This window comes from Rhizobium herbae, assembly GCF_017873135.1.
Taxonomy (GTDB): Bacteria; Pseudomonadota; Alphaproteobacteria; order Rhizobiales; family Rhizobiaceae; genus Pararhizobium; species Pararhizobium herbae.
Window position 1 is genome coordinate 1 of record NZ_JAGGJV010000008.1, and the last position, 111,268, is coordinate 111,268.

Sequence of the window (111,268 nt, forward strand, 5' to 3'; positions counted from 1 at the left end):
AATAGCCACAGAAGCTGATTAGCTGTTGGCCTTCCCGAAACTGGTCGGGGTTGTGAAGGGGAGGCCAATAGCGCTTGGTGAGGTATTTCTGACTGGAGGTCAGAAATGAACATTAAGAGCCTTCTTCTCGGCTCCGCTGCAGCTCTCGCAGCAGTATCCGGCGCCCAGGCAGCTGACGCAATCGTAGCTGCTGAGCCGGAACCAATGGAATACGTTCGCGTTTGCGACGCTTTCGGCACTGGCTACTTCTACATCCCGGGCACGGAAACCTGCCTGAAGATCGGCGGCTACGTCCGTTTCCAGACCAACTTCGGTCGTGATGTTGGCGGCACGTCTGACTGGGATACCTTTACCCGCGGTCAGCTGCAGTTCGACGCCAAGAACGACACGGAACTCGGCACGCTCGAAAGCACGATCGTTCTGCAGACCAACGCTGACCTGGCTGGCGCAAGCGGCTCGACCTTCCTTGACACGGCTTCGTTCGCGATCGCCGGCTTCAAGTTCGGTTACTACTACAGCTGGTGGGACGATGGCATCGCTGGCGAAACCGACGCGCTTGCTACCAACACCCTGTTCAACTCGATCTCGTACACCTACGATGGCGGCGCGTTCAAGGCTGGTCTTTCGGTTGACGAAATCGAAGGTCTCACCACCAAGGACAACGGCGTTGGCGTAGCTGGCATGATCTCCGGCTCGGTCGGTGGCGTAACTGTCACCCTGCTCGGTGGTTATGACACAGAGCTCGAAGAAGGCGCGATCCGCGCGATCCTGTCTGCTGAACTCGGCGCCGGCACCTTCAACCTTGCTGGTGTTTATGCAACTGACCCGAACGTTTACTACAACGAATCCGAGTGGACCGTTGCAGCATCGTACGAGTTCAAGGCAACCGACAAGCTGACGATCACCCCGGCTGCTCAGTACTTCGGCGATTTCGCCTTCATCAACGGTGTTGATGCTTGGCGCGTTGGCCTGACGGCTGGCTACCAGATCACGGACGGCCTCAAGGCTCTTGCTACTGTTCAGTACCAGGACGTTGACAATGCTGACGACCAGACCACTGGTTTCCTCCGTCTGCAGCGCGACTTCTAATCTCTGGCTTCATGTCAGTGATGGAAAGCCCGGTCGAAAGACCGGGCTTTTTCTTTGGTTGGATGGTTGAGTGGTTTCTCCGCATGACGCCCGCCGTAGCGGCGAAGCGTTGTTATGAAATCCCGTCGATAAATGCCCTGATTTCGACCGCCAGTTCAGGGCGATGCAGCAATGGGGCGTGCCCCTGGCCTTGCGCCGTCACCGCTGACATGCCGGGATGTCGCTGCGCCATCTCGGCGAATGTCTTTTCTGAGAGGATGGTGGAGTTTTCTCCCCGGACCGCCATCAAAGGCACCGCTTTCAAGCCTTCATAAAGCGCCCAGAGATCCGGCACCGCTGTGTTCGGCTCGACGCTCCTGAGTGGTTCGATCAGGGCGGGATCGAAATCCGCGATGATCACGCCGTCTTTTTCCCGGAAGATCGCCTCCGCCATATCTCTCCAGTCGGCCTGATCGAGAGTAGGGAAGGCCGCGCCGTGCACCCTTTGCAGGTTTGCGATTGCTTCTTCCCAGGAATGCAGCACCTCCTGCGCCTCCAGATACTGGCGGATCAGCAGCAGGCCGGCGACTTCGATAACCGGCCCGATATCGTTGAGCACAACGCCGTGCAAGAGTGCCGGGCGCATGGCAGCCAGAAGATGCAGGATCAGGCCGCCGCGGGATGTGCCGATGAAAATTGCCTGCGAAATATCCAGAACGGCACATGCCGTCAGCACGTCTTCGGCTTCAACCGGCAGCTGATAGTGGCTTTTGTCGGGATCCCAAGCCGAAAAACCACGCCCTCGATAGTCGAGCGCGACGACGCGGCGCGGTTTTTCGCGGTGGGTGGACAGTTGCATTGCCAAAAGATGAAAGTCGCGGCTGTTGCGGCTGAGGCCCGGCAGGCAGACGACCGGCAGCGATTGCTGCGTTCGCGGGTCGTCATGACCATAGTCGCGGGCATAAAGCTGCAACCCGTCGCCGGCCGAGAAATAACGCTCCTCGAAGCTGGTCCCGATGGTGTTCGTCACGATGTCTCCCTTCGCTCAAAGCTGGAGAACCATAGCGAATCGCGACGATGCGGAAAGAGGGCGGCGGGATTTTGTGGCTAAAAGCAATCTCGTCCGCTGGTTTGCGGGCGTGACTTGGCGTCAGCGACCGATGCGCAGATCATGAACGATATCGGCCGTCTGTCCAAGCCGGGACTTGTAGACCTGATAGTTCTCCATCACCCGCTGCACGTAGTTGCGGGTCTCGGCGAAGGGAATGCGCTCGATCCAGTCGACCACATCGTCGATCGATTTGCCGCGCGGGTCGCCATATCGGTTGATCCAGTCCGGCACGCGGCGGGGGCCGGCATTGTAGGCGATGAAGGTCAGGATATAGGAACCGCCGAAATCGTCGATCTGTTCACCGAGATAATGCGCGCCGAGCGTTGCATTATAGGCGGTATCGGTCGTCAGCCGCTCCTTGGAATAGGCAAGGCCGTGGCGGTCCGCCACACCTTTCGCGGTTCCGGGAAGAATCTGCAGCAGCCCGCGCGCATTGGCAGGCGAGATGGCGGCGGGATTGAAAGCGCTTTCCTGGCGGGCGATCGCGTAGGCCAGCGCCTTTCCGGAGCCGCTGATATTGGCGCTTGCCGGAATGACGCCGATCGGGAAGGCGAGGGCCGCGACATCGATGCCACGGCCGAAGGCAAGCTTGCCGATCTGCAGCGACAGCTGGTGGCCGCCGGTTTTCTCGGCGCGCGCGGAAAGCATGGCAAGCTCTCCGGGGCTTGTCAGTTCCTCGGCGAGTGCGCGGTAGAGGCTGTCCGCCCGCCAGCCATGCCCGGCGTCTTCCAGACGCGCAATGGCGCGGACTGCTTCGCGGTTTTCGAACCGCGTGCGATCGTCGGCCGTCGGCGAGGGATAGGTGACATTCAGCCCGGTACGGCCAAGCCGGGCCGCCGCAAGCTGACCGTAGAACGTGCCGGGAAGGGTCGCCGCCTTGGCAAAATACTCGTTCGCATTGCCGGGAGCGCCGGCCTCGGCGGCGCGGCCCATCCAGTACCAGGCGCGCGAAACCGAGAGCGGCCTGTTGGATGTTTTCAGGATGCGCTGAAAGTGCTGCAATGCCGTCGGCGCATCCTTGAGCCCGCGCAAGGCATACCAGCCCGCATGAAATTCCGCATCGACTATGTCGGCCGGGTCGCTTGCTGCATGGTTCGCGGCAATCGCGTAGGCGGTCTTGAACTTGCCCTGATCCAGCAGGCCCCGGCTGATGATCCGTTGCTCGACCCACCATTCTCCGGGGTTGACGAGTCTGTCCTTGTCCTTCGACAGGTTGGCGAGCAGCGCGGCGGCCTCTTCGTATTTTTCCTGCTTGCGCAGATATTCGACGCGGATGAACAGGTAGGCCGGTTCGCTCTGCCAGGAGGGATCGACGGCGGCGATCAGCGCCGCTGCATTGTCTGCCTTCTTGGCGACCGCGACCCAGGCCCGATAGAGCGATTGTGCCTTGCCGAGATCGCTGAAGCGGGCAGCCTGGTCGAGGCGGCCGCGATAAAGCAGCATTTCCATGCGATGCTTGTGGTCGGCGGCAGTCAGAAGGCTCGGAAATTCTTCCAGGATCTTGGTCTCGGTCTCCTTGTCGAGCGCGTCTTTCGACCAGAGCGCGCGCAACAATTTTGCTGCGGAGGTCTTGTCGCCATTGGCCTGGAACGCGCGGGCAAGGACAATTGTGCCTTCGGGCGTTTCCGGTCGCGTGGTTCCGAAAGCCGACAGAACGTCGGAGGTCGCCGGATTTTCGCGATAGAGGGCGCGTTCGGAATTGGCGCGCAGCGCGCCAAGCCCCGGCCAGCCCTTCAACTCCTGCTGGGCGTTGGCGATCTCGTAGGAGGGCACGCCCTTCTGTCCGGAAACGGCAATGGCCCAGGTGAGAATATGGCGGTCGAGCGTCCCTTTGGCCATGGTGTCGCGCACCGCCATCGCCTTCCCGGCATCCCTGTTGGAAAGCGCATCCAGTCCGGTCTTGAGGTCCGAATTGATCGGCACGACCGCGGTCGCAGAAACGATAGAACCGGTGACTTCGGGGGAAGGCGATCTTCCGGCTTTTGCCAGAACCTGCGGCTTGAACCGCGGCAGCGGAACCTGGGCGTCTTGCGCGCAAGCGGCAAACGCCGAAAACAGGATTGCCGATGCACTGAGCATCGCAACCATCCGGCGAGACTGATATCCGCGCATCAAGAACCCCACGCTTCCCCGTGCCAGTCTCTCATTTGGCGATGCAATTGCTAACGAAAGGTTACCCGTTTCCATTCAATCCCATAAATATCGGCGCAACCCCGCTGGCGGTGGTTTCGCCCTGCAATGCATAAAAACGCCGCTGATGCCGGAGGAATAGACGGAAACCGGCGATGAATGGCGCGATAGAGTGCTTGCCGCAGGCACCTCACATGATTATGGTGCGCCAGTTTTCTAACCATGAAATGCGGCCAAAGCGTGGGTTGGTTTCTAGCTTCCCGGGCGCCGTCAGGAGTCGTGCATGTTCAAGGGATCCATTCCCGCTCTCGTCACCCCGTTCACCGCTTCCGGAGCGGTGGATACGGACAGTTTTGCCGCGCATGTCGAATGGCAGATCAGCGAAGGTAGCCACGGCCTGGTGCCGGTCGGCACCACCGGCGAATCGCCGACGCTGTCGCATGCCGAGCACAAACGCGTCGTTGAGCTGTGCATCGAGACGGCGGCAAAGCGGGTTCCCGTCATCGCAGGCGCCGGGTCCAACAACACGACAGAAGCGGTCGAGCTGGCGCAGCATGCCGAGAAGGCTGGCGCCGAAGCCGTTCTGGTCGTGACGCCCTATTACAACAAGCCCACCCAGAAGGGCCTTTTTGCGCACTACGCGGCGATTGCCGAGAGCGTGAAGCTGCCGATCGTCATCTACAACATCCCCGGCCGCTCGGTCGTGGATATGAGCGTCGAGACGATGGCCGCCCTGCACAAGGCCTATCCGTCGATCATGGGCGTCAAGGATGCGACCGGCAAGATCGAACGCGTCTCGGAACAGCGCATGGCCTGCGGTGCCGGCTTCGTCCAGCTTTCGGGCGAGGATGCGACGGCGCTCGGCTTCAACGCCCATGGCGGCGTCGGTTGCATTTCCGTGACTGCCAACGTGGCGCCGCGGCTTTGCGCCGAATTCCAGCAGGCGACGCTTGCCGGCGACTACGCCAAGGCGCTCGACTATCAGGACAAGCTGATGCCGCTGCACAAGGCGATCTTCATGGAGCCCGGCCTCTGCGGCGCCAAATATGCACTCAACCGCCTGCGCCAGATGAGCAGGACCGTGCGTTCGCCGTTGCTGTCCACACTCGAGCCGGCAACGGAGGCTGCCATTGACGCAGCCTTGCGCCATGCGGGGCTGATGAACTGATGGCACCCAAAGGCAGCCAGCGTGTGGTCAACAAGATTGTCGCGGAGAACCGGAAGGCCCGCTTCAATTACGAGATCATCGACACCTACGAGGCCGGTCTGGTTCTGACCGGCACCGAGGTCAAGTCGCTGCGCGAAGGCAAGGCCAATATCGCCGAATCCTACGCCACCGACGAGGGCGGCGAGATGTGGCTGATCAATTCCTATCTGCCGGAATATCTGCAGGCCAACCGCTTCAACCACGAGCCGCGCCGCCGCCGCAAGTTATTGCTGTCGAAGCGCGAGGCCGGTCGGTTGCAAAGCGCGATCAACCGTGACGGCATGACGCTTATTCCGCTGAAGATCTATTTCAACGATCAGGGCAGGGCGAAGCTTGAGCTGGCGCTTGGAAAGGGCAAGAAGCTGCACGACAAACGCGAGACCGAGAAGGAGCGCGACTGGAACAGGCAGAAGAGCAGGATTATGAAGGATCACCACTGACGCGGGTGACGCGGGGCAGTCGGAATGATGCCAAAAAGGACCAGCCGAAACCCGGCCGGTCCTTTTTCATGTTCAGTCGTGGAATTCGTCGTTGACCGGTTCTGTCACGCGCACGGGGCGTTCGGAAGGGTCGCGGCCGACTTCGGCCTTCAGGCTGACCAGTTCGATGAAGTGATCGGCCTGCCGGCGCAGGTCGTCGGCGATCATCGGCGGCTGGGTCGACATGGTGGAGACGACCGAGACCTTGCGGCCCTTGCGCTGCAGCGCTTCCACCAGCGTGGTGAAGTCTCCGTCGCCGGAAAAGATCACCAGATGATCGACCGTTTCGGACTGCTCCATCGCGTCGATGGCCAGTTCGATGTCCATATTGCCCTTGATCTTCCGCCGTCCCAGCGAATCGGTGAACTCTTTCGCAGGCTTTGTCACGACCTTGTAACCGTTATAGTCTAGCCAGTCGATCAGCGGCCGGATGGACGAATATTCCTGGTCCTCGATCAGCGCCGTATAATAGTAGGCGCGAAGAAGGTAGCCACGCTTCTGGAAAGCCTTGAGCAGCTTGCGATAGTCAATGTCGAAACCAAGGCTTTTCGACGCGGCATAGAGGTTGGCCCCGTCGATAAAGAGCGCGATTTTTTCGCGTGGGTCGAACATCGTATTTCCTTTTTTTTGTCTCAATGTTTTTGATTTTTTCAACCTGACCGAGCAATAACGTCGTCAGCGATAGAATAATTCGAATACACCAAGATTTCATCGTATTGAGGCTTTCTAAGCCAGCATTCGCTTTAATGTAAGGGAATTCCCGTTGAAATAGCTATTTCTCACATTATTTTGCCGAAAATAAGAAATATCTACCTTTATTTCTGGATTTTTTCCGACAGCTTTGGTGCATCCTCTCCGTGCCAGTGTTCTCTCTCCCCAGAGCGGCAACAGGGTTTGGCGGCATTCAATCATCATTTCCGCGGATGTCAAAGCCTATCGATTTCCAACGGTTGCGGTGGCTCTTTTTTTAATCGCCGCCATCACCCGGCTTAGGATTGACCGGATATCTTTTTTTGCAATGCAGGAAAAACTTGAATTTATGTGGTTTTGATTGTATCGGGCAGGTTAATTCCTGAAATCGGAGCCGCGCATACCGTCAAGCCGACGGCTGGACGGGTTCCGGTGTTGTTAATCAGCGCAGCGACCGCTCGTCTTATGGCATCCGCGATTGAAGCTGCGCTCTTGAGATCCAAAGGACAGGCAATGGCCCGCGTCACCGTTGAAGATTGCATCGACAAAGTCGATAACCGTTTCGAGCTTGTGCTTCTCGCAAGCCATCGTGCCCGCCTGATCTCGCAGGGCGCCGCCATCACCATCGATCGCGACAACGACAAGAACCCGGTCGTGGCTCTTCGCGAAATCGCCGACGAGACGCTGTCGCCGGGCGACCTCAAGGAAGACCTGATCCATTCGCTGCAGAAGCATGTCGAAGTCGACGAGCCCGAGCCCGATCCGGCGTCGATGATCAGCGGCGATGCCGCAACGGTTTTCGCCGACCAGTCGGGCGAAGACGACGATCAGCCGGAAGTCGTGACCTTCGACCGCATGTCGGAAGAAGAACTGCTGGCCGGCATCGAAGGCCTGGTTCCGCCGGAAAAAAGCGACGACTATTGAGCCAAGGCTGCGTCCGGCACACGGCTGGATGCGACGCTTCGATGCAATGCCGCGTTTTCGTTCAGAATTCGCGTGACATCGGTATTTGCAAAGCAGTGCGCCACTCCTATGATTGGCGCACTTTTTCTTTTCCGGATATCTCCTGGAGCCCTTAGCGGATGATGCGCCAATACGAGCTCGTTGAGCGCGTTCAGAAATACAAGCCCGATGTCAACGAAGCTCTTTTGAACAAGGCTTACGTTTACGCCATGCAGAAGCATGGCCAGCAGAAGCGGGCAAGCGGCGATCCCTATATCTCCCATCCCCTTGAGGTTGCTGCCATCCTCACTGAGATGCATCTCGATGAATCGACCATCGCCGTGGCGCTGCTGCACGACACGATCGAGGATACGACGGCGACGCGCGCCGAAATCGACGATCTTTTTGGCGAGGACATCGGCGCGCTGGTCGAAGGCCTGACCAAGATCAAGAAGCTCGATCTGGTCACCAAGAAGGCCAAGCAGGCCGAAAACCTCCGTAAGCTGTTGCTGGCCATTTCCGATGATGTGCGGGTGCTTCTCGTCAAGCTCGCCGACCGGCTGCACAACATGCGCACGCTCGACCATATGTCGGCGGAAAAGCGCGCCCGCATTTCCGAAGAAACGATGGATATCTATGCGCCGCTTGCCGGCCGCATGGGCATGCAGGACATGCGCGAGGAGCTTGAAAACCTCGCTTTCCGCCATATCAATTCAGAAGCTTTCGAGACCGTCACCAAACGCCTCGAAGAGCTTTCTACCCGCAACGAAGGGCTGATCAAGAAGATCGAGGACGAACTGGGTGAACTCCTCCAGGCCAGGGGCCTGACGGGCACTCTCGTCAAGGGGCGGCAGAAAAAGCCCTATTCGGTCTTCAAGAAGATGCAGTCGAAGTCGCTGTCCTTCGAACAGCTGTCCGATGTCTGGGGCTTTCGCATCGTCGTCGCCGATATTCCGGATTGCTACCGCGCGCTCGGGATTGTCCATACGCGCTGGCGCGTCGTTCCCGGTCGGTTCAAGGATTATATCTCGACGCCGAAGCAGAACGATTACCAGTCGATCCACACGACGATCGTCGGCCCGTCGCGCCAACGCATCGAATTGCAGATCCGCACGCGGCTGATGCACGAGATCGCCGAATACGGCATTGCCGCGCATACGCTCTACAAGGACAGCGCCGAGCCGGTGGGCGAGGTCAAGCTGTCGCCGAAGTCCAACGCTTATTCCTGGCTGCGCCGGACGATCGAGTCGCTGGCCGAAGGCGACAATCCGGAAGAATTCCTTGAGCACACCAAGCTCGAACTGTTCCAGGACCAGGTCTTCTGTTTCACACCGAAGGGGCAGCTCATCGCACTGCCGCGCGGTGCGACGCCGATCGACTTTGCCTATGCCGTGCACACCAATATCGGCGACACCTGCGTCGGCGCCAAGATCAACGGCCGTATCATGCCGCTGGTGACAAGGCTCAACAATGGCGATGAAGTCGAGATCGTCCGCTCCGGCATCCAGGTTCCGCCCCCCGCCTGGGAAGAGATCGTCGTCACCGGCAAGGCCCGCGCTGCCATCCGTCGTGCAACGCGCGCAGCCGTCAGAAAACAATATTCCGGCCTTGGCTACCGCATCCTCGAGCGCACGTTCGAGCGGGCGGGCAAGGCGTTTACCCGCGAGGCGATGAAGCCTGTCCTGCATCGTCTCGGACAAAAGGAAATCGAAGACGCCATCGCCGCCGTCGGCCGCGGCGAGCTTTCGTCGCTCGATGTGCTCAGGGCTGTCTTTCCCGATCATCAGGACGAGCGCGTTACGGTCAAGCCGCAGGACGAGGGCTGGTTCAACATGCGCAGCGCCGCCGGCATGGTGTTCAAGCTGCCGGGCCGTCCGAAGGACATGTTCGATGTTCTGGAAGGCGAGGGGCCGGAAGCGCTGCCGATCCGCGGGCTGTCTGGCAATGCCGAGGTGCATTTCAGCGCGTCCGGTGCCGTACCGGGTGATCGCATCGTCGGCATCATGGAGAAGGACAAGGGTATCACCATCTACCCGATCCAGTCTCCGAGCCTGCAGAAGTTCGACGAGGAATCGGAGCGCTGGATCGATATACGCTGGGATCTCGATGAGGCAAACAACACCCGCTTCATGGCGCGTATCCAGATCAACGCGCTCAATGAGCCCGGCACGCTGGCCGAGATCGCCCAGGCGATCGCCACCAGCGACATCAATATCCGCACCCTCTCGATGGGGCAGGTGGCCGCCGATTTCAGCGAATTCCAGCTTGATCTGGAGGTCTGGGATCTTCGCCAGCTCAATCACCTGATCACCCAGATCCGCGAGCTGCCGAGCGTGTCCACTGTGAAGCGCGTCTTCGAGTGATGCTGTGTTGGCGGCGTCACATTCTCGCCTGCGAATAAGCCAGGCTCCTTTCGCGTCCACTTAAAGACCGGTTGTTCCCCCTTGTGCTTCGTGGGACACTACAGCGCTTTCTGATGGAGGATGCGATGCATGCAATGCTGCGAGCACTGGCTTTCGGATGTATCATGGTCCTGCCTGTAGGCTTTGCCGCGGCGGCGGATGCCAATCTTCAGCTATTTGGACGGGATGTCGGCAAGGAAAAGGCCTATGCCTGCTATGCCCGCAAATACACCAAGGCACATCTGGCCAGCCATCCCGATCAGAACGTCCGCGATATGATGGTCTTCGTCGATAGCCATGAGGACGAGGAGGGGGCCGGCCGTCAGTATGTGCTGGGCATGTCGGTCAATTTCCGCCAGTTGAAACAACCCTACAGCACCTATGGCGGATGCTCGGCCGGCACGGACGGGAAACAGGCGTTGAATTGCGGCATCGATTGCGACGGCGGCACGATCGGCGTACGGATCAAGGACCGCAATTCCATTCTTCTGGATATTCCGAACGGCGCGCGGGTCAGCGACGACGATAACGAGGAAGAACTGAGCGAACTGCCCGATGGCGCCAAGTTCGGATCGGACGACAAGATCTTCCGTCTCGACCGGACCGACCTCTCGGCCTGCCTGCCGCTTGCGACCGATGAGGAAACCAGGGCGGCTCTGAGGGCTGCGCATTAGAATGCAAGGAAGGGTGTCATGACGATCAAACGACGTGCGATGTTCGCTCATGCGCTGACCGCATCGCTGGGCGCTCTTTTTGCCGCGCGGACGGCCACCGCGGCGACGTCTCCGGCCCTGGAAAAACAGAAGGTCGTCTACCATCTGGCGGACACCGAAAAAGTCATGTTTGTACTCGGCAACATCCGCAACCATATAGACGGCATGGGCGGGCCGCAGGCCGTGGACATCGTGCTGGTGGTGCATGGCCCGGCACTCACGCTGTTTCACAAGCGGAAAGCCGACCCCAGGATGAGCGCGCAGGTGTCGCACATCAGCGGCGAAGGAGTGCACATGGCCGCCTGCGGCAACACGATGGCCGCGCAGAAGGTCGAAATTGCCGATCTGCTTCCCGGTTTTGTCCGTGCAGACGAGGGCGGGGTCGTTCGCATCGCGCGGCTGCAGACCGAAGGCTATGTCTATATTCGGCCATGATTGGCTGCATTTCCGCATAGCCCGGCAGCAATTGCACTTCGATTGTGCATGTTCTGGGGCGAAAAAGTGCAGGCCATGCATCTCGCGCATGGCTGCCGCCTCTTTGTAGCTCTGGTGAATAAGCGCTGTGTCAACTATCTTCAGCGTCGGGAGGTAAACGAAAGAGGTTTACCATGTTTAAGCAACTGAAGAAAATCACCCGCGCCTTGCGCGTACCGTCCGCTGAAGAGCGCGAACTGAACTATCTCAATGGTTCGCTCGACCGCATTGACCTGGAATATCGTCAGCGTCAGATCGACCGCGGCCTGTTCCGGAATTCGTTCTAAGCCATGCCGTTGTCCGGCTGCCTGTCTCGACAGGCTGCCGGGACCTATGCAAATGGCGCATGACGGATTTGTTCTCTGCGCATGAGGCGCAGGGTCGATTGAGTGGCCGGGCATGATTGCCCGATATGCGGCATAATTGCGCTTCCTGTACCGGAAATGCCGATTTTCGCGCCTTCGCCATTGAACAGCCATATCCGCATCGTCTATCAGAGCATTATGTTGTTCAGACGCAAGAAGCCGGCGACCTGGTCGGGAAAGCTCCGTGAGTTCCTCTGGCCGCGAAAGGGCTTTTCGCGCGGGCTTCGTTATCTGTCGATGCGTGTGCTGAGGCTGTCGTCGTCGCCGCATTCGATAGCGATCGGCGTTGCTGCCGGTGCCGCCTCCTCGGCAACTCCGTTTGTCGGTTTTCATATCCTCATCGCGCTCGCTCTTGCCTATATGCTGTCGGGAAACCTGATCGCGGCCGGCATATCGACGGCGCTCGCCAATCCCCTGACGATACCCTTCATTCTGGCGGCGACGTACGAGGTCGGCCTCGTCATCCTTGGGACGGGAGGGAGCAGTGCATTGGCCGGCCAGGACATTCTCCACATGCTGGGGCATCTTGAGTTCTCCCATCTGTGGGAACCGGTGCTGAAGCCGATGCTGATCGGCTCGGTGCCGCTTGCCGGCACCAGCGCCGTTGTTTTCTATGTGGCGGCTTTCTATGCCGCCAGGCTGTTCCAGTCGCGCCGACATGTCCGCCGCCAGAGCAAGATGCGGACGCGCACGGTCGGATGGGCGGATGAGCTTTGATTTCTGTCGAATTTTTAACTTGGCAGGCGGCGGACTGTTTGCTCTTGTCGGCCGGCTAGAACTCTTCATTAAGGTTTTTTCGTTTCGATGATTATAGGCATCGGCAGTGATTTGATCGACATCAGGCGCATCGAAAGTTCGCTCGAACGTTTTGGCGAGCGCTTCAGCCAGCGCTGTTTCACCGACATCGAAATCCGCAAATCGGAAGGCCGCAAGAACCGCGCCGAATCCTATGCCAAGCGGTTTGCCGCCAAGGAAGCCTGTTCCAAGGCTCTCGGCACCGGATTGGCGCAGGGCGTCTTCTGGAAGGACATGGGCGTCGTCAACCTGCCGGGCGGCAAGCCGACGATGCAGTTGACCGGGGGCGCTGCGGAACGGCTCGCGGAAATGCTGCCGGCCGGCCATCGCGGCGTCATTCACCTGACCATCACCGACGATTTCCCCCTGGCGCAGGCCTTCGTCATAATTGAAGCGCTCCCCGTTGCCCCCGATTGAGGAAGCGTTTAGAGCATGTCCGGATGAAGCGGACCGCAAAAGCGGGCTCAAGTTCATTTGAAAAGACGGCGCCGCGTGGATATGCGTCAGGCAGCCTCCGATCGGATGCTCCGGCAGGATACGGAACCGCAAGCAATATATCCGTTCGATACTTTGACAGTACGCACGGTCACCAGATCAAGGAACAAGTGGCGTGGCAGAAAACATTGAAAAGAAGCAGAGCGGCGGCCTATGGGAAAACGTCAAGGTCATCATTCAGGCGCTTCTTCTGGCCGTGGTGATCCGCACCGTGTTCTTCCAGCCCTTCACCATCCCGTCCGGCTCGATGATGCCGACGCTTTTGGTCGGCGACTACATCTTCGTGAACAAGTTCGCCTACGGTTACTCGAAATACTCCCTGCCATTTTCGCCGGACCTGTTCAGCGGCCGAATTTTTGCCAGCGAACCCAAGCGGGGCGATGTCGTGGTGTTCCGCTTCCCGCCGAATCCGGACATCGACTACATCAAGCGGCTGATCGGTCTGCCCGGCGACAAGGTGCAGGTCCGCGACAGTATCCTCTACGTCAACGACAAGGCCGTCGAGCGCGTGCCGGATGGCGTCTTCCGGGCCGACGATCAATATGACACCGGCGCCGACGTGCCGGTCTACCGCGAGACGCTGGACAACGGCGTCAATTTCGACACGCTCGACCAGTTTCCGGATTCGCGCGGCGACAACACCCGGGAATTCATCGTTCCCGAAGGCCATTACTTCATGATGGGCGACAATCGCGACAATTCGGCCGACAGCCGCTTCGACGTCGGTTTTGTGCCCGCTCAGAACCTCGTCGGCCGCGCCTCGATGATCTTCTTCTCGCTCGGCAAAGACACGTCGTTCCGCGAAATCTGGAAATGGCCGACCAACCTGCGTTACGACCGCCTCTTCAAGAGCGTCGAATGAGCAAGGGCCGTTCGCTGAACACGGAGGACCGGCAGCGGTTCGAGACCGCGATCGGTTACAGCTTTGTCCAGAAGGAACGGCTCGACCGGGCGCTGACCCATGCCAGCGCCCGCAACGCCAAGGGCTCGAACTATGAGCGGCTGGAGTTCCTGGGCGACCGCGTACTCGGGCTCTGCGTCGCCGAACTGCTTTTCCAGACCTTCAAGGATGCCGACGAGGGCGAGCTTTCGGTTCGCCTGAACCAGCTGGTCAGCGCCGAGACCTGCGCGCTGGTGGCCGATGAACTGTCGCTGCATCTGTTCATCCGCACTGGCGCCGACGTCAAGAAACTCACCGGAAAATCCATGCTCAATGTGCGGGCCGATGTGGTAGAGTCGCTGATTGCCGCGATCTATCTCGACGGCGGGCTGGAAGCGGCGCGCGGTTTCATCCAGCGTCACTGGGCAGCGCGGGCGACGCGGGTGGATGGCGCGCGGCGCGACGCCAAGACTGAATTGCAGGAATGGGCGCACGCCAAGTTCGGCGTGACCCCGAACTACCGCATAGACGACCGCTCGGGTCCGGATCATGATCCACGCTTCACGGTGACGGTCGAAATCCCCGGCGTTGCCCCGGAAACGGGCATAGACCGGTCCAAGCGCGCCGCCGAGCAGGTGGCCGCCACGAAAATTCTGGAGCGCGAAGGCGTCTGGAAAAAAGCGACGACGGCCTGATCTGTCCGGAGGCGAAATCCCTCCTGAAAGATCAGGCAATCTTTTTGAAAAACAATGCGATCTCGCGCGCCTTGGTGGTGCCGGTCGCCCAATCGGATAGTACGGACATTATGAGCGAAACAGACGCAAACGCAGCAGCAATCGATGCCACAGTCGCCGACAAGGGGCCGACCCGGTCCGGTTTCGTCGCCCTGATCGGCGCCACCAATGCCGGCAAGTCGACGCTGGTCAACAAGCTGGTCGGCGCCAAGGTGTCGATCGTCAGCCACAAGGTGCAGACGACCCGCGCCATCGTGCGCGGCATCGCCATCCACAACAATGCGCAGATCGTGTTCATGGACACCCCCGGCATCTTCAAGCCGCGCCGGCGTCTCGATCGCGCCATGGTCACGACCGCGTGGGGCGGTGCCAAGGATGCAGACGCCATTATGATGCTGATCGACAGCGAACGTGGACTGAAGGGGGATGCGGAGACCATTCTCGAGGGTTTGAAGCATGTCGAACAGCCGAAGATGCTGGTTCTCAACAAGATCGACCAGGTCGAGCGCGAAGACCTGTTGAATCTTGCGACCGCCGCCAACGAATTCGTCGATTTCGAGCGCACCTTCATGATCTCGGCGCTTACAGGCTCCGGCTGCGACGACGTGCTTGACTATCTCGCCATGAAGCTGCCGGAAGGTCCGTGGTATTATCCGGAAGACCAGATTTCCGACCTCCCGATGCGCCAGCTCGCCGCCGAAATCACTCGTGAAAAGCTGTTCCTGCGCCTGCACCAGGAACTGCCTTATTCGTCGCATGTCGAGACGGAGAAGTGGGAAGAGCGCAAGGATGGTTCGGTCCGCATCGAGCAGGTCATCTATGTCGAGCGCGACAGCCAGAAGAAGATTGCGCTCGGCAAAAACGGCGATGCGATCAAGGCGATCTCGATGGCGTCCCGCAAGGAACTGTCGGAAATCCTCGAACAGCCGGTGCACCTGTTCCTATTCGTCAAGGTGCGCGAAAACTGGGGCGACGATCCCGAGCGCTTCCGTGAGATGGGGCTTGAATTCCCGAAGTGATTTTGACGATGACGGGGCCCGCCGGCGCTTGCGTCAGCGGGGGTCCGCATGCCGCGGCCAGCGGCCGATCGCCGTGAAGGCGACAATGGCACCGATCCCCAGAACGACGACCGCCGACAGCGCCACCCGGGCGCCGCCCTGTTCGATAAGCACGGCAAAGGCGAAGGGTGCCGCCGCCGAAACCGCCAGCCGCACGGCGGCCAGCTTTCCCAGCATCTCGCCGTAGCCCGAAGGGCCGAAGAGGAAAAGCGGCAGCGAACCCTGCACGATGCTGGCAAGGCCGGAGCCGAGGCCAACCAGCAAGGCAAACAGGATCGCCCCGGCGATCCAGTCGCCTGAAACGATCAGCACCGACGCACCGCAAACGATGAACGCCGCCGATAGGATCGCCAGGACCAGCGGCGAAATGTTCCGCCCCAGAAGCATGTTTGTAAACCGGCTGAGCACTTGTGCCGGACCGAAGAGTGTTCCCACGAGAACGGCGCTTGCGCCAAGCCCGACGGCCCCGAGCAGGGGCACCATATGGAACAGCAGCGCGGCGAGCGCGAAACCCTGCAGCGCAAAGCCGGTTGCCGTCAGCAGGAAGGCACGGCGGCGATGCTCCGCAAGCACGATGCCGCCCGTCGCCTCGATACCGGCAAGCTTGCTTGCCGGATTGGTGCTGGCTGTCAACCGAGACATCCGGGTGATCCAGAGGTGCACCGGCAGGCAGACGGCCAGGTTGAGAGCGGCGAAGATGAGGTAGACCTCGCGCCAGGAAAGATAGTGGTGCAGTTCGACCGTGACCGGCCAGAAGATGGTCGAGGCGAAGCCGGCGATCAGCGTCAGATGCGTAATGCTGCGCTGGGCGTTGCCGGGAATGATCTGCACCAGCGTTGCAAACGCGGCGTTATAAAGCACGAGCGCCGAGACGATTTCGATCGCCACGATACCGGCGACATAGGTTGCGGCATTGAAGGCGGAGGCGCAGATGATCAGGATGACGGCGGCAGCAGCCGAACCGATCGTCATGACCCGGCTCGCGCCATAGCGATCCATCCAGCGACCGACACGCGGCGCGACGAGCCCGCCGGCCAATAGAGAGGCGGAGAAGATGCCGAAGACGGCTTCCACGGGCCAGCCGAAATCCGCTGCCATGTCCGGCGCCAGAATGCTGAAGCTGTAGTAGAGCGTTCCATAGCCGATGATCTGCGTCAGCCCAAGGCCGAAAACCAGGAAGGCGCGGTTACGCGGTGTGGGCATGCCGATGCTCATATGCGCTTTAGGCCGACACGCTGCTCGAGTTTTTCAGCCTCTTCCTTGCGCTCGCTGTAGCGGTCGGTGAGGTAGCCCGAGATGTCGCGGGTCAGCAACGTGAACTTCACCAGTTCCTCCGTCACGTCGACCACGCGGTCGTAGTAGGAGGACGGTTTCATCCGGCCGTCCGTGTCGAATTCCTGATAGGCCTTGGCGACGGACGACTGGTTGGGGATGGTGATCATCCGCATCCAGCGGCCGAGAATGCGCATCTGGTTGACGGCGTTGAAGCTCTGCGAGCCGCCGGACACCTGCATGACCGCCAGCGTTCGGCCCTGCGTCGGGCGCACCGACCCGACCGACAGCGGTATCCAGTCGATCTGCGCCTTCATGATGCCGCTCATGGCGCCATGCCGTTCCGGGCTCACCCAGACCTGGCCTTCCGACCACAACGACAGTTCGCGCAGTTCCTGCACCTTCGGATGGCTCGCCGGCGTCGCGTCGGGCAAAGGCAGGCCCTCCGGATTGAAAAACCTCACCTCCGCCCCGAAATGCGTCAGCAGACGGCCTGCCTCCTCGGCAAGCAATCGGCTGTAGGATACGGTCCGGAGCGAGCCGTAGAGGACCAGAATGCGCGGCGGGTGGCTGGAGAAGGACACACGCAATGCATCCGGATCCGGCTGTCGCAGGTGTTCGAGACTGGCTGCGGGCAGGTCAGACAAGACGGTTGCCCTTTTCATCGAGTACCTGCTCGCCGTCTTCCTTGGCAAAGGCGCCCTTGTGCGTCTCCGGCAGGATGTCGAGTACCACCTCGGACGGACGGCACAGCCGCGTGCCGATCGGCGTGATGACGAAGGGCCGGTTGATGAGGATGGGATGCTCCAGCATGGCATCCAGAAGCTGGTCGTCGCTGAGCGCCGGGTCGCCAAGGCCGAGTTCGTCGAAGGGCGTACCCTTTTCGCGGATTGCCTCGCGGACGGTGAGCCCTGCATCCGCGATCATCGTCTTGAGCTTATCCCGGCTTGGCGGGTTGTTGAGATATTCGATTACGGTCGGTTCGATCCCGGCATTGCGGATCATCGCCAGCGTGTTGCGGGACGTGCCGCAGTCGGGGTTGTGGTAGATGGTGACGGTCATGATTGGCCTCGGTGCAGGGTCTAAGTGTTGGCAGGGGGTTGCCGCAGCAGCCAGCTCATCAGGGCAAGCGCACACAGCGCGCCCAGAACTTCGGCAATGACGAAACCCGGCAGATCGAGCGGCCGGATTCCGGAGAAGGTGTTTGTCAGCGACCTCGCCAGTGCCACGGCGGGGTTGGCAAAGGACGTCGACGCGGTAAACCAGTAGGCGGCGGTGATATAAAGCCCGACCAGCCATGCAATGGATTTCTGTTCGAAACGGATGCCGGCAAGGATCACGGCGACGAGGCCGAAGGTTGCCACCCACTCGGAAAACCATTGTGAACCGCCGGTTCGAACCTTCAGCGAAGCCTCGATCACCGGAAGATCGAACATCAGATGCGCCACCACCGTGCCTACGATACCGCCGGCAACCTGTGCCGCGACATAGAACCCGAGGTCACGGCGCGCAAGATCGCGCTTCAACGCGAAAACCAGCGATACGGCAGGATTGAAATGCGCGCCTGAAATCGGTCCGAAAATGGTGATCAGCACCACCAGAATGGCGCCGGTCGCGAGCGTGTTGCCAAGCAGCGCCAGCGCCGTGTCGTCTGTCAGCGTATCGGCCATGATGCCGGAGCCGATCACGGTCGCAACCAGCAGGCAGGTTCCAAGCGCCTCGGCAAAAACACGGCGTTTCAAATCGAAGGCCGGCATCATCCCGCCTTCGCCGGGTTGATCGATGCGCCTTCCATGGCGCCGATCTGGCGCAGATGCGTTTCCATCGCCAGCTTGTCGATCGAGCTGTGCGGCAGGGCAAGGAAGGCCATGATGCGGTTTTTCAGGAACCGGGCGGCCTGCGAGAAGGCGCGTTCCCGCTCGAACTCGCTGCCTTCGACCGCCGCCGGATCCTCGACACCCCAATGGGCGGTCATCGGGTGTCCGATCCAGACGGGGCAGGCCTCGCCGGCCGCATTGTCGCAAACCGTGAAGATGAAATCCATCTGCGGCGCGTCTTCACCGGCAAAGACGTCCCAGCTCTTGGAGCTGAAGCCGGTCGTCGGATAACCGAGCGCCTTCAATTCCTGTAGCGCGAGGGGATGAACGGTGCCTTTGGGATAGCTGCCCGCCGAATAGGCGACGAAGCGGCCTTTTCCTTCGGCGTTCAGAATGGATTCGGCGAGAATGGAGCGGGCTGAATTTCCGGTGCACAGAAACAGCACATTGTAGATGCGGTCAGGCATGGGCTTTCTCCTTTGGCGTACAGCAGGGGACGAGGTCTGCGATCAGCGGCGCGCAAAGATCGGGATGGCCGGCGCAGCAATCTTTCAGAAGGAACGTCACGACGTCGCGCAGGCTGTCGAGGCTGACGCGGTAGACGATCGACCGGCTTTGCCGCTCGGCGGTGATCAGGCCGGCCCGCTGCAGCGTCGCCAGATGCGTCGACATGGTGTTGTGCGGGACACCGAGAAGCCGGGCGATTTCACCGGCCGGCAATCCATCGGGTTCGTGGGTGACAAGCAGCCGGAAGGCATCCAGGCGGGTACCCTGGGCGAGCGCGGCGAAGGCGTTGACGGCATTATTATTGTCCATGTGTCGAGACTTATCGACGTAATAATGGTCAGTCAAGATGGATTTGCGCCGACGACATCAATCATCGAACAGTCTGTCGAAGAAGCGCCGGCTTGCCGTATCCGCGCGCCCGTGAGATTCCAGAGAGAAATAAAGCGCCCGGCCGTTCCGGGCTTAGGTGAGGACAATCACGATGCCGCAGCTGGTCGATGGAAAATGGGAAAAGGGCGATGTCGCCGCCAGCGAGATGAAGAACGGCGCCTTTCATCGCGAACCGACCAGCTTCCGCAACTGGATCACGGCCGACGGCGCGCCGGGGCCGGACGGCCAGGCGGCGCTTCCCGCCGAAGCGGGACGGTACCAGCTTTTTGTCGCCTTTATCTGCCCATGGGCCTCGCGCACGCTGATGATGCGCAACCTGAAAGGTCTGCAGAATATCGTCTCAGTATCCATAGCTGAACCGGAGCTGGGCGAAAACGGCTGGACCTATGCCGAGCCGCAGGACGCCGGCCCGCGCGTCGGCAAGATCCGCTACCAGCATGAACTCTACACGGCGTCCGACCCCCACTATACCGGCAAGGTCTCCGTCCCGGTGCTCTGGGACCGGAAGGAAGGCCGTATCGTCAACAACGAATCCGCCGACATCATCCGCATCCTCAATACGGCCTTCAATCATCTGACGGGCGATAGGCAGGACTTCTATCCGGAAAACCTGCGTCCGATCATCGACCGCTGGAACACGCCGATCTACGAAACGGTCAACAACGGGGTCTATCGCGCCGGCTTTGCCAAGACGCAGGGCGCCTACGAGGAAGCCGTGACCAGCCTTTTCGAAACGTTGGATACGCTCGAAACGCACCTGTCGCAGAACCGCTATGTCGCTGGCGTCCATTTCACCGAGGCCGATATCCGTCTGTTCGTCACGCTGATCCGCTTCGACGCGGCCTATCACGGCGCCTTCAAGTGCAATCTGCGGCGGCTGGAGGACTATCCGAACCTGTCGAACTATCTGCGCGAGATCTACCAATGGCCCGGCATCCGCGAGACGGCGCGGATCGACCAGATCAAGCGCGGCTACTATTCGATCGTTCATATCAACCCGACGCAGATCGTGCCGCTCGGCCCTGTGTTGGACCTTGACCGGCCGCATGGCCGAATGCTGCTTGCGGGAGAGGGCGTGTTTACCCTTTGATATCCGGGATTTGCTAAGTAAATAAATCTTTGAGGGACCAGCCAGGCCATTGCGAAATGGCGAAACGGCGCTAGTTTAACGGGTGTTCTGATGGATAGAGTTCCCGGATAGGGGCGCCCAGACGATCTGTCCGGCAGCCGAGCGACACGCGGTCCGATGATGTTGCCGCAGTCCCGGTTTGCCTTGGACAACGCCGACGGCGTTCCAGTTCCGGTTCTTCTCGTTTCCGAACGCCCGGCAACATCCTCCAGGCCTGCGGCAACGTCACCTCCTTCGGAATGTTTGCATATGCGATGCATGACAGGCTGTGGTCGAGGTCCGGAATGAACATGACATTTCTGAAAATGCTCCGCCGACTGGTTCAACAAGGCAATTTTAAAGTGATCCTCTCCTCCGGAGAGCAGGCGGTTCTTGGTGACGGATCCGGCCCCCCCGTTACGGTACGCACCCTCGATGAAGACGCCGAAAAAGCGATCCTGCGCGATCCGGGTCTCAGATTCGGGGAAATGTACGTCGAGGGGCGCCTCGTCATCGACCAGGGCAATATCTTCGACGTGATCTCGATGATGAAGGCCAATGGTCTCGAAAAGGCGGCGACGATCAGCAACACGGTCATCGCCCTTTTGCATGTCGCCGAACAGCAGATCAAAAGCCGCCTGCCGGTCAACCGCAACAAGCACAATGTCGCCCATCACTACGATCTCGACGGCAAGCTGTTCGATCTGTTTCTTGACCGCGACTGGCAATATTCCTGCGCCTATTTCGATCCGCCCGGTATCAGCCTCGATGAGGCGCAGACGGCAAAGAAACGCCACATCGCCGCCAAGTTGCTGCTGGAACCGGGCCAGAAGGTGCTGGACGTGGGATCCGGCTGGGGCGGCATGGCAATGTATCTGGCCGAATCCTCCGGCGTCGACGTCACCGGCATTACGCTGAGTGAGGAGCAATTGAAGGTTTCCCGCGGGCGGGCTCAAAAGCGGGGTCTTGCCGACCGCGTCCGCTTCGAGCTGCAGGATTATCGTACGATGACGAACCGCCAGTTCGACCGCATCGTCTCCGTCGGCATGTTCGAGCATGTGGGGATGGCCAACTACGGCAATTTCTTCGGCAAGATGGCGAACCTGCTCGCCCCGAAGGGCGTGATGCTGCTGCATTCGATCGGCCAGGCGGAAAAACCCTGGGCGACCAATCCCTGGATCGAGAAATACATCTTTCCAGGCGGCTACATGCCGGCATTGTCGGAAGTCGTGCCGGCGATCGAGAAGTCGCGGCTGATGATCAGGGATATCGAGATCCTGCCGATGCACTATGCTCACACCCTGCGGGCCTGGCGCGAGCGCTTCACCGCGCGCAAGGACGAGGCGATCCGGCTCTATGATGAGCGTTTCTTCCGCATGTGGGAGTTCTATCTGGCCGCTTCCGAGACCGCCTTCATCTACGACAAACTGATGATCTTCCAGATCCAGCTGTCGCACGAGCAGGATGCGGTGCCCTATACCCGCAACTATATCGGTGAGCGCGAGGTTGAATTGCGCGAGTTCGAAAAAACCCGCCCGCCGCTGGAGCCGGTCGAATTCTGAGCCGTTTATAATTGCGGCAGCGGCATCCATCTGTGGACGTAAGACGGCTGGCAAGCGCCTTCACTTGGCCTTGATGGCATGTGCATCTATGGTCCCGCCAGATCACCACAAATCACGGAATGCCATGTCCCTGCCATCAAAGTCCATCGCCGTCCTCATCGCCCAGGAAATCAAGGCAACGCCCGCCCAGGCGATATCAGCCATCGAGCTTCTCGACGAAGGCGCGACCGTTCCCTTCATCGCCCGTTACCGCAAGGAAGTGACGGGTGGACTGGACGACACGCAGCTGCGCAATCTGGCCGAACGGCTGGTCTATCTGCGTGAACTCGAGGCACGCAGGATCTCCATCCTCGATTCGATCCGCGGCCAGGACAAGCTGACGGCCGAACTGGAAGCCAAGATCGCCGCTGTCACCACCAAGGCGGAACTGGAAGACATCTATCTGCCCTTCAAGCCGAAGCGCCGGACCAAGGCCGAAATCGCCCGCGAGCGCGGGCTGGGACCGCTGGCCGAAGCCATTCTTGCCGACCGGGCCATTGCTCCGGCAGACCGTGCATCGGCCTTCATCACGGCAGAGGTGCCGGATGTGAAGACCGCGCTCGACGGTGCCCGCGATATCATCGCCGAAGGCATCAGCGAAAATGCCGATCTGCTGGGCCGGTTGCGCGCCCACATGCGCCAGGTCGCTTTGCTGCGCTCCAAAGTGGTCGACGGCAAGCAGGAGGCCGGCGCCAAGTTCTCCGACTATTTCGACCATTCCGAGAAATGGGCAACCGTTGCCGGCCACCGGGCGCTTGCAATGCTGCGCGGCTGGAACGAGGAATTCCTCTCCGTCGATATCGTCGTCGACCTCGACGATACGTCGCCGGTCAAGCCGGTGGAACGCACCATCGCCGCCGTCTACAAGGTCGGCGGCACGCTGCCGGGCGACACGTGGCTGATGGAGGTGATCGGCTGGACCTGGCGCGTCAAGCTGTCCATGTCGCTGTCGCTCGACCTGATGCGCGAACTGCGGGAACGGGCGGAAGAAGAGGCAATCCACGTGTTTGCCCGCAATCTCAAGGATCTGCTGCTCGCAGCCCCCGCCGGTTCGCGCGCCACGATGGGGCTCGACCCGGGCATCCGCACCGGTGTCAAGGTCGCCATCGTCGATGGCACGGGCAAGCTGCTCGAGACCACGACCGTCTATCCGTTCCCGCCGAAGAACGACATCCGCGGCACGCAGGCCGAGCTTGCAAGCCTGATCCGCAAGCACAAGATCGAACTGATCGCCATTGGCAACGGCACCGGTAGCCGTGAAACGGAACGCCTCGTCGCCGATATGCTGACACAGCTGCCGGTTGGCCCGAAGCCGACCAAGGTTATCGTCTCGGAAGCCGGTGCCTCCGTCTATTCCGCCTCGCAGGCCGCGGCCGACGAATTCCCCGGCCTCGACGTCTCGCTGCGCGGCGCCGTCTCCATCGCCCGCCGCCTTCAGGATCCGCTCGCCGAACTGGTGAAGATCGAGCCGAAGTCGATCGGCGTCGGCCAGTATCAGCACGATGTCGATCAGGGCCGCCTCAACCGTTCGCTCGAAGCTGTCGTCGAAGACGCGGTGAACGCGGTCGGCGTCGACCTGAACACCGCCTCGGCGCCACTGCTTGCCCGCGTTTCCGGCCTCGGAAAGTCGTCCGCCGAAGCGATCGTCGCCCATCGCGACGCAACGGGTGCCTTTACCAGCCGCAAGGAACTGATGAAGGTGCCGCGCCTCGGCGCCCGCACCTTCGAGCAATGCGCCGGATTCCTGCGTATCCGCGACGGCAAGGAACCGCTCGACGCCTCCTCGGTGCATCCCGAAGCCTATGGCGTCGCCAAGAAGATCGTTGCTGCCTGCGGCCGCGACCTGCGCGCCATCATGGGCGACAGCGCCGCGCTGAAGCAGCTGGATCCAAAAACCTTCGTCGATGAGCGTTTTGGTCTGCCGACGGTCAAGGATATCTTCGCCGAACTTGAAAAGCCCGGCCGCGACCCGCGCCCGAGCTTCAAGACCGCGACCTTCGCCGACGGCGTCGACGACATCAAGGACCTGAAGCCAGGCATGCTGCTCGAAGGCACCGTCACCAACGTTGCCGCCTTCGGCGCCTTCGTCGATATCGGCGTGCATCAGGATGGCCTTGTGCATGTCTCCCAGCTTGCCGACCGTTTCGTCAAGGATCCGCATGAGGTGGTGAAGGCCGGCGATGTCGTGCAGGTGCGCGTCACCGAAGTGGATGTCCCCCGCAAGCGCATCGGGCTCACCATGCGCAAGGATGGTGCCGTGGAGTCAGGCACACGCGAGATGAAGAGCGACCCGAAGGCCGCCCATCAGGCCCGCCAGACGCTCGCCCGCGCCCAGCAGCAAAAACCGCAAGCGCCGTCTCAAGGCGCCTTCGGTGCGGCACTTGCCGAGGCGATGAAGCGGAAATAGTCATGCCTGCATGAGCGCAAAATTGCACGTCACGCCCTGATCAGGAACGATGCCGCGCCAGCTTATGCGCTTGGCCTCGACCTTTTTGCCGAAGGCGGGAGAATACCATCCGCCTTCGCCGATCTCTCCGCCCGCCTCGATGCTGATGGCGCCGGCCTCTTTCCAGGACAGCGTTGCGATCGTCGTCCCATTGCGTTCGATCAGGACAATCCCGCTCTCCACCGTCGCGTCGCAGTCCGGCGCAAGCTGGAAAACGATCTCGGCCGTTTGATTGACGGTGCCGGGGAGTTCGTCGCGGATTGCAAAGCCATCCGCGGTGGACGACAGCATCCGCCGATGCAGCGCCGCGAAACGTTTCTGATAGCCATCATGCTTGGCTTTGACCGACCAGTCCTGGCCACCCACCGCGGCTTCCAGCGTCGCTGCGGCCTTGTGCGACCAGTTGAACGCGCCGGACATGATGCTCTGGTCGGCGCCGTCGATGTTCAGCGTGTTGTGAGCGCGTGTCCCGCGGAACCAGTCCCGCCATTGTCCGCCCGAGTGATAGAGATAGGTGCCGGGATCCACGAACAGCGGCTTGCCGTCAACGGTGACGACAACCGAAAGCGCGTCGGCATGGCCATGAGCGGCGATCGACAGATAGCCGAGCGGGGCATGATCGAAGACGATATCGAGGCTATGGCCGCGCTTCGTATCCCGAACGACGGTGTAGCCGCCATCGGCAAATGTCTTCAATCCGAAAAGGCCAGCAGCACCTGTCGCTGCCGAGCCGAAAAGGGCATCGCGCAAATCGACCTCCGGCGGCCGTGGCCCGGCCGGCGGTTCGCCGAGATAGCCTGCGATTGCTGCACAGACGGAAGCGGCATAGGCCGGTTCATGGCGCGAAAGCGTCAGGACGCGTCCTTCGTCATCGTCGCAGATGCCGGGCACGCGCCCGTCGTCATTGGATAGCCAGGCGATATAGTTTGAAAACAGTCTCAGCCGGCTGTCGATCTCGCCCTCCAGGGGCTTGCCGGCCGATCGTGCCACGAGGCTGCAGAGAAGGATGAATTCCGCGGTGAAGGCCCCGTAGGTCGGCGACTGTTCGGCGCCGACGCCGTCGTTCAGAATCTGCTTGTTTGCCTCCTCGGCGAGGATCCTCCGGCCCTTGGCCTCCAGCTTGGCGGAAAGAGGCAATTCCGGCATGGCAAGCGCGATCAGGAATTCACCTGCGACCTCCGCGACCAGGTGATTGTTGGCGGAGGAAAAGCGCGAGGGATATCGCGCCATCCAGACCATATGGGCATGCAGGATCGCGCGGATCCTGTCTACCGTCGCAGCCGATAGCTGCGCGCCGCAGAGGCTGATCACGACGAGAAGGCTGATGGCGCGAAGCCCGAGTTCGATACCGGAGTTCCAGCAGATGCCCCGGAAGGGCGGATTGGCCGCATACCAGCTTTCAACAGCCGTCTCGATCGCCGCGAGGGCTGCCGTGTTGCCGGTCAGCGCCGCATCGGCCGCGAGCGGCTGCAGGAATTGCAGCCGGTTGAACTCCCAGACATATTTGACGTCTCCAAGCACCCGCTCATGCCGGTAGGATATGTCGAAGCAGTATTTTTCCGCCCCCGGCCACAGTCCGCCGGTAACGGGATCGAGCCGCCAGATTTCCGGCGGGAACAGACTTTCCGGTGCCCTCTGCGGCCAGTCGGCGCCCAGCGCCTCGAAACGGCCCGAGAGGATGAAGGCACTGGCGGCGACGATCTCCTGCTTCACCCGCTCCGGCGCGGCCGCGAGATTGTCGGCAAGGCCGGCAAGATGAGGCAGGCGACCGGAAGTCCGATACCGCCCCCACCCCTCGATCCGCCCCTTGGCGAGCGATTTCTTCGCCTTCTCGGCGAACCGATAGACGAGTTCGGCAGGGCTCATTGCCCGCAGGCGGTTGACGTACCAGGCAAGGGACACGGGTTAATTGTTTCCTTGCTTCAGGATACCCGCCAGCACGTCATAGCCGGCTGCCGTCAAATGCAAACTATCGCCGCGAAAATTAGCGCATGTATCTGGAAAGTAATTGGGAAACCAGGATTGTAGCTGATCTACACCTCTCTTTCCGCACGTGATCACATCATCGAAACCTGTCACGCTTCGTACGTAGTTGGTTTGAGACGGCATCTTCTCGATGAAGCTGTTTACCTCTTGGCGATCAGCCTCAAAATCGTTGAAGACTTTGCCTCGCGGAGGAATCGTAAACATGTAGACGACTGCCTGCGGCCAGATTTCATGCAGCTTCTCGACGGTTTTCGTCAAGCCAGCTTCAATCGCGCAGGGCTTGGAGCGTGCTTTGAGATTGTTGGTGCCGAGGATCATCACGATCGTTTCGGGGGAAATCTTGGAAACAGGCATTTGCTCAAGGCGCCAGAGCGAGTTCTGAATCAAATCTCCACCGACACCAAGGTTGCCGATCGCCTTGCCTGGGAAAATTGAACTGACGGATTCCGTCGGCCACCCCTCAGCCAGGGAGTCTCCAAAAAGGACGACATCGGCTTTTTCAGGAAATTTCGCCAGCATGGCGTCGTAGCGCTGGTATGTCGGTCCCCATTGCGGAGGGGCGGGCGTCGTGACGACACGCGTTTCGTAAACGTCGCAAGCATCTGCTGCGTGGCTCGGCTGGTGACCGATGAAGAAGCAGGCGAACAATGTTATGAAAACAAGAAATGCATACTTTGATCGCCGGAAAGAAGGATGGGATTGATAAACAGGCATTGGTCTCTCCTTGGAGATTTATGAATTCGTCAGAATGTTTCGCGGGGTATAGCGGAAGGGCCGACGGGCTCCGGCCGCATCCCGGGTGCTCCGACGGCTGCGTGAGATCCGAAGTTCGCCCTGAACCGGAGCACGGGTTTGGCGACATAGCGATAGGACAGCCAAGCCACCCCAAACGCGCAGGCAAATCCCGCTATTGCAAACGGAACCCTCTGGTGTATCGGCAGAGCTGCGGGCGTAATGTTGAAAATATGATAGGTGACCCGCAAAAACTCCATATGCCAAAGATAGGCACCGTAGGACAGGACGCCACCGATCCGAAGCGGTCCGAAATTAGAAATGCGGTTAAGCCAACTCGGATTTCGTGCCAGATACAAGTGCGAAAAAACAAGAAAAATCCCGATGCCTTGAAGGCTGTATCGGAGAGTTTCGCGGAAAAATTCATCGCGCACGAGCAGGCATGCCAACAGAAGGATCAGTCCGGCGGCCAGCGCTGCGCCGCTTGCTGACGAAGACAGCCACTGCGGTCGCTGCGCTACAAACGCAAACAGCGCACCATAGGCAATCGAATCCAGACGGGCCTCGGATGCGAGATAGCCGTAGGCGTGCTGCCAGTCGCTACCGGAGATTTCGCTGACGATGACAAAGTAGCGCCATGCCAGGCAACCGGAAAGCGATACAAGAAAAAACAGAAAAAGGAATTTCGGGCGTCCGAAAATTAGTCCGAATATAAGCGGGAACGTCAAGTAATAATGCTCTTCGACGGCAAGCGACCATAAATGGGGCCACCATACATGGGCGATACCGTCAGGCGCAACGCTTTGAAGATATAGGATATAATAGTTCGTCGTGTATGTGAGTGCCGCGGCGATATCGCCGAAGGACGGCGACAAGCCCATGGATCGGGAAATGATCGTCGATCCGATGAGAAGTACGATCATCTCCGGGCCGAGGCGTAGAAACCTCCTGATGTAAAAATGGCCAATCGAGATAGAGCCTTTCTTGAGGCTTTCCTGGATCAGAAGTGTCGTGATCAGAAAGCCGCTCAGAAAGAAGAAGATGGTGACGCCGAACCCGCCGGGTACCCATTTGCCAAACCCGAAGTGCGACACCAAAACAATGCTGACGGCGAAGAACCGGATTCCGTCGAGCCCGGGTATGTATTTTATATCTCTAAAATTATAAGCCATCCCGAACTCCATATGGCCGCTTAAAATTGTTGTTTAAAAATTTTTTCCTGCCCATAGATCGACAAGTCGAGCAAAATACATGCCAATTTCCAGCCGCTCCCCATGCAGGCGCCTCGCCTCTTTCCCAAGGGCTTTGCGTGCCTGCGGCTGATCGAGAAGAAACTGGATCGAAGCGGCGATTGCATTGGAATCCCCAACGGGAACAAGCAGTCCGGTTTCTCCGTCAATGATGATGTCTTCGACCGCGCCGACCGGTGTCGCGATGATCGCCAGACCCGCAGCCATGCCTTCGATGACCGACATCGGCAAATTCTCGTCGAAGGAAGGCAGCACGAGAACATCCGATCCGGACAGCAGTTCGGCCACCTCGTCCGGCCCGACCCAGCCCGGTAACGCGACGCGATCGGTCAGGCCCAGCCGTTCGATCTCCTGACGGGTTTCCTCAACGTCGCCATCGCCGGCAATGGTCGCTCGCCAGCTACCGTCTTTCGGAAGCATGGAAAGGGCCTCGACAAGCTGCGGCACCCCCTTGCGGGGTCCGACCCGCCCCAGAAACAGGATTCGCAGATGTCCCGCTTCGTCTTCCACAGGGGAAAGCCGGGGCGTCGGTGTTGCATTGGGAATGATTACGATCCGTGCGCTGGCACCGGGAACTTTTTCCGCTACGAAGGATTTCCAGACGTTTCCGAGTACGACGATGCGGGATGCCGAGGCGAACATCTGCGTGATTGCGCTTGCAACGCCCGGTGCGCTCTCGTTCCAGAATTGCCGGAAGCGGGAACCATGAAGGTGAATGACATAGGGTATGCCCAGCAGCCGCGCCCACCGCGCCACGATGATCTTGCGCTTGGTGCTTCCGTGACTGGACAGATTGATATGCAGGACATCAATCCGGCCGAGAACCTTGAGCAGCGCCATCCTTGCAAGGAACGAAAAAAGATAGACCGGGGAAAGCAAAATGCTGCCTTGGCCGCGCGTCGCGCCGAAGGAAATGCTGACGTGCCCGGGCGATTTCAACCGTGCAATCTTGCGGACCTCATCCATGATCCGGTCAATACCGCCCATTCCGCCTTCGCCAAGCGGGGTGGCAATCAAGACATAGGTGGGACGACTGGACATACCGGAAACTCTTTGTGACTGCGGCAACTGTTAAAGCTCTGCCTCGGACGGCGCGATCTGGGGCGCATCGTGGCGATACATTCTATTGTCGATATCGGAACGCTTCACGACAGCCGGAACGCCGGCAACGAGGCTGTTCGGCGGCACGTCCCTGGTGACCACGGCATTGGCAGCGACCACGCTGCCGGCTCCGATGCGGATCGGGCCGATGAGCTTCGCACCGGCATGGATGATCACACCTCGTTCCAGGTGAGGGGCGCCGACGATCGGAGCCTTGCCACCGAGAACGACATGGACCCCGATCTCGCAATCCTCCTCGATCACGGACAGGCCGTTGATGACCACCCCGAGACCGCTGTGATGGAAGAAAACGGATTTCGCGATCTGCGCGCGGGCCGGTATGGACGCCTGGAAGAAAATGCGAATTGCCAGCTCGAAAACTCTTGGCAAAACAGGGACTTTTTTTTCTTGCAGAGAACGGGCTGTTTTAATTAAGGAGTTGATAGCAGCCATCTTACAGAAATCCAAAATCTCGTATTTAAATTGAATACTTTATTTTCTTCAAAATAGAAAAAGTATCTATTAGTCCGCGAAAATTCCATATTCCTGAATGGATACGTTCACTTTTAAGTAAAAAATACATAAGACCAAAATCACGAATAATTGTTGATATGAGAAATCCAATAGATATTCCAATTGATCCGAATGACGTTCCGAGAAAATATCCAGTAATACAGAAAGAAACAAAAGATATGGCGGTGTATTTTAATACTACTATTTGTTTTCCGCAATAATAAAGATATGTTGATGTTATCGAGCATGAGCTGTTAACTGCCGTCGCAATCAGGCATAAAATAGTTGCCGGATATGCGCCTAGGTAATTAGAGGACAGGAGGTTGGCGATAATAAACTGTCCCACAAAAATAAAGCACAATAAAAATGCCAGCGCGGGAAGAAATGCAATCCAGCTCGCCACGACGATGAGTTCCTGCGCTCCCGGCTTGTTATTCGCGGCGTTGAGGCTGACAAGCTTTGGTCCAAACACAGCCCCGATTGCCCAGGTCGCCAGAGTTGGAACTAGGGCAAACTTCATCGCGGTATCCATAAGGGCGGTCGTGGTTAGCGAGCCGATGGCTGCCGCAAGAAACACAGACGAGCGTGACTGAAGAAAATTGGCTGCGAGTACCATCCACAGAGTTAGCAGTTCTTTGAATCTGATTGGAGTTTTGTACTTAGGTCCCCATATGGGGATGAGGTAGATAAAGGCCGCGATATGCAGCAGCGCCGCGCCACTAGTCCCGATTGCCAGCGCGATAATTGCGTTATCGGTATTCAGCTTTCCGACCTGCAGGAAAATGACACAAAAAATGGCTGTCAAAAGATAGCTGAAAAAATTGTCGGGAAAAAAAGAAAGAAAGAAGTGATCGTGGGCTCGAAATACACCTGAAAAGTATCCGGAAAATACGGATGAGATAATGATAAGATTCATAGAAGTTAGCGTTGATATGTCGTAATTAAGGAAGTCTAAACTGTAGGAAATTAGAAAGAAAAAAACAGAATATATAAAAGTTGAAACTATTATTACCGATACCGACTTTCGATGAAATGCCGATACAAAAATATTGTCATCCGACCCCACCAGCTCTCTAACGGATTTTATTGTCAGTTGATCCAGTCCAAGCGGTCCGAGATAGCGTGCGGCCAATGCAATGCTGGCAATGAGGGAATACAGTCCAACGGCGTCTATCGGCAACTGGTTTGCGAGCAAAGCAAATGTAAGGATATTTATAATCAATCCTAGCACCCGCATCGTCAGCGCATATATCGAATTGGTAAGGAGCATGCGCATCTTTTGGCTTTCAATTTTCTGATCGTGCTGGCGCAGACGACGCTCGCGGTAAAGCCGATGGCTGCAGTGCGCTATCCAATGATAGGGCGAGTGCAAACAAAAAGAAGGCAAGCGGGCGGCTCATCAATCCGTTGCTGATTGCCGATGCGATAAATACAGCAGACGTGATGGCAATTGTTTCAGCGCTACGCCCCTTCGCCATTCCGACGAAGAGAAGGATGACGCCGATAACTCCTACCAAACCGCGTTCGTATAGAATTGTGAGGAAGTCGTTGTGCGAGTTCTTCGCGTCCCACCACCATTGGTCGGAGACAATAAGATCGCTTCCAGGACCGGAACCGAAGAAAAGCTCCACAAGGCTCTTTTGCGATATTTGATTGAGGCGTTCGATATAGACATCAGTCCGGCCCGAAGAGAATTGATTGAGGTCGGTTGATACCGAAACGACAAGGGCAATGGCTGCTGAAAATACTATGATTTCAAAGAACGCAAATGAAATTGCTGACTTTGATAGACTTGTCTTTTTTATTAAAGTAATTAAAAAATAGGCAAAAATTGCCAAATAAATTGTTCTGACTTGATAAGTGTATATTATATATATCAATGTAATTATGGATAGGAGATGCAATATATTGCTTTTCTTGTCCGTTCTGTCGCTGCTTAGATATATATATATGCCTAACGCTATATAGGCGGAGAGATGGGGGCCTCCGATATCAATGAAATTTGCAGGCCGTTCTATCCCGCCTACGGTATAGCTGTCGCCAGTTAGCATCATGAAACATGCAAAAAATAAAATTACATAAAGAATTATCCTTATTTTTGATTGGTACTTCTGCAAAGTATAACTTTTTGCCGCTAGTAACCAAAGCGGAATCGAAAGTTGTTGCATTGCAAAATTGATCTTAAATTCGCTGTTGACAAAAATCTTCGAAATTATCCAGCATAGGAACATCAATGCAACGCTTAGAAAAACGAGGTTGACGTCGTAGCGATAGTTTTTTATTAGAATGCAACAAATTGCTAAGCTGAAAACGGTCATTCCAGCAAGAGTATAGCGCGCTTCTAGTGGGATGAAATAAAATAATAATATTTGAATAAATTGCAAAAATACTGCAAGAAATAAAAATGAAGCTCCAAGCGAGGATGTTGAAGGAACAGCATACATCAAAGCATCACTGTTGCCACCGAGCTTTTGAGGTGCGTGATGTCCATGGATGCTAGATAATTCCATTATTCTAAAAGCCTTTCAATTTTGGAGGCGTGTTTTCTATCTAGCTGGATGCTATATTTTTATAAGCCGCAATCAGCTTCGGCACCTCGTAGCTCCAGGCCATCTGCGTTTCCACGCGGTTGCGCCCGAAGGCGCCCATCCGGGCGCAGCGATCCGGATCGGCGAGAAGCTCCGCGATCTTCTCCGCAAAATCGACCGGATCGTTCGCCTTGGCGTAGAGCGACGCTTCCTGCGCGCTGAAACGGCCCTCGGTGACATCGAACTGGACGATCGGCTTGCCGACGGCCATGTATTCGAGGATCTTGTTCATCGTCGACTTGTCGTTCATCGGGTTGACCCGGTCCGGATTGACGCAGACATCCGCGGTCGACAGGACCTCAAACAGCGTCTGGTCCGGCGCCCGGCCGGTGAAGGTCACGTAGTCCGCAAGTCCCATGCCGTCCGACATCGCCTGCAACGCCGCAAGGCTCGGGCCGCCGCCGACGAGCGCGAACTGGATGTCCTGCCTGCCGAGATCGTAGACCAGATGGCGGGCCGCCTCGAGAAGCAGGTCGATGCCTTCCTGGTCACCCATGACGCCGACATAGCCGACCAGAAACTGGCGTCCGTTCTTCAGGGCATGGTTGGGGGCGACCGCCTTGACGCGCGTCAGGTCCGGGCCGCTGCGGACGACGAAGATGTCCTTGGCCTTCTTGCCGCCGCGCTCGATGGCGATCTTCTTGTAGCTTTCATTGGTGGAGATCACCGTGTCCGCGGTCTTGAAGGTGAGCCATTCGAAAACGCACATCAGCCGCCAGAAGAAGCCGCGCTTGTTGAACTTGGCTTCGTAAAGCTCCGGATTGATGTCGTGATGATCGAAGATGTAGCGCTTGCCGATCAGCTTGAACTGCCAGGCGATGAGAAAGATCAGGTCCGGCGGGTTGCATCCATGCAGCGTGTCGAAGCCGTGGCGAAACAGGATTTTCCAGGACAGCAGCGTTTCCCACGTGAGGGCTGCGCCGTATTCCAGCAGGTAGCCAAGCGCGCCGCCGGCGTCCAGAGGCAGGGGATGGCGATAGATATGGATGCCGTCGAGATGCTCGTAGCGTGCGGTATAGCCCTTGCCCGTCGGGCAGATGATGGCGACTTCGGCGCCGGCCGCGCGCAGGGTTCTTGCCTCCTGCCAGACCCGCCGGTCGAATGGCACCGGCAGGTTCTCGACGATGATCAGAACCTTTCGCCCCGTCAGCGCGCCGGAGATGGCGTCGGCGCGTGCGTGGGTGGCGGTTGTACTGTTTTGAAGTGCGGTATCCATCGCCACCATCCTCAGGAAAGAGCGTTCAGATTGACGATGTCGCCATTCTTCTCGAGGTTGAGCTTCCGGTGGGTGAGGTTGGTGACGATGACGCGGTCATAGGCCGCGGCTTCCGCCGTTTCCTTCGAGACCAGCAGATGCGACAGTGTCGGGATCTGGGTATAGGCATAACCCAGATTGGCGCCGACAAGCTTGGTCGCGTCGATCGCCGGATCGAAGATCGACAGCTTGTAGCCCTCGCGCAGCAAACCGCGCGCAAGGTCGATATTGGGGCTTTCGCGCAGGTCGTCCGTGTCCGCCTTGAAGGCAAGCCCGACGAGCAGGACCGTGGCGCCCGGTGCCAGATCGCGTGTCACATGCTGGAAAAGCCGGTATTTGTGCGCTTCGTTGGAGCGCAGCAGCGAATCGACCAGATGGGTGTGGGCGCCGCAGTCGGCCGCAATATATTGCATCGCGCGCACGTCCTTCGGCAGGCAGGAGCCGCCGAACGCGCCGCCGGGGCGGGTGTAGTAGGGCGAAATGTTGAGCTTGGTGTCGGAGACGAAGATTTCGTGCACCGTCTTGGCGCTGAGGCCAAGTTGCAGGCAGATGCGGCCGATCTCGTTGGCATAGGCGACCTTGACCGCATGCCACGTGTTGTCGACGAACTTGGTGATTTCCGATTCGCCGAGATGCACGTAGAAGGTCGGGGCGTTGATGTTCTGATTGAGGAGGTCCATCCGCGCGTTCGGCTTGCCGTCAACCGTACCGATCACGATCTTGGGCGGATCGAAATAATCCTGGATCGCGGAGGATTCCCGCAGGAATTCCGGATTGTAGACGAGTTCGACGCTGCGCTCGAAAGCGTTACCCAGTTCGGAGGCAAGGATCGGCGCGATCAGCCCCTCGACCGTTCCCGGACGGATGGTCGAGCGATAGACGACGGTCAGCGGTGACGTTCTGCTCTTGCCGACGGCGGCGGCGATCTGGCGCGTGACTTCGGCGATATAGGTCATGTTGTGCGACCCGTCCGGCGCGCTCGGCGTGCCGACGCAGACGATCGCCATGTCGCAATCTTCAAGATGGTCCTTGATCTCAGTGTAGGCGTGAATCCGGCCAGCTTCGAGACCCTCCCGGAGCAGCGCGTCGACGCCCGGTTCGGTGATCGGCGCAATACCTTGATTAATTTGGTTTACTTTTTTTTCGCTGACATCAAAGCCGGTGACATGATGCCCTTCTTTTGCGATGCAGCACATGGCGGTAAATCCGACATATCCCAAGCCGAAAATCGCTATCTTCATTCAATACGTCCTTAGATTTACGAATTCTTGATCAAAAAAACTGCAAGGCCATTTCGCCAAAAAGACGAAATACATTTTATAGAACAATGGCATGCGTGTATTTTACCGCCGAAAATACCGGCGTTCGATAACAGCACTTACTCATTTATACGCACATAATATGTGTCTTTGAACAAGCCGGAACGATTTAAAATTTTTCCTTTGACATCGAGGCGGCGATCGCTTTTGGCTTGTTTCCGTACAAATGTTTTCCCATAATTAAATATGATTTCATAGAGGCTTTCGCAGTTGCGAGATGGAATGGTTAAGACGCGGGGTTGGAGCGCGGACTAAATGGCCTATTAGGCGGATATTGAACGGTGGCAAAAAACATGAACACAAATGTGAGATGCAAAACGTCGGCAATAACGTGCAGCCAGTTGCATTGACCAATTTCGGTACATGCGTCCCCCGTCCAAGCAGAACTACGGATGGATTTTAGAACTGTGCCTGATGATATTTTACGGGTACTAACGCTCAATTGGTCATCGTCGCGCGACTGGAGAGGTCGTGTGTTGTGGTGACTACGTCGCGGTATTCCACTATTGCATCAGCACTGTGCCGGCTGCGGTAGATACCGAATTTCCAGTAGCCTGCTTGCTCATGGTCCCAATAACCGATAGGGCCGTCGAAATTTACGACCTGGCGGCCGTTGACCCATATGTTCAAGAGCCCAGCGGTCGAAGACACCTTATGCTCCATCACGATATTCATCCACTCACCGCGTGGAACGTCGTTCATCCGGTACATTTCTCGGCTGGCTGTTTGGCCGTTCGACAAGTAGCGGCTGAGGAAGACCAGATCCGTTCCCTGGAGTTCGGCAACGATATATGGTGAGCGGCTGTCATCCCGGCTTCCATGCCATTGACCGATAATGAACCAGGAGCGATCGCCGCTGGGTACAGAAAACCCATCGGCGATCTTCACGCGGTAAGCATTCCATATGACCTCGCCTTTAGGGAAGCGAATGCCGCTCGTTGCCTCCGCGCGATCGATATCATTGCTATCGAAAGAAGCGCGATCGTTCGCCCGGACTTCGAAGCGCAGAACCAAATCATCTTCCGCGCTACGCCTTACTCCGACGGAATAAGTCTTTTGCGCTGACTGATTTTCATACTCCCCGTCATTGTAGGAGAATTTTTCTGAGAGAGGCATCACACTGGATGATAACGTCGCTTGGTTTGCATTTAAAAGCCGCTGTTCGTTTGCATACGTGACTGGGAGTGTGAAAATCACGGTCGATACTGCCAGAATTGTTGCGCAGGAAATATATCTGCTCCGACTCGTGAGAATTCTCTTCATTATAATGATTCCTTTAAATTGCGTAGATTGTCAAAACCGCGGAAACTGATTTCGATTAAAATGGTACCGAGTGTGTGGAGATCAACTGTGGTCTGGATGACTAAGTGACAATAATGTTTCTTGTACGCCGAAAACGCTCACAACCGCCAACCGATCTTGCATCAGCCGCTCCGATTTGACCATCATGGCTTGGGGATCTCTATCGCCAGGGGCAGGCCGTCGGCCTCGATCCCGGCAAGGCGCTTGGATTTTACGAGCAGGGCGTTGAGGCAGGAGACGCCGACGCGAAGCTTGGCCTGGCGGATCTCTATGCCGAGGGTATCCTTGTCCCGCGCGATATTCCAAAAGCCGTCTCCCTCTATGAAGACGTCGTTGCCAATGGCGGCACGTGGGCAGCCTCGGCGCTGGCGGCGCTTTATCTGAAAGGGGACGAGGTCGGCCTCGATCCAGCCAAGGCGATCGGCTATTACGAACAGGCGATCGAGGCTGGCGACGCCGGCGCGATGATCGCCCTCGGCAATGTCTATCGAGACGGCAAGGTGGTCCCCGCGGATATTCCCAAGGCGGTCGATCTGTACACCAAGGCACTTGAGAACGGCAGGATAACGGCGGCCGCCAAGCTGGGCGAACTTTATCGCAAGGGTCGTGCCCTCGGTCTCGATCCGGGCAAGGCGGTCGGGTTTTATGAACAAGGTGTCCAGGCCGGCGATCCCGGCGCCAAGCTCGGCATGGCAGATCTCTATGCCGAGGGTGTCCTTGTCCCGCGCGATATTCCGAAAGCGACCGCCCTATATGAAGAAGTCCTTGCCGGAGGAGGGACATGGGCGGCTTCGTCCCTGGCCACGCTTTATCTGAAGGGAGCGGATGTCGGCCTCGACCCGGCCAAGGCGGTCGGTTATTACGAACAGGCGGTCCAGGCAGGCGATAGCGGCGCGATGATCAGTCTTGCCAAGGTCTATCGTGACGGCACTGCGGTTCCCAGGAACGTTTCCAAAGCGGCCGATCTGTATCAGGAAGCGTATCGCGCCGGCAGGAAGAACGGATTGGCGAGCGCTGCCAGCGTGCTGCTTGGCGGAACGGCATCGCAGCAAAAGCAGGCGCACGATCTTCTTCTGGAGGGGCAAAAGGAAAACGCCCCCGGTATTGCCTCTGTTCTGGCCAATGCGGTACTCGACGGAGCGGGGGGGGGGGGCCGAAAAATCCTGCCCAGGCTATCGCGATCCTCAAGAAGGCGAGCGCGGCCGGCGATACCTATGCGGCATCGACGCTTGTTCAGCTCTATGCTCAAGGACGGGGCAAGGATATCGCAAGGAATATTTCCCTGGCCAAGGCGACGCTTGCCAGTTCGGCAAGCCGGATGTCCGAACAGCAGCGCGAAAGCGAAGAATTGTTCATCGAGGGGGCTGCCGCCGGTTCTGTAAGCCAATATGCGGCTTTCGTCGCGAAGGTCCAAGGGATGCAGCCGGCCGACAAGGCCAATCTGGTTAGCCGTCTCGTCGGCGCCAACGGCAACACCTATGTCTATGTTCTTCAAAGCGAACTCAAGGGCGTTGGCGCTTACGAAGGCAAGCTGACCGGTGTGTTGACCGGGGCTACCATCAGGGCCTTCAACCAGTTCTGCGACCAGCGTAACAGGGCCGCGCTTTGCAGGGCGGGGCCTCTCAGCCGGCCGGCGCGCGACGTTTTCCTCGACTTCATGCGCGAAACCAATTCCTGAAGGCTGCGCAGCCTGCATTTGGCGGTCGAGACCGGACCGCCAAATGCTCAGTCGATCCAGATGCTCAGTTGATCAGTGTCGCGCGTTTTGAGAGATTGTCGGTCGTAGTGACGACGTCACGGTATTCGACCACTGCATCCGCGTCATGGCGGCTGCGATAGATGCCGAATTTAAAGTAGCCTGCCTCGTCATGATCCCAATAACCGACCGGGCCGTCGAATTTCACGACCTGTTGGCCGTTGAGCCAGATGTTCAAAAGCCCGTCGGTCGAGGAAACCTTGTGCTCGATCACGATATTCAGCCACTCGCCGCGCGGGACATCGTGCATGCGGTACATTTCGCTGCTGGCCGGTTTGCCGTCCTGGATATAGCGTCTCAGGAAAACCAGATCCTTGCCCTCGACCTGAGCTGCGATATAGGGCGAGCGCTTGTCGTCCTTGCTGCCGTGCCATTGACCCACGATGAACCAGGAGCGTTCGTCGCTGGGTATCGAGAATCCGTCGGCGATATTGACGCGGTAGGCATTCCATATGACCTCGCCTTTGGGGAAGCTTATGCCGTTGGTCGCTTCCGAGCGGTCCCTGTCCTCACTATCGAAACCGGCGCGCTCGCCCGGACGTACCTCGAAACGCAGGACCACATTGTTGTTGGCGCTTCGCCTAACGCCGACGGAATAGTCTTTCCGGGCGGACTGGTTTCCGTATTCGCCGTCATTATAGGAGAAATCGTCGGGAAGCGGCGTCACCGCCAATGACGCAGCGGATGCATCCGCGTCCAGGGTCTGCCGCCCGTTGGCGTACGTGACTTCCTGCGGGAGACTGACGGCGGCAGCGACCAAAAGAGCCGCGCAGGAGAAATATCCGATGCGGTGATTGAAAGCCCTCGTCATTTTGATCGCTCCTTTAAAACCGCCTGTGCCGTCGAAACGGCAAAATAGATTGCTATATAACGGGTCACTGACCGCCCCCGATCAACCACAGCTTTCAACCTTGTGCGATAAGAAAGCGTCCTTGAGTCGGGCCCGTGAATTTGATCACCGATTCTAGCGTCAAATTAAGCGCAGAACGTGGCAATCCCGCGTGAGCGGCCAGTGAATCCAGGGGCGGGGGCATGCGCCTTCGCAAATGGGACTTGCCCCAAGCGATGATTGTTTTCGGTTGCTGCCAAAGGTAAAACGACTGCCATGCAATGGAGCGACCAGGCCATCATCATCGGGGTCAAGCGGCACGGCGAAACCTCCGTCGTCGCGGAAGTGATGACGCGCGCGCGGGGCCGCCATCTCGGGCTCGTACGCGGCGGCCGCTCGCGGACGATGCAGCCGGTGCTACAGCCGGGAAACGAGGTGGAGGTCACCTGGCGGGCGCGGCTTGACGAACATCTTGGTGAATTCAGGATGGAACCGGTCCGTCTTCGCGCGGCGCGGCTGATGGAGGCGGCAACCTCTGTCTATGGCGTGCAGGCCATGGGCGCGCTGCTGCGGCTTCTGCCCGAGCGCGATCCGCATCCGCATCTCTATGAAGCCCTCGATGTCATCCTCGAAAATCTGCACGATCCGAGCGATGCCGGCGAACTGTTCGTGCGCTTCGAGATCGCTGTTCTGAACGATCTCGGCTTCGGCCTCGATCTGGCGGAATGCGCTGCGACCGGCACGCGCGACGATCTGGTCTATGTCTCGCCGAAATCCGGCCGGGCCGTCAGCCGCGCGGCGGGCGCGCCCTATGCCGGCAAGATGCTGGCGCTGCCGGGGTTTCTGGCCGGCCGCGGTGCCGCCGATTACGATAGCTTGGCCGCGGCCTTCCGCATGACGGCTTTCTTCCTCCACCGCCATGTCTACGAACCACGCGGCATCGGACTGTCGACCGCCCGCGACGGTTTTGTCCAGGCAGCGCTCAAGGCGCTGAAGCCGCGAGACACAGTCGCCCACCCATAAGGAATCTCTAAAAGATGACCGTCGAACTCTACCCCGGAATGACAGTGTCCGGCATCGGCACGGTGCCGCTGGAAGCCGTGGCGCGTGACGGCGGGCTGAAGGCGATGCTGGACCTTCTCACCGGCGTTCATCACGCGCCGCCGATGGCAGCGACGCTCAAGTTCGGACTGAGCGAGGTCGAGGAGGGCAGGGTGATGTTCAAGGGCCTGCCATCGGCAGAACATCTCAATCCGCTCGGCACGGTGCATGGCGGCTGGGCGGCGACGATCATGGATTCCGCACTTGGCTGCGCCGTGATGACCACGTTGAAACCAGGCGAGGCCTATACGACAGTCGAGTTCAAGGTCAATCTGGTGCGCCCGCTGCTGCCCGGCATGGGCGAGGTGTTCTGCGAAGGCAAGATCGTCCATCGCGGCCGCACGCTGGCGACATCGGAGGCCTTTCTCAAGGACAGGAACGGCAAGCTGCTGGCGCACGGCACGGAAACCTGCGCGATCTTTCCGATCGAGAATTTGATGCGCTGAAACCTATCGCTTGTCGGCTTTCACATAGACGTCGTTTCGATCACGCCGGCCAACGGCAATGACCAGAACGACAACCTCAAGGTCTCTGACCTCGTAAACCAGACGGTAGCCTATGGCGCGCAATTTGATCTTGTAGCGATCTTTGGAGCCTGACAATTTTGCCGCGGGAACACGCGGCGTCTCAAGGCGCTCCGCAAGTTTCTTCTTGAACTGTTCGCGTGTCCGGCTGTCCAATTGGTGCCATTCTTTCAGCGCCGGCGTCAGAAACGCCAGTTTATAGCTCATTGATATCAACGGGGACGACGGCTTCCCCGGCGCGTGCATCAGCCAACGCGTTCAGTTCCAAATCCTCAAGACGATCGAGCATGGCTTCGAATGCCACAGCAGGAACGCAATAAAATGCCGGTTCGTTGTGGTTGAGAATCGCAACCGGGAATCCTTCTCCCGCAGCCACAGTCCCCATGGGATTGCGTTTCAGTTCGGAGATGCTGGCGCTGGTTTCCGCCAAAATTCTGCTCGCCATGCTCCATCCCTTTCGTGCTTTATTTGGTGGCAGAAATAGCACCTTTTTGAGGTCTTTGAAACGAAAAATGGCGCCGCGAATGCAGCGCCATTTTTCAATTTCGTGGCTGGGTGTCAGCCGATCTTGCCGCCACCCTGTTTGGTGATGGCGAGAACGGCCGGGCGAACGGGCATGTCGTCCTTGAAGTCCGGCCAGCGCGTCGCCGGGTTCTCGAAGGTCGCAAGACCCGCGTCGCCCGGATGCTGGACGGCGACGAAGAACGTATCCGACGTCGGGTTGAAGCTCGGCCCGCACATTTCGGCGCCGACAGGCACCCGGAAAAACAGTTTCGACGTGCCGCGCGCATCGCCTTCGGTGTCGATGGCCCAGATCCCGTCGGTGCGGCCGGTTGCCTTTTGGTTGTTGCCGTCGGTGGAAACCCAGAGGCGGCCGTCGGTGTCGATGGCGCAGTTGTCCGGCATGCCGAACCAGCCGTTTTTCGTCGTTGCCGTCGAGAAGGATGCGCCGACTTCGGCCACCGAAGGATCGCCGCATTTCAGCAGAACATCCCATGTCGACTTGGTCGAGGCGTAGTCGCCGTCGGTCTCGGTGATCTCGATGATGTGACCAAAGGCATTCTCGGCGCGCGGATTGGCAGCATCGAGCTGGTCGGCCGTGCGGTTGGTGTTGTTGGTCAGCATCACGTAGACCTTGCCGGTCTTCGGGTTCGGCTGGATATCCTCCGGCCGGTCCATCTTGGTGGCGCCGAGTGCGTCGGCAGCAAGACGGGTGTTGATCAGGACGTCGGCCTGCGATGCAAAGCCGTTCGCTTCCGTCAGCGGGCCTTCGCCGTGGATGAGCGGCATCCATTCGACAGTACCGTCGGCGTCGAACTTCGCCACGTAGAGCGTGCCGTCATCGAGAATGTCCATGTTTGCGGCGCGGTCGTTCGGGTTGAAGGCGGCCTTGGTCACGAACTTGTATACATAGTCGAAGCGCGAGTCATCGCCGGAATAGAGCACGACGCGGCCGTCCTTGTTGACGATCGATTCGCAGCCTTCGTGTTTGAAGCGACCAGCCGCGGTACGCTTCTTCGGTACCGAATTCGGGTCCATCACGTCGACTTCGACGATCCAGCCGAAGCGGTTGGCTTCCGTCGGCTCCTTGGAAACGTCGAAACGGTCGTAGAATTTCGACCACTGATACTCGCCGCCCGGTGCGCCCAGGCGCTTCAGCTGCGCGAATTCCGGATGATCCTCGGCGATCTTGCCGCCGAAATAGCCGTTGAAGTTTTCTTCCGACATCAGATAGGTGCCCCAGGCGGTGACGCCGCCGGCGCAGTTGTTGATGGTGCCGAAGACCTGCTTGCCGGTTGGGTCGGATGGCGTCTTGACGCGCTCATGGCCTGCGACCGGGCCAGCCAACTGCATTTCGGTGGTTGCGGTGATGCGGCGATTGTACTTGCCGTCGAGCACAGGCTGCCACTTGCCGTCCACCTTGCGGATTTCAACGATCGTGCCGCCATGCGCGGCCATCTCGATATCGACCAGTTCCTTGGTGTATTCTCCGAGCTGGACCTTCTCGACTTCCTTGCCGTTCTTCGTTTCCTTCACGATCGACGTGAAGTTCGGAAACATGATTTCTGCGTTGGTGTATTCGTGGTTGACGACGAGCAGGCCGTGATCCGGATTGCCGTCGAGCGGAATGAAGCCGATATAGTCATTGTTGTAGCCGAACTGCTTTTCCTGCGATGCGGCAGTCTGGTTCATCGGGTCGAAGTCCGGGCTGTCGGCAAACAGTTTGTCGCCCCAGCGCAGCAGGATATTGGCGTCATACCCTTCCGCGACGTGATGGGTCTCGTCGACGCCGGCCTCGATCTCCTTGAAGTCGAAGCTGGACACGCCGTTGGCGCGCGCCTCGTCCGCAGTCAGGATCGCCAGCGGGCCGACGGTGGTGGAGATGGCAGCGACTGCAAGCGACCCGGCCATGAACGACCGGCGCGAGAAGCGGTGGTTGATGATGTCGCCCATTGTCGGATTGGCGGAACAGTTCTGGCTGACATCTTCGAGCGCTTCGCGCCGCTCTGTCAGGTTCTCGATTTCCGGGCTAGCAGTCGGGTCAGCAAGATGATCCATGGTCTTCTCCTATGGTGCGGAACTGCGCAAAAGCGCATCGCAGCATCCATACCCGGCGAATAATGACAGGTTCGCGACAATCCGGTGAAGAGATTGCCGCGCTCAACCGTCTTCGATTTGGCGTGAGGCTGAAAAGCTGTATTGTCCGGGAAATTGCGCCGTTCTCGGCGCTGGGGAGAAAATATGATCGAAGTCATTGCTTTCGTTGCCTTTGGTATAGCGCTGGCAGCGCTTCTCAACGGACGCAAGACGGCTGAGCGGCTGGAGATCGAGATTGCCGCGCTCAAGGAGAAAGTGACGCGGATCGAAGAACTGCGGCCCGGTTCCCCTGCCGCCGTTACAGTATTGGAAAGCCCTGATCAGAGCGATCTGGTGGAAAGCCTCCCGCAACCGGTCGAACCCGAAATTGTGGAGCCGAGGCGCCGCGCCGAAATCAAAAAGGGAGACGCAATCTTCGGCGGTCCGCCGCCCAGTCAGGAGGCGGTCGAAAAAGCCTCGCGCGGCGAGCCCGTGGCGGCGCGTGTTGCCGGAGCGGCGGCGATCGACGCCGTTGTCCCCCGGCAGAAGGAAAGCCTCGAAAGCCGTCTTGGCGCGCGTTGGGCCGTCTGGGTCGGCGGCATCGCGCTGGCACTTGGCGGCATCTTCATGGTCAAATATTCGATCGACGCGGGCCTGCTCAGCCCGGCGGTGCGGCTGTTCATGGCGGCTGTCTTCGGTCTCGTCCTCATCGGTATCGGCGAATTCGTCCGCCGCCGCGCCGTGCCGCTGGTCGCCGATGCTTTCCAGAACGCCATGATCCCAGGCATCCTGACCGCTGCGGGCGCGGTGACGCTGTTCGGCGTCTGCTATGCCGCCCACGGCATCTACGGTTTCATCGGCCCGGTCACGGCTTTCGCGCTGCTGGCGCTGGTTTCTCTCGCCACTGTCGGTCTGTCGCTGCTGCATGGGCAAGCCCTTGCCGGGCTTGGACTGCTCGCGTCCTTGCTCACCCCGGCATTGGTGTCGTCGGAAAGCCCCAGCCCCTGGAGCCTGTTCGGCTTTCTCGGCGTTGCCTGGATCGCCACGTTGCTCGCGGCGCGCATCCGCCGCTGGACGGTCGTGCCATCAATCGCCAATATCGGCCTCTGCCTCTGGGCGCTGGCCTATATCGCCTCGTCGACGCCGTTCGAAACGCTGCCAGTGACGCTGATCATGCTGGTGATGATCGGAGGCATCGGCTTCATCTGGCCGGGCAGACCTGGCGGTGATGTCGATGCCGCCCCGCAACAAACGGCGGACGGCGAGCCCACCGCCACACCGCGCACGTCCTGGGAGCGCGTGATGGCACCGCCGTTTGCCGCCATCACGGTGACGGCAGGAATTTCCGCGCTGCTGACGGCGCTTGCGATGATCAGTCCCCTTGCCGCAGCATCCGGTTACCCTGTCACGCAGTTCTGTCTTGTCGCCGCCGCTCTGGCGGTTCTCGGCGCCTTGCGCAGCTACGCGGTCTATCCTGCTCTGCTTTCGGCCTTTGTGGCGGTGGTCGGCGTCTGGAGCATGACGGCGCTGAGCGGTCTGCTCACGTTCATCGATCCAGCTATCCCCGGTCATGTCGCAACGCTTGCCGTATCCGGGCCGACGGCGATGCTCGCCAGCATGGCCCTCTCGGTCGTGTTCATCGCGCTCGGAACGATGGCCAATCACCTGCATCGCAAAGACCAGCTGCCACTGGCGACGATCTGGGCCGCCCTCATGGCGATCGTACCAATCGCGCTGATCGGCATGTCTTTCCTGATGACCGGCAATCTGACGTTCGATCTGCCGCACGGATTGTTTGCGCTCGCGGCAGGCCTCGCTCTCCTCGGTCTTGCCGAATGGTTCTCGCGCGGCGATGTTTCCGTCGAAAAAGTCGACCTGCCGCAGGCGTTTCTGGTCGCCGGCTCCTTCGGTCTTTTCGTCATCATGCTGCATGCGCTGACGGATGGTGTTGCAACCACCATCCTGATCGCTTTCCTTGGAGCGGCCTATGTCGCGGCCACGCGCCTGCGGTCCTGGCCGGCGCTGCCCTGGATGATGGTCGGCGCGGCTATCGCCGTGCTGGCCCGCATCGCCTGGGAGCCAACCATCGTCGGGCCGCAGAACCTTGGAACGACGCCGGTCTTCAATGCGTTGCTTGCTGGCTACGGCATCCCCGCATTGCTACTCGTTTTCTCGGCTTTCGAACTGCGCAACTGGCCGGGCTTGCGCGTTCGCAATCTGCTGCAGGCGCTGGCCAGCCTGTTCGTGCTGCTGACGGTCGCCATCCTCGTTCGCCACGCCATGAACGGCGGCGTGCTCGACAGTTCCACGCCGACGCTCGGCGAACAGTCGATCTACACGCTGCTCGCCATCGGCGCCTCCGGCATCATGATGACGCTCGACCGGAAGTCGCCGAGCCCGGTGTTCCGTTACGGCAGCATGGTCATCGGCGTCCTGTCGATGCTGTCGATTCTCAGCGCGCATCTGATCGGGCTCAACCCCTATTTCAGCGGTGAACTGCTCGGCTCCGTGCCGTTCTTCGATCTGCTGCTGATCGGCTATCTCCTGCCGGGGCTGGGCTATGCGGGTCTCGCCCGGTATGCGCGCGGCAAGCGGCCGATGCCCTATGTAACGGCCCTTGCCGTGACGGGTGCCATCCTTGCGTTCGCCTGGGCGACCCTGTCGGTGCGCCGCTTCTGGCAGGGCCAGAACATCGCCGATTGGAAAGGCTTCCTGCAGGGCGAAACCTACACCTATTCCGTCGTCTGGTTGCTGCTCGGTGTGCTGTTGCTGGTGCTCGGTTCCCGCTTCAATGCCAAGAGCATCCGCATCGCCTCGGCGGTGCTGGTCTTCGTTGCGGTGCTGAAAGTGTTCCTGATCGACATGGCCAATCTCGAGGGCTTCCTGCGGGCCTTGTCCTTCATCGGTCTCGGCGGCGTGCTGATCGGCATCGGGCTGTTCTACCAGAAGATTCTTTCCGGCAAGGCAAGCGTCGCGCCGGAACGGGAAACGCCGGTGGACATCGAAGCGGAACCGGGTCAAACAGCCTGACCGCTTCGATTCCTGTCGTCTCTTTGCTATGGATTTCGTATGAGCCACCTGTCTTCGCTCGCCGCTGCCTTTGCGCCTCACGAAGCCCTTGCGGAACGGCTTCTGCCGCATACCGTCTCCGGCAATGACGGTTCGCATGACGCAGCCCACCTGATCCGCGTCTGGAAGAACGCGCTGCGCATCCATGGTTCGGAGGGCGGCGACCTGCGCCTGCTTGCCGCCGCCGTGCTGCTGCATGATTGCGTCTCGGTCGAGAAGAATTCTCCCCACCGCGCCCAGGCGTCTCGACTTGCCGCCGAAAGGGCCTACGAACTGCTCGACGAACTCGGCTGGCGCACCGCGGAGATCACCGCCGTTGCCCATGCGATCCTCACCCACAGCTTTTCCGCCAATATCCCGCCGGAAAGCCTCGAGGCGAAAATCCTGCAGGATGCCGACCGTCTCGATGCGATCGGCATGATCGGTGCCGCCCGCTGCTTCTATATCGCCGGGCGCATGGGCAGCGGCCTTTACGATCCGCTGGATCCGCTGGCGGAGGACCGCCCGCTCGACGACAAGGCCTATGCCATTGACCATTTCGAGACCAAGCTGTTCAAGCTGACGGATGGCTTCCAGACGGCGGCGGGCAGGGCGCTTGCCCGCCAACGGCAGGAACGGCTGCGCGCGGTGCTTGGCATGCTGATCGAGGAAATCTAGCAAAGACAGATGTTTGCGGTAATTACCGGAATCAATCTGCAATGATCTTGAATCACAATCTGAATGCCTGGGAGTGACGACATGAAGGTGACGGGTCTTAACATTCATCCGCTGAAGAGCGGCCGCGCCATCGCGCAGACCTCCGTTTCCATCCAGCGGGATGGTCTCGTCGGCGACCGCCGCTTCATGGTTGTCGATCCCGATGGGAAATTCATCACCCAGCGCGAATTGCAGGTGCTGGCACGGGTCGAGGCCAAGCATGTGACCGGCGGCGTCCATCTGAAAATGGGCACCCGCACGGTAACCGTGTCCTTCGATCCTGAAAGGCGGCTGGATGTCCGCGTCTGGGATAGTGAGGTCAACGCGGCCGTTTCCGACGACAGTGCCAGCACGACGCTCTCCGACTGGTTCGGCCGCCCGGTCAAGCTGGTGCATATGGATGATCATGCCCGGCGTGCGGTCAGCATTCAATGGGCCGGCGAGGCAGCCCCGGTCGGTTTTGCCGATGGCTTTCCGGTGTTGATCACCACCACGGCATCGCTCGCCGATCTCAACGTCACGCTGGTTTCCAAGGGGCAGGAGCCGGTCGGCATGGACCGCTTCCGCACCAATATCCTGATCGACAACGACGACCCGTGGGAAGAGGATTTCTGGGAAAGCGTCGAGATCGGCGGCATCACCTTCGACCTCGTCAAACCCTGCGCCCGCTGCATCATGACAACGCAGGACCAGGTGTCCGGCGAGCGCATCGGCGGCAACCCGATCCAGGGGCTGGCCGAAAAACGTATGTCCGCCGACCGCCGCGTGCCGGGCGTCCTGTTCGGCTGGAACGCCGTGCCACGCGGCGACGGCACCATCAAACTCGGCGAAGAGATGCGTGTGGTAAAGGCGCGGGAAGAGCGCTGGCCGATGAAGATCAGGGCCTGATTCCCACGCACGCAACGGATTTACTGCCGTTGCAGAGCCTGTTCCACGGCCTCCATGATCGAAGGCGACAGGGGGCCTTTGTCCAGTGCCCCGGCATTTTCCTCGACCTGCCTTACCGTGCGAAAACCGGGGATCGGCAGTGTTTTGGGCGAGCGTGCCCAGAGCCATGCCAATGCGCCCTGCGTCAGTGTCCGCCCGTCCGAGCGCAACAGCTCTCGGATCGAATCGAGCCGCCTTGAAAACTCCGGATCGACCACGCCGTCACGAAAATATTTGAGCCAGTCGAGATCGGCGCTGCGCACGTCGTTTGCCGCCAGCCTGTCGCCCGGCCCGAACTTGCCGGAGAGCAGGCCCATCGCCAGCGGGCCGCGATTGATGGAGATGAGATCGGTCTTTTCAATCAGCGCGATCATGTCTCGCGCCGGTTCCAGAACGTTCATCGTGTGCTGGACAGAGACGAAGCCATCGCGGCCGGCAAAGCGTGCCGCCCGGTCCGGCCAGTCCGTACTCCAGCCATAGGCCGAAATCTTGCCTTCCGTCCGCAGGGTGTCGAGCGTGTCGAAGACCGCGTCGGCCTCGACCGGATCGAATTCGTTGAGATGGAATTGAAGAAGGTCGATCCGCTCTCGCTTCAGGCGACGGAGCGAGGTTTCCAGCGACGTGCGGATGAAATCCGGCGAGGCAAAGGCGCCGGTTGCCTGTTTCGTTGCCGGATCGGTGGCAAAGCCGAATTTCGTGGCGACGACGATATCCGGATGAGAGGCGAGCGCCTCACCCAGAATTTCCTCGGAGTGCCCGGCACCATAGTTCGACGCCGTATCGAAGAAACGGATGCCGAGATCGATGGCCCGGTGGATGGCCCGGATCGATTCCGCATCGTCGACATCGCCCCAGCCGAGCGGCACGTCGCCGGCGTAGAACGGTCCGCCGATTGCCCAGCATCCCATGCCAAGACGCGGAATGGTGCGGCCGTCCCAGAGTGTGATGCCGGTGGATTTGGTCTTGTCGAGCATGGTGGCCTCCGCGTGATGCTAGGCCGGAAGCTATCAGCCGTTTCACCGGTGACATAGAGGCAGTCTCGAAGTGCCTTTTTCATTTTTGAAAAACAACACATCGCCTTGCGCTATGCGCGCAATCGTCCATCCATCAATACGGCTGATCGCAACGTCATTTTAATTCGCTTTTTTGGCGACGGCTCCCGGCATAGATTGGCACACCGATCATCCGGAGTCGCTTAATGTCCGTCGTTTCATCCGCCACCGCCACGCGCGCACCTGCCGCCAGCCCCGGTTTGCCCTGGCTGATCATCATCGCCGGCTCCCTCATTGCCGTGCTGACCTTCGGGCCGCGCTCGGCCATGGGGTTCTTCCAGCTGCCGATGCTGGCCGATACCGGCTGGGACCGCACCACCTTCGGTCTTGCCATGGCGCTCCAGAATCTGGCCTGGGGCGCCAGCCAGCCGTTCTTCGGCGCCATCGCCGACAAATACGGTTCCTGGCGGGTGCTGGCCTTTTCCGGCCTCGTCTATGCCGGCGGCCTGGTCATCATGGCCTTTGCCAATGCGCCGATCTGGCTGCATATCGGCGGCGGCGTGATGGTCGGTCTCGGCGTCGGCTCCGGCTCGTTCGGCATCCTGTTGTCGGCCTTTGCCCGCAACGTCACGCCGGAGCAGCGCTCGATGGCCTTCGGCATCTGCACGGCAGCGGGTTCGGCCGGCATGTTCCTGTTCGCGCCGCTCAGCCAGGGCCTGATTTCGGCCTTCGGCTGGTCTGACAGCCTCCTCTACATGAGCGCGCTGATGCTGCTCGTGCCGCTGTTCGCGATCCCGCTGCGCGGCAACTCCTCGTCCGGCACGCAGAAGGAAGCGCTCTACAAGCAGTCGATCGCCGAGGCACTGAAGGAGGCGCTTGGCCACAAGAGCTACCTGCTGCTCATCTCCGGCTTCTTCGTCTGCGGTTACCAGGTGGCTTTCATCACCGCGCATTTCCCGGCCTATATCGGCGATATCGGCATCGACGCCCGTTATGCGGTGATCGCGCTGGCGCTGATCGGCTTCTTCAACATCATCGGTTCGCTGGCCGCCGGTTTTATCGGCCAGAGATATTCGAAGCCCTATTTTCTCGCCTATATCTATATCGCCCGCTCGGTCGTCGTCTCCGCCTTCCTGCTCCTGCCGCAATCGCCGACCTCGGTGATCATCTTCGCCGCGGTCATGGGGCTGCTCTGGCTGTCCACCGTGCCGCCGACAAACGGTCTCGTCGCCATCATGTTCGGTACCCGCCATCTCGGCCTGCTCGGCGGCATCGTCTTCCTGTCGCATCAGATCGGTTCGTTCCTCGGCGTCTGGATGGGCGGTTATCTCTATGACCATTTCGGGTCCTACGATCCGGTCTGGTGGCTCGGGGTGGCGCTGGGTATCTTCGCGGCCATCGTCCATTGGCCGATCGAGGAAAAGGCCGTGGCCCGCCCGGCGATGGCCTGACGAACCTACAAATTCTTGCCCTTCCGCGGAAAATAGCGGGAGGGCATTCTTGAAAACTGTCACAAAACTTTCTAAGTCTCATCCACCGGCCCTGCCGGTTTTGTTTTGATCCTATTATGCTCAAATTGAGCAAAAATGGGTTTGCCGCCGGAGGGGCGGTGAGAGGAGCACTCGATGACGATCGCACAGAATCAGGCGACCCTTGGAAGTTCGGGCGCGGTAAAGACCGCCGCCGAGCGTTTCGGCATCCTCGAACGGCCGGACCTGACGTTCACGCCGGAGATCGCCCGCGAGACGGAGCATCTCTATGAACGCGTCAAGCAGTTCGTTCCCGCCTTCGAATGGCCGGTCTATGCGCCCTATGTGCATGCCATCAATCGGCTGAAGAAAGAACGCGGCGCCGTCATCCTCGCGCATAACTACCAGACGCCGGATATTTTCCACTGCGTCGCCGATATCGTCGGCGATTCGCTGCAGCTTGCGCGCGATGCCACCAAGGTGGACGCCGAGATCATCATCCAGTGCGGCGTGCACTTCATGGCCGAGACCTCCAAGCTCCTCAACCCGGAAAAGACCGTACTGATCCCGGACGGCAAGGCCGGTTGCTCGCTGTCGGAATCGATCACCGGCGCCGATGTGCGGCTGCTCAAGGAGCGCTATCCTGGCGTGCCTGTCGTGACCTATGTCAACACGTCGGCCGACGTGAAGGCCGAGACCGACATCTGCTGCACCTCGTCCAATGTGCTCGCCGTCATCGAGAGCCTGGAGAGCGACACGGTACTCTGCATTCCGGACGAATACCTGGCGATGAACGTCGCCAAGCAGACCAAAAAGAAGATCCTCACCTGGAAGGGCCATTGCGAGGTGCACGAGCGCTTCACGGCCGCCGAGCTGCTCGCCTACAAGGAAGCCGATCCCACCATCGAGATCATCGGTCATCCGGAATGCCATCCGGACGTCATCGCCGTCTGCGATTTCGCCGGCTCCACCGCGGGCATGATCAACTACGTCAAGGACAAGCGTCCGGCTCGCGTGCTGCTGGTCACCGAATGCTCGATGGCCTCCAATATCCAGGCCGAGGTCAAGGGCGTCGATTTCATCAAGCCGTGCAATCTCTGTCCGCACATGAAGCGCATCACGCTGCCGAAGATCCTCGACAGCCTGCTGTTCATGACGGAGGAAGTGCTTGTCGACCCGGCGATCGCCGGCCGCGCAAGGCTTGCCGTCGAGCGGATGGTGAATTTGAAGCAGTAGAGGGCTAGGCCGAGCGCTGCCTCTTCTCCCCGGCGGGGAGAAGGTGGCCGAAGGCCGGATGAGGGGGCGGGCCAAGCAAACAGAGTTTGCGGCAAGACCCCCCCCTCGTCGCCTCGCAAAGCTCGGCACTTCTCCCCGCTGGGGAGAAGAGAAGAATTGCCGGAGGAGGAATACAATGCTGACCGACCATTTCCGTCCACAGACCTTCAACGGCATCGACGACATCGTCATTGTCGGCGGCGGCCTTGCCGGCCTCTTCTGCGCGCTGAAGCTCAGCCCGCGCCCCGTCACCGTGCTGGCCGCAGCGCCCATCGGTCACGGCGCCTCGTCCGCCTGGGCGCAGGGCGGCATTGCGGCTGCCATGGGCCTGGGCGATACCGTCGACAAGCACGTCGCCGATACGCTGATCGCCGGTGCCGGCATCGTCGACGAGAAGATGACGCGGATGATGGTGGCGGAAGGTCCGGCGCGCATCCACGACCTGCTTGGCTACGGCGTGCCCTTCGACCGAGATCTGGAAGGCAAGCTGCTCTTGTCGCGCGAAGCTGCCCATTCCGAGCGACGCATCGTCCGCGTCAAGGGCGATATGGCCGGCAAGGCGATCATGGAGGCGCTGATTGCGGCGGTGCGCAACACGCCGTCGATCCGGGTACTCGAAGGTTACGTCGTCGAGGAACTGGTGCGCGAGGGCCGCTTCATCTCCGGCGTCATCGCCCGGCCGGATGCGGGTCAGTCAAAGAAGCGCGTTTCGTTTCCGGCCCGCGCCGTCGTGCTCTGCTCCGGCGGCGTCGGCCATCTCTTTTCGGTCACGACCAACCCGACTGAGGCCTGCGGCCAGGGCGTGGGCATGGCCGCCCGCGCCGGTGCGATCATCGCCGATCCGGAATTCATCCAGTTCCACCCGACAGCCATCAATATCGGCCGCGATCCGGCACCGCTGGCAACCGAAGCCCTGCGCGGCGATGGCGCGCATCTGATCAATTCCGCCGGTCATCGCTTCATGCTCGACATCCATCCGGATGGCGAACTGGCACCCCGCGACATCGTCTCCCGCGGTGTCTTTGCTGAAGTGCAGGCCGGGCGCGGCGCCTTCCTCGATTGCACCAAGGCGGTCGGATCGCATTTTCCCGAAGCATTCCCCACCGTCTATGCCTCCTGCATGTCGGCAGGCATCGACCCGGCGACCCAGCCGATTCCGGTCGTTCCGGCGGTCCATTATCACATGGGCGGCGTGCTGACCGATGCGGAAGGCCGCACCTCGATCGATGGTCTGTGGGCCGCCGGTGAGGTGACTTCGACCGGTGTCCACGGAGCCAACCGGCTGGCCTCCAATTCGCTGCTGGAGGCCGTGGTCTTTGCTGCCCGCATCGCCGAAAACATCAAGGGCATGCTGCCGGAGCCGAAGATCACCGACTGGGGCAACAATGCCGGCGAAAACGATGACCCGGTTACCCTTGAAGACAGCCCGTCGCTGACCGCGCTGCGCCATATCATGAGCGATCATGTCGGCGTCATCCGCTCGCGCCAGACCCTGGCCCATGCCATCCGCGCCATCGCCAATCTGGAGCGGCAGAACACGCGGCTGCGGTTCGGCAATATCGTCACCACGGCCAAGCTGATCGCCACCGGCGCCTATCTGCGCACCGAAAGCCGCGGCGGCCATTTCCGTTCCGATTGCCCGGACCCGAAACCGGAGTGGAAGCACCGGACGTTCCTGACGCTCGCCGAGGCCGACCGGATCGTCGCGGAAGTGACGGAAACGGAAAGCGTTTAAGAGTTCTCTTCTCCCCAGCGGGGAGAAGGTGGCCCGAAGGGCCGGATGAGGGGGAGCCAAACACACGGAATGTGCCGTGCCACCCCCTCATCGCCTCGCATGCTCGGCACTTCTCCCCGCACAGGGGAGAAGAGGAAGCCCTCCCGTTTAATACTGAAAGAGCCCGCCATGACACCCATAGCCCTTCGCCCCGAACTGCCGGCCCTGATGGTCGAGGACCAGGTCCGCTCCGCCCTGCTGGAAGACCTCGGCCGCGCCGGGGACATCACCACCTATGCAACGATTGCGCCGGACAGGACCGCCACCGCCGAAATGAATGCCCGCGAAAACGGCGTCGTTGCTGGCGTGGAACTCGCCCGCACCGCCTTCCGGCTGGTCGATCCGGTCATCCGTTTCGAGGCGCTGGTGGCGGATGGCGACCGGATTGCTCCCGGCACGGTGCTCGCCCGTATCTCAGGCCCGGCGCGTGGCCTGCTGTCGGCCGAACGCGTCGCGCTCAATTTCCTCATGCATCTCTGCGGTGTCGCCACCTACACCTCGAAATTCGCTGCCGAAATTGCCCACACGAAGGCAAAAGTCTGCTGCACCCGCAAGACCATTCCCGGGCTGCGCGCGCTGGAGAAATATGCGGTGCGCCTCGGCGGCGGCTCCAACCATCGTTATGGCCTCGATGACGCGATCCTGATCAAGGACAACCACATCGCGGTTTCCGGCGGCGTCGCCTCTGCCGTCCATGCCGCTCGCGCCTATTGCGGCCATCTGGTCAAGATCGAAGTCGAGGTTGACGGGCTGGAGCAGATGCGCGAGGCGCTGACCGCCAGTCCGGACGTGATCCTGCTCGACAATATGGGGCCGGACACTCTCCGCGAGGCCGTCGCAATCAATGCCGCCCACTGGCAGCTACCGGCCGCCGCCTATGCCGCCGATCCGCGCCGCACCAAGCTGGAAGCCTCCGGCAACGTCAACGTCCAGACCATCCGCGCCATCGCCGAAACCGGCGTCGATTACATCTCGACCTCGAAGATCACCATGGCAGCGCCGACGCTGGATATCGGGCTGGATGTGGTGATCGGCTGAGGACATGGCAGTGTAGGGCTCTCACGCTCTGGCGCTTGCCTTCCGCCGTTTCCATTCGTCCGCCACGTCGCCCATCGTCTTTGCCGTGCCGTCCTTGATCCACGCCATGAAGGCACGGTCGAAAGCAAAGCCGTCACCACACTGCGCGGTGAGGAAGCGGCGGACATTCTGGGTGTTCCGGTAGGTCGGCGTGACCGCCGTATCGCGGTCGATCGGATCGGCGTGCCAGTCGAAACCTGCCATCTCTGTTCTCCTATCGCTGCAGCACGAACGGGCAGACCAGGCGTGCGCCAACCGTCAGTGTCCTGCCGCAGTCGTAACGGCAGGTCTTGAACGGCCCGTTCACGTCCTCGCCATTCAGATTGCACTGGGTGATCGTCGTTTGGGCGGAAGCGCCGTTGCCGTCGAAATAGTCGGGAATGGCCGGCTTGTCCTCCGGCGCGGTGAGAAGGGCACCGGCGAGGAAAAGAGCAATCGTCTTCATCGGTTCCGGCCTCGCTGTTTTGTGGATCGTTCGCACCTCGGATGGGAAAACTATCAAGGCGATTTACATTGAGCAAAACAATCCGGCTTTTATCCGGTGCCGTGGGGTATTCCGCCCGGAGGTGGAGATTATTTCGGAACCGCACGCCCGGTGACACGTTCCCCCGAGGACATCCCCGTCCACTGGAGGAATATCCCATGAAACGCCTGATCACCACGCTCGCCCTGGTTCTCGCGACGGCGACGGCCGTCTATGCGCAGGCATCGTCGCAGACGGCCATCGCCAATTTCGTCGGCAAGGACGGCAAGGAAACCGGCCGGGCATCGATGACCCAGGGCAAGAACGGCGTTCTGATCGAGGTGGAGGTGACAAACCTGCCGCCGGGCAAATGGGTGGCGTTCCATATCCATGAAACCGGCAAATGCGATGCCGCGCACAATCACGAATCGGCCGGAAAACATTTTAATCCGGGCAAGACCGAGCACGGTTTCCTCGCCGTCAACGGCCCGCATGCCGGCGACATGCCCAATCAGTATGTCGGCAGCGACGGCGTGCTGCGCGGCCAGGTGTTCGACAGCATGGTCGTGCTCGACAACGCCGAAAACGGCATTCGCGGCCGGGCGCTGATGGTCCACGCGAAATCCGACGACAACCGCAGCCAGCCCTCCGGCGATGCCGGCGAACGGCTCGCCTGCGCCGTGATCGAATAGTCGATCCGGGAGCGGCTATCGGCCGCCGACCTTCAGGCCCGGGGCCGGGCGCTCGTCGAGAATCTGCCGGCGAAAGCGGAAGAGGGCGGCCGGGCGGCCGCCTGTGGCAGCCGTCAGCATGCCGGTGGGCTCAACAAGCTCGGCACCTTCGACAAGACGGCGGAAGTTCTGCTTATGCAGATGCCGGCCGGAAATCGCCTCGACGGTCGCCTGCAGGTCGGTCAGCGTGAATTCGGGCGGCATCAGTTCGAAGATCACCGGGCGGTACTTGATCTTGCCGCGGAGCCGGGCGATGGCCGTGGCGACGATGCGCCGGTGATCGTGGCGCATGGTCAGCCCGATCGGCGGGGTCCCCGTTGCAACCGCGCGACCATCGATCACCGCCTCGCCGACAAGACCCGCCTCGTAGAGAAGCTCGTAGCGCTCCAGCACGCGCTCCTCATCCCAGGGGAAATCGTCGAGCCCGAAGGCAAGCCGCATGCGGGTGCGCCGCTGCGGCAGCCCCATGCGCTCGTCCTGTTGCCCACTCTTTTCCCACAGGCGAAGCGCCGGCAGGATCAGCTGGTCGATCAGCGCGGGGCGGCCCTGCCGCCAGTCTTCCCACGGCAGGTAGCTGTACCAGTCGCGCCAATGCGCGCCGGCGTCTGCCAGACGTGCATTGTTTTCGGCGTCGGTGCGTGTCAGGGCGAGATAGCCGACCGAAACCATGTGCTTGCCGATTTCACCGGTCGAACGATGGCGGCCCTGGTCGCCGAACGTGTAGAGCTGCTCGATATAGCCGAGGTCGAGCGCCGTCTGCTGCTCGACGCTGGCCCGAAGGCTGGTTTCGAACGTCCGGTGAAGCGCGGGATCGAACGGCCCGAAGGGCAGGCCGTCGCGGCTGTCGTCCAGTCCCTCGCTGACCGCAAGAATCCGCGGCGAACGGCTGGTCACCGCGACGATCGCCGCGTTGAGGCCGATTTCGACGGTGACGCTCTTTTCGTCAACCGGCATGGACGGCAGGCTCCGGCAGCGGGGAGAACACGAAGGGCATATTGCCGTCCGCATCGGCGCCACGGCCGATCGCCTTGATCGCGGCAACCAGCCGGCCGTTGCGCGACAGCAACTGGTCGCCGATCTCGATCAACCGGGAATTGGGGGTGACATAGGCGGAGGCGGTCCGCAGCCGCCGCGCCAGCTCCATCTCGTCCTGATCGGGCTCCACGGCGAGAGCAACGATGGCGGCAGCGGCGGGCGAGCGGGAGACACCCATCCAGCAATGGATCAGCAGCGGTGCCGAACGGTCCCATTGCCGCGCAAATTCGATGATCTGCCGCACATGGTCTTCCCCCGGCGCCACCAGGCCGGCATTTCCGGCAAACGTGATATCGTTCATCGAAAGCAGCAGATGCCGGTCGGCCGCGATCACCGCCGGACGATGGAACGTCTGCTCCTTTGCCATCAGGCTGATCATTTCGCAGGCGCGGTGGCGCACGGCCATTTCGGCGATGCGCGACAGGGGCGAGACGACGATCACCGGCATCTCAGGAGACCGCCCGTGCGCTCAGGCGTTCCGCTTCGATGGCCTCGAACCGTTCGGCAAACAGCTTTTGCGCCTCGATTGCCGGCAGCGGATCGATCAGGATCATCTCGCGGGTAATGCCGCGCGGCTGGCCGAAGAATTTCCGCGCTTCTTCCAGCGAAAACCCGGCAAGCACCGTCGCCTCGAAATAGGCGGCGATCTGGTCGGCCTTCTTGATCCTGCTCTTCAGTTCGGCCGGTGTTGAGGAGGGAAGGCCGAAGCGCAGATGGATGGCGCCTTCCAGCCGTTTCTCCACCACCTTGTAGCCGCCGCCGACCACCGCCTTGAATGGCGAGATCATATCGCCGATCACATATTCCGGCGCATCGTGCAGAAGTGCCATCTGGCATTCCTCGGCGCTGCCGTTGTATTGGCGGCGAAAGATTTCCTCGACCACCAGGCTGTGCTGGGCGACGGAAAAGGCATGGTCGCCTTCCGTCTGGCCATTCCAGCGGGCAACACGGGCAAGCCCATGGGCGATATCGGAGAGTTCGACATCGAGCGGTGACGGATCCAGCAGATCCAGCCGCCGTCCGGACAACATGCGCTGCCAGGCGCGGGCAGACATCAGGCGCTCGCCTCGTCGGCTTCAGCCGGAAAATCCAGGCCTGTCCACGCAGGCAGAACGAGCGTCACCGGGACTTCGCCGGCAAGAATCTGCTCACCCGACGCCATGGCATCGCCGGCCTTGTCGATGCGCACGATCGCCAGACCCGAGGAACCGATGACGCTGCCGAGCGCGCCGATCGTGCGCCCCTTGGCGGTCAGCGCGGTTCCTGTCGCGGGCAGGGCGGTGTCGGCCGCCACGATGACCACGCGGCGGCGTGCCGTGCCGCGATGCTGCATGCGGGAGACGACCTCCTGGCCGACATAGCAGCCCTTCTTGAACGAAAGCGCGCCGTTCTTGTCCATCAGAACGTCATGTGGAAAGGCGTCCTGCAACGCATAGTCGGCACCGGAAACGGCAACGCCGCTGGCGATCCGCAGGCGCTCGTATTCATCGGTGCCGGTTGCTTCGCCCGCCGCGCCATAGGCGCGATAAACGACCTTGTCGGCCTTGGCAAAACGGGCATCGCGGTAGGCGCCGGGCGCCTCCTCGAAGTGGACGGTCACAGGGGCCGGTGCCGTCAAGGACAGGGTAATTGGTGCGCGCAGCTTGTACATGGTCAGCCGTTTCAACAGCGCCTCGGCCTGGTCTGCTCCGGTTTCGAGCCGGATCGAGGTGCCGTCGCGCGTAACCATGAAATCGAACAGGATCTTGCCCTGCGGCGTCAAAAGGGCGCCGGGCCTGGCTTCGTCATCGTCCAGCAGGTCGAGATCGGTGGTGATCAGGGCCTGCAGAAAGTCCTGCGCGTCCTGTCCGGACACGGTGACGATGGCGCGATCTGGAAGAGCGATGGGCTGCATGGCGGTTGTCCTGTTCATCAAGTGAAACAGGTAGGATTTCGCAAGCGTCGCGGCAAGCGCTTTGCGCCGACCGTCAGTCGCCAGCCACGAAAAACTTCCATTGGCCGTCCGGCGTGATGCCGACGCGGTAGAAATTGTAGTTTCCGGCTTCCTCCATCTGTGCGAAATCGCCGGCGGTCACCAGCCGGAAGAGATCGACCTTTTCCGGAGGGGTCAGCGAGGACAGCCGCTTTTCGGTGAAATAGGGCCAGACATACATTTCATCGGGCGTGCCTTTTTCCGTGAGGACGAAACCGGCCGACAGGACATCGAGCAGGATAGCCAGGATTTCGATGCCCTGCGGATCGCCGGAAAGACCTTTCAGCGTCTCGACGGGATCGCCGTCGGTCTCGCTCACCTGTGTCTGGGTCGGGCCTTTGCCGAGCAGCGGCCGCAATCGTTCGATGTCTCCGGAGGCCGCCGCCTCGACGATCAGTTCCCGCATGCGGGCAACAGGCTCGGGGATTTTCGAAACATCCGACAGCACTTCGACCGGGGCGTCGGGCGCCTGGTCTTCGGCCGAATCATCCTTGGCATCGCGGGCGGGTTTGTTGACCAGCGGATCCGGCATCGGGATCTGCATCGGTCCTTCGTCGCCCGGCTCGTCCTCTTCGGGAACGTCCTTGGCCTTGTTGTCCTGGCCGGTCTCTCCGGGTATCTGCTTCAGCTCGCTGAGCGCGAGGGTGGAATGGAGGGGAAGCAGGGCGGTGGCAAACAGGCTGGCAAGCAGCAACGCAGAAAGGCGAACCGCACGCGTCCGGCTTGCTGATATCTGGCGTTTCATGACGGCCTCGAAACTACTGCAGGGTGCGTTCCGGTGAGAACTCGCCGGCCAGCATGCGCTCGCGTAGCGACTTCAACATGGCTTCGGCCCCGTCTTCGCCATGGATGCGGATCGTCTCGCGCATGGCAAGAGCAATGGCAGCGTCGGCGATGATTTCCGGCTCGATACCGTCGGCCATCCCATCCGCCCAGGCTTCATTCTGGTGTTCCAGCGCTGCCTGCATCTTCTCATGAACGATCATGTCGTCGATGTCATTCAGACTGGGTTCCATCATTCGTTCCATGCCGTTTCACGCTCTTTACTTGGCATCCAACTCGATCCGATGCCACTTCTTACCACTCTCTTAACAACCTTAGCAGCCTTTTCCCAAAACGACACGGGCTCCTGAAGAAAGAGGTTAATTTCCCGTTAATTTCCAAAGCGGGCGGTTATTTCTGAAGCAAGTGTTGCTCCTTCGGCACGGTATCGCTCGTCGGCGACGACCGCCGGCGGCGTGCAGGCGGTGTAAACGGAGGCAAATGTGCGGTAGCCGCGGTTGAAGGCGGCCGTCATGCGGGCACGCCTTTGGGCCTCGCCCTGCGCCTCCTTGTCGAGCAGGTCCTGCATCGACTGTCGCCAGCTGTCGGCCGCTGGATCCTTGCAGAGCGTGCGCAAATAGTGAACGGAACCAAGGATTTCCGCCAGCCGCAGCAGCCGTGCATCATAGGGCGCGGGCTTTTCGACAGCCACGTTGGGAACGCTGGACGGCGTGGTCTCCTGCGCCTGGACGCCAAGCGGCAGGCCGATGAAAACCAGCAAAAAACACCATCGTGTGGCTGAAAAGCGGATCATGCCTCTTTCAAGCCCCGAATCACGCCTGCGGGCAAGCGGATTTTCGCGCGGAGCGTCATCTGCTGCGGAGCGCCTCGAGTTTTTCCACGCATTCGCGCACGCTCTCGGGGATGGGGAGATTAAAGATCTCGGCTGCCGTGAACCAGCCGATGCCGGCCGCATCGTCGCCCGCGACCGCAACGAGATCCGGATCGGCCTCGACCTTGAAGACCGAGAGGAAGAAATGCCGGGCGCCGGCGCCATCCGAATCACGCGGTGGCAGGTCGTAGGTCTCGAACAACAGCGGATTGCGCGCCCCAATGCCGGTCTCTTCCAGAAACTCGCGCACCGCCGTTTCCGCCGGCGTTTCGCCATCCTCGGCCCGCCCGCCGGGAAAGGCGTACATGTCCGCGGACGGTGGATTGGCACGGCGCACAAGCAGGTAGCGCCCATCGCGTTCGAGAATGGCGGATGAGGCAAGTTGGGGAGAGGCTGTCATGTTCGTGAACCAGGCAAGCATCGAAAATCTTGACCCACATTAGGTGAAATGCGATTTGAATGCCATGTGCGGACGATTTTCGCTGACGGCGACACCGAGGGAATTGGCTGAAGTCTTCGGTCTTCTGGAAACGGAGGATTTTCCGGCGCGGTTCAATATCGCGCCGACGCAGCCGATCTTGGTGGTCATGTCCGGCGAACGCCAGAGGCCGGGCAGCAACCTGCCGGAGCGCAGGGCGCTGCTGGTGCGCTGGGGGCTGACGCCCTCCTGGGTCAAGGACCCGCGTGATTTTCCGCTGCTGATCAACGCGCGCGCCGAAACCGCCGCCGGCAAGGCTTCGTTCAAGGCGGCGATGCGCCATCGGCGCGTTCTGATCCCGGCATCCGGTTTCTATGAATGGCATCGGCCGTCGAAGGACAGCGGGCAGGCATCGCAGGCCTACTGGATCAGGCCAAGGAACGGCGGCATCGTCGCCTTTGCAGGCCTGATGGAGACCTGGTCTTCCGCCGATGGGTCGGAGGTCGATACCGGCGCGATCCTGACCACCCATGCCAATTCGCGAATCGGCGATGTCCACGACCGCATGCCGGTGGTGATCAAGCCGGAGGATTTTGCCCGCTGGCTTGATTGCAGGACGCAGGAACCGCGCGATGTCGCCGATCTGATGGCACCGGCGGATGACGACTATTTCGAGGTCATCGCCGTGTCGGACCGGGTGAACAAGGTGGCCAATACCGGCGCCGACCTTCAGACGCCGGTTCAGGTTGCCGCAAGACCCGCCGCAAAGCCCAAGGAGCCGCCGGAAAACCCTCAGCTGTCGCTCTTTTGAGCGATCAGGCCGGCTGCTTCGGCATCGCGGGTTTCTTCACCGGCTTGGGTTTGATCTGCAAAGCGGCGGCAAGCACGGCCTTCAGGCCGAGCGGACGGTATTGCTCGACGAGATTGGCCGCGGTTCGCGGACTGTTCTTGTCGGTCTTTTTACCAGGCATTTCAAACTCTCCTTGATGCTTTCCCTAGCTGGAAGCGCTTCATTCCGGTGTGTTTTCCACCAGAACGGCGTTCCTTGTTGTGCCCCGGGAAACAGGCTTTAATGTGCAAGTGCTTGAAAGCCTTGTTTCCCCGGGCGTCCGGTGTTTCCAGATAAGCGCAATCATGACAAAACAATGACGAATAATCCAGTATCCCAACATATGATGCTGGAGCGCGGCTGACCTCTTGACCGGACGTGAACGAAGCGCGATAAGTGAGCCCATGAAAACGGTTATCTGCATCACCTGCCGGATTATTATTCGCTAGCTTCCAAGCTGGCCTAGCCGTTTTCGTCTCCCAAAAATCAAGATGACAACGCGAAGGTCCAGCCGGGCGGCTGCGTGCATTCGGTGCTATGCGGAATTGGGAGATTGGGAATGAGCGGACTGCCGACATTGAAACTGTACAACACGCTGACGCGGGAGAAGGCGGATTTTACGCCGATCGACCCCAAGAACGTCCGCATGTATGTCTGCGGCCCGACGGTTTATGATTTCGCCCATATCGGCAACGCCCGCCCGGTCATCGTCTTCGACGTGCTCTACCGGCTGCTGCGGCATATCTATGGCGAAAGCCACGTCACCTACGCCAGCAACATCACCGACGTCGACGACAAGATCAATGCGCGGGCGCTGCGCGATTTCCCCGATCTGCCGCTGAACGACGCCATTCGCGCGGTGACGGAAAAGACCGAGACGCAGTTTCTCGATGACGCCAAGGCGCTCGGCTGCCTCGACCCCGACGTGCAGCCGCGCGCCACCGACAATATTTCCCGGATGATCGAGATCATCGAAACGCTGATCGCCAAGGGCCATGCCTATGTGGCGGAAGGCGAGGTTCTGTTCGATACAAAGTCGATGGCCGACTACGGGCAATTGTCGAAGCGCAATCTCGATGAGCAGCAGGCCGGTGCGCGTATCGCTGTGGATGCGCACAAGAAGAACCCGCAGGATTTCGTACTCTGGAAACTGTCGTCCGACAACGAGCCCGGCTGGGAAAGCCCATGGGGCAGGGGCCGCCCCGGCTGGCACATCGAATGCTCGGCGATGAGCCAGCGTTATCTCGGCGAGACCTTCGACATCCATGGCGGCGGGCTCGACCTGATCTTCCCGCACCACGAAAACGAAATCGCCCAGTCACGTTGCGCCCACGGCACGGACGTGATGGCCAATGTCTGGATGCACAACGGTTTCGTGCAGGTCGAAGGCCGCAAGATGTCAAAGTCCGACGGCAATTTCGTCACGATCCATGACTTGCTGCACACGGAGACGTTCGGCGGCCGTAAATGGCCGGGCGAGGTGCTGCGTCTGGCGATGCTGATGACGCATTACCGCGAGCCGATCGATTTTTCGATCAAGCGGCTGGAGGAGGCGGAGCGTTTGCTGGCAAAGTGGCCCGCGAGCAAGCCTGTCGATGCCGCCCCGGATGCATCCGTACTCAACGCGTTGGCCGATGACCTCAATACGGTCGCCGCGGTGCAAGCCTTGCATGCTTTGGCTTCTGCCGCGAATGCCGATCCAGCCCTGCTGCCCGGTTTTGCTGCAAGCGCTGCTTTGCTCGGCGTTCTGCCGGAGGAAGCGGTGGTCGATGGCGCCGTTGCGTCGGCTGTCGAAGCTCTGGTGGCGATGCGGCTGGAAATGCTGAAAACCAAAAACTTCGCCGAAGCCGACAAGATCCGCGACGACCTGCTGGCCAAGGGCATCCAGCTCAAGGACGGCAAGGACGCAGCGACCGGTGAACGCGTGACCACTTGGGAGGTCAAGCGATAGTGATCGTTGCTGTGGTCACCCCCCTCTGTCACTTCGTGACATCTCCCCCACAAGGGGGGAGATCGGGAGCCTGTGGCGGCCGCTCCGTTAAACAAGCGTGTCAAATATTTGTTGGGCCAGACCGGCTTGATTCAAACGTGGTTTTTTCGCAACCTGTGAGTGATCGTTTGGGCCAAAAAGCTCATCGCGATCGATCTCCCCCCTTGTGGGGGAGATGTCACGAAGTGACAGAGGGGGGTATCTTGCCACATACGCCAATCCCTCCGAAAGCCCGCTCCAATGGGCGCCGCATGCGAAAGAACCTGACCGACGCGGAGCTGAAGTTCTGGAACGCCGTGCGCGCCCACCGCCTCATGGGGCTCGGCTTCCGGCGCCAGCTACCTATTGCAGGTTATATCGTTGATTTCGCCTGCCCGGAGCAGCGTCTGGTCGTTGAACTCGATGGATCGCAGCACGCAATCGACGAGAACACCGCCTATGACGCCCAGCGGACAAAACGCCTCGAAGCGGACGGCTGGACTGTGCTGCGTTTCTGGAACGACGATGTTCTGAAGGATATCGATGACGTCTGCCTGCACATCCTGAAAGTTCTCGGAAAGGATTGGCCATGACCGCCCCCATCCGTTCCGGCGGCTGCCAGTGCGGCGCCGTCCGCTTCCGTGTCGAAGGCGAACTCGGCGACGCCTCGGTCTGCCATTGCCGCATGTGCCAGAAGGCGTTCGGCAATTTCTACGCACCGCTGGTTTCCCTCCGCCGGGCGAAACTCACCTGGACGCGGGGTGCGCCGAAGTTTTTCCAGTCGTCCAATGCCGTCAAGCGCGGCTTTTGCGGCGATTGCGGCACGCCGCTCTGCTACGAGGCGCCGGATGGCGTCGGTCTGGCGATCGCAGCCTTCGACAAGCCGGAAGGCATCGTCCCGAAAATCCAGTGGGGCATCGAGGCCAAGCTGCCTTATGTCGATCACGTGCCCGAACTGCCCGGCGAGGATACGATGGCCGATCAGGACGCCGTGTCGTTTCTGGCTCATCTCGTTTCCTACCAGCATCCGGACCACGATACGGCCGAATGGCCGCCGAAGGAGCGCCAATGAGCATCGCCCGCATCTATACCGGCGGCTGCCAGTGCGGCGCGGTGCGTTACCGGGCGGAAGGAACGCTTAGTGATCCGCATCTCTGCCATTGCCGCATGTGCCAGAAGGCGGCCGGCAACTACTTCATGCCGCTTGCCAATGCAAAGCGCGCGACGTTCAGCATCACCCGCGGTGCACCGGGCTGGTTCCGCTCGTCCGGGCTTGTGCGCCGTGGTTTTTGTTTCCTCTGTGGCACGCCGCTGTTTTACGACATGCCCGAGGCCGATTTCATCAACATCGTGCTGGGGTCGCTCGACGATCCCTATGATGTTCGGCCGCTGACACAATCCGGCATGGAATCGCGTGTTCCCTGGTTTTCGCATCTGCCGGAACTGCCGGGCTCTGAGACCGATACAGGCGATGAGGCGAGTACCGAGCGGCATCTGGCGATCCTTGAATCCAATCGCCAGCACCCCGATTACGACACGGAACATTGGCCACCAGAGGAAGAGACATGAGCGAGACCATTCGAACCGGAGGCTGCCAGTGCGGCGCCGTGCGTTTCCGCATTCACGGCGCGCTCGGCCGCCCGTCGATCTGCCATTGCCGCATGTGCCAGAAGGCCTTCGGCGGCTTCTTCGGCCCGCTGGTCACGATCAAGGGCGAGACCGAGTGGACACGCGGCGAACCCAGCTACTTCCAGTCCTCGATCAATATCGCCCGCGGCTTCTGCGCCGCCTGCGGCACGCCCTTGACCTACAGGCATCCCGGCGGTCTCGAAATCGCCATCGGCGCCTTCGACGACCGCACCGATCTCGCTCCGCAGATCCAGGTCAATTTCGCCGCCCGCAATCCATGGGTGACGACCATCTTCGACCAGCCGGTGCATGAGGATCCGAATTTCTACATGCAGCAGGAACAGATCATCTCCTTCCAGCATCCTGACCACGACACCGAAGTCTGGCCGCAGTTTCCCGATAGCTGATCGGCGCAAGCCGGCCTTGACCCACGATTGAAAGCAGACAGCATGACCGAAATTCTCCGCACGCTCTATCCGCAGATCGAACCCTACGCCTCCGGCCATCTCGACGTTGGCGATGGCCACAAGATTTACTGGGAAAAGTCGGGCACGCCGGGTGCCAAGCCCGCCGTCTTCCTGCATGGCGGCCCAGGCGGCACGATCGCGCCGAACCACCGCCGCCTGTTCGATCCGAAGCTCTATGACGTCACCCTGTTCGACCAGCGCGGCTGCGGCAAGTCGACGCCGCATGCGGAACTGGAAGCCAACACCACCTGGCATCTGGTCGCCGATATCGAGCGGCTGCGCGAAATGGCCGGCGCCGAAAAATGGCTGGTCTTCGGCGGCTCCTGGGGCTCGACGCTGGCGCTCGCCTATGCGGAAAAGCATCCCGAACGCGTTTCCGAACTCGTGGTGCGCGGCATCTACACGCTGACCAAGGCGGAGCTCGACTGGTACTATCAGTTCGGCGTCTCGGAAATGTTCCCCGACAAGTGGGAGCGCTTCATCGCCCCGATCCCGGAAAACGAGCGCCACGAGATGATGCTCGCCTATCATCGCCGCTTGACCAGCGACGACAAGGCGACCCGCGTTGCCGCCGCCAAGGCCTGGAGCATCTGGGAAGGCGAGACCATCACGCTTTTGCCGGAGCCGGCGACCTCGACGCCGTTCGAGGACGAAGACTACGCCCACGCCTTCGCCCGCATCGAAAACCACTTCTTCGTCAACGCCGGCTGGCTGGACGAAGGCCAGCTCCTGCGCGATGCCCACAAGCTGCACGGCATCCCCGGCGTCATCGTCCATGGCCGCTACGACATGCCATGCCCGGCAAAATATGCCTGGGCGCTGCACAAGGCCTGGCCCGAAGCGGAGTTTCATCTGATCGAAGGCGCGGGGCATGCCTATTCCGAGCCCGGCATTCTCGACACGCTTCTGCGGGCCACGGACCGGTTTGCGGGGAAGGTGTGATGACGACGACGGTTTTCAGTTTGCTGCGACCGACCCCCCTCTGTCACTCCGTGACATCTCCCCCACAAGGGGGGAGATCAGCCGCTAGCTTTTCGATGTCCCAATATCGGTGGGCACAGAGCCAACGGCCAATCTCCCCCCCTGTGGGGGAGATGTCGGCGTCGCCGACAGAGGGGGGTAAGCGGCAAACTCGGGATGCGTGTTCGGAGGCTCGCCCATGATCCGCGAACGCATCCACCTCTTCGACACCACCCTGCGCGACGGTCAGCAGACGCCGGGCATCGACTTCTCCGTCGAGGACAAGATCGCCATCGCCACGATGCTGGACGAATTCGGCATGGACTATGTCGAGGGCGGCTATCCCGGCGCCAACCCGACGGATACGGAATTTTTCAGCAGGAAGCGCACGAAGAAAGCGCGCTTCGTCGCCTTCGGCATGACCAAGCGCGCCGGCGTGTCCGCCTCCAACGATCCGGGGCTGACGGCGCTTTTGCAGGCGGAAAGCGACGCGATCTGTCTTGTCGCCAAGAGCTGGGATTATCACGTCCGCGTCGCGCTTGGCTGCACCAACGCGGAAAATCTCGAATCGATCAAGGCCTCGGTCGAAGCCGTCGTTGCCAGCGGCAAGGAAGCCTTGATCGACTGCGAGCATTTCTTCGATGGCTACAAGGCAAATCCGGCCTATGCGCTCGCCTGCGCGAAAACCGCCTATGACGCCGGCGCACGCTGGGTAGTGCTGTGCGATACCAACGGCGGCACGCAACCGCCGGAAATCCGCGATATCGTGACGGCCGTCATCGCCCATGGGGTTCCCGGCGCCAGCCTCGGCATCCATGCCCACAACGATACCGGCCAGGCTGTCGCCAATTCGCTGGCCGCCGTCGAGGCCGGCGTGCGCCAGATCCAGGGCACGCTGAACGGCATTGGCGAGCGCTGCGGCAATGCCAATCTGATCACGCTGATCCCGACCCTGGCGCTGAAGGAGGCCTATACCAGCCGCTTCGAAACCGCGATCGACGCCGACCGGCTGCAGGAACTGACCCAGCTTTCGCATTCTTTCGACGAGCTTCTCAACCGCTCGCCGGACCACCAGATGCCCTATGTCGGCGCTTCCGCCTTTGCCACCAAGGCCGGCATCCATGCCTCGGCGCTCCTGAAGGACCCGCGAACCTACGAACACGTCACGCCCGAAAGCGTCGGCAACCTGCGCAAGGTTATGGTTTCGGATCAGGGCGGCAAGGCCAATTTCATCAATGCTTTGAAGCGGCGCGGCATCACCGTCTCCAAGGATGATCCGAAGCTCGACAAACTGATCTCCATCGTCAAGGAGCGCGAAGCGACCGGTTATGCCTATGAAGGCGCCGACGCCAGCTTCGCCATCCTCGCCCAGCGGACGCTCAGTTCCGTGCCGGACTTCTTCCATGTCGAAAGCTTCCGCGTCATGGTCGAGCGCCGTTTCGATGCCAACGGCAATCTGAAGACGGTGTCCGAAGCGGTGGTCAAGGTCTCGGTCGATGGCGAGGCCACCATGTCGGTCGCCGAAGGCCATGGCCCCGTCAACGCGCTCGATCTGGCGCTGCGCAAGGACCTCGGCAAATACCAGTCGGAGATCGAGGATCTCGAACTGGTCGACTACAAGGTCCGTATCCTCAACGGCGGCACCGAGGCCATCACACGCGTCCTGATCGAATCCGTCGACGGCACCGGCGCCCGCTGGTGGACGGTCGGCGTATCCGACAATATCATCGATGCGTCGTTCCAGGCGCTGATGGATTCGATCGTCTTCAAGCTGTTGAAGAACAGGGATCAGGCGGGGCTGGCTGCGGCAGAGTAGGGGCTTTTCTCTGCACCATGAATGTGATCTGAAGCCCTTTGACGACACGGATTGTGGAAAATGAGCGATAAACCCGAGTATTCCGGCGCAGAGGCTCTTTCAAAAGCAAGGCATTTTATCAACATCAGTTCTGATCCGAATAAATGGGAAACGGAATACAGGGACGAAAAAACTGGGGAGACGTGGATACTCGACTACCCTCAATCTGAAAGACACAGTGGCGGGAGCCCGCGGCTAAGGAAAAAGTAGCGTGGCTGGGACCATTGCAGCACGACTGCAATCCACGCATTTTCAACAGGAATTTAGATGGAAACGAACAGGGGCTAGAGGTTCATTTTCCTGAATTAAACTTCGAAGAAAAAGACTTGTCTGAGATGGGGCTTGCCTATGCGAGAATTTCTGTCTTCGACCACTGGCTCTCTGCGGTGGAGGCTAAATCAAGTCCCTTGATGAGCTACTCGATTGCCTTAGCTGCAGGCAAACTCGACGACTATCTCGCCGGTGAACATAAACTTCTCGATCCATATCGTATGCTCGGGCATCATGGGTCGATATGCAGTTACCCCCGTCCGTTTCGAAAATTTGACACCGTTGATGTAAAACGCGAGAAAATTTTGATGGATAGTCTCCGGGAAAAGCACTTGATGGACGTCTATTTTATGGATTTCGGAATACGCGTCATGGGTGGATACGATCGTACTGACTTGCTCATCGCAGAATCGCCGAGTGAACTTGAACTGCTGCTCTCTCATGTTTCCCAATTTGGGCTCTTCATCCTGCCAAACTAACAAGCTGCGATGTTGCGATATCTTGGGATCAGGGCACCAGAGGGTGTTCGTTGAAAAGTGAACCGCGAACTGGCTGCAGCGGAGTAGGCGACCGTCCGCTTGCGACATACTATGTTTGTTGGAACATGCGGCCGGGCAATATCGAGGAAGAAAAATGAGTGAAATCCACCGGATTACCGTTGATCCCGAACAGTGCGGCGGCCGTCCGACCCTTCGAAACCTCCGTATTCGCGTGAAGGATGTGCTGGACCTGTTGGCGGTGGGAGCGAGTCCCGCTGAAATCCTTGAAGATTGTCCCGTGCTTGAAATGGGCGATATTCAGGCGGCGCTGGAATATGCCGCTCGCCAAAGCGATCATCCCGTCCTGCATGTCGCGTGATGCGCTTTCTTGTCGACGCCCAGTAGTCCGGGCAGTCGTTTGGATAGATGGCCAAACACGCGGCGGCAAGAGCTTCTCACCCGGTTCGAAAGCGCTTTACCGGCCGTTGTCGCGGCACTGGCGCGCGGCGAAACATTGGTAAAGGTGATCTGACGAAGCCGTCAGTCTACGGTCAAAGCAAAAGCCGAAACTTCGCAAACCCATCCGCGCCATCGCCGGCGTCCTCGATCTTCACGCCCTTGACGTCGGCAATCAGCCCGCGCGCCTTCGGGCCGCTCTCGAACACCGCCGTCGCGTCCTTCACCGGCGTAAAACTCCAGTTGCCGTCGGCGGACGGATTGATCGTGCCTTCGGCGATGATGTAGCGGACGATCACGTCGCGGTTGGTGTCGGGGGCGGCGAAGACGACCTTGTCGGCGGCGATCTCGGGAAATTTTCCGCCACCGCCGGCGCGATAATTGTTGGAGGCGACGACGAATTTCTGCGCCGGGTCGATCGGCTTGCCTTCGAATGAGAGGTTCTGGATACGGTTCGAGCCCGGATTTACCGCATTGCCGTCGGCATCGTATTTGGCGGGCTGCGACAGGTCGATCTGGTAGGTGACGCCGTCGATAATGTCGAAATTATAGGACGGGAAGCTGGCGTTGAGCAGTGCCACGTCCTTGGCGCCCGGCGCGACGGTGTTGAACATGCCGGCTGACATTTCCAGCCAGTTCTTCACCTGCGCCCCGGTGATGACGACCGCCTGCACCGTGTTCGGGTAGAGGTAGAGGTCGGCGACGTTCTTGATGGCGATATCGCCGGCCGGAACATCGGTATAGTAGTCCGCGCCGCCACGTCCGCCTGCCTTGAAGGGCGCTGCCGCCGATAGCACTGCTAAGTCCTTGTATTCCGTGTCCTTCAGCATATCCTTGATGTACCAGGTCTGCGCGTTGGAGACGATCTGCACGGAGGGATCGTCCGCCACCAGCGCGAAATAGGAATAGAGCGGTGCCGAGGTCTTGCCGACCGGTGTGCGGATATAGGTGAGCGTCGCCTCATGCTCGGCATTGGCAGCAGCGAGCACATCGGCGCGGTCAGGCACGTCGGCGACCACCTTCTTGTCCTCGCGGTGATAGATCGGCCGCGCTTCGGTGGTGAAGTCGACGATCTTCCAGCTGTTGCCGTCCTTTTCGAGCAGCAGGTCGATCAGGCCGAGATGCGAGCCCCAGAAGCCGCCCATGACAGCCGGCTTGCCGAGCAGCGTGCCCTTGACCGGATCGACGCCCTCGATGCCGTCAAAACTCTTCGGGCCGGGAAAGACCAGATGCTGGTGGCCGGTGAAGACCGCGTCGATGCCCTCGACGCCGGCGAGATAGAGCGAGGCATTCTCCATGCGATCGCTCTGGCCGCTGCCGTCGATGCCGGAATGGGAGAGCGCGATGATGATGTCGGCGCCTTCCTCCTTCATAGCGGGCACCCAGGCCCTGGCGGCCTCGACGATATCGCGTGTCTGCGCCTTGCCTTCGAGGTTCTTGATGTCCCAGAGCATGATCTGCGGCGGCACGAAGCCGATGATGCCGATCTTCAGCTCGCTTGCGGCGCCCGAACCGTCGGTGATGGTCTTCTCGACGATGGTGTAGGGCTTGAAGAACAGATCGTCGTCCTTGGGATTGGAGGCGAGCTGTCCCTTGGTCAGGTTGGCGCAGACGTAAGGGAAGTTCGCGCCGGAAAGCACCTTGAACATATAGTCGAGGCCGTAGTTGAATTCGTGGTTGCCGAGCGTGCCGGCCTCATAGCCGAGCACGTTCATCGCCTTGATGACCGGATGGACGTCGCCGTCCTTCATTCCGTGCTGATAGGCCATGTAGTCGCCCATCGGGTTGCCCTGCAGGACGTCGCCATTGTCGACAAGGAAAGAATTGCCGGCCTCGGCGCGGATGGCGTCGATGATCGAGGCGGTGCGGGCAAGGCCCAGCGTGTCGTTCGGCTTGTCGCCGTAATAGTCGTAAGGGAAGACGTGGACGTGGATGTCGGTGGTTTCCATGATGCGCAGGTGTGCCTGGTTGGCGGCCGCGCGGGCTGCGAATGGATGCAGCAGAATGAGGGCGGAGGTGGCGGCGGCACCGCTCAGCAGCGAGCGGCGGGTTATCGGGTGGAGCGCGAGGATGGATGACATTATAAGTCCCTTCGTCTGACCGGTCTTAGCCTGCAGGGAACGTAGAGCGGCATGTCGCGGAATGCACCCCGTAAAATATCGCGTATTTTCGCCGCTGCCGCGAAGGCTTTGATGAGCTTTGCTTCAAGCAAGGTTCACGGAAATGAATTGGTTGATCAACGGGCTTTGGAGTAGGACGACCGAAACGATAAAAACCTGACGGGATGAAACGCCATGGCTGATGCGAAACAAACACCGGTGGTGCAGAACGGCGATTCACCGCGAGGCTTCGCCTTCGCGCTCGCGGCCTATCTGCTCTGGGGCTTCCTGCCGTTCTTCATGAAGGCCGTCGCGCATATTCCGGCTTTCGAGGTCGTGGCGCACCGGATCGTCTGGTCGGTGCCGCTTGCGGGCGCCGTTCTGATCCTGCTTGGCCGCACCGACGACGTGAAAGTGGCGCTGCGTTCGCCCCGCATTCTGAAGATGGCGATGTTGACCGCCGTACTGATCACCATCAACTGGGGCATCTATGTCTGGGCGATCGGGGCGGGACGGGCGCTCGAAACGGCGCTCGGCTATTACATCAACCCGCTTTTCTCGATTTTCCTCGGTGCCGTGCTGCTCAAGGAAAAGCTCAACCCGGCACAGATGGTAGCCATCGCGCTGGCCGCCGTCGCCGTCGTCGTGCTTGCATTCGACGCAGGCGGCCTGCCATGGGTCTCCATCAGCCTGGCACTGTCCTGGGGGCTTTATGCCTTCTTCCGCAAGACCCTGCCGGTCGGCCCCAACCAGGGCTTCTTCCTCGAGGTACTGCTGCTCAGCGTCCCCGCACTCGGCTACATCGCCTATCTGGAAGCCTCGGGGCAGGGGCATTTTACCGATACCGGCTGGGCGGATGTCGCCTGGCTGATGGCCTGCGGCGTCGTCACCGCGCTGCCGCTGATGATCTATGCCAATGGCGCCAAGCTGCTCAGGCTCTCCACCATCGGCATCATGCAATATATCGCCCCGACGATGATCTTCATCATCGCCGTCTTCGTCTTCCATGAACCCTTCGGCACGCCGAAGCTGATCGCCTTCATCCTGATCTGGGCGGCACTCGCGGTCTATTCGACATCGATGATCATGGAAAGCCGCGCCCGCCGGGCGGCGGTGCCGAACCCGGCGGAGTAAGCCGGGCGGGCTTGGCCGAAAAACATCACAGCTTGGCGATGATCCCGTCATCGCCGTCGCGGTCGACCTGGCTTGCCCAATGGGCAAGCAATGCGGGAACGACCTCGTCGGCCGCGTCGATGACGAGCGGCTGGACCAGATGGGCGGTGTGGATGAAGCCGCTGTCGGCCATGTGATGGATCAGCGTCATCAGCGGATCCCAGAAGCCGTTGATGTTGACCAGCACGATCGGCTTGCGGTGACGCCCGAGCTGCGCCCAGGTCATGATCTCGACGATCTCCTCCAGCGTGCCGATGCCGCCCGGCAGCGTCACGAAGGCGTCCGAGCGCTCGAACATCTTGTGCTTGCGGTCATGCATGTCGGGCGTGACGATCAGTTCGCTGAGCTGGCCCAGCGAATGACGCGTGGCCTCCATATCCATGAGAAATTCTGGTATGATGCCGGTAACGCGGCCGCCATGCGAGAGGACGCCGCTTGCGACAGCGCCCATGATGCCCTTGGTGCCGCCGCCGTAGACGAGGCGCAGGTTATTTTCGGCGATGGATTTACCCAGCGTGCGGCCGGCATCGATAAAGGATTGGTCGCGTCCCGGCTGGGAGCCGCAGTACACGCAGACGGATCGAATCGGGATATTTTTCTCGTTCATGGCCCAAAGAGACATTGCACCGCAGCAGGCGTCAAGAAAAATGACGGGAAACAGGGCGGTCTCGACGGCGGAATATGCGGCAATGCTTGTGGAAAGCAGCGGAAATCGTTAGCAATTTTTAAGAATGAGCAGACGATATGTCTGGGGACTGATTCCGCTGGATTAGGCAAATGGAAAGCGGCAGGCAATAGGCTGGGGCGAGCCGTCCTTTCGCGCCCATTTCGGGCGAGGGCGGCTTTGGCCATTTGGAGATGTGCATGATGAAGAACAAGGCTGGCTGGGTGGCCCTTATCGTCCTGGCAATTGCATCGCTGCTGATGATTTTCTTTGTCATGCCCAATATCAACGGCAACAAGGACAAGGTCGCCGCTGACGCCACGGCGGAGAGCCCGGCGAAGCTGGCCGACACGAAGCCGGCCGATGCGAAGAGTGCGCGGCCGACGGCCGAAAGCGATGTGGCCAGTGCGACAGCGACGGACGCCAAGCCTGCCGATCCGGCCGCCGCCTGGGCGGTACCGGGTTTCGACGTTCTGCGCGTGGAGCCCGACGGATCGACGGTCATTGCGGGACGTGCACAGCCCAACACCAAGCTTGAGATTGTCAATGGCGAAACGGTTGTCGGCACCGCGGATGTCGGCGTGACGGGTGATTTCGCCGCGATCTTCGACAAGCCGCTTCCGGCAGGTGACTATCAGCTGACATTGCGCAGCGTCGGCGAAAACGGCGTGACCAAGTCCTCCGAAGAGGTCGCCACCGTTTCGATCCCCAAGGACAAGACCGGCGAACTGCTCGCCATGGTGTCGAAGCCGGGTGAGGCAAGCCGCATCATTACCAAGCCGGTGGCCGAAGCGACCGCCCAAGCCGCCGATGCAAAGCCCGGCGATGCAAAGACCGCCGATACGGCGGCCGCTGCCGGCGAAGTTGCGAAGGTTGAGCCGGCGCCGGGCGCATCGGCGATTGCAACGGATACCGCAAAGCCGGCCGATACGGCTGCTGCCGCGCAGGCCCCGGCCACGGGCGATGCGGCGGCTATCCCTGCAACCGGCGACACATCGGGCGTCGCCGTGTCCGCCGTCGAGATCGAAGGCAAGAAGATCTTCGTGGCCGGCAATGCCAAGGCTGGCGCGCTGGTGCGCATCTATGCCGACGACGCGCTGGTCGGCGAAACCAAGGCCGACGCGCAGGGACGTTTCGTCGTCGATGGCACGATCGATCTGCCAGTCGGCAATCACACGATCCGGGCCGATATGATGGGTGCCGATGGCAGCAAGGTCGAGCTGCGCGCCGCCGTGCCGTTCGATCGTCCGGCCGGCGATCAGGTGGCAGCCGTTGCACAAGGCAATGCGCAGGGCTCCGTGGTGCCGTTCGAAGGCGGCAGTTTTGACGGTCTGAGGATGGAAGCGACCAAGGCGCTCAGCCTGCTCAAGGGCCTGTTTGCTGACGGAAAGGTGCCGACAGCCGAAGAACTGGCCGCCGCGCGCTCGGCCACCGAAATTGCCCTGAAGTCGCTCGCCGATTTCAAGGTTGCCGACAATCTGGATGCCAGCGTCAAGGAAATGGCGGCCAAGACCGCCAAGGCGGCGACAGATGCACTGGCCCTGCTGAAAGCGTTGCCACAGGACGCAGCCAGCGTTTCGGCGTCGCTCGGCAGGATCGAGGCCGCGGTCGGTTCGGCGCTGATGCCACGCACCGATGGTGCCGGCAACAATGCGGTTGCGGCCGAAACGACAACGCCGGCACCGGCCGGGGACAATGCCGCAGCCAGCGCGACGCCGGCTGAGGGCGATGTGGCAAAGCCTGCGACGGAAACGGCCGGCAAGCCTGCCGTTGAGTCAGCCACGCCTTCCGCGGAGTCAGGCGCTGCCGCTACGGCAACGGACAACGCTGCCGCAACGACGGCCTCCCCGGCAACCGGGCAGGCCGTTGCCGAGCCGGAAACGGTCCAGCAGGCACCGCTCAAGCAGAGCAAGACCTCGGTCATCATCCGTCGCGGCGATACGCTCTGGCAGATCTCGCGCCGCGTCTATGGCGCCGGCGTGCGCTACACGACGATCTACCTTGCCAACGAGGATCAGATCACCAACCCGGATCGCATCCTTCCCGGCCAGATCTTCGGCGTGCCGGACAAGGCGATGTCGGAGGCCGAATCGGAAGAGATACATCGCAAGCATGTGAAGCATCTGCCCTGACGGCCTTTTTTGCGGTCGGCTCCATTGCGGCGGGCGACTATGAGACCTATCTGAAACATCAAAAGCGGCGCCTTGAGAAAGGCGCCGCTTTTGATTGGAAATTTGCATGCGCGCCTTTTGCTTCGATGTCTTCATTCGCATGACATTGCGAGCGTGCATGACGGCTCGCACCTGTCCTTGAGACGGGCGACGGCGAACGATGGCGGGACAAGACGTGGCAGTGCAGAAGAAGACGGTATCGGCGGATGCAGGCAATCCCCTGCGGACGATCATCAACCTCTGGCCCTACATGTGGCCGAGCGACCGCACGGATTTGAAGATGCGTGTCGTCTGGGCGACCGTCATCCTCCTCATCGCCAAGGTCGTGCTGCTGCTCGTGCCTTATTTCTTCAAATGGTCGACGGATGCCCTGAACGGCAAGACGGATCTCGTCGGTGCGCTGCCGGTGGTCTTCACCGGCGCCGTCATGCTGGTGCTGGCCTACAATCTGGCCCGGCTGCTGCAGGCCGGGCTCAACCAGCTGCGCGATGCGCTGTTTGCCAGCGTCGGCCAGCATGCGGTACGCCAGCTCGCCTACCGCACCTTTGTCCACATGCACCAGCTGTCGCTGCGCTTCCATCTGGAGCGCCGCACCGGCGGCCTGTCGCGTATCATCGAGCGCGGCACCAAGGGCATCGAGACGATCGTCCGCTTCACCATCCTTAACACGGTGCCGACGCTCATCGAGTTCCTGATGACGGCGATCATCTTCTGGTGGGGATACGGTTTCAGCTACCTGCTCGTCACCGCCGTCACGGTCGTCATCTACATCTGGTTCACCATCAAGGCGAGCGACTGGCGCATCGGCATCCGCCGCGCCATGAACGACAGCGATACCGACGCCAACACCAAGGCGATCGATTCGCTCCTGAATTTCGAGACCGTCAAATATTTCGGCAACGAGGAGATGGAGGCCAAGCGCTTCGACCAGTCGATGGAGCGCTACGAGCGTTCGGCGACGCAGGTCTGGACCTCGCTCGGCTGGCTGAACTTCGGTCAGGCGGTGATTTTCGGGGCAGGCACGGCGATCATGATGGTGATGTCGGCCCTGGCCGTGCAGCGCGGCGAGCAGACGCTCGGCGATTTCGTCTTCATCAACGCCATGCTGATGCAGCTCTCCATCCCGCTCAATTTCATCGGCTTCGTCTACCGCGAAATTCGCCAGGGCCTGACCGATATCGAACAGATGTTCGACCTGCTGGAAGTCGAGGCGGAGGTGAATGATAGTCCGGATGCCCGGGAACTGGTGATCGACAAAGGCGCCATCGCCTTCAAGGACGTCCACTTTGCCTATGATCCCGCCCGCCCGATCCTCAAGGGCATCACCTTCGAGGTGCCGGCAGGCAAGACCGTCGCCGTCGTCGGGCCGTCCGGCGCCGGCAAATCGACCCTGTCGCGGCTTCTCTATCGCTTCTACGACGTGCAGGAAGGCGCGATCACCATCGACGGCCAGGATGTGCGCGACGTGAAGCAGAAATCCTTGCGCGCCGTCATCGGCATGGTGCCGCAGGATACCGTGCTGTTCAACGACACCATCGCCTACAATATCCGCTATGGCCGCACATCGGCCACGCAGGCTGAGGTCGAGGCTGCGGCCGACATTGCCCAGATCGGCGGCTTCGTCAAAAGCCTGCCGGAAGGTTATGGCGCCATGGTCGGCGAGCGCGGGCTGAAACTGTCGGGCGGCGAGAAGCAGCGCGTGGCGATTGCCCGCACGGTGCTGAAAAGCCCGCCGATCCTGATCCTCGACGAGGCGACGTCGGCGCTCGATACCCGCACCGAACAGGAGATCCAGACCGCGCTCGATATCGTCTCGCAGAACCGCACGACGCTGGTCATCGCCCATCGCCTGTCGACAGTCATCCATGCCGACGAGATCATCGTGCTTAAGGACGGCGGCATCGCCGAGCGCGGCACGCATGGGGAACTGATCGACCGCGACGGCCTCTACGCCTCGATGTGGAACCGCCAGCGCGAGGCGACGCAGGCCGAGGAAACGCTGAAGAAGGTCCGCGAAAGCGACGATCTGGGAGTGGTGGTACGCGGTGCGGCGGCGGTGTGACATGGCCGGCAGTAGCCAGTAGCCAATAGCCAATAGCCAATAGCCAATAGCGAGAGATCATCACTGCCCACTGCCCACTGCCCACTGCCTATTTCCTCTACCGCATTGCCCGACCCGGCGTTTCGCTGTAGGTGCTGGTACCCGAGAAAATCTGGAGATGTGAGTTCATGAGCTTGATCAATACGGTGCGCAACACGCTGGTTCCGGTGCACAGGGAAGGTTACCCTTTCATCGCCGGGTTCTTCGTCGTTTCGCTGGTTCTCGGCTTTTTCTGGGAACCGTTGATGTGGATCGGCTTCATCCTCACCGCATGGTGCGCCTATTTCTTCCGCGATCCGCAACGCATGACGCCGCTTGACGACGATCTGGTCATCAGCCCCGCCGACGGCCGCGTCTCCTCGATCGCCATGATGACGCCGCCGGAGGAGCTTGGGCTTGGAACCGTGCCGATGCTGCGCATCACCGTGTTCATGAACGTCTTCAATTGCCATGTGAACCGCGCGCCGGTGCGCGGCACCATCAACCGCATCGCCTATCGCGCCGGCAAGTTCGTCAATGCCGAACTCGACAAGGCAAGCCACGAGAACGAGCGCAACGGTCTGGTCATTGAAACGATCCATGGCGAAATCGGCGTCGTCCAGATCGCCGGACTGGTTGCCCGCCGCATCGTCTGCTGGTCCGCACCCACCGATACGCTGCAGGCCGGCGAGCGCTTCGGCCTCATCCGTTTCGGCTCCCGTCTCGATGTTTTCCTGCCTGAAGGTGCTGAGCCGCGCGTCAGCCTCGGCCAGACAGCCATCGCCGGCGAAACCGTGCTGGCCGAGTTCGGCTCGCCCAAGGGTCCGGTCATCAGCCGTCGTGGTTGATGATGCCACTGCCATTAAAACAGCAACCGGAGCACTCCATGGAAACGCCCTTTCCGTCTTTTGAACCGAATGGCCCGAACGACGAGGCGCGCGGCCCGCGGCTGAGAGAAATCCCGTTGCGGCTGATCGTGCCCAACGTGATCACCGTGCTGGCCATCTGCGCCGGTCTGTCCGGCGTCCGGCTTGCCTTCGAAAACCGGTTCGAGCTCGCCGTCGCCATGGTGCTGGTCGCAGCCTTCCTGGATGGGATCGACGGCCGTGTCGCCCGCCTGCTGAAGGCGACATCGAAGTTCGGCGCGCAGATGGATTCACTCGCCGATATCGTCAATTTCGGCGTCGCTCCGGCGCTCGTTCTCTATGCTTTCGCCCTCGATCAGGCACGCTCTCTCGGATGGATCGCAGCCCTGATCTACGTGATCGCCATGGGGATGCGGCTTGCCCGCTTCAATGTGATGTCGGAGCGCGAGGTGAAGACCGCGTGGCAGTCGGAATATTTTGTCGGCGTACCGGCGCCCGCCGGCGCCATGCTGGTGTTGCTGCCCATGTATCTTGGCCTGCTGGGCGTGGTGCCGGATCGCACGATGGCGATCATCTCGTCAGGCTATACGGTCCTGATCGCCTTCCTGCTGGTCAGCCGCCTGCCGGTCTGGTCGGGAAAATCCGAGAACCGCGTGCGCCGCGACCTGGTCCTGCCGATCATCCTCTTCGTCGTCCTCTATGTCGCAACGTTGATGAGCTTTACGTGGGAGACCATGGTCGTCACGGCGGTCGGCTATCTCGCCAGCCTGCCGTTCGGCGCCCGCAAGTGGAAGAAGAAATACGGCGGCTGGCCGCTGCATCCGGACCACCCGGCGCCGGGAGAAGATGGATTGCCGGGCGACAAGATATAAAGGAAACTCCGCAACGACTGAGGATCGACCACTGGAGGCACTCCATGCGTACGAGACTAGCTTCATGTTCGTGCGGCCAGTTGCAGATCGAAGTCCGCGGCGAACCGCTGGGCGTTGGAGTTTGCCACTGCCTGGCCTGCCAGCGCCGGACCGGCAGCGTCTTTGCAGCACTCGCCGCATTCCCCGTGCCCTACAGCGTCTCCGGAACTGCTATGGATTATGTGCGAGCGGGCGATCAGGGAGCCAGGTTCCGGTTTCGCTTTTGCCCCGTCTGCGGAACGAATTTGTTTCACACAGAAGAAGGGGTAGAGCAAAACTCGGTGGCCGTTGCTGTCGGCGGTTTCGCCGACCCAAATTTCCCGGCTCCGCAGGATTCCGTCTACGATTGCCGCAGGCATTCCTGGGTTCAGTTGCCGGCGGGCATCACCGTCTACGATAAAGATCCGATCTAAGGCATCGTTCGATTGATCGGACGCCTACAGCTCTGAGATCATTACTGCATTCTGTTCTGCACCATCAAAAGCTGTACGATTATCTTCCGTCGGATATTTAAATGAGCGAACGATGAAAGCTGTGATCGCGCCGATTTTCGTGTTTGCGTTGAGCATCTGTCTTGCCTCGTCCTGTATGGCCGATGAAAAAGGCGTGCAGTCGCCGCCGGCTACGCATCAAGCGGCAACTCTAAACCACGGGCCTCGTTGGACGCGCAATCCTTCCAATCTGATTATCAACCCTTCACACTTCAGCTTGCCCACAGGCGAACTTGGATTCAACACGTCGGATCCATGTGTTCTGTATTCCGAAAAAACCAAGAGTTGGCACGCGTTCTTTTCCAGCAACAGCGACAAACTCGACAAGCAATTCCTGATGCATGCAACCAGCAAGGAAGCCACGAACGGATGGAGGGTGCTACCCCTGCCTGCACTGGATGCCGGTGCTGCCAACAGCTGGGACGCCAGGACAGTCGAAACATGTTCCATCGTGGAAATAGAAGTCGGCCCGACCCAGTCAAATTATTATCTGTTCTATTCAGGCGCCAATACCATGGATGGAGACGACGCGGACGTCTACAGCATGGGCTTGGCATTCTCGACCGATTTGCAAAGCTTCCACCGCATTGATGCCAGAAATTCTCCCAAGAAAGCGGATGGTTTGTTGTTTGATCCGGTCGAGGCGTTCCCGAAAACGCCGGGTGTGACCAGCGGTGTGGTCACGGATCCGAGCGTTATGTACCAGGACGGTTCGTTCAAGATGTGGTTCTTTTGCGCAGCGAAGAATGAGTCGGGCGAATTCATCGATGGGGGCATCTGTTACGCAAGTTCGGCCGATGGCTTGAATTGGCAGCACCAAGGAGCCTTGCCAACTTTAATGAACGACAAGGCGCCAGGGGTGATCGCGCAACAACCGACCGTCATTTACAATCCGCAGTCAAGACTTTACGAAATGTGGGCGGTGATCGATGATCCGGCCTATGCATCCTATGGGATCGAAGGGCTTGCGGTCGGTGGCTATTTCCATGCGACATCAGCGGATGGCCTGCAATGGACGTATACTGACAAGACCGCCTATGACTTCACATGGGACAGCACCATCCCTTCCGAGAACAAGGGCATGGGCAACGGACCCACGGTCGTGTATGCGAAGGGCATCTACTACCTGTTTTATTCTTCTTTTTCTGATCAACGCATTCCAACAGTCGACTACCCACCTTTTACGTGGGGCTTGAATCTGGCAATCAAAAATTGATGCACCCAACGTATCGCTGGCTAGCCGGTTTTCCCGCACGATGAACAGCTTGCCCGTCTCTGTTTAAAAGGACCGGACATCCCTGCCGGTCCTTCCAGGTTTCTATATTGTTTGATCTTCGCGAAAGTCGGACATTTTCGTCAAGATATGCGGCGGAGGCAAGGACTGCGACTGCGGAAGCTTTTACATCCCCACAACAATTCTGGTCGGTGGCCGCTTGACCCGCGCCGTTGCTGATGTGGTGACGAAACGAGGGCGGCTTTGATTTTTGCTCATGTGGTTGCGGGGCGGCTGGTCCATTCTGGTTGCTAAATTTTGCCAGCCTTGCATCGTCATGCAATTTTTCATGTATTCCTGCTGCCTTATGCCGTTAACAACCGCACTCGCCACGGCTGTACCGACTACGAAACCGATGGAGCCCGCAGCAACATAGTGACTTCGCGTTCCCATGGATTCATTGGCGCATTTTGCCTGGGCATAACCAAGATCAGGACCGTCGGAGACTTTTACATAGGAGTTAGTGCTTTGGCAGGAACTCAAACACATCGAGACACCGGCAACAGCAATTAAATATCTGATTTTCATTATATAAAACCCTCTCATCTTACATGCGAGGGTATATCTTCTGCCTGTTAAGTTCGCGCAAAAGTTTTTAGTTAAGGTATTCTTGTCCCGATTTCAAATGGCACACAAAGGCAGCTCTCCAGCCAGTGCGGTCTTAATCCGGAAGCCGATAGTCCACGATCCGGTTTTCCCGCACGATGAACAGCTTGCCCGTCTCCGTCTGATCTGCCCCCACCAGCGGCAATAGTTTGGCAGCCACCTCCGAGGGATGCGGCAGGGTCGTCGGATCTTCGCCGGGGATAGCCTGCGCCCGCATGGCAGTGCGGGTGGCGCCGGGATCGACGCTGAGGATGCGCAGCGGCAGGCGCTGCGTTTCTGCGGCCCATGTGCGGGCCAGGGCCTCGACAGCTGCCTTGGAGGCGGAGTAGGGGCCCCAGAAGGGCTTGCACTTGTGCGCGGCGCTGGATGACAGGATGAGGGCACGGCCGGCATCCGATTGCTGCAGCAGCGGATCGACCGAACGGATCAGGCGCCAGGTGGCTGTCACATTGACGGTCATCACCTTTTCGAACACCTTGGCCTCGACATGGCCGACCGGCGAGATGACGCCGAGCACGCCGGCATTGGCGACGAGAATGTCGAGCTTGCCCCAGCGCTCGTGAATGGCACCGCCGAGCTTGTCGATCGCCGCCATGTCGGCAAGATCGAAGGGAACCAGCGTCGCCGGCAATCCGCCCGCCGCCTTGATCGCATCGTCAAGGTCTTCCAGCCCGCCGACCGTGCGGGCGCAGGCAATCACCTGCGCGCCGGCCTTGGCAAGCTCGAGTGCGGTGAAATAGCCGATACCGCGCGACGCGCCGGTGACCAGTGCTATGCGGCCGGTGAGATCGATCATGTCGGGTGGCTCCGGAATTCATTGAATGCGGGCTTGCTGCCACAGGTTCGGGCAATTGTGCAAGCCACGCCGCAGGACTTTGATCAGGCGAGGGCAATTTCCCTGAACCGTTTCGGGTTCAAGGAAACGGGTCAGCCCTTGCTGGCAAGCATCGACAGCTTGGGGCTCGAATTGTCGCCGTTCTTGTCGAGAAGCCGCGTCGGATAGTCGCCGGTGAAATAATGGTCGGTGAACTGCGGACGGGCCGCATTGCGCTTCTCGCCACCAACTGCGCGGTAAAGACCGTCGATCGACAGGAACTCCAGCGAGTCCGCGCCGATGAACTTGCACATGGAGGCAAGGTCGGCATGCTGGTTGGCCAGGAGCTTGTCGGCATCCGGCGTGTCGATGCCGTAGAAGTCCGGATGATAGATCATCGGGCTGGCAACGCGAATGTGCACCTCGAGGGCGCCGGCCTCGCGGATCATCTGGACGATCTTCAGCGAAGTGGTGCCGCGCACGATCGAATCGTCGACCAGCACGACCCGCTTGCCCTCGATCATGGCGCGGTTGGCCGAATGCTTCAGCTTGACGCCGAAGGCGCGGATCGACTGTGTCGGCTCGATGAAGGTCCGCCCGACATAATGGTTGCGGATGATGCCGAGTTCGAAGGGAATGCCGCTTGCCTGCGCATAACCGATCGCAGCCGGCGTGCCGCCGTCCGGAACGGGAACGACAACGTCCGCTTCGACAGGCGATTCCTTGGCAAGATTGATGCCCATGTTCTTGCGCGCCACATAGACGTTGCGGCCGCCGACGACGGAATCAGGCCGGGCGAAATAGACATATTCGAACAGGCAGAGCCGTTCCGGCTGCGGGTTGACGGGCTTGCGCGCATCGATCTGGATCGATCCATCAGGCTGGATTTCGCAGATGATCACTTCGCCGTTTTCCACGTCGCGGATGTATTTGGCGCCGATGATGTCGAGCGCGCAGGTTTCCGAGCAGAAGATCGGCTTGCCGTCGAGTTCGCCCATGACCAGCGGCCGGATGCCGGTGGGGTCGCGCGCGGCGATCAGCTTGGTCCGGGTCATGGCGAGCATCGAATAGCCGCCTTCCATCTGCCGGATGGCGTCGATGAAGCGGTCGGCCGTCGAGGTATGGCGCGAGCGGGCAATGAGGTGGAGCACGACTTCGGTGTCCGACGTCGATTGACAGATAGCGCCGGTGGCGATGATCTGGCGGCGCAGCGTCAGGCCGTTGGTGAAGTTGCCGTTATGGGCAATGGCGATGCCGCCGACTTCCAGCTCGGCAAACAGCGGCTGCACGTTGCGCAGCGCCACTTCGCCGGTGGTGGAATAACGGGTATGGCCGATCGAGATGGTGCCGGGCAGCTTTGCGAGGATAGCCGGATCCGTATAGTGGTCGCCGACGAGGCCCATGCGCTTTTCGGTATGGAACTGCTTGCCGTCGAAGGTGACGATACCAGCTGCCTCCTGACCGCGATGCTGCAACGCGTGCAGGCCAAGCGCTGTCAGCGTCGCTGCGTCCGGATGTCCCAGGATGCCAAACACGCCGCATTCTTCGTGCAGCGTATCGCCATCGATTTCGTCTTGGATCTCTGCTGCTCGCAAATGGGTCATCGCTGCTGGCCTTTGTGTTAACGGCTGGAACGCGTTTGGCATATTGTATCAGGTCTTTACAGCGCCGCGCGTCATTCATGACGCGCAAAGGTCGCCGTATTTTCAGTTTTCTGCATATATCTCAAATCGACCCCGATTTAAGAATTATGCAGCGGGCCTACAAGTCGAAAAGACCTGAAGGTTTCACATGTCATCGTTGCAAAATGGACAGAGCCCGCCGGAGCGGGCCCTCATTCTATCATGCGGCCTTAGCCGTTGGTCGCCGCGCCATTGGTCGCAGGCGTTTCTTCGGCCGGAGGCTGGGTGGTCGTGCCGCCCGTGCCTTCGTTCTCGCCTTCGCCGGTCGTATCCTTGCCGCGCAGGCGGTCGAGGATCGTTGCGTCGGCATTTTCAGGCAGCAGCGCGATCAGCTTGCCGCCGAGATTGTCGAGCAGCGGCTTTGATTTCGCCGTGGTTACCCAGACAGGCTGCTGCTGCGGCGCCACCAGCCAGTTGAAGAACAGCATGGCGACGACGACAAGCAGGACGCCGCGCGCTGCTCCAAACAGGAAACCGAGTGTCCGGTCAAGCGCGCCGATGCGGCTGTCGATGATGAAATCGGCGATCCGCATGGTGATGAACGAGACGACGATCAGGGCGATGAGGAACACGACGCCGGCCGAGCCGATCATCGCGACCGTGTCGCTGCTGGTGTAGTTCTTCGCATAGGGCAGGAGGTAGGGATAGAGGAAATAGGCGGCGGCGGCGGCGCCGACCCAGCTTGCGACCGACAGAACTTCCCGGGAAAAGCCGCGGACCATGGCCAGGATGGCCGAGAAAAGCGCGACGCCGAGAACGATACCGTCGAGAATTGTAATGGGCATATTGTCCTACTCCGAAACCGCCTTGAAGCGACCCCACGCTGGTTTTCCGCGAACCATATATCATGACGCCGGAAGCGTCTTTCGATGGTCCATGATTGAACACTGTTTTCACCGGAATTCGCCGTTTTTATTGGCGATTTCCTCAATCATCGTTGTCCGCCTGCTTCAGGGCTCCCTTCGAGCCGGCAATACGCGCCACCAGATCCGGCAGGCTTTCCATCTCCGTCCAGCTCATGCCGTTGCCCTTGGGCAGGTCGGCGGAGGCGGCGGGCAGGACGGCCTGTGAAAATCCGAGCTTTTCGGCTTCTTTAAGGCGCTGCGCTGTATGGGCGACCGGCCGGATGGCGCCGGACAGACTGACTTCGCCGAAATAGACGCAATCGGAGGGAAGGGCAAGACCGGCAAGCGAGGAAACCAGCGCGGAAGCGACGGCAAGATCGGCTGCTGGCTCGGAAATGCGGTATCCACCGGCAATATTGAGATAAACGTCATGCTGGCCGAGCCGCACGCCGCAATGCGCTTCCAGCACGGCGAGGATCATCGACAGCCGTGCCGAGTCCCAGCCGACGACGGCGCGGCGCGGCGTGCCGAGCGATGTCGGCGCCACCAGCGCCTGCACCTCGACCAGAACCGGCCGCGTTCCCTCCATGCCGGCAAAGACCGCGGCGCCCGGCGATTTGGAGTTGCGTTCGCCGAGAAACAGTTCCGACGGATTGGTGACTTCGCGCAGCCCCTTGTCCGACATCTCGAACACGCCGATCTCGTCCGTCGGGCCGAAGCGGTTCTTCACCGTGCGCAGGATGCGGTAGTGATGGCCGCGATCCCCCTCGAAATAGAGCACGGCATCGACCATGTGCTCGACGACGCGGGGACCGGCGATCTGGCCGTCCTTGGTGACATGGCCGACGAGCACGATCGCGGCGCCCGTCTGCTTGGCAAAGCGGATCATCGCCTGAACGCCGGTCCGCACCTGCGTCACCGTGCCGGGCGCCGAATCGGCGGTATCGCTCCACAGTGTCTGGATCGAATCGATGATGGCGAGATCCGGCCGCTTGCCTTCGCCGAGCGTCGCGAGAATATCCTCGACATTGGTTTCGGCGGCCAGAAGCACATCGGTATCCGCGGCACCCAGCCGCTGGGCCCGCAGGCGAACCTGCGCCACCGCCTCTTCGCCCGAGACATAGATGATCCGGTGCCCCTGCCGCGACAGGGCCGCCGCAGCCTGCATCAGCACCGTCGACTTGCCGATGCCCGGATCGCCGCCGATCAGCACCGCCGAGCCGCGCACGAACCCACCGCCGGTCGCCCGGTCGAGTTCGGAAATGCCCGTCATGATGCGCGGCGCGTCCTCGATCTCGCCCGACAGGGTCGTCAGCGCCACCGGCCGGCCCTTTTTCGGCGTCCGGCCCGGCCCTCCGCCGATCCCGCCCATCGGGTCTTCCTCGACGATGGTGTTCCACTGATTGCAGCCTTCGCATTTTCCCACCCATCGGGCGTGAACGGTACCGCAGTTCTGGCAGATGAATTGTGTCCGGGCTTTCGCCATCAAATTTCGCTTTCGGGGAAGTCTTCAGGAGTGATGTCCTGGCGGCCGTGGAGAATACGCAGGACCGTCATCGTGGAATTATCCGCAAGGAAGTAGATGCATCGGTCTCGATAAGGGAAGGCTCGGAGGCCCGGGATGAAGTCGCGCTGAACGCCTGTCAGGCCGCTTTTCGCGATCCACTCCATCTTGACGCTGATCCGGTTGACGAAGCGTTTTGCGCTTATAGGATCGATGAGCGCTATGTATTCATAGACGTCGCGAAGGTCGCGAAGCGCGCGCGGGGTTAATTTCAGTTTGCGCTGCCGCATCCCGTTTGTCCTCAGACATATTCATAATATAGCGTGTCAAATCGTCAGCGCTTTCGAATTCAATGACCCGCCCGGCTTCGATGTCGTCGATGCCTTCCTGGATGAGCCGCCGCAATTCGGCGATTTTCCCTTCCTTGCTTTTCAGAAGCCGCAGCCCGGTATGAACCGCCTCGTCAGCGTCCCTGTAGACGCCCGCGCGGACCTCTTCTTCGATAAAAGCCCGATCTTCTTCACTCAATTGGATCTCAGACATAATGATCTCCTTTTGTTCTGGTCTATAGCATCATTTTCCGGATTCCAAGTCCGCAACCTCGAAAAACTATTCGGCCTCGATATAAGCCCGCTCGTACCTGGCTCCAAGGCTCGTCAGCATCTCGTAACCGATCGTTCCGCCGGCCCTTGCCACGTCGTCGATCGCGATATTGTTGCCGAACAGTTCGATATAGTCTCCGGGCCGAACGACATTGTCCGGCAGGTCGGTGACGTCGAACAGGCTAAGGTCCATGGTGACGCGGCCAAGGTGCGGAACCTTATGGCCATGCAGGAAACCGAAGGCGCCAGACGGCGTGGCCTGCCGCAGGGTGACGCCACCGCCGGAAACCGAGCGATGGTAGCCGTCGGCATAGCCGATGGCGACGATCGCCACGCGGCTGTCGCGGGCAAACTGCGCCGAGCCGCCATAGCTTGCCGTCTCGCCGGTCCGGACACGACGAATCTGCAGGATGCGGGCTTGCGCCGTCACCACCGGCTTCATCGGGTTGGCCATGCCGTTGACGGCCTCTCCGCCATAGGTGGCGATGCCCGGCCGGGTGAGGTCGAAATGGAAGTCGGGTCCGAGGTGGACGCCGGCCGAGTTGGCAAGGCTTGATTCGATGCCTTCGAAAGCAGCCGTAACCGTCCGGAATGATTCAAGCTGCCGCCGGTTCAGGGGGTGTGTCGGATCGTCGGCGCAGGCGAGGTGGCTCATCACCAGGATGGGGGAAAAGCTGGCCGGGCGGGCCGGGTCTCCCGCCAGCGCCAGGGCTTCGTCGGCGGTAAGCCCCAGCCGGTTCATGCCGGTATCGACATGCAGCACGCAAGGATGGTCGCCGCGCTCCGACAGCGCCGACATGAAGAAGGCCAGCTGTTCCTCGGAGTTGATGATCGGCACCAGGCCATAGTCGAAGAAAAGTTGTTCGTTGCCGGGCCACATGCCGGCGAGGATATGGATCCGGCCGTCCGGAACCAGCGGGCGAAGGGCAACGCCTTCCTCGACATCGGCGACGAAGAAATCCCGCGCGCCGGCCGCGTAGAGCGTCTCGGCGGCGGGTTTGACGCCGATGCCATAGGCATTGGCTTTCAGGACCGCCGCCGCCCGCGCCTTGCCGGACAGCTTGTTCATCGTGCGCCAGTTGTCGGCAAGCGCGCCGAGATCGATGGTCAGGCGGTTGGATGCGGCCTCGAAGGCGGGAAGGGCGACGGGAGGGGTGTTCGATGGAGCCATGATCAAAGAGATACAGCCAAGCGGCGGAGGCTGCAATTGCCGATCCCGCTCGGGGCCGCTCTCCAGCGGCTTTCGACAGGATTTTCAACGGCGGCGGCGGATAGACCGCCCGCCGCCGTTCCGTTGATTACATCAGCGAGGAGGTGATCAGCGGTTCGACTTCCATGAAGCCTTCGTAGATCATCTTCAGCGCGACGAAGAGGATGATGGCAAGGCCGAGATAGGAGACCCAGGGGAACCTGTGCAGCAGCTTGGCGATGAACGAAGCGGCAATGCCCATCAGTGCCACCGATACGGCAAGGCCGAGGATGAGGATGTTCGGATGCTCGCGCGCGGCACCGGCAACCGCCAGCACGTTGTCCAGCGACATCGAGACGTCGGCCACGACGATCTGGATGGCGGCCTGCCTCAGCGTCTTGCGCGGCGCGGTGTTGCCGACAGCGCCGCTCTTGTCGATATCTTCGCCGGTCAGCGTTTCCAGACCTTCGTTTTCTTCTTTCGCAGAGGTCCGCAACTCGCGCCACATCTTCCAGCAGACCCACAGGAGCAGGATGCCACCGACGAGCAGCAGGCCGAGAATCTGCAGCAACTGGGTGGCGAGAAGGGCAAAGATAATGCGCAGGACGGTGGCTGCCGCGATGCCGATCAGGATCGCCTTGCCGCGCTGTTCCTTGGGAAGGCCGGCCGCCGCAAGACCGATGACGATGGCATTGTCGCCTGCGAGCACGAGATCGATCGCAAGCACCTGCAACAGCGCTATAAAGGCATCCATGAACAGATTTCCCCCAAATTTAGGTAGGCACCGCAGTCGTTGATGCTGCGGATGGTTTGGAAAGTTTCTTTTCGATTATCCGGAAGCCCGGCAATTTGCAATGTGTCGGCGATCGTTGTGCGTTGACGCGGCTGTCTTTTGCCGGTCAGCGTTCCTCGTATTGCGTGAAGCTTGGATCGGCCAGATCGGTGAAACGGGTGAATTCCGACTGGAAAGCGAGCTTGACCGTGCCGGTCGGTCCGTGACGCTGCTTGGCGATGATCACGTCCGCCGTGCCCTTGACCGATTCGAACTTCTGCTTCCACTCTTCGTATTTCGGGTCGAACTCGTCGCGCGGTTCCATGTTCTTGACATAGTATTCCTCGCGGAACACGAACAGCACGACGTCGGCGTCCTGCTCGATCGAGCCGGATTCACGCAGGTCGGAAAGTTGCGGCCGCTTGTCTTCACGGCTTTCCACCTGACGCGACAGCTGCGAGAGCGCGATGATCGGCACGTTCAGCTCCTTGCCGAGTGCTTTCAGGCCCGTGGTGATCTGGGTGATTTCCTGCACGCGGTTGTCGCTGGATTTCCCCGAGCCGGTCATCAGCTGGATATAGTCCACCACGAGGCAATCGAGGCCGCGCTGGCGCTTCAGACGGCGGGCGCGGGCCGAAAGCTGGGCGATCGAGATACCACCGGTCTGGTCGATATAAAGCGGCGTTTTCTGCATTGTCTGCGAGAAGCCCACCAGCTTCTCGAATTCCGCCTCGGAAATGTCGCCGCGCCGGATCTTCGAAGAGGAAACGTCGGTTTGTTCGGAGATGATGCGCGTGGCCAGCTGTTCGGAGGACATTTCCAGCGAATAGAAGCCGACGACGCCACCGTTCTTTGCCTTGAACGATCCGTCGGCCTGGACTTCCGGCTCATAGGCATGGGCGACGTTCCAGGCGATATTGGTGGCAAGCGAGGTCTTGCCCATGCCCGGACGTCCGGCAAGCACGATCAAGTCGGAACGCTGCAACCCGCCCATGCGGGCGTCGAGCGACTGGATGCCGCTGGAGATGCCGGACAGATGGCCGTCGCGTTCGAACGCCTGGCCGGCCATGTCGATCGCCAGCGCCACGGCGTCGTTGAAGGCCTGGAAGCCGCCGTCGTAGCGGCCGGTTTCGGCCAGTTCGAACAGGCGGCGCTCGGCATCCTCGATCTGGCTCTGCGGCGGCATGTCGAGCGGCGCGTCATAGGCGATGTTGACCATGTCCTCGCCGATGGTGATCAGCGAGCGGCGCAGCGCGAGATCGTAGATCGCCCGGCCGTAGTCTTCCGCGTTGATGATCGAGACTGCGGCACCGGCCAGCCGAGCCATATACTCCGCTACTGTTATGTCGCCGACCTTCTCATCAGCTTTCAGAAAGGTCTTGATTGTCACCGGATTGGCAATCTTGCCCATGCGGATGATGTCGCCGGCGACCTCGAAAATCTTGCGGTGCAGGGGCTCGTTCAAGTGCACGGGCTTCAGGAAGTCCGAGACGCGGTAGAAGGCATCGTTGTTGACGAGAATGGCGCCCAGCAGGGCCTGTTCGGCCTCAAGGTTGTTCGGCGCCTCGCGATACTGTGCTTCGGCCGGTTCCCTGGCGATGGGTGCAAGTCTGCGCGCTGCTTCGTTCATGGCGTCCCGTCTCTGTCTCACGTCGTTCTATGATGCGGTATCGATGTGCGGGCATGGCCACCAAGGGTCAAGAGCATCGCTGCAACAGTCGCCGCCGCATTTCATCCAGCGGCAAGCATTCACCGTTGTTCACAGGGCTCGGCCGCAGAACTCAAAAATACTGTCGATAACGGCATTTGCTCTTGACCGGATTTCACCCGAATCGGCGCCCGGTCATGGCTCTCAGCATTCTAGCGCGGCTTGGCGCGCTTTGCAGAGATTTTTGCCATGCCGCGGCTCACGGCTTGAAAAACGAGCCTCCTTCAACTAAGTAGGAATGAAATAGGTAGTGTGCTAGTAATATGTAAAAGGTACGAAATGCTCAACTCTGCCGTCAACCGCGAACTCTTCGACGCACTGGCCTCGGTGAACCGCAAGCTGCGGGCGCTGTTTGATGCGCGGGTGAAGGAGCGGGGCCTGACGCTGTCGCGCGCACGCGCCCTGTTCGCGCTCTCCAGGCGCGACGGTCTCAACCAGCGCGAACTGGCCGATGAACTCGGCATCGAGACTCCGACGATTGTGCGCCTGCTGGATGGCATGGAGAAGCAGGGCTTCATCGAACGGCGCGTCGAAGCCAGCGACAGGCGGGCCAAGCAGATCCACATGACCGCCCGCGGCCGCGACATCGCCGACGAGATCGACAAGCTTGCCTGCGAGATCCGCGAGCAGGTCCTGGGCGGGGTCGACCCGAAGGACAAGGCGACGGCTTTGCAGGTTGTCAGCCTGATGGCGGGCAATATCCTTGCCATCGGCAGGGATTGAGCGGGCCATGAACACGGCGGCGAAAAGCATCGCGAATGACAATCGCATCGAGGACGAAGCGCCGGTCGCCGCTCCCGTTCCGCAACCGATTCAGCCGCCGCCTGCGCCGATGAGCCCTGCAAGGGCCGCCGTCTACATGGCGTCCTCGCTCCTGCTGTTCCTTACTCAAGGGTTGGGCATGAACCTGCTCAACGCCAATATCTACCAGCTGCAGGGATCGCTGTCGGCAACGACGACGGAAATCGCCTGGCTTTCGGCAGCCTATATGGCGCCCTATGCCTCGATGTCGATCGCCCTGTTCAAGATCCGCGCGCAATACGGGCTGCGGCGGTTCGCCGAACTCAGCATCGTCTGCTTCGTCTTTGCCTCCGTCCTCAATCTTTTCGTCTCCGACCTGCATTCGGCAACCGTCGTCCGTTTCCTCAGCGGCATGGCGGCAGCCCCCTTGTCGACGCTCGGCTTCCTCTACATGCTCGAAGCCTTTCCGCCCGCCCGCAAGCTGTCGGTGGGCCTGAGCCTTGCCCTGATGAACACGACGCTTTCGGCGCCGATCGCCCGCATCATATCGCCGTCCTTGATGGACCTTGGCGGCTGGCAGGCTCTCTACACGTTCGAGATGGGCCTTGCGCTTCTTGCTCTTCCGGTTGTCTATCTCCTGCCGCTGACGCCGCCGCCGCGTGCCAAGGTGATCCAGCGGATGGATATTCTCAGCTACCTGCTGCTCGCTGTCGGTTTCGGCTGCCTGGCGGTCTTTCTGACGCTCGGCCGTCTCTACTGGTGGTTCGAGGTGCCATGGCTCGGCGTTCTCTTGGCCGGGGCGATCGCGTGCTTGACGCTGATGGTCGTTCTCGAACTTCCCCGCAAAATGCCGCTGATCGACCTGCGCTGGGTGTTCTCGAAAGAGAACATGCACATGGCCGGCATTCTCCTGCTGTTTCGCGTGGTGAGCTCGGAGCAGACGACGACGGCGGCGAATTTCTACATGCAGCTGGGCCTCATCAACGACCAGACCCAGACGATGTATGCGATCATTCTTCTGGCGTCGGTTGCCGGCGGGCTTGTCTGCACCGTGCTGATGCTGACCCGTTATGTCGAAACCGCGCATGTGCTGGCGCTGGTGCTGATTGCCGGAGGTGCCTGGCTCGACAGCCAGTCGACCAGTCTCACCCGGCCGGAGCAGATGTATCTGAGCCAGGCGATGGTGGCGGCAGGGGCTGCGATGTTCCTGCCGCCCGTCATGGCCAAGGGCTTTGCCGCGGCGCTGGCCAGGGGCACGACCTTCCTCGTCAATTTTCTGGTGATCTTCCTGTTCACGCAGAGCATCGGCTCGCTCCTCGCGCAAGCGGCGCTCGGCACCTTCGTCACCATCCGCGAGAAATTCCATTCGAATGTGCTGGTCGAGCATATCTTGCTGACCAATCCCTTTGTCGCCCAGCGCGTGTCCCAATTGTCCGCCTCCTACGGCAAGGTCATCGCCGACAAGTCGTTGCTGAACGCCGAAGGCCTGCAATTGCTCGGCCAGCAAGTGACGCGCGAAGCCAATATCCTCGCCTACAACGACGCCTTCCTCGTTATTTCGATCGCCTCCGCCATCGGCCTCGCCCTGTTGCTCGGACATCTGGGCTGGCGGAAGTTGATCCCCCACAGGGCAGCCGTCCCGGCAGTCGCCACCCAATCCTGATCGGTCCAGAGTTCATGCCATGTTGAAGACACTTCGTTCCCCTGCCACCATCCTGACGCTTCTGGCCGGCCTTGTTGGCTTGATGCTGGTTCTCTACGCCTGGCGCCTGCCGCCGTTCGCCACGACTGTCGAGATGACCGACAATGCCTATGTCCGCGGTTATGTCACGATCGTCAGCCCGCAGCTGTCCGGTTATGTCGCCGCGGTTCCCGTCAAGGATTATGAAGCGGTCAGGGCAGGGCAGGTTCTCCTGAAGATCGACGACCGGATCTATGCCCAGAAGCTGGCGCAGGCGCAGGGCACGCTGGATACGCAGAAGGCATCACTGTCCAATTCCTATCAGCAGGAACTTTCGGCGAAGGCGAGTATCGCCGCCAGCGAGGCCCAGCGCGCCAGCGCGGTTGCCACGCTGACCCGCGCCCAGCAGGCCTGGGATCGCGTCCAGCCTCTGGCCGAAAAGGGCATCGCCACATCCAGCGACGTCGATACTGCGCGGGCAACGCTGGAACAGGCAAAGGCCGGCGTCGATCAGGCGACGGCGACGATCGAGGTGTCCCGCCAGAACCTCGCCACCACCATCGGTTCGCGCGCCGGCCTTGAGGCCGGTGTCCGCAGCGCCGAGGCGGCGGTGCAGCTGGCGCAGATCGATCTCGACAACACGACGATCACGGCGCCGCAGGACGGAACGCTCGGCGAGGTGGGCGCGCGGCTCGGGCAATATGTGACGGCCGGCACGCAGCTGATGGCCGTCGTGCCGAAGGACGTCTGGATCATCGCCAATTTCAAGGAAACCCAACTCGACGGCATGAAGATCGGCCAACCGGTCGTCTTCACCGTCGATGCGCTGAGAAAGGCGCAGCTCAACGGCCATGTCGAGCGTTTCTCGCCGGCAGCCGGCTCCGAGTTCAGCGTCATCCGGGCCGACAACGCCACCGGCAACTTCACCAAGGTCGCCCAGCGGGTCGGCGTCCGGGTCTCGATCGATCCGGATCAGCCGCTGGCCGTCCAGTTGGCGCCGGGCATGTCGGTGGAAGTGCGGATCGACAAGGCGACCGAGCCGCAGCCGGCGAAGTAACCGTCCGCCTTCGAAATGCGAAAGGCCCGCGATGGAGATCGCGGGCCTTTCGTTTCATCGGTCGATGACCAGGCGGGCGCTTTATAGGCGCCCGTTTCGGTCGAGGCTTATTCGTCGTCGCCGTCGAATTCAGCTTCCGGGTTGAAGAAGTCTTCCGGCTTCAGGGCATCTTCGTCAACACCGTAGATGGCGTCGGCGGAGGTGAGGCTTTCGCCCTTCTGCTGGCGTTCTGCTTCATCGGCCGAACGGGCAACGTTGATCTGGATCTTGATTTCGACTTCGGCATGCAGGTGCAGGACGACGTCGTGCAGGCCGATGGTCTTGATCGGGTTGTTGAGGTCGACCTGGTTGCGGCCGATGTTGAAGCCTTCAGCGCCGAGAACGTCAACGATGTCGCGGGCAGCGACCGAACCGTAGAGCTGGCCGGTTTCGCCGGCCGAACGGACGACGATGAAGGACTTGCCGCCGAGGGTTTCGGCAACGGTCTGGGCTTCTGACTTGCGCTCGAGGTTGCGGGCTTCGAGCGTTGCGCGCTCGGCTTCGAAACGCTTCTTGTTGGCTTCGTTGGCGCGCAGCGCCTTGCCGAGCGGCAGCAGGTAGTTGCGGGCAAAGCCGTCGCGAACCTTGACGGTTTCGCCCATCTGGCCGAGCTTGGCAACGCGTTCGAGAAGAATGACTTGCATTGGTTTGATCCTTTCAGGTGTCTGTTCAGAGGTCTTTTGTTTCAGTCTCAGTCGTTTTCCCTGCCGGCGACAGCGCGATGGCGCGCCGCGTGTCCATCAGACCCGTCAGGAGAAAGAAGAATGCCGGGATCGTGAAGATCACGACCGACAGATAGCCAAGCCACAGCACCGGAAGCCGCCAGGACTTGCCGCGTGTGCGGAAATGGAAGACGGCGAAGCCGGCAAGCAGGAAGCCTGCGCCGAAGGTGCCGCAGACGAGCGCGCCGATGATGGCCGGAACGCCGCCCATGAAGGCCAGCACCAGACCGCCGAGGAAGGCGAAGATCGCGAAGCGGTGCATGCGCAGCGTCGAGGGCATGTCCTCGCGCGGCCGCAGGCTCTTGCCCGACGTCTGGACGATGCGGGTGGCGATGTAATACATGGCAAACAGCATCAGCACCCAGATCGCGCCCTGCACCATGGGCAGGGCTACGCCGAAGATCGACTTGATCTGGGCGATGGACGCGGCATCCGGATTGTAGAGCGGTTCCTGTTCCTTCAGCGCCGACATCACCAGGTCGATCATCTGGTCGGACATCGAGCCGTCATAGCCGATGATGGTGCCGACGACGATCATGCCGATGGTGACGAGCACGGCGAGATGGGTGAGGATGTCAGACAGCGGATACCAGGCCAAGGCACCTTCGGGGCCGCCGAGTTCGGATGCCGGCCGCGCGAGGTTGGCGAGGTGGCTGAGCCAGGCGGCGGGAATGAGGGTGATGACGGCAATCAGCAGCGCGAAATACGGCGAAACGATCACAGCACCCGTGAGGCCGGCGACGACGACGGCGACGATGGCTGCCGCATTGCCCCAGCCGAGGCCGGCGATCAGGATCGGCAGGGCGGAGGCGGCGTAAAGCACGATCGCCAGCGACGACTGCGTGTTCGCGCCCAGCGAAAGCAGGGCGGCGGTCACGCCGGCGAGAGCGCCGGTCAACAGCGATGTCTTGTCCAAATTCTTCACGGTCGCTGTCCTGCTTTTCAAGCAGTTAGAGGCGTTTCCTGAGAGAGGAACCAAGCCCCAACATGGGTTTTAGCGCAAGCCTTGCGCCGGTGTTTCCGATCCGCGCCCAACGCGGAAGGGAGAAGGTGAGGCGATGCCGGAGCGGTTCGCCTCACCTCGAGTCAGCCTACGCAGAGTCAGGAGACCTGCGCGGAGTCATGCATTCCATATTGCATATGCCTTTCCTTGGAGCGGGCTCCAAGGGGACATGCAATTAGGACATGACGTAGGGCAGGAGGCCGAGGAAGCGGGCGCGCTTGATGGCCTGGGCCAGTTCGCGCTGCTTCTTCTGGGAAACTGCCGTGATGCGGGACGGAACGATCTTGCCGCGCTCGGAAATGTAGCGCTGCAGCAGACGGACGTCCTTGTAGTCGATCTTCGGAGCGTTGGCGCCGGAGAAGGGGCAGGTCTTGCGACGACGGTGGAACGGGCGGCGTGCGGGAGCAGACAGTGTATCAGCCATAATCTTTTCTCCTTATGCCCGGTCTTCGCGCGGACGGCGCGGACGGTCTTCACGGTCGCCGAAGCCACCTTCACGCGGCGGACGCGGGCCACGGTCGCCGAAGCCACCACGGTCCGGACGGTCGCCATCGCGGCGCGGACGGTCATCACGGTCGCGCTTCTGCATCATGGCGGACGGGCCGTCTTCATGCTTTTCAACAGCGATGGTCATGTAGCGAAGAATGTCTTCGTTGATGCGCATCTGGCGCTCGATCTCGTGAACGGCCGGTGCCGGAGCATCGATGTCCATCAGGACGTAGTGAGCCTTGCGGTTCTTGTTGATGCGGTACGTCAGGGACTTGAGGCCCCAGTTTTCGACGCGCCCGACTTTTCCGCCGTTAGCTTCCAGTACACCCTTGTACTGTTCGACGAGAGCGTCGACCTGCTGTGCGGAAATATCCTGCCGGGCAAGGAATACATGTTCATAAAGAGCCATGAGGCTTTGCCTTTCTTGCGTTAATCGTCACCCGGGCCCTAGCGGCTAAGCCTCAACGACTGTTCCAGTGGCTGCAAGCAGCCGGCAAGAAAGTGTTGTTTCGAGACGGTCGAGAGCGGAGACACGGGAGGCTGGACCCCTTTAGGTCCTGACAGGCTTCTTATGGGAAACCGGCCCTCCGTTCAGCCACCAGCCAGAAGACCGGGTGTTGCGAACAGCGCGCTTATACGCATTTTCGGTGAGAAGGCAAGGGGTGGGGGGAAATTTGGGGGCGGCCCTTCTTTCCCTCCCCCTTGTGGGAAGGGTGGCCCAGCGGGCCGGGAGGGGTTCTTTTGCTCCGCGTTCGCAGCCTTGCCCCTCCCCAACCCTCCCCACAAGGGGGAGGGAGCAGTTCGGCGTTTGCCGCTCCCCCACGCAATCCGTCCACGCGCGAAAAATTCGCCGTGGTTTTCAAAGAGCAAGTCGGCCGGGGCACAACGTATGCCTCAGAGTAGGTAAAGTAGGTGACACACGCCGTGCCCCGTTTCAGTGTCTTTTGCCGCGCTTCTCAGGTTCTTCTACGCTTTTGCCTCTTGTGAAGGAAAAAGCCTCCAATGCCCCGGCCCGGCCGCTTATCCGCCAGGCCTTTCAATAAGGCGGGGTTTAGCCCTGGACCCTTGGACGGCAGAACCGTCCGGCGGTGTTACCCGCCCGTGGTGTGGCTACCCGGCACGCCCGGCCCGCTTTCACGAACCGGAGGAGAACCGCCTTTCACGCAGCCCCGGGGATCTGACGCGCGTTTCGCCAAACCGTCCGGGCACCGGCCCCGCCTCGCCGGCAACGCAAACCGGTGTATCCTCGGCGGAACGAAGTCATGATGGCATGGAACAAAAGGGCGGGGATGAACGGGGATGATTTTTGGGGGGAGGACAGCTTTCGGCCAAAGCGGACGTCAGCGTCGGTCCTTACTCGCTCCCACCTAAACGTCGAGCAGGCCAAGCCGTATCAAGCTCTCGGCGGCGGCGGCAATTGCCTCTTCCCTCGACCGGGGAGACCAACCCAACAGGCGCTCGGCTTTCCTGCCTGTCGCATTCATATCGTAGTTCAGCAGCGGCACGACCCCCTTCAGCTGTGGGTTCGTTTCGCCGGCGATCCGTACCTGCTCGTCAGACCATACCTCCGTTGGCACTTTTCCGGCCTTCTCGCCGAAACGGTGCCGCAGCAGTTCCGCAACTTCGATCATCCACATGCTCTCGCCGACTGTGGCAAGAAACCGTTCGCCCTTGGCGGCGGGGTCGGTCATGGCGCGAAGATGCAGGTCTGCAACGTCCCGCACGTCCACGCAGCAGGAATTGACATTCAGGCATCCCGGCTGTCCGTTGAGCATATTGGTGATCAACCTGATGGAATGGGAATAGTCTGCCCCCAGAACAGGTCCATAGACGGCAACAGGGTTGATTGCCGTGAGTTCCAGCCCTCTGCCTTCCCGAGCGATGAAGTCCCAGGCGGCACGTTCCGAGAGGGTTTTCGACTTCTGGTAGGGTGCAACATTGTCGTTCAGGTCGCTCCAGTCGGTTTCATCGAACGGCCTGCGATAATCGGGCTTATGTCCAACCCCGATCGCGCCGAAAGCCGACGTCAGCACGACACGCCTGACCCCGGCGTCACGAGCCGCCCGCAGCACTCTGAGGTTTCCATTTACGGCAGGCTCTATCCAGTCTTCCGCGCGGGTCTGGTCGCCGGACGGGGTCGGGGAAGCACCGTGCATGACATAAGCGCACTCCGCGACAGCGTCCGGCCATCCGAGATCGTCGGTGAGATTGGTAACGACGAACGAAAGACGATCGCCGGCATCCACGCCACCCACCTTGAGGTAATCCCGCACCTCGGCTTGCCGCTCGAGGGAACGAACTGTCGTGCGCACCCGATAGCCTGCTTTCAGCAGCGCCAGCATGCAATATTGCGCAATGAATCCGGTGCCGCCGGTTACAAGTACAAGGTCATTGGTCATGTCATACCTCAGAGATATTGAATTCATGCCGCATTGATAGCGGCTGGTGGGTGCCTTGAAGGTAGGATGAGATTTTCGCACGGTGAATGCTTGAAAGTACGGTTTGCTTGCGCGATAGTACGAGAATGCAAGTTGACCCCTTCTCTGACGTACTCACACTCACAAACGCAGAGGCCGTCGTTACAGGTGGTTTCACCGCCGGCGGTCCGTGGGCAATCCGTTTCCCGGCACGCGAAAAGATCAAGTTTTTCGCAGTCGTGAAGGGACGTTGCTGGGTCAGTCTCGATGGAGAGCCGGAGCCCGCGCTGTTCGAAACCGGCGACATCGGACTGTTGTCTGTTCCGCGAGGTTTCGTCCTTTCCAGCGATCCGAGTGTCGAGCCCGTCGGGGCGATGGAACTGTTCTCCGGCGCGGGCCGGACGATGGCGACAATCGGCGACGGCAACGACTTCGCGCATATCGGCGGACATGTTCTTCTCGACCCGATCCGAGGCAGGTTGTTCGCAGATATATTGCCCCAATGGATTCATGCGCGGGCGGCATCGTCTCATGCGGTGGTATTCCGATGGCTTCTCGACCGGTTGATAGACGAAAGAGACGAAGATCAGCCGGGTGCTCGGCTTGCAGCGGCACAGTTGACACAACTGCTCTTCATCCAAATCCTTCGCTCATACATCGACACGGCTAGCCGCATGCCCGCCGGCTGGCTACGGGCGCTTGCCGACCCAAGGATCGCGCCCGCACTCCGCCTGATGCATGGCGACCCTGCTCGGTCCTGGCATCTGGAGGAACTCGCTAAAGCATGCGCCATGTCGCGGACATCGTTCGCGTTCCACTTTAGGACTGTCGCAGGTGTCGCCCCGCTGACCTATCTGGCCGAGTGGCGTATGCACCTTGCTGAGCGCGCACTGCGAAATGAGAAGACACCTGTAGCGGTCGTCGCCCGATCGCTTGGCTATACGTCCGAGAGCGCTTTCAGCAATGCATTCAAACGCATCAAGGGCAGCTCTCCAACGGCATATCGGGGTATCCTCTATGCTTCGAAAGAGATTGCTTCGACAGAGCCGCTTTCGAACGATGTCAGGGATACGACTTCGGAAATGTGATCAATTTTTTTGGGCGAGTTTCCGCAGCGGTTGTCGCGATGCCGTACGGCTCATGCGCCAGACTACATTCTTCAGGCTCGTAGATGACCGCTTGTGGCGCACCCCACCCCCACTCCCTCAAATCGGCGCCGGAAACTCCCGGTGCAGCCGTGCGATCCCCTGCATCACCTCGGCTGACAGAACCACATCCTTCGCCCCGATATCCGTCTTCAGCTGGTCCATGCTGGTCGCGCCGATGATCACCGAAGTCATGAAGGGGCGGGTGAGGCTGAAGGCGAGCTGCATCTGGGCGAGGTTGAGGTTGTGGGTCTTGGCGAGTTCGGCGTAGGCGGCGACGGCGGCGTTCTGGAACTCGGTGTAGCGGCCGCCGAGGTCGCCGTTGATCGAGAGGCGGGAGCCTTCGGGACGGGCGCCGTTCAGGTATTTGCCGGTCATCAGGCCGGCGGCGAGCGGCGAATAGGCGAGCAGGCCGACATTCTCGTGGTGGCTGACTTCGGAAAGATCAAGGTCGAAGCTGCGGTAGAGGAAGTTGTATTCGTTTTGCAGCGAGGCGATGCGCGGCAGGCCGTGTTTTTCGGCGAGATCGAGCAGCTTCATCGTGCCCCAGGCGGTCTCGTTCGACAGGCCGATGGCGCGGACCTTGCCTTCCTTGACGAAGGCGCCGAGCGTTTCGAGGATGGCGTGCAGGTCTTCGAGCGTCGCCGGCGTATCCTGATGCGAGGGATCGTAGGTCCAGGCCTGGCGGAAATGATAATGGCCGCGGTTCGGCCAGTGCATCTGGTAGAGATCGATATGATCGGTCTGCAGCCGCTTCAGGCTGATCTCCAGCGCCTCGCGCATGGTTTTCGGGCCGGCAGGCGTGCCATTGCGGATATAGGGGCGGCCGGGGCCGGCGACCTTGGTGGCGACGACGATGTCGCTCCGCTTGCCGCTCTTCTTCAGCCAGGTGCCGATATAGTCTTCAGTGAGCCCCATGGTTTCGGGGCCGGCGGGCGTGACGGGGTAGAGCTCGGCGGTATCGAAGAAGTTGATGCCCTGGTCTACGGCATAGTCCATCTGTTGATGGGCTTCCGCCTCGCTGTTCTGGGTGCCCCAGGTCATGGTGCCCAGGCAGATGTGCGAAACCTTGATGCCGGTGCGGCCGAGTGTGTTGTAGCGCATGGGAGGTGCCTCGATCTTCGTTCGGCGGCGAATGTAGTGGCTGTTTGCTGCGGCGCAAGAGAAAAGCGAATGCCGTGCACAGGCGGGGCTTCGGCCGCGCAAAGCTTGACTCCGCCTCAAGGAATGTGAATGGAGAGGAAAAAGCCGGTTAATGCCTTATGTTTGCCGGCAATGGGTTGGAATGAAACGGCGCGGCGCGCGCAGGACGAGGACGGACCTCATGGCAATCGCATTCACATTTCCAGGACAGGGCAGCCAGGCGCTCGGCATGGGCAAGGATCTGGCCGACGCCTTTCCGGAGGCAGCAAGCGTCTTTGCCGAGGTCGACGAGGCGCTCGGCGAAAAGCTCTCCGACATCATGTGGAATGGCCCGGAGGAAACGCTGACGCTGACGGCCAACGCCCAGCCGGCGCTGATGGCGGTATCGATCGCGGCACTCCGGGTGCTGGAGGCCAGGGGGCTCGACCTGAAATCGAAGGTTGCCTACGTGGCCGGCCATTCGCTCGGCGAATATTCGGCGCTCTGTGCCGCCGGCACGTTTTCGCTGGCCGATACGGCGCGGCTGCTGCGCATCCGCGGCAATGCCATGCAGGCGGCGGTTCCGGTCGGCAAGGGCGCGATGGCGGCGATCATCGGGCTGGAGCATGGCGATGTGCAGTCCATCTGCGATGGTGTCGGCGAGGTCGGCTCCTGCCAGATCGCCAACGACAATGGCGGCGGCCAGCTGGTGATATCCGGCGAAAAAGCGGCGGTCGAGAAGGCTGCGGCTTTGGCAACGGAGAAGGGCGCCAAGCGCGCCATCCTTTTGCCGGTCTCGGCTCCCTTCCATTCGACGCTGATGGCGCCGGCAGCCGACGCCATGCGGGAGGCGCTTTCGACTGTTGCGAAGAGCAATCCGGTCGTGCCGCTGATCGCCAATGTACGCGCGGCTCCGGTGAGCGATGCAAACGAGATCGCCGGCCTGCTGGTCGAACAGGTCACCGGCCAGGTCCGCTGGCGCGAGACCGTCGAATGGTTTGCCGCAAACGATGTGACGACGCTGTACGAGATCGGCTCCGGCAAGGTGCTGACCGGTCTTGCGCGCCGCATCGACAAGACAGTGACGGGTATCGCCGTCAATTCTCCCGCCGATATCGAGACGGCGCTTCAAACTCTGCTCGCCTGAGCCGAAATCTATTGAGCTGAAACCTATAAGGATCAAAACCATGTTCGATCTGTCTGGCCGCAAGGCTCTCGTTACCGGCGCATCCGGCGGCATCGGCGAAGAGATCGCCCGCATCCTGCATGCCCAGGGCGCCACCGTCGGCCTGCACGGCACCCGCGTCGAAAAGCTCGAAGAGCTTGGCAATGCGCTCGGCGAGCGCGTCCATCTGTTCCCGGCAAACCTGGCCGATCGTGCCGCCGTCAAGGCGCTCGGCGAAAAGGCTGAAAGCGAACTCGGCGGCGTCGATATCCTCGTCAACAATGCCGGGATCACCAAGGACGGCCTGTTCGTGCGCATGAGCGACGAGGACTGGGACGCGGTTCTGGAAGTCAATCTCACCTCGGTTTTCCGGCTGACCCGCGAGCTGACCCATCCGATGATGCGCCGCCGCCATGGCCGCATCATCAACATCACCTCGATCGTCGGCGTCACCGGCAATCCGGGCCAGGCCAACTATTGCGCCTCGAAGGCCGGCATGATCGGCTTTTCCAAGTCGCTCGCCCAGGAGATCGCCACGCGCAACGTCACGGTCAACTGCGTCGCGCCGGGCTTCATCGAAAGCGCCATGACCGGCAAGCTCAACGACAAGCAGAAGGACGCCATCATGGGCGCCATCCCGATGAAGCGGATGGGAACGGGCGGCGAAGTCGCTTCCGCGGTTGCCTATCTGGCGTCCAACGAGGCCGGTTACGTCACCGGTCAGACCATCCATGTCAACGGCGGCATGGCGATGATCTGATCGTGGGTCGGGGCCGGGCAAAGGCCTGTACGCCCACGATTTCCGTCGAATGCCGGACATGGGGTGCAAATACCGGGAATTGCATGTTGAGCAAGCCAAGCTCGGCCATTTTCGGACTTTGCGACAGACATAAACCGTGTTAAGCGGGCCATGACTGTGCGCAGTCGATCGGAAGATACGCGGCAAACGCCAGGCTTTGGCGGGCGTGAATTGCCCTCTTGCGGTTGAAGGAATTGCCGGGCGGATCGTCTTGATCTACCAGGCGTTAATAAGGTACCGATGTCAGAACGGCATCGTTGAGAAAAACAAAGGTCGAGGAATCCGACATGAGCGACGTAGCAGAACGCGTAAAGAAAATTGTTATTGATCATCTTGGCGTCGACGCCGAAAAGGTTACGGAAGGCGCAAGCTTTATCGACGACCTGGGCGCGGACTCGCTCGACACCGTCGAACTGGTCATGGCATTCGAAGAAGAGTTCGGCGTCGAAATCCCCGACGATGCAGCAGATTCGATCCTGACTGTCGGCGACGCCGTCAAGTTCATCGAAAAGGCACAGGCCTGATATCAGGCGGTGTTCGGGCGGGGCGCATTGCGGCCCGCCTTTCGTCCCTTCCCGGGACTGGGCTCCCCGTTTCGGGAGCAACAAGCGTGATCGAGGAAAGCCTGCTGGCTTCCGTACCTGAGATCACGTGATATCGCATCACGGAAATGGATGTGCGGATCCGGTTTTTAGCTTGAGGTCCGGTCCGGTTCTGGAATTAACTGGCAGGGTGGATCACGGGTTATGAGACGTGTCGTTATCACCGGTACCGGCATGGTATCTCCCTTGGGTTGCGGAACCGAGCTCACTTGGTCGCGGCTCATCGCCGGAGACAATGCCGCCCGCAAGGTTACCGAATTCGAAGTCGACGACCTGCCTGCGAAGATCGCCTGCCGCCTGCCGTTCGGTGATGGCACCAATGGCACCTTCAATCCTGACAACTGGATGGAGCTGAAGGAACAGCGCAAGGTCGACAGCTTCATCATCTATGCGATGGCCGCCGCCGACATGGCGCTTGCCGATGCCGGGTGGCATCCGAAGACCGACGAGGACCAGATCGCCACCGGCGTGATGATCGGCTCGGGCATCGGCGGCCTCGAAGGCATCGTCGAAGGCGGCATCACGCTGCGCGACCGGGGCCCCCGCCGGGTCTCCCCGTTCTTCATTCCGGGCCGCCTGATCAACCTTGCCTCCGGCCAGGTGTCGATCCGCCACAAGCTGCGCGGCCCCAATCATTCCGTCGTCACCGCCTGTTCGACCGGCGCCCACGCCATCGGCGACGCAAGCCGCTTCATCGCCATGGGCGATGCCGACGTGATGGTGGCCGGCGGCACGGAATCGCCGATCTCGCGCATTGCCCTTGCCGGCTTTGCCGCCTGCAAGGCACTGTCGACACAGCACAACGACGATCCGACCAAGGCATCGCGCCCTTACGACAAGGACCGCGACGGCTTCGTCATGGGCGAGGGCGCCGGCATCGTCGTTCTCGAAGAACTCGAACATGCCAAGGCGCGTGGCGCCAAGATCTATGCCGAAGTCGTCGGCTACGGCCTGTCCGGCGACGCCTACCACATCACGGCACCTGCAGAAGATGGCGACGGCGCCTATCGCTGCATGCAGATGGCGCTGAAGCGCGCCGGCCTGACGGCTGCCGATGTCGATTACGTCAACGCCCACGGCACGTCGACCATGGCCGACACGATCGAACTCGGCGCGGTCGAGCGGGTGATGGGCGAGCATGCGGGCAAGGTCTCGATGTCTTCGACGAAATCGGCGATCGGCCACCTGCTCGGTGCTGCCGGTGCCGTGGAGGCGATCTTCTGCGCGCTGGCGATCCGCGACAATGTCGCCCCGCCGACGCTCAATCTCGACAATCCCTCGGTCGAAACCAAGATCGATCTGGTGCCGCATGTCGCGCGCAAGCGCGAGATCAATGTGGCCCTGTCGAATTCCTTCGGCTTCGGCGGCACGAACGCATCCCTCGTTCTGCGCCGTTATGCCTGATGCCGAAAAAGGCGGACCTGCCGGGTGGCGGTCCGCGACGTGCGCTGCCGTCGAGCGGCGCTGTCTCTAAACACGATAATTCCTCCCGTTATCGTGCTTTTGCCGCATTGCTCAGTTCAAACGTGCGATACGGGCGATTGTGACTGAGGCTGGCGAAGCGACGCTGGTCTGCCGGACATGCTGACACAAGGCCAAGGGATTACGGTCGCTACAATCGCGTTGAGATGATTCTCTTTCCTGTTTCTCTTCTGGAGTTCGCATCAGGGATTGAGACGTGCATGATGCGAACTCCAGAACCAGGACGCCAGTGAACGACGCAAACGAAAATAGCCCAGCGCCTTTCGGCCGCAACGAGGCAGGCAGCAACGGCCCGATCATTCCGAAATCGGCGAGCGAAGCCCTTCGTCCGGAAAAAGTGCCGCAGCCGCCGAAGCGGTCGCGCAAGGCGAAAAGCCAGGTCGTTATCTTTCTGAATTTCGTGATGACCGTCATCGTCTGCCTGACGATTGCCGCTGCCGGTACGGTCTACTACGCCATGACAGCCTATGAGGCTCAGGGCCCGCTGACGGCCAACAGCAATTTCATCGTGCGCAACGGTGCAAGCATCAAGGAAATTTCCGGCAGCCTCGAGCGCAACAATATCGTCTCCGACGGCCGGGTCTTCCGCTTCATGTCGGAAGCCTACCTGGAAGGCAACGATACGCTGAAGGCCGGCGAATACGAGATCAAGGCCGGCTCTTCCATGCAGGAGATCATGCAGCTCCTGAAGTCGGGTAAATCCATTCTCTATTCCGTGTCGCTGCCTGAAGGCCTGACGGTCAAGCAGATGTTTTCGAGACTGAGCACCGATCCCGTGCTGGAAGGCAATCTTCCAGCAGAACTGCCAGCCGAGGGCACGTTGCGTCCCGATACCTACAAGTTCTCGCGTGGCACCAAGCGCGCCGAAATCGTCGCGCAGATGGCGGCGGCGCAGAAAAGCCTCGTGGATCAGATCTGGGACCGGCGCGATCCGGACCTGCCGATCTCCAGCCGCGAGGAATTCGTCACCCTGGCGTCGATCGTCGAGAAGGAGACCGGCATTGCCGACGAGCGCTCGCGGGTCGCTTCCGTCTTCATCAACCGCCTGGAAAAAGGCATGCGGCTGCAATCCGACCCGACGATCATCTACGGCATCTTCGGTGGTGACGGAAAGCCGGCCGACCGGCCGATCCTGAAGTCGGATCTCGACAAGCAGACGCCCTACAACACCTACCTGATCAAGGGCCTGCCACCGACGCCGATCGCCAATCCGGGCAGGGCGGCGCTTGAGGCGGTCGCCAACCCGTCGCGGACGTCGGATCTCTATTTCGTGGCCGATGGCACCGGTGGGCATGTGTTCGCCGCGACCCTCGACGAGCACAACAACAACGTCAAGCGGTGGCGCAAGCTTGAGGCTGAAAAGGCCGCCGCCGCTGCGAAAGCGGCAGAGCCAGAGCCAGCCCAGGAATAATCCGCCCGATATCTGCAATTACGCTTGTGGATGATACGGCTCCGGTGCGCTTGACCCTTGCGGTCGACCGTGCCGGAGCCGTACACATTCATGCATCAATTCAAAGTTCTGCAGCCTCTTTGCCCGCCGGTTGGCGCGCGGATGTTGTAGGGGCCGGAGGAGAAAGTGATGCCGCTGCAATCCATGACAGGATTTGCCCGCCGTGAGGGGACCTCCGGGCGCTATCGCTGGGCATGGGAATTGCGCTCGGTCAACGGCAAGGGGCTCGATCTCAGGCTGCGGCTGCCGACAGGCACCGAACATCTGGAGACCGAGGTGCGCAAGCTGGCGGCAGAGAGCTTTTCGCGTGGCAATATGCAGGTCAATCTCAGCGTCAGCGCCAGCGAGGCCGGTGTCGAAACCGTCGTCAATCAAAACGCTCTGGCCGCCGTCCTATCGTTGCGCGAGCAGTTGCGCGACGTCATCGATCCGGCTCCGCTGCGCCTCGACACGCTGCTTTCCATTCGCGGCATTGTCGATTTCCGCGAGCCGGAGGAGCGGGAGGGCGAGCGCGCCGCGCGTGATGCGGACCTGCTTTCCGGACTGCGGCTGGCGCTCTCCGACATGACATCCATGCGCGAAAGCGAAGGGTCGGCGCTCTATGGGGTTCTTCTCGAGCAGGTCGACAGAATCGAACTGCTGGCCCGTGAGATCGAAGCGGACCCGTCCCGCAGCGTGACGTCGATCACAATCCGACTTGCCAGCCAGGTGGCGCTGGTGATGGACGGCGGCTCGATGGTCGATCAGGACCGCCTCTACGGCGAAGTGGCGCTGCTGGCGGCCAAGGCGGATATCCGCGAGGAGATCGATCGCCTGCGCACCCATGTCACGGCCGCCCGCGATCTTTTGAAGAAAGGCGGCCCGGTCGGCCGCAAACTCGATTTCCTTTCCCAGGAATTTAACCGCGAATCAAATACCATCTGTTCCAAGTCGAATGCCGCGACGGTCACCGCCGCCGGTATCGAACTGAAGGTCGTCATCGACCAGTTCCGTGAACAGGTCCAAAATCTGGAGTGACCATGAGCCCGCCATCTTCCAAAGCCATTCAGCGCCGCGGCCTCATGCTGGTGATTTCCTCGCCATCGGGCGCCGGAAAGTCGACGATTGCGCGAAACCTGCTCGAAGCCGATCCGCATATGAGCATCTCCGTCAGCGTCACGACGCGCAAGCGCCGGCCGAGCGAGATCGAGGGCCGTCACTACTTCTTCAAGTCGATCCGCGAGTTCGAGGGACTGCGCCAGACGGATGCACTGCTGGAATGGGCTGAGGTTCACGGCAATTTCTACGGTACGCCGCGTGACGCCGTGGAAGCTGCGATGTCGCAAGGGCAGGACATGCTGTTCGATATCGACTGGCAGGGCGCCCAGCAGCTTCAGGAAAAGATGGGCGGCGATGTCGTGTCGATCTTCATCCTGCCGCCGACCATGGCCGAACTGCAATCCCGCCTGCACCGCCGCGCCGAGGATAGCGAAGAGGTCATCGCCACGCGGCTGGCCAATTCCCGCGCCGAGATCGAGCACTGGCTGGAATACGACTATATCGTCGTCAACGAGGATCTCGACAGCGCCTTTGCCTCCGTCCAGGCCATCGTCGAGGCGGAACGCCTGCGCCGCGACCGGCGCCCGGGCTTGTTCGAGTTCGTCAACGGGCTTTTGACGGAAACGCCGAAGCTGTAAGCGCGCGGTACGCTCCCTCTTCTCCCCAGCGGGGAGAAGGTGGCCCGGAGGGCCGGATGAGGGGGCCAAACACTCAGAATGTGCCGAACCGCCCCCTCATCGCCTCGCATACCCTCAGCACTTCTCCCCGCGGGGGAGAAGAGGGAGACCGGAGTTGGCGCATGAAATCCGTAGGTTAAAACTGCACTCGTAGTGACGTTGGCAGGGTCGAACCCGGAGGCTCGCTGTCAGGCTGCATTCAAAGGCAATTCGCCAGCCGGCAGAACTCTTCCACCGAAAGCGTTTCAGCCCGCCGCTTCGGATCGATTTCGGCTCTTGCGAGCAGCGCTTCCCCGCCGATCGATTTGACGCTCTGGCGCAGCATCTTGCGGCGCTGGCCGAAGGCGGCCATCGTCACTTTTTCGAGGTCCGCAGCCGAGCAGGGGATCGGGTTTGCACGCGGCTCGAGATGCACCACCGACGAGGTGACCTTCGGCGGCGGCGAGAAGGCCTGCGGCGGCACGTCGAAAGCCATGCGCGCCTCCGTCCGCCAGCCGCAGAGCACGCCAAGGCGGCCGTAATGGTCGTCGTCGGCATCGGCCACGATGCGCAGACCGACCTCGCGCTGGAACATCAGCGTCATCGACTGGTAGAACGGCGGCCATGCCTTCGGTAAAAGCCAGTTGACCAGCAATTGCGTGCCGACATTGTAAGGCAGATTGGCAATGATCTTGACCGGGCCTTGCGCGACGAGTTCCTCGAACGGCGTCTTCAGCGCATCGCCTTCGATCACGTCGAGGCGCCCGGGATAGAAATCGGCGATTTCGGCAAGGGCCGGCAGGCAGCGGGAATCCCGCTCGATCGCAATGACCTTTTTGGCGCCAAGCGACAGGATGGCACGGGTGAGACCGCCGGGACCGGGCCCGACCTCGATCACTGTCGCGTCTTCGAGCGGACCGGCCGTGCGGGCGATCTTCTGGGTGAGGTTGAGGTCGAGCAGAAAATTCTGGCCGAGCGCCTTCCTGGCGTCGAGGCCATGGCGGGCGATAACATCGCGCAGCGGCGGCAGTCCGTCGATCGCCGCCATCAGCTTTGGCTCCGCAAGGCATTGTCGGCCAGTTGCTGCGCCATCCGGAGTGCTGCCAGCAGGCTGTCGGCGCGGGCAATGCCCTTGGCCGCCAGGCTGAACGCCGTGCCGTGATCCGGCGAGGTGCGAATGAAAGGCAGGCCGAGCGTGACATTGACGCTGTCGTCGAAGCCGAACGCCTTGGCAGGGATCAGCGCCTGATCATGATACATGCAGATCGCCACGTCATAGGTTGCGCGGGCGCGATCGTGGAACATCGTGTCGGCGGGCAGGGGGCCGGTGATATCGACGCCCTCGGATTTCAGCCGCTCGATGACCGGGCGGATGATCGCATCGTCTTCCAGACCCAGCGCGCCGTTTTCGCCGGCATGCGGGTTGAGACCCGCGACGGCGACACGCGGAGAGGCGAGCCCGAAGCGGTCGCGAAGGTCGCTCACGGTGATCGCGCAGGTCCGGTAGATCAGGTCGGAGGTCAGTTGCGCCGGCACATCCTTCAAGGGGATGTGGATCGTCACCGGAACGGCCATCAGTTTGGGTCCGGCGAGCATCATCACGGGCAGCAACGGCTTGCCGGTCAGGCGCTGCCCGATATCGGCGAGAAATTCGGTATGCCCGGGGAACTGGAAGCCAGCGTCGTAGAGGACGGATTTGGCGATCGGATTGGTGACGATGGCAGACGTGGCCCCCTCCATCGTCAGCCGGACGGCCGTTTCGATGGCGCCGGTGATCGCGCCGGCGTTGGCGGAGTCCGGCTGGCCAGGCGTGACAGGGGACGCGCAGGGGACCGGAAGCACCGGCAGCGCGTCACGAAAGGCGGTTACAGCCCCGGTGCAATCCGTTTCGCGGATCGCAACGTCGCAGCCGAGGAGACGGGCGCGGTCGGCAAGCGCCGCGGGGTCGCCGATCAGGATGAAGGGTGGTGTCTGCCAGGCCTGCCTGTTCATCCAGACGGCAAGGCTGATGTCGAGGCCGATCCCTGCCGGATCGCCCATGGTCAGGGCGAGCGGCCTGTCGCGCATTGGAGGCATGAGGACGCGGCTACTTTTCGACGATCTGCGCCTTCTTGCGCAGTTCCTCGATATACTTCTTGCTGTTCGGATCTTCGCCATCCTGCTTCTTGCCGAGGTCTTCGGCGCGGAAAACCATTTCAGCGGCGAGATCGTCGGAAACCTGACGCTT

General features: G+C 60.6%; 113 protein-coding genes (1 of these 113 cut by a window edge). 57 read left to right on the forward strand and 56 right to left on the reverse strand.

Going from position 1 to position 111,268, the window contains the following annotated elements:
- The first annotated feature begins 105 nt into the window (after positions 1-105).
- A complete protein-coding gene (locus J2Z75_RS20520) occupies positions 106-1,089 on the forward strand; it encodes a porin (RefSeq protein ID WP_209854653.1) in 984 nt (327 codons plus the stop codon).
- 112 nt (positions 1,090-1,201) lie between these two features.
- On the opposite strand, the gene J2Z75_RS20525 is transcribed toward J2Z75_RS20520, so the two are convergent.
- Both J2Z75_RS20525 and J2Z75_RS20530 read right to left on the reverse strand, forming a co-directional pair.
- Positions 1,202-2,098, reverse strand: coding sequence for an alpha/beta fold hydrolase (locus tag J2Z75_RS20525; RefSeq protein ID WP_209854654.1), 897 nt, complete (start codon positions 2,096-2,098; stop codon positions 1,202-1,204).
- Positions 2,099-2,218: 120 nt separating this feature from the next.
- Entirely contained in the window at positions 2,219-4,267 is a 2,049-nt protein-coding gene (locus tag J2Z75_RS20530; protein WP_407692798.1) for a lytic transglycosylase domain-containing protein, read from the reverse strand.
- Between the two features lie 325 nt (positions 4,268-4,592).
- Between J2Z75_RS20530 and dapA the strand changes: the two genes are divergently transcribed.
- Positions 4,593-5,477, forward strand: coding sequence for a 4-hydroxy-tetrahydrodipicolinate synthase (gene dapA / locus J2Z75_RS20535; RefSeq protein WP_209854656.1), 885 nt, complete (start codon positions 4,593-4,595; stop codon positions 5,475-5,477).
- Complete coding sequence (gene smpB / locus J2Z75_RS20540) at positions 5,477-5,956, forward strand: SsrA-binding protein SmpB (RefSeq protein ID WP_209854657.1); 480 nt, start codon at positions 5,477-5,479, stop codon at positions 5,954-5,956. The genes dapA and smpB overlap by 1 nt, the downstream gene beginning before the upstream one ends.
- 72 nt (positions 5,957-6,028) lie before the next feature.
- On the opposite strand, the gene J2Z75_RS20545 is transcribed toward smpB, so the two are convergent.
- Complete coding sequence (locus J2Z75_RS20545; protein WP_113313563.1) at positions 6,029-6,607, reverse strand: LabA-like NYN domain-containing protein; 579 nt, start codon at positions 6,605-6,607, stop codon at positions 6,029-6,031.
- A 591-nt stretch (positions 6,608-7,198) separates the two neighbouring features.
- Between J2Z75_RS20545 and rpoZ the strand changes: the two genes are divergently transcribed.
- The 10 genes from rpoZ (at position 7,199) to era (ending at position 15,504) form a co-directional block, all read left to right on the forward strand.
- A complete protein-coding gene (rpoZ, locus tag J2Z75_RS20550; protein ID WP_209854658.1) occupies positions 7,199-7,609 on the forward strand; it encodes a DNA-directed RNA polymerase subunit omega in 411 nt (136 codons plus the stop codon).
- Positions 7,610-7,767: 158 nt separating this feature from the next.
- Positions 7,768-9,990 (forward strand): RelA/SpoT family protein, encoded by a 2,223-nt coding sequence (locus J2Z75_RS20555; RefSeq protein ID WP_209854659.1) that lies wholly within the window; start codon positions 7,768-7,770, stop codon positions 9,988-9,990.
- Positions 9,991-10,154: 164 nt separating this feature from the next.
- Complete coding sequence (locus J2Z75_RS20560; RefSeq protein ID WP_209854660.1) at positions 10,155-10,703, forward strand: hypothetical protein; 549 nt, start codon at positions 10,155-10,157, stop codon at positions 10,701-10,703.
- Between the two features lie 24 nt (positions 10,704-10,727).
- Complete coding sequence (locus tag J2Z75_RS20565; protein ID WP_407692799.1) at positions 10,728-11,177, forward strand: DsrE family protein; 450 nt, start codon at positions 10,728-10,730, stop codon at positions 11,175-11,177.
- Positions 11,178-11,350: 173 nt separating this feature from the next.
- Complete coding sequence (locus J2Z75_RS20570) at positions 11,351-11,503, forward strand: DUF3563 family protein (RefSeq protein ID WP_081929856.1); 153 nt, start codon at positions 11,351-11,353, stop codon at positions 11,501-11,503.
- 216 nt (positions 11,504-11,719) lie between these two features.
- A complete protein-coding gene (locus J2Z75_RS20575; protein ID WP_209854662.1) occupies positions 11,720-12,298 on the forward strand; it encodes a DUF2062 domain-containing protein in 579 nt (192 codons plus the stop codon).
- 87 nt (positions 12,299-12,385) lie between these two features.
- Complete coding sequence (acpS, locus tag J2Z75_RS20580) at positions 12,386-12,793, forward strand: holo-ACP synthase (RefSeq protein WP_209854663.1); 408 nt, start codon at positions 12,386-12,388, stop codon at positions 12,791-12,793.
- Between the two features lie 193 nt (positions 12,794-12,986).
- Positions 12,987-13,733: a signal peptidase I gene (lepB, locus tag J2Z75_RS20585; RefSeq protein ID WP_209854664.1), complete on the forward strand. Its 747-nt coding sequence runs from the start codon at positions 12,987-12,989 to the stop codon at positions 13,731-13,733.
- Entirely contained in the window at positions 13,730-14,446 is a 717-nt protein-coding gene (rnc, locus tag J2Z75_RS20590) for a ribonuclease III (RefSeq protein ID WP_209854665.1), read from the forward strand. The genes lepB and rnc overlap by 4 nt, the downstream gene beginning before the upstream one ends.
- Before the next feature lie 110 nt (positions 14,447-14,556).
- The gene (gene era / locus J2Z75_RS20595; RefSeq protein ID WP_209854666.1) at positions 14,557-15,504 is read left to right on the forward strand and encodes a GTPase Era; all 948 of its coding nucleotides are present in this window, start codon (positions 14,557-14,559) and stop codon (positions 15,502-15,504) included.
- 33 nt (positions 15,505-15,537) lie between these two features.
- On the opposite strand, the gene arsK is transcribed toward era, so the two are convergent.
- From arsK to J2Z75_RS20625, 6 genes are read right to left on the reverse strand one after another with little or no spacing between them, the layout of a single operon-like run.
- Complete coding sequence (arsK, locus tag J2Z75_RS20600; protein ID WP_407692794.1) at positions 15,538-16,758, reverse strand: arsenite efflux MFS transporter ArsK; 1,221 nt, start codon at positions 16,756-16,758, stop codon at positions 15,538-15,540.
- Positions 16,755-17,480, reverse strand: a complete 726-nt coding sequence (arsH, locus tag J2Z75_RS20605; protein WP_209854668.1) for an arsenical resistance protein ArsH — start codon at positions 17,478-17,480, stop codon at positions 16,755-16,757. Before arsH ends, arsK begins: the two co-directional genes overlap by 4 nt.
- Positions 17,455-17,877 carry an arsenate reductase (glutaredoxin) gene (gene arsC / locus J2Z75_RS20610; protein WP_209854669.1) on the reverse strand — a complete coding sequence of 141 codons (423 nt, stop codon included), beginning with the start codon at positions 17,875-17,877 and terminating at the stop codon, positions 17,455-17,457. Before arsC ends, arsH begins: the two co-directional genes overlap by 26 nt.
- Positions 17,878-17,897: 20 nt before the next feature.
- On the reverse strand, positions 17,898-18,572 hold the full coding sequence (locus J2Z75_RS20615; protein WP_209854670.1) for an aquaporin: 675 nt from the start codon (positions 18,570-18,572) through the stop codon (positions 17,898-17,900).
- Positions 18,572-19,099 carry an arsenate reductase ArsC gene (locus tag J2Z75_RS20620; RefSeq protein ID WP_209854671.1) on the reverse strand — a complete coding sequence of 176 codons (528 nt, stop codon included), beginning with the start codon at positions 19,097-19,099 and terminating at the stop codon, positions 18,572-18,574. Before J2Z75_RS20620 ends, J2Z75_RS20615 begins: the two co-directional genes overlap by 1 nt.
- The gene (locus tag J2Z75_RS20625) at positions 19,092-19,448 is read right to left on the reverse strand and encodes an ArsR/SmtB family transcription factor (RefSeq protein ID WP_209854672.1); all 357 of its coding nucleotides are present in this window, start codon (positions 19,446-19,448) and stop codon (positions 19,092-19,094) included. The genes J2Z75_RS20620 and J2Z75_RS20625 overlap by 8 nt, the downstream gene beginning before the upstream one ends.
- Positions 19,449-19,620: 172 nt before the next feature.
- On the opposite strand from J2Z75_RS20625, the gene J2Z75_RS20630 reads away from it, so the two are divergent.
- The 3 genes from J2Z75_RS20630 to J2Z75_RS20640 all read left to right on the forward strand — a co-directional run bounded on the left by J2Z75_RS20630 (position 19,621) and on the right by J2Z75_RS20640 (position 24,645).
- On the forward strand, positions 19,621-20,619 hold the full coding sequence (locus tag J2Z75_RS20630; protein WP_209854673.1) for a glutathione S-transferase family protein: 999 nt from the start codon (positions 19,621-19,623) through the stop codon (positions 20,617-20,619).
- Between the two features lie 323 nt (positions 20,620-20,942).
- Complete coding sequence (locus tag J2Z75_RS20635; protein ID WP_209854674.1) at positions 20,943-22,199, forward strand: SAM-dependent methyltransferase; 1,257 nt, start codon at positions 20,943-20,945, stop codon at positions 22,197-22,199.
- A gap of 124 nt (positions 22,200-22,323) precedes the next feature.
- Positions 22,324-24,645, forward strand: coding sequence for a Tex family protein (locus J2Z75_RS20640; RefSeq protein ID WP_209854675.1), 2,322 nt, complete (start codon positions 22,324-22,326; stop codon positions 24,643-24,645).
- Here J2Z75_RS20640 and J2Z75_RS20645 read toward each other — a convergent pair whose 3' ends face one another.
- From J2Z75_RS20645 to J2Z75_RS20690, 10 genes are all read right to left on the reverse strand, one after another.
- Entirely contained in the window at positions 24,646-26,586 is a 1,941-nt protein-coding gene (locus J2Z75_RS20645; RefSeq protein ID WP_209854676.1) for a heparinase II/III family protein, read from the reverse strand.
- 3 nt (positions 26,587-26,589) lie between these two features.
- A complete protein-coding gene (locus tag J2Z75_RS20650) occupies positions 26,590-27,384 on the reverse strand; it encodes a GDSL-type esterase/lipase family protein (protein WP_209854677.1) in 795 nt (264 codons plus the stop codon).
- 29 nt (positions 27,385-27,413) lie between these two features.
- Positions 27,414-28,574: an acyltransferase family protein gene (locus tag J2Z75_RS20655; protein ID WP_209854678.1), complete on the reverse strand. Its 1,161-nt coding sequence runs from the start codon at positions 28,572-28,574 to the stop codon at positions 27,414-27,416.
- A 33-nt stretch (positions 28,575-28,607) separates the two neighbouring features.
- Positions 28,608-29,693, reverse strand: coding sequence for a glycosyltransferase family 4 protein (locus J2Z75_RS20660; protein ID WP_234937482.1), 1,086 nt, complete (start codon positions 29,691-29,693; stop codon positions 28,608-28,610).
- 30 nt (positions 29,694-29,723) lie between these two features.
- Positions 29,724-30,143 carry a serine O-acetyltransferase gene (locus J2Z75_RS20665; protein ID WP_209854679.1) on the reverse strand — a complete coding sequence of 140 codons (420 nt, stop codon included), beginning with the start codon at positions 30,141-30,143 and terminating at the stop codon, positions 29,724-29,726.
- 88 nt (positions 30,144-30,231) lie between these two features.
- On the reverse strand, positions 30,232-31,536 hold the full coding sequence (locus J2Z75_RS20670) for a lipopolysaccharide biosynthesis protein (protein ID WP_209854680.1): 1,305 nt from the start codon (positions 31,534-31,536) through the stop codon (positions 30,232-30,234).
- A gap of 16 nt (positions 31,537-31,552) precedes the next feature.
- Positions 31,553-32,776 (reverse strand): hypothetical protein, encoded by a 1,224-nt coding sequence (locus J2Z75_RS20675; protein ID WP_209854681.1) that lies wholly within the window; start codon positions 32,774-32,776, stop codon positions 31,553-31,555.
- A 40-nt stretch (positions 32,777-32,816) separates the two neighbouring features.
- On the reverse strand, positions 32,817-34,070 hold the full coding sequence (locus tag J2Z75_RS20680; RefSeq protein WP_209854682.1) for a glycosyltransferase family 4 protein: 1,254 nt from the start codon (positions 34,068-34,070) through the stop codon (positions 32,817-32,819).
- A gap of 11 nt (positions 34,071-34,081) precedes the next feature.
- Positions 34,082-35,350 (reverse strand): nucleotide sugar dehydrogenase, encoded by a 1,269-nt coding sequence (locus J2Z75_RS20685; RefSeq protein WP_209854683.1) that lies wholly within the window; start codon positions 35,348-35,350, stop codon positions 34,082-34,084.
- 516 nt (positions 35,351-35,866) lie between these two features.
- Entirely contained in the window at positions 35,867-36,691 is an 825-nt protein-coding gene (locus J2Z75_RS20690) for a heparin lyase I family protein (protein WP_209854684.1), read from the reverse strand.
- Between the two features lie 419 nt (positions 36,692-37,110).
- Between J2Z75_RS20690 and J2Z75_RS29725 the strand changes: the two genes are divergently transcribed.
- Both J2Z75_RS29725 and J2Z75_RS20705 read left to right on the forward strand, forming a co-directional pair.
- On the forward strand, positions 37,111-38,112 hold the full coding sequence (locus tag J2Z75_RS29725; RefSeq protein WP_407692800.1) for a tetratricopeptide repeat protein: 1,002 nt from the start codon (positions 37,111-37,113) through the stop codon (positions 38,110-38,112).
- Positions 38,049-38,408: a hypothetical protein gene (locus J2Z75_RS20705; RefSeq protein ID WP_209854685.1), complete on the forward strand. Its 360-nt coding sequence runs from the start codon at positions 38,049-38,051 to the stop codon at positions 38,406-38,408. Before J2Z75_RS29725 ends, J2Z75_RS20705 begins: the two co-directional genes overlap by 64 nt.
- Positions 38,409-38,472: 64 nt before the next feature.
- On the opposite strand, the gene J2Z75_RS20710 is transcribed toward J2Z75_RS20705, so the two are convergent.
- Complete coding sequence (locus J2Z75_RS20710) at positions 38,473-39,297, reverse strand: heparin lyase I family protein (RefSeq protein WP_209854686.1); 825 nt, start codon at positions 39,295-39,297, stop codon at positions 38,473-38,475.
- Between the two features lie 294 nt (positions 39,298-39,591).
- On the opposite strand from J2Z75_RS20710, the gene recO reads away from it, so the two are divergent.
- Positions 39,592-40,338 (forward strand): DNA repair protein RecO, encoded by a 747-nt coding sequence (gene recO / locus J2Z75_RS20715; protein WP_209854687.1) that lies wholly within the window; start codon positions 39,592-39,594, stop codon positions 40,336-40,338.
- Positions 40,339-40,352: 14 nt separating this feature from the next.
- Positions 40,353-40,862, forward strand: coding sequence for a PaaI family thioesterase (locus tag J2Z75_RS20720; protein ID WP_209854688.1), 510 nt, complete (start codon positions 40,353-40,355; stop codon positions 40,860-40,862).
- Between the two features lie 3 nt (positions 40,863-40,865).
- Here the strand turns inward: J2Z75_RS20720 and J2Z75_RS20725 are convergent, their stop codons facing one another.
- From J2Z75_RS20725 to J2Z75_RS20735, 3 genes are all read right to left on the reverse strand, one after another.
- Positions 40,866-41,147 carry a type II toxin-antitoxin system RelE family toxin gene (locus J2Z75_RS20725; RefSeq protein ID WP_209854689.1) on the reverse strand — a complete coding sequence of 94 codons (282 nt, stop codon included), beginning with the start codon at positions 41,145-41,147 and terminating at the stop codon, positions 40,866-40,868.
- Entirely contained in the window at positions 41,137-41,385 is a 249-nt protein-coding gene (locus tag J2Z75_RS20730) for a type II toxin-antitoxin system Phd/YefM family antitoxin (protein WP_209854690.1), read from the reverse strand. Before J2Z75_RS20730 ends, J2Z75_RS20725 begins: the two co-directional genes overlap by 11 nt.
- A gap of 113 nt (positions 41,386-41,498) precedes the next feature.
- Entirely contained in the window at positions 41,499-43,499 is a 2,001-nt protein-coding gene (locus J2Z75_RS20735; RefSeq protein WP_209854691.1) for a PhoX family protein, read from the reverse strand.
- A 183-nt stretch (positions 43,500-43,682) separates the two neighbouring features.
- Between J2Z75_RS20735 and J2Z75_RS20740 the strand changes: the two genes are divergently transcribed.
- The 3 genes from J2Z75_RS20740 (at position 43,683) to J2Z75_RS20750 (ending at position 48,170) form a co-directional block, all read left to right on the forward strand.
- Complete coding sequence (locus J2Z75_RS20740; protein ID WP_209854692.1) at positions 43,683-46,547, forward strand: DUF2339 domain-containing protein; 2,865 nt, start codon at positions 43,683-43,685, stop codon at positions 46,545-46,547.
- Between the two features lie 39 nt (positions 46,548-46,586).
- The gene (locus J2Z75_RS20745; RefSeq protein WP_209854693.1) at positions 46,587-47,243 is read left to right on the forward strand and encodes an HD domain-containing protein; all 657 of its coding nucleotides are present in this window, start codon (positions 46,587-46,589) and stop codon (positions 47,241-47,243) included.
- 81 nt (positions 47,244-47,324) lie between these two features.
- Entirely contained in the window at positions 47,325-48,170 is an 846-nt protein-coding gene (locus tag J2Z75_RS20750; protein ID WP_209854694.1) for an MOSC domain-containing protein, read from the forward strand.
- 20 nt (positions 48,171-48,190) lie between these two features.
- Here J2Z75_RS20750 and J2Z75_RS20755 read toward each other — a convergent pair whose 3' ends face one another.
- A complete protein-coding gene (locus J2Z75_RS20755) occupies positions 48,191-49,183 on the reverse strand; it encodes an aldo/keto reductase (protein ID WP_209854695.1) in 993 nt (330 codons plus the stop codon).
- Between the two features lie 224 nt (positions 49,184-49,407).
- On the opposite strand from J2Z75_RS20755, the gene J2Z75_RS20760 reads away from it, so the two are divergent.
- From J2Z75_RS20760 to nadC, 4 genes are all read left to right on the forward strand, one after another.
- Entirely contained in the window at positions 49,408-50,652 is a 1,245-nt protein-coding gene (locus J2Z75_RS20760; protein WP_209854696.1) for an MFS transporter, read from the forward strand.
- 174 nt (positions 50,653-50,826) lie between these two features.
- Complete coding sequence (gene nadA / locus J2Z75_RS20765) at positions 50,827-51,906, forward strand: quinolinate synthase NadA (protein WP_209854697.1); 1,080 nt, start codon at positions 50,827-50,829, stop codon at positions 51,904-51,906.
- A gap of 175 nt (positions 51,907-52,081) precedes the next feature.
- Positions 52,082-53,680 carry an L-aspartate oxidase gene (locus J2Z75_RS20770; protein ID WP_209854698.1) on the forward strand — a complete coding sequence of 533 codons (1,599 nt, stop codon included), beginning with the start codon at positions 52,082-52,084 and terminating at the stop codon, positions 53,678-53,680.
- Between the two features lie 168 nt (positions 53,681-53,848).
- A complete protein-coding gene (gene nadC, locus J2Z75_RS20775) occupies positions 53,849-54,757 on the forward strand; it encodes a carboxylating nicotinate-nucleotide diphosphorylase (protein WP_209854699.1) in 909 nt (302 codons plus the stop codon).
- A gap of 21 nt (positions 54,758-54,778) precedes the next feature.
- On the opposite strand, the gene J2Z75_RS20780 is transcribed toward nadC, so the two are convergent.
- On the reverse strand, positions 54,779-55,000 hold the full coding sequence (locus J2Z75_RS20780) for a DUF6434 domain-containing protein (RefSeq protein WP_209854700.1): 222 nt from the start codon (positions 54,998-55,000) through the stop codon (positions 54,779-54,781).
- 10 nt (positions 55,001-55,010) lie between these two features.
- Entirely contained in the window at positions 55,011-55,241 is a 231-nt protein-coding gene (locus J2Z75_RS20785; RefSeq protein ID WP_209854701.1) for a hypothetical protein, read from the reverse strand.
- A gap of 197 nt (positions 55,242-55,438) precedes the next feature.
- Here J2Z75_RS20785 and J2Z75_RS20790 point away from each other — a divergent pair, with 197 nt between their 5' ends.
- Entirely contained in the window at positions 55,439-55,951 is a 513-nt protein-coding gene (locus J2Z75_RS20790; RefSeq protein ID WP_209854702.1) for a superoxide dismutase family protein, read from the forward strand.
- 15 nt (positions 55,952-55,966) lie between these two features.
- Here J2Z75_RS20790 and J2Z75_RS20795 read toward each other — a convergent pair whose 3' ends face one another.
- From J2Z75_RS20795 to J2Z75_RS20830, 8 genes are all read right to left on the reverse strand, one after another.
- Positions 55,967-56,998 (reverse strand): NUDIX hydrolase, encoded by a 1,032-nt coding sequence (locus J2Z75_RS20795; protein ID WP_209854944.1) that lies wholly within the window; start codon positions 56,996-56,998, stop codon positions 55,967-55,969.
- Positions 56,934-57,473: a tyrosine phosphatase family protein gene (locus tag J2Z75_RS20800; protein WP_209854703.1), complete on the reverse strand. Its 540-nt coding sequence runs from the start codon at positions 57,471-57,473 to the stop codon at positions 56,934-56,936. The genes J2Z75_RS20795 and J2Z75_RS20800 overlap by 65 nt, the downstream gene beginning before the upstream one ends.
- A 1-nt stretch (position 57,474) precedes the next feature.
- A complete protein-coding gene (locus J2Z75_RS20805; protein WP_209854945.1) occupies positions 57,475-58,083 on the reverse strand; it encodes a YfbR-like 5'-deoxynucleotidase in 609 nt (202 codons plus the stop codon).
- Positions 58,080-58,919 carry a CAF17-like 4Fe-4S cluster assembly/insertion protein YgfZ gene (ygfZ, locus tag J2Z75_RS20810; RefSeq protein WP_209854704.1) on the reverse strand — a complete coding sequence of 280 codons (840 nt, stop codon included), beginning with the start codon at positions 58,917-58,919 and terminating at the stop codon, positions 58,080-58,082. Before ygfZ ends, J2Z75_RS20805 begins: the two co-directional genes overlap by 4 nt.
- Positions 58,920-58,992: 73 nt before the next feature.
- Positions 58,993-59,742, reverse strand: coding sequence for a hypothetical protein (locus J2Z75_RS20815; protein ID WP_209854705.1), 750 nt, complete (start codon positions 59,740-59,742; stop codon positions 58,993-58,995).
- Between the two features lie 13 nt (positions 59,743-59,755).
- On the reverse strand, positions 59,756-60,025 hold the full coding sequence (locus J2Z75_RS20820; RefSeq protein WP_209854706.1) for a hypothetical protein: 270 nt from the start codon (positions 60,023-60,025) through the stop codon (positions 59,756-59,758).
- Between the two features lie 125 nt (positions 60,026-60,150).
- A complete protein-coding gene (locus J2Z75_RS20825; protein WP_209854707.1) occupies positions 60,151-60,573 on the reverse strand; it encodes a TIGR02301 family protein in 423 nt (140 codons plus the stop codon).
- A 55-nt stretch (positions 60,574-60,628) separates the two neighbouring features.
- Positions 60,629-61,051 carry an NUDIX hydrolase gene (locus J2Z75_RS20830; RefSeq protein ID WP_209854946.1) on the reverse strand — a complete coding sequence of 141 codons (423 nt, stop codon included), beginning with the start codon at positions 61,049-61,051 and terminating at the stop codon, positions 60,629-60,631.
- A 64-nt stretch (positions 61,052-61,115) separates the two neighbouring features.
- On the opposite strand from J2Z75_RS20830, the gene J2Z75_RS20835 reads away from it, so the two are divergent.
- Entirely contained in the window at positions 61,116-61,880 is a 765-nt protein-coding gene (locus tag J2Z75_RS20835) for an SOS response-associated peptidase (RefSeq protein WP_209854708.1), read from the forward strand.
- A 4-nt stretch (positions 61,881-61,884) separates the two neighbouring features.
- Here J2Z75_RS20835 and J2Z75_RS20840 read toward each other — a convergent pair whose 3' ends face one another.
- A complete protein-coding gene (locus J2Z75_RS20840) occupies positions 61,885-62,040 on the reverse strand; it encodes a hypothetical protein (protein ID WP_209854709.1) in 156 nt (51 codons plus the stop codon).
- Between the two features lie 417 nt (positions 62,041-62,457).
- Here J2Z75_RS20840 and cysS point away from each other — a divergent pair, with 417 nt between their 5' ends.
- The 10 genes from cysS to J2Z75_RS20890 all read left to right on the forward strand — a co-directional run bounded on the left by cysS (position 62,458) and on the right by J2Z75_RS20890 (position 69,906).
- Positions 62,458-63,849 carry a cysteine--tRNA ligase gene (gene cysS, locus J2Z75_RS20845; protein WP_209854710.1) on the forward strand — a complete coding sequence of 464 codons (1,392 nt, stop codon included), beginning with the start codon at positions 62,458-62,460 and terminating at the stop codon, positions 63,847-63,849.
- Between the two features lie 242 nt (positions 63,850-64,091).
- Positions 64,092-64,460 carry an endonuclease domain-containing protein gene (locus tag J2Z75_RS20850; RefSeq protein WP_209854711.1) on the forward strand — a complete coding sequence of 123 codons (369 nt, stop codon included), beginning with the start codon at positions 64,092-64,094 and terminating at the stop codon, positions 64,458-64,460.
- Positions 64,457-64,939 (forward strand): GFA family protein, encoded by a 483-nt coding sequence (locus J2Z75_RS20855; RefSeq protein WP_209854712.1) that lies wholly within the window; start codon positions 64,457-64,459, stop codon positions 64,937-64,939. The genes J2Z75_RS20850 and J2Z75_RS20855 overlap by 4 nt, the downstream gene beginning before the upstream one ends.
- A complete protein-coding gene (locus J2Z75_RS20860; protein WP_209854713.1) occupies positions 64,936-65,436 on the forward strand; it encodes a GFA family protein in 501 nt (166 codons plus the stop codon). The genes J2Z75_RS20855 and J2Z75_RS20860 overlap by 4 nt, the downstream gene beginning before the upstream one ends.
- Entirely contained in the window at positions 65,433-65,903 is a 471-nt protein-coding gene (locus tag J2Z75_RS20865) for a GFA family protein (protein ID WP_209854714.1), read from the forward strand. Before J2Z75_RS20860 ends, J2Z75_RS20865 begins: the two co-directional genes overlap by 4 nt.
- Positions 65,904-65,945: 42 nt before the next feature.
- Complete coding sequence (gene pip / locus J2Z75_RS20870; protein WP_209854715.1) at positions 65,946-66,905, forward strand: prolyl aminopeptidase; 960 nt, start codon at positions 65,946-65,948, stop codon at positions 66,903-66,905.
- A gap of 217 nt (positions 66,906-67,122) precedes the next feature.
- Positions 67,123-68,739, forward strand: coding sequence for a citramalate synthase (gene cimA, locus J2Z75_RS20875; protein WP_209854716.1), 1,617 nt, complete (start codon positions 67,123-67,125; stop codon positions 68,737-68,739).
- 60 nt (positions 68,740-68,799) lie between these two features.
- Positions 68,800-68,988, forward strand: coding sequence for an Imm27 family immunity protein (locus J2Z75_RS29730; protein ID WP_209854717.1), 189 nt, complete (start codon positions 68,800-68,802; stop codon positions 68,986-68,988).
- Positions 68,989-69,002: 14 nt separating this feature from the next.
- Positions 69,003-69,527 (forward strand): hypothetical protein, encoded by a 525-nt coding sequence (locus J2Z75_RS20885; protein WP_209854718.1) that lies wholly within the window; start codon positions 69,003-69,005, stop codon positions 69,525-69,527.
- Between the two features lie 154 nt (positions 69,528-69,681).
- Complete coding sequence (locus J2Z75_RS20890; protein ID WP_209854719.1) at positions 69,682-69,906, forward strand: DUF433 domain-containing protein; 225 nt, start codon at positions 69,682-69,684, stop codon at positions 69,904-69,906.
- 172 nt (positions 69,907-70,078) lie between these two features.
- Here the strand turns inward: J2Z75_RS20890 and J2Z75_RS20895 are convergent, their stop codons facing one another.
- A complete protein-coding gene (locus J2Z75_RS20895; RefSeq protein ID WP_209854720.1) occupies positions 70,079-72,064 on the reverse strand; it encodes a bifunctional 2',3'-cyclic-nucleotide 2'-phosphodiesterase/3'-nucleotidase in 1,986 nt (661 codons plus the stop codon).
- Positions 72,065-72,277: 213 nt separating this feature from the next.
- On the opposite strand from J2Z75_RS20895, the gene rarD reads away from it, so the two are divergent.
- Positions 72,278-73,216 carry an EamA family transporter RarD gene (rarD, locus tag J2Z75_RS20900; RefSeq protein WP_209854721.1) on the forward strand — a complete coding sequence of 313 codons (939 nt, stop codon included), beginning with the start codon at positions 72,278-72,280 and terminating at the stop codon, positions 73,214-73,216.
- A 25-nt stretch (positions 73,217-73,241) separates the two neighbouring features.
- Here rarD and J2Z75_RS20905 read toward each other — a convergent pair whose 3' ends face one another.
- Complete coding sequence (locus J2Z75_RS20905) at positions 73,242-73,862, reverse strand: LOG family protein (protein ID WP_209854722.1); 621 nt, start codon at positions 73,860-73,862, stop codon at positions 73,242-73,244.
- Between the two features lie 257 nt (positions 73,863-74,119).
- Here J2Z75_RS20905 and J2Z75_RS20910 point away from each other — a divergent pair, with 257 nt between their 5' ends.
- The 6 genes from J2Z75_RS20910 (at position 74,120) to J2Z75_RS20935 (ending at position 81,654) form a co-directional block, all read left to right on the forward strand.
- Entirely contained in the window at positions 74,120-76,051 is a 1,932-nt protein-coding gene (locus J2Z75_RS20910; RefSeq protein ID WP_209854723.1) for a LysM peptidoglycan-binding domain-containing protein, read from the forward strand.
- Positions 76,052-76,250: 199 nt separating this feature from the next.
- Positions 76,251-78,152 (forward strand): ABCB family ABC transporter ATP-binding protein/permease, encoded by a 1,902-nt coding sequence (locus J2Z75_RS20915; protein WP_209854724.1) that lies wholly within the window; start codon positions 76,251-76,253, stop codon positions 78,150-78,152.
- Between the two features lie 167 nt (positions 78,153-78,319).
- Positions 78,320-79,018, forward strand: a complete 699-nt coding sequence (locus J2Z75_RS20920; protein WP_209854725.1) for a phosphatidylserine decarboxylase — start codon at positions 78,320-78,322, stop codon at positions 79,016-79,018.
- A 38-nt stretch (positions 79,019-79,056) separates the two neighbouring features.
- On the forward strand, positions 79,057-79,908 hold the full coding sequence (pssA, locus tag J2Z75_RS20925) for a CDP-diacylglycerol--serine O-phosphatidyltransferase (protein WP_209854726.1): 852 nt from the start codon (positions 79,057-79,059) through the stop codon (positions 79,906-79,908).
- Between the two features lie 44 nt (positions 79,909-79,952).
- Positions 79,953-80,360, forward strand: a complete 408-nt coding sequence (locus J2Z75_RS20930) for a GFA family protein (protein WP_209854727.1) — start codon at positions 79,953-79,955, stop codon at positions 80,358-80,360.
- 112 nt (positions 80,361-80,472) lie between these two features.
- On the forward strand, positions 80,473-81,654 hold the full coding sequence (locus tag J2Z75_RS20935; protein ID WP_209854728.1) for a glycoside hydrolase family protein: 1,182 nt from the start codon (positions 80,473-80,475) through the stop codon (positions 81,652-81,654).
- A 183-nt stretch (positions 81,655-81,837) separates the two neighbouring features.
- Here the strand turns inward: J2Z75_RS20935 and J2Z75_RS20940 are convergent, their stop codons facing one another.
- The 10 genes from J2Z75_RS20940 to J2Z75_RS20985 form a co-directional block, all read right to left on the reverse strand.
- A complete protein-coding gene (locus J2Z75_RS20940) occupies positions 81,838-82,239 on the reverse strand; it encodes a hypothetical protein (protein ID WP_209854729.1) in 402 nt (133 codons plus the stop codon).
- A gap of 133 nt (positions 82,240-82,372) precedes the next feature.
- A complete protein-coding gene (locus J2Z75_RS20945) occupies positions 82,373-83,113 on the reverse strand; it encodes an SDR family NAD(P)-dependent oxidoreductase (protein WP_209854730.1) in 741 nt (246 codons plus the stop codon).
- A gap of 131 nt (positions 83,114-83,244) precedes the next feature.
- Entirely contained in the window at positions 83,245-84,735 is a 1,491-nt protein-coding gene (gene purF / locus J2Z75_RS20950) for an amidophosphoribosyltransferase (RefSeq protein ID WP_209854731.1), read from the reverse strand.
- A 248-nt stretch (positions 84,736-84,983) separates the two neighbouring features.
- A complete protein-coding gene (locus J2Z75_RS20955; RefSeq protein ID WP_037160602.1) occupies positions 84,984-85,598 on the reverse strand; it encodes a CvpA family protein in 615 nt (204 codons plus the stop codon).
- A 142-nt stretch (positions 85,599-85,740) separates the two neighbouring features.
- Complete coding sequence (gene radA, locus J2Z75_RS20960) at positions 85,741-87,144, reverse strand: DNA repair protein RadA (protein ID WP_209854732.1); 1,404 nt, start codon at positions 87,142-87,144, stop codon at positions 85,741-85,743.
- Positions 87,144-87,452, reverse strand: a complete 309-nt coding sequence (locus J2Z75_RS20965; RefSeq protein WP_209854733.1) for a type II toxin-antitoxin system RelE/ParE family toxin — start codon at positions 87,450-87,452, stop codon at positions 87,144-87,146. The genes radA and J2Z75_RS20965 overlap by 1 nt, the downstream gene beginning before the upstream one ends.
- Complete coding sequence (locus J2Z75_RS20970; RefSeq protein ID WP_327791282.1) at positions 87,391-87,690, reverse strand: type II toxin-antitoxin system ParD family antitoxin; 300 nt, start codon at positions 87,688-87,690, stop codon at positions 87,391-87,393. The genes J2Z75_RS20965 and J2Z75_RS20970 overlap by 62 nt, the downstream gene beginning before the upstream one ends.
- 81 nt (positions 87,691-87,771) lie before the next feature.
- On the reverse strand, positions 87,772-88,935 hold the full coding sequence (alr, locus tag J2Z75_RS20975) for an alanine racemase (protein ID WP_209854735.1): 1,164 nt from the start codon (positions 88,933-88,935) through the stop codon (positions 87,772-87,774).
- A gap of 127 nt (positions 88,936-89,062) precedes the next feature.
- Complete coding sequence (locus J2Z75_RS20980; protein WP_209854736.1) at positions 89,063-89,707, reverse strand: TerC family protein; 645 nt, start codon at positions 89,705-89,707, stop codon at positions 89,063-89,065.
- 145 nt (positions 89,708-89,852) lie between these two features.
- Complete coding sequence (locus tag J2Z75_RS20985; protein WP_209854737.1) at positions 89,853-91,355, reverse strand: replicative DNA helicase; 1,503 nt, start codon at positions 91,353-91,355, stop codon at positions 89,853-89,855.
- A 357-nt stretch (positions 91,356-91,712) separates the two neighbouring features.
- Here J2Z75_RS20985 and J2Z75_RS20990 point away from each other — a divergent pair, with 357 nt between their 5' ends.
- From J2Z75_RS20990 to J2Z75_RS21000, 3 genes are read left to right on the forward strand one after another with little or no spacing between them, the layout of a single operon-like run.
- Positions 91,713-92,156, forward strand: a complete 444-nt coding sequence (locus tag J2Z75_RS20990; protein ID WP_209854738.1) for a MarR family winged helix-turn-helix transcriptional regulator — start codon at positions 91,713-91,715, stop codon at positions 92,154-92,156.
- A gap of 7 nt (positions 92,157-92,163) precedes the next feature.
- The gene (locus tag J2Z75_RS20995) at positions 92,164-93,837 is read left to right on the forward strand and encodes an MFS transporter (RefSeq protein WP_209854739.1); all 1,674 of its coding nucleotides are present in this window, start codon (positions 92,164-92,166) and stop codon (positions 93,835-93,837) included.
- 19 nt (positions 93,838-93,856) lie between these two features.
- Entirely contained in the window at positions 93,857-94,912 is a 1,056-nt protein-coding gene (locus J2Z75_RS21000) for an HlyD family secretion protein (RefSeq protein WP_209854740.1), read from the forward strand.
- A 107-nt stretch (positions 94,913-95,019) separates the two neighbouring features.
- Here the strand turns inward: J2Z75_RS21000 and rplI are convergent, their stop codons facing one another.
- The 5 genes from rplI to J2Z75_RS21025 form a co-directional block, all read right to left on the reverse strand.
- Positions 95,020-95,595, reverse strand: a complete 576-nt coding sequence (gene rplI, locus J2Z75_RS21005; protein WP_209854741.1) for a 50S ribosomal protein L9 — start codon at positions 95,593-95,595, stop codon at positions 95,020-95,022.
- A 25-nt stretch (positions 95,596-95,620) separates the two neighbouring features.
- Entirely contained in the window at positions 95,621-96,598 is a 978-nt protein-coding gene (locus tag J2Z75_RS21010) for a DUF2232 domain-containing protein (RefSeq protein WP_209854742.1), read from the reverse strand.
- A 253-nt stretch (positions 96,599-96,851) separates the two neighbouring features.
- Complete coding sequence (gene rpsR, locus J2Z75_RS21015; protein WP_071831198.1) at positions 96,852-97,100, reverse strand: 30S ribosomal protein S18; 249 nt, start codon at positions 97,098-97,100, stop codon at positions 96,852-96,854.
- A 12-nt stretch (positions 97,101-97,112) separates the two neighbouring features.
- On the reverse strand, positions 97,113-97,574 hold the full coding sequence (gene rpsF, locus J2Z75_RS21020) for a 30S ribosomal protein S6 (RefSeq protein WP_209854743.1): 462 nt from the start codon (positions 97,572-97,574) through the stop codon (positions 97,113-97,115).
- A gap of 958 nt (positions 97,575-98,532) precedes the next feature.
- Positions 98,533-99,564 carry an SDR family oxidoreductase gene (locus tag J2Z75_RS21025; RefSeq protein ID WP_209854744.1) on the reverse strand — a complete coding sequence of 344 codons (1,032 nt, stop codon included), beginning with the start codon at positions 99,562-99,564 and terminating at the stop codon, positions 98,533-98,535.
- A 125-nt stretch (positions 99,565-99,689) separates the two neighbouring features.
- On the opposite strand from J2Z75_RS21025, the gene J2Z75_RS21030 reads away from it, so the two are divergent.
- Positions 99,690-100,670 carry an AraC family transcriptional regulator gene (locus tag J2Z75_RS21030; protein WP_209854947.1) on the forward strand — a complete coding sequence of 327 codons (981 nt, stop codon included), beginning with the start codon at positions 99,690-99,692 and terminating at the stop codon, positions 100,668-100,670.
- Positions 100,671-100,787: 117 nt separating this feature from the next.
- On the opposite strand, the gene J2Z75_RS21035 is transcribed toward J2Z75_RS21030, so the two are convergent.
- Positions 100,788-101,831 (reverse strand): aldo/keto reductase, encoded by a 1,044-nt coding sequence (locus J2Z75_RS21035; protein WP_209854745.1) that lies wholly within the window; start codon positions 101,829-101,831, stop codon positions 100,788-100,790.
- 220 nt (positions 101,832-102,051) lie between these two features.
- Between J2Z75_RS21035 and fabD the strand changes: the two genes are divergently transcribed.
- The 7 genes from fabD (at position 102,052) to gmk (ending at position 109,023) form a co-directional block, all read left to right on the forward strand.
- Positions 102,052-102,996 (forward strand): ACP S-malonyltransferase, encoded by a 945-nt coding sequence (gene fabD, locus J2Z75_RS21040; protein WP_209854746.1) that lies wholly within the window; start codon positions 102,052-102,054, stop codon positions 102,994-102,996.
- Between the two features lie 40 nt (positions 102,997-103,036).
- Positions 103,037-103,774, forward strand: a complete 738-nt coding sequence (fabG, locus tag J2Z75_RS21045) for a 3-oxoacyl-[acyl-carrier-protein] reductase (protein WP_209854747.1) — start codon at positions 103,037-103,039, stop codon at positions 103,772-103,774.
- 326 nt (positions 103,775-104,100) lie between these two features.
- A complete protein-coding gene (locus J2Z75_RS21050) occupies positions 104,101-104,337 on the forward strand; it encodes an acyl carrier protein (protein ID WP_056332049.1) in 237 nt (78 codons plus the stop codon).
- 222 nt (positions 104,338-104,559) lie between these two features.
- Positions 104,560-105,819: a beta-ketoacyl-ACP synthase II gene (gene fabF, locus J2Z75_RS21055; protein WP_209854748.1), complete on the forward strand. Its 1,260-nt coding sequence runs from the start codon at positions 104,560-104,562 to the stop codon at positions 105,817-105,819.
- 307 nt (positions 105,820-106,126) lie between these two features.
- The gene (gene mltG, locus J2Z75_RS21060) at positions 106,127-107,308 is read left to right on the forward strand and encodes an endolytic transglycosylase MltG (RefSeq protein WP_209854749.1); all 1,182 of its coding nucleotides are present in this window, start codon (positions 106,127-106,129) and stop codon (positions 107,306-107,308) included.
- Positions 107,309-107,476: 168 nt separating this feature from the next.
- Positions 107,477-108,364, forward strand: coding sequence for a YicC/YloC family endoribonuclease (locus tag J2Z75_RS21065; protein WP_209854750.1), 888 nt, complete (start codon positions 107,477-107,479; stop codon positions 108,362-108,364).
- 2 nt (positions 108,365-108,366) lie between these two features.
- Positions 108,367-109,023, forward strand: a complete 657-nt coding sequence (gene gmk / locus J2Z75_RS21070) for a guanylate kinase (RefSeq protein ID WP_209854751.1) — start codon at positions 108,367-108,369, stop codon at positions 109,021-109,023.
- A gap of 238 nt (positions 109,024-109,261) precedes the next feature.
- Here gmk and rsmA read toward each other — a convergent pair whose 3' ends face one another.
- The 3 genes in view from rsmA to J2Z75_RS21085 are tightly spaced (at most 10 nt apart) and all read right to left on the reverse strand, a layout consistent with a single transcriptional unit that may run on beyond the window.
- A complete protein-coding gene (rsmA, locus tag J2Z75_RS21075; protein ID WP_209854752.1) occupies positions 109,262-110,089 on the reverse strand; it encodes a 16S rRNA (adenine(1518)-N(6)/adenine(1519)-N(6))-dimethyltransferase RsmA in 828 nt (275 codons plus the stop codon).
- Complete coding sequence (gene pdxA, locus J2Z75_RS21080; RefSeq protein WP_209854753.1) at positions 110,089-111,117, reverse strand: 4-hydroxythreonine-4-phosphate dehydrogenase PdxA; 1,029 nt, start codon at positions 111,115-111,117, stop codon at positions 110,089-110,091. Before pdxA ends, rsmA begins: the two co-directional genes overlap by 1 nt.
- Before the next feature lie 10 nt (positions 111,118-111,127).
- A protein-coding gene (locus J2Z75_RS21085) for a peptidylprolyl isomerase (protein WP_209854754.1) crosses the window boundary here: on the reverse strand, positions 111,128-111,268 show its final stretch. The gene runs 804 nt beyond the window's last position; the window shows 141 of its 945 coding nt (coding positions 805-945); its start codon lies off the right edge, out of view; it ends in the stop codon at positions 111,128-111,130.

Excerpts from the sequence above, each read along its gene's own strand:
- J2Z75_RS20520 (WP_209854653.1), top strand. The coding sequence starts at position 106 with ATGAACATTAAGAGCCTTCTTCTCGGCTCCGCTGCAGCTCTCGCAGCA.
- J2Z75_RS20530 (WP_407692798.1), bottom strand. The coding sequence starts at position 4,267 with ATGGTTGCGATGCTCAGTGCATCGGCAATCCTGTTTTCGGCGTTTGCC.
- dapA (WP_209854656.1), top strand. The coding sequence starts at position 4,593 with ATGTTCAAGGGATCCATTCCCGCTCTCGTCACCCCGTTCACCGCTTCC.
- smpB (WP_209854657.1), top strand. The coding sequence starts at position 5,477 with ATGGCACCCAAAGGCAGCCAGCGTGTGGTCAACAAGATTGTCGCGGAG.
- J2Z75_RS20545 (WP_113313563.1), bottom strand. The coding sequence starts at position 6,607 with ATGTTCGACCCACGCGAAAAAATCGCGCTCTTTATCGACGGGGCCAAC.
- rpoZ (WP_209854658.1), top strand. The coding sequence starts at position 7,199 with ATGGCCCGCGTCACCGTTGAAGATTGCATCGACAAAGTCGATAACCGT.
- J2Z75_RS20555 (WP_209854659.1), top strand. The coding sequence starts at position 7,768 with ATGATGCGCCAATACGAGCTCGTTGAGCGCGTTCAGAAATACAAGCCC.
- J2Z75_RS20560 (WP_209854660.1), top strand. The coding sequence starts at position 10,155 with ATGGTCCTGCCTGTAGGCTTTGCCGCGGCGGCGGATGCCAATCTTCAG.
- J2Z75_RS20570 (WP_081929856.1), top strand. The coding sequence starts at position 11,351 with ATGTTTAAGCAACTGAAGAAAATCACCCGCGCCTTGCGCGTACCGTCC.
- J2Z75_RS20575 (WP_209854662.1), top strand. The coding sequence starts at position 11,720 with ATGTTGTTCAGACGCAAGAAGCCGGCGACCTGGTCGGGAAAGCTCCGT.
- acpS (WP_209854663.1), top strand. The coding sequence starts at position 12,386 with ATGATTATAGGCATCGGCAGTGATTTGATCGACATCAGGCGCATCGAA.
- rnc (WP_209854665.1), top strand. The coding sequence starts at position 13,730 with ATGAGCAAGGGCCGTTCGCTGAACACGGAGGACCGGCAGCGGTTCGAG.
- era (WP_209854666.1), top strand. The coding sequence starts at position 14,557 with ATGAGCGAAACAGACGCAAACGCAGCAGCAATCGATGCCACAGTCGCC.
- arsK (WP_407692794.1), bottom strand. The coding sequence starts at position 16,758 with ATGAGCATCGGCATGCCCACACCGCGTAACCGCGCCTTCCTGGTTTTC.
- arsH (WP_209854668.1), bottom strand. The coding sequence starts at position 17,480 with ATGAAAAGGGCAACCGTCTTGTCTGACCTGCCCGCAGCCAGTCTCGAA.
- arsC (WP_209854669.1), bottom strand. The coding sequence starts at position 17,877 with ATGACCGTCACCATCTACCACAACCCCGACTGCGGCACGTCCCGCAAC.
- J2Z75_RS20615 (WP_209854670.1), bottom strand. The coding sequence starts at position 18,572 with ATGCCGGCCTTCGATTTGAAACGCCGTGTTTTTGCCGAGGCGCTTGGA.
- J2Z75_RS20620 (WP_209854671.1), bottom strand. The coding sequence starts at position 19,099 with ATGCCTGACCGCATCTACAATGTGCTGTTTCTGTGCACCGGAAATTCA.
- J2Z75_RS20625 (WP_209854672.1), bottom strand. The coding sequence starts at position 19,448 with ATGGACAATAATAATGCCGTCAACGCCTTCGCCGCGCTCGCCCAGGGT.
- J2Z75_RS20630 (WP_209854673.1), top strand. The coding sequence starts at position 19,621 with ATGCCGCAGCTGGTCGATGGAAAATGGGAAAAGGGCGATGTCGCCGCC.
- J2Z75_RS20635 (WP_209854674.1), top strand. The coding sequence starts at position 20,943 with ATGAACATGACATTTCTGAAAATGCTCCGCCGACTGGTTCAACAAGGC.
- J2Z75_RS20640 (WP_209854675.1), top strand. The coding sequence starts at position 22,324 with ATGTCCCTGCCATCAAAGTCCATCGCCGTCCTCATCGCCCAGGAAATC.
- J2Z75_RS20650 (WP_209854677.1), bottom strand. The coding sequence starts at position 27,384 with ATGCCTGTTTATCAATCCCATCCTTCTTTCCGGCGATCAAAGTATGCA.
- J2Z75_RS20655 (WP_209854678.1), bottom strand. The coding sequence starts at position 28,574 with ATGGCTTATAATTTTAGAGATATAAAATACATACCCGGGCTCGACGGA.
- J2Z75_RS20660 (WP_234937482.1), bottom strand. The coding sequence starts at position 29,693 with ATGTCCAGTCGTCCCACCTATGTCTTGATTGCCACCCCGCTTGGCGAA.
- J2Z75_RS20670 (WP_209854680.1), bottom strand. The coding sequence starts at position 31,536 with ATGCTCCTTACCAATTCGATATATGCGCTGACGATGCGGGTGCTAGGA.
- J2Z75_RS20675 (WP_209854681.1), bottom strand. The coding sequence starts at position 32,776 with ATGGAATTATCTAGCATCCATGGACATCACGCACCTCAAAAGCTCGGT.
- J2Z75_RS20680 (WP_209854682.1), bottom strand. The coding sequence starts at position 34,070 with ATGGATACCGCACTTCAAAACAGTACAACCGCCACCCACGCACGCGCC.
- J2Z75_RS20685 (WP_209854683.1), bottom strand. The coding sequence starts at position 35,350 with ATGAAGATAGCGATTTTCGGCTTGGGATATGTCGGATTTACCGCCATG.
- J2Z75_RS20690 (WP_209854684.1), bottom strand. The coding sequence starts at position 36,691 with ATGAAGAGAATTCTCACGAGTCGGAGCAGATATATTTCCTGCGCAACA.
- J2Z75_RS20705 (WP_209854685.1), top strand. The coding sequence starts at position 38,049 with ATGTCCGAACAGCAGCGCGAAAGCGAAGAATTGTTCATCGAGGGGGCT.
- J2Z75_RS20710 (WP_209854686.1), bottom strand. The coding sequence starts at position 39,297 with ATGACGAGGGCTTTCAATCACCGCATCGGATATTTCTCCTGCGCGGCT.
- recO (WP_209854687.1), top strand. The coding sequence starts at position 39,592 with ATGCAATGGAGCGACCAGGCCATCATCATCGGGGTCAAGCGGCACGGC.
- J2Z75_RS20720 (WP_209854688.1), top strand. The coding sequence starts at position 40,353 with ATGACCGTCGAACTCTACCCCGGAATGACAGTGTCCGGCATCGGCACG.
- J2Z75_RS20725 (WP_209854689.1), bottom strand. The coding sequence starts at position 41,147 with ATGAGCTATAAACTGGCGTTTCTGACGCCGGCGCTGAAAGAATGGCAC.
- J2Z75_RS20730 (WP_209854690.1), bottom strand. The coding sequence starts at position 41,385 with ATGGCGAGCAGAATTTTGGCGGAAACCAGCGCCAGCATCTCCGAACTG.
- J2Z75_RS20735 (WP_209854691.1), bottom strand. The coding sequence starts at position 43,499 with ATGGATCATCTTGCTGACCCGACTGCTAGCCCGGAAATCGAGAACCTG.
- J2Z75_RS20740 (WP_209854692.1), top strand. The coding sequence starts at position 43,683 with ATGATCGAAGTCATTGCTTTCGTTGCCTTTGGTATAGCGCTGGCAGCG.
- J2Z75_RS20745 (WP_209854693.1), top strand. The coding sequence starts at position 46,587 with ATGAGCCACCTGTCTTCGCTCGCCGCTGCCTTTGCGCCTCACGAAGCC.
- J2Z75_RS20750 (WP_209854694.1), top strand. The coding sequence starts at position 47,325 with ATGAAGGTGACGGGTCTTAACATTCATCCGCTGAAGAGCGGCCGCGCC.
- J2Z75_RS20755 (WP_209854695.1), bottom strand. The coding sequence starts at position 49,183 with ATGCTCGACAAGACCAAATCCACCGGCATCACACTCTGGGACGGCCGC.
- J2Z75_RS20760 (WP_209854696.1), top strand. The coding sequence starts at position 49,408 with ATGTCCGTCGTTTCATCCGCCACCGCCACGCGCGCACCTGCCGCCAGC.
- nadA (WP_209854697.1), top strand. The coding sequence starts at position 50,827 with ATGACGATCGCACAGAATCAGGCGACCCTTGGAAGTTCGGGCGCGGTA.
- J2Z75_RS20770 (WP_209854698.1), top strand. The coding sequence starts at position 52,082 with ATGCTGACCGACCATTTCCGTCCACAGACCTTCAACGGCATCGACGAC.
- nadC (WP_209854699.1), top strand. The coding sequence starts at position 53,849 with ATGACACCCATAGCCCTTCGCCCCGAACTGCCGGCCCTGATGGTCGAG.
- J2Z75_RS20780 (WP_209854700.1), bottom strand. The coding sequence starts at position 55,000 with ATGGCAGGTTTCGACTGGCACGCCGATCCGATCGACCGCGATACGGCG.
- J2Z75_RS20785 (WP_209854701.1), bottom strand. The coding sequence starts at position 55,241 with ATGAAGACGATTGCTCTTTTCCTCGCCGGTGCCCTTCTCACCGCGCCG.
- J2Z75_RS20790 (WP_209854702.1), top strand. The coding sequence starts at position 55,439 with ATGAAACGCCTGATCACCACGCTCGCCCTGGTTCTCGCGACGGCGACG.
- J2Z75_RS20795 (WP_209854944.1), bottom strand. The coding sequence starts at position 56,998 with ATGCGGACGGCAATATGCCCTTCGTGTTCTCCCCGCTGCCGGAGCCTG.
- J2Z75_RS20800 (WP_209854703.1), bottom strand. The coding sequence starts at position 57,473 with ATGCCGGTGATCGTCGTCTCGCCCCTGTCGCGCATCGCCGAAATGGCC.
- ygfZ (WP_209854704.1), bottom strand. The coding sequence starts at position 58,919 with ATGCAGCCCATCGCTCTTCCAGATCGCGCCATCGTCACCGTGTCCGGA.
- J2Z75_RS20815 (WP_209854705.1), bottom strand. The coding sequence starts at position 59,742 with ATGAAACGCCAGATATCAGCAAGCCGGACGCGTGCGGTTCGCCTTTCT.
- J2Z75_RS20820 (WP_209854706.1), bottom strand. The coding sequence starts at position 60,025 with ATGGAACGAATGATGGAACCCAGTCTGAATGACATCGACGACATGATC.
- J2Z75_RS20825 (WP_209854707.1), bottom strand. The coding sequence starts at position 60,573 with ATGATCCGCTTTTCAGCCACACGATGGTGTTTTTTGCTGGTTTTCATC.
- J2Z75_RS20830 (WP_209854946.1), bottom strand. The coding sequence starts at position 61,051 with ATGACAGCCTCTCCCCAACTTGCCTCATCCGCCATTCTCGAACGCGAT.
- J2Z75_RS20835 (WP_209854708.1), top strand. The coding sequence starts at position 61,116 with ATGTGCGGACGATTTTCGCTGACGGCGACACCGAGGGAATTGGCTGAA.
- J2Z75_RS20840 (WP_209854709.1), bottom strand. The coding sequence starts at position 62,040 with ATGCCTGGTAAAAAGACCGACAAGAACAGTCCGCGAACCGCGGCCAAT.
- cysS (WP_209854710.1), top strand. The coding sequence starts at position 62,458 with ATGAGCGGACTGCCGACATTGAAACTGTACAACACGCTGACGCGGGAG.
- J2Z75_RS20855 (WP_209854712.1), top strand. The coding sequence starts at position 64,457 with ATGACCGCCCCCATCCGTTCCGGCGGCTGCCAGTGCGGCGCCGTCCGC.
- J2Z75_RS20860 (WP_209854713.1), top strand. The coding sequence starts at position 64,936 with ATGAGCATCGCCCGCATCTATACCGGCGGCTGCCAGTGCGGCGCGGTG.
- J2Z75_RS20865 (WP_209854714.1), top strand. The coding sequence starts at position 65,433 with ATGAGCGAGACCATTCGAACCGGAGGCTGCCAGTGCGGCGCCGTGCGT.
- pip (WP_209854715.1), top strand. The coding sequence starts at position 65,946 with ATGACCGAAATTCTCCGCACGCTCTATCCGCAGATCGAACCCTACGCC.
- cimA (WP_209854716.1), top strand. The coding sequence starts at position 67,123 with ATGATCCGCGAACGCATCCACCTCTTCGACACCACCCTGCGCGACGGT.
- J2Z75_RS29730 (WP_209854717.1), top strand. The coding sequence starts at position 68,800 with ATGAGCGATAAACCCGAGTATTCCGGCGCAGAGGCTCTTTCAAAAGCA.
- J2Z75_RS20890 (WP_209854719.1), top strand. The coding sequence starts at position 69,682 with ATGAGTGAAATCCACCGGATTACCGTTGATCCCGAACAGTGCGGCGGC.
- J2Z75_RS20895 (WP_209854720.1), bottom strand. The coding sequence starts at position 72,064 with ATGTCATCCATCCTCGCGCTCCACCCGATAACCCGCCGCTCGCTGCTG.
- rarD (WP_209854721.1), top strand. The coding sequence starts at position 72,278 with ATGGCTGATGCGAAACAAACACCGGTGGTGCAGAACGGCGATTCACCG.
- J2Z75_RS20905 (WP_209854722.1), bottom strand. The coding sequence starts at position 73,862 with ATGAACGAGAAAAATATCCCGATTCGATCCGTCTGCGTGTACTGCGGC.
- J2Z75_RS20910 (WP_209854723.1), top strand. The coding sequence starts at position 74,120 with ATGATGAAGAACAAGGCTGGCTGGGTGGCCCTTATCGTCCTGGCAATT.
- J2Z75_RS20915 (WP_209854724.1), top strand. The coding sequence starts at position 76,251 with ATGGCGGGACAAGACGTGGCAGTGCAGAAGAAGACGGTATCGGCGGAT.
- J2Z75_RS20920 (WP_209854725.1), top strand. The coding sequence starts at position 78,320 with ATGAGCTTGATCAATACGGTGCGCAACACGCTGGTTCCGGTGCACAGG.
- pssA (WP_209854726.1), top strand. The coding sequence starts at position 79,057 with ATGGAAACGCCCTTTCCGTCTTTTGAACCGAATGGCCCGAACGACGAG.
- J2Z75_RS20930 (WP_209854727.1), top strand. The coding sequence starts at position 79,953 with ATGCGTACGAGACTAGCTTCATGTTCGTGCGGCCAGTTGCAGATCGAA.
- J2Z75_RS20935 (WP_209854728.1), top strand. The coding sequence starts at position 80,473 with ATGAAAGCTGTGATCGCGCCGATTTTCGTGTTTGCGTTGAGCATCTGT.
- J2Z75_RS20940 (WP_209854729.1), bottom strand. The coding sequence starts at position 82,239 with ATGAAAATCAGATATTTAATTGCTGTTGCCGGTGTCTCGATGTGTTTG.
- J2Z75_RS20945 (WP_209854730.1), bottom strand. The coding sequence starts at position 83,113 with ATGATCGATCTCACCGGCCGCATAGCACTGGTCACCGGCGCGTCGCGC.
- purF (WP_209854731.1), bottom strand. The coding sequence starts at position 84,735 with ATGACCCATTTGCGAGCAGCAGAGATCCAAGACGAAATCGATGGCGAT.
- J2Z75_RS20955 (WP_037160602.1), bottom strand. The coding sequence starts at position 85,598 with ATGCCCATTACAATTCTCGACGGTATCGTTCTCGGCGTCGCGCTTTTC.
- radA (WP_209854732.1), bottom strand. The coding sequence starts at position 87,144 with ATGGCGAAAGCCCGGACACAATTCATCTGCCAGAACTGCGGTACCGTT.
- J2Z75_RS20965 (WP_209854733.1), bottom strand. The coding sequence starts at position 87,452 with ATGCGGCAGCGCAAACTGAAATTAACCCCGCGCGCGCTTCGCGACCTT.
- alr (WP_209854735.1), bottom strand. The coding sequence starts at position 88,935 with ATGGCTCCATCGAACACCCCTCCCGTCGCCCTTCCCGCCTTCGAGGCC.
- J2Z75_RS20980 (WP_209854736.1), bottom strand. The coding sequence starts at position 89,707 with ATGGATGCCTTTATAGCGCTGTTGCAGGTGCTTGCGATCGATCTCGTG.
- J2Z75_RS20985 (WP_209854737.1), bottom strand. The coding sequence starts at position 91,355 with ATGAACGAAGCAGCGCGCAGACTTGCACCCATCGCCAGGGAACCGGCC.
- J2Z75_RS20990 (WP_209854738.1), top strand. The coding sequence starts at position 91,713 with ATGCTCAACTCTGCCGTCAACCGCGAACTCTTCGACGCACTGGCCTCG.
- J2Z75_RS20995 (WP_209854739.1), top strand. The coding sequence starts at position 92,164 with ATGAACACGGCGGCGAAAAGCATCGCGAATGACAATCGCATCGAGGAC.
- J2Z75_RS21000 (WP_209854740.1), top strand. The coding sequence starts at position 93,857 with ATGTTGAAGACACTTCGTTCCCCTGCCACCATCCTGACGCTTCTGGCC.
- rplI (WP_209854741.1), bottom strand. The coding sequence starts at position 95,595 with ATGCAAGTCATTCTTCTCGAACGCGTTGCCAAGCTCGGCCAGATGGGC.
- rpsR (WP_071831198.1), bottom strand. The coding sequence starts at position 97,100 with ATGGCTGATACACTGTCTGCTCCCGCACGCCGCCCGTTCCACCGTCGT.
- rpsF (WP_209854743.1), bottom strand. The coding sequence starts at position 97,574 with ATGGCTCTTTATGAACATGTATTCCTTGCCCGGCAGGATATTTCCGCA.
- J2Z75_RS21025 (WP_209854744.1), bottom strand. The coding sequence starts at position 99,564 with ATGACCAATGACCTTGTACTTGTAACCGGCGGCACCGGATTCATTGCG.
- J2Z75_RS21030 (WP_209854947.1), top strand. The coding sequence starts at position 99,690 with ATGCAAGTTGACCCCTTCTCTGACGTACTCACACTCACAAACGCAGAG.
- J2Z75_RS21035 (WP_209854745.1), bottom strand. The coding sequence starts at position 101,831 with ATGCGCTACAACACACTCGGCCGCACCGGCATCAAGGTTTCGCACATC.
- fabD (WP_209854746.1), top strand. The coding sequence starts at position 102,052 with ATGGCAATCGCATTCACATTTCCAGGACAGGGCAGCCAGGCGCTCGGC.
- fabG (WP_209854747.1), top strand. The coding sequence starts at position 103,037 with ATGTTCGATCTGTCTGGCCGCAAGGCTCTCGTTACCGGCGCATCCGGC.
- J2Z75_RS21050 (WP_056332049.1), top strand. The coding sequence starts at position 104,101 with ATGAGCGACGTAGCAGAACGCGTAAAGAAAATTGTTATTGATCATCTT.
- fabF (WP_209854748.1), top strand. The coding sequence starts at position 104,560 with ATGAGACGTGTCGTTATCACCGGTACCGGCATGGTATCTCCCTTGGGT.
- J2Z75_RS21065 (WP_209854750.1), top strand. The coding sequence starts at position 107,477 with ATGCCGCTGCAATCCATGACAGGATTTGCCCGCCGTGAGGGGACCTCC.
- gmk (WP_209854751.1), top strand. The coding sequence starts at position 108,367 with ATGAGCCCGCCATCTTCCAAAGCCATTCAGCGCCGCGGCCTCATGCTG.
- rsmA (WP_209854752.1), bottom strand. The coding sequence starts at position 110,089 with ATGGCGGCGATCGACGGACTGCCGCCGCTGCGCGATGTTATCGCCCGC.
- pdxA (WP_209854753.1), bottom strand. The coding sequence starts at position 111,117 with ATGCCTCCAATGCGCGACAGGCCGCTCGCCCTGACCATGGGCGATCCG.